This window comes from Streptomyces sp. NPDC127106 (assembly GCF_042677605.1).
GTDB lineage: Bacteria > Actinomycetota > Actinomycetes > Streptomycetales > Streptomycetaceae > Streptomyces.
Map to the genome: position 1 here is coordinate 60,245 of NZ_JBHXTC010000009.1, position 101,505 is coordinate 161,749.

Consider the following 101,505-nt stretch of genomic DNA (forward strand, 5'->3'; position numbering starts at 1 on the left):
CCCCCCCGCGCCCGCGCCCCCCCCCCCGCGCCCCCCCCCCCCCCGCGGCCGTTTATCCCCGGGCACCCGGGAAATGCCGAGGACGTATGCCTGTCCCGCCGTCACCGTGAACGGGGAGCCCTCATGAGCCACCGTCCCTCCGCCACCACCTGCCTCGCGGCCGCCGTAGCGGCCGTGGCAGCCGCTGCCCTGGCCGCTTCGCCCGCCGCCGCCGCGGACGGGCCCGCCTTCCTCGACGCCGGCGAGCTGCCGCGGCAGGCCGGCACGGCCTGGCACGCCGGTCCGGTGACCTCCGGGGTGCCCGACCCGCTGCCGTTCTGCGTCGGCGAGGCACTGCCCGGTGCCACGTCACGGCACCGCGCGTTCTGGACCGACGTCGACACCAACGCGGTCCAGGTCACCGTGATGGAGCGCGACGAGGCGGCGGCGCGCTCGCTGGCCGCGCTGCTCAACGCAGCGGTGAAGGGCTGCGCCGAACGGGTGGAGCAGCAGGATCCGGACGTCACGGCCGAGTGGCGCGACTTCGGCCGTGTCGAGGCCGAGGAGGGCGCGCGCGTCCAGGGCGTGCGGACCACGCACGCGTGGGCCGGCAACGACGTGCACCTCTTCGCCGTCGGCAGGGACGGGCGGACCGTCACGGTCGTGCACTGGGGCCGCATGGGCAGCTTCCCCGACGCCCCCGTGAACGCCTTCAAGAAGACCACCCGCACCGCGGTGGACAAGCTCTACCGCGGCTGACCGTCCCGTCCAGTCCCGTCCCGCCGCGCCGTCGCCTCCGGCGCCGTCCCGGCCCCGAACCGTGCCGGCGGGGCTGGGATATCGTCCCGGACATGAAGATCATCGACCTCGGTGCGGGCGACCCGCGCCTGGACACCGACCTGTTCCCCGTCCTGCGCGAACTGCGTCCGCACCTCACCGGGGAGCTCTTCCGGCAGGTGTGCGAGCGCGGCCACGGCCAGGGGCTCCGCTTCACCGCCGGCTACGCGGACGACGGCGCCTGCGTCGCCGCCGCCGGCTGGCGCATCGTCGACACCACCAGCACGGTGCGCAAGCTCTACGTCGATGACCTGGTGACCTCCGGATCCGCCCGCTCGACCGGCGTCGGCCGCGCGATGCTCGACCACCTGGAAGCCCACGCCCGCGCCGCGGGCTGCTACGAGTTCAGCCTGGACTCGGGCACCCACCGCACCGGCGCCCACCGGTTCTACCTCCGGGAGCGCTTCGACATCACCGCCTTCCACTTCACCAAGGAGCTGAAGCCCCTGGAGGGTTAGCGGTCCGGTGCGCCGGCCCGGGCGTGCGGTGCCGCACGCGGCAGGGAGGTGGCGGGCACGCGGCCGGTGGCTGACGGGCCCCGCCCGGGGGTGCGTTCCGGGCGGGGCCGGGGGCCTCTCCGCGGGGGAGGGGGAGGGCCGCCGTGCGCACAGCATGGCACTGTTTCCAGCCATGCAACAGGGGGTTTGGCCGGAAAGAGTTGACCGGCACCGGGCGGCCGGCACCCGGCCGCCCCACGACGGCGTTCCGCGGACGGACGGGCAACCAGTGCCGTCCCGCCGTGTTCTGACCGCGCGCTAGGGCGTGCAGCGGTAGGCGAATTCCACCGCCGCCGTCCGCCGGGTCGGCTCCAGCAGTTCCAGCTGGGCCCTGGCCGGATAGTTCCCCATGCCCTCGAAGGTCCACAGCAGGTGGAGACGGGCCTCCTCCTGGCCCCGGGCCACCCGCTCCGTCATCCGTTCCGATCGCGTGCCGTCGCTGCGGATCCACCGGTATTCCAGCGTCCCGGGGCGGCCGTTCGTCCGTACGACGGCCACCACGTCGGCGGTCGACCCGCAGGCCGGTCCGGCCTGGTCGGTGGTCACGGCCACGTCCCGTACCGCGACCCCGGGGCCGTACTGCTGCCAGCACAGGTACCCGAGGACGGCTGCCAGCACCGCCCCCGCGAGCGCGTACCGGCGCAGGCCGCCGCCGGGCCGGGGGGCCGGGGCCGGAGAGGGGTGCGGCACCACCGGGAACGGCGCCATGGCGGCCGCGGTCACTCCGGGGCCGAAGCGCAGCACGGAGCCCTCGACCCGGTCGGGGGCGACCTCCGGCCGCGCGGCGGGAGGCCCGCTGACCCAGTGGCTGCCGAGGACGGTGGCGCTGTACTCGTCGTCGCCGCTCATCGGATCTCGCACCTCCTGATCAGGAACTGCTGGACGGCTGCCCCGTTGCCCGCCGCGGGCGTCGTCGTGGCCCGTACGCCCCAGTAGCAGCCCGCTCCCCGGAACGTGAGCGTCCTGGCGGTCGCCGCCGTGGCGGAGGGGAAGGACATCGAGCCCTCGGACGCGCCGAGCGTGCCCCGCGCGTCGCTGCTGAACCACTCCAGCCGGACGGTCGCCGGGCCGGAGGAGTCCACGGACAGCGTCACCTGTGCCGCCGTGAAGCCGGTCTGCGAGAACGAGGTCACGTTCACCGCCCGCACCTTCACCGCCGGGGAGGGGGTGGGGGACGCGGGCGGCGTCGTGGGAGGCGCCGGCGTCGGCTGCGGCCCGGTCGGTGCCGGGCCGGCCGAGGATCCGGGGCCCGGGGACGCGCCCGCGGAGGCGGACACCGAGGAGGACGGGGACACGGACGGCGAGGCCGACGCACTGGGCGACGCCGAAGCCGAGGCGGACGCCGAACCCGACGGCGACCCCGACGGGACCGGTCCGCCCGTCGGCGGAGCCGCACTGGTCGTCGCGAACGAGCTCACCGCCGCCGCCCCGACCGTCCGGTCCGTGGCCGCCGCCTGCCCGAGGACCACCAGCAGGCCCAGCACCAGCGCCACGCCCGCGCCCAGCCAGCCGCGCCGCCCGGGTGCCCACAGCGAGGTCGTGGCGAACGCCGTGCTGGTCGCCGGCGTGCCGCCCGCCGACGGGAACAGCAGCGGCAGCAGCGCGGCCAGCGCCGCCAGCTTGCGCTGGCCGCGCTCCTCCCAGTCCGGGCCGTACGCGCCGCAGGCCACGGCCTCCAGCTCGGCCACGAACGCCTTTGCGTCCTCCGGCCGTTCCTCCGGCCGCTTCGCCAGGCCCCGTCGGATCAGCGGCCGCACCGGCTCGGGCGCCTCGGACTCGGGGACCGGCGACTCGATGTGCTGGAGCGCCAGCTCGGCGAAGTTCTGGCCGGGGTACGGCTTGCGCCCGGTCAGACACTCGAAGAACGTCGCCGTCGCCGCGTACACGTCGGCCGCCGGGGAGGCGGGCCGGCCCTGCCACTGCTCCGGCGCCATGTACGCCGGCGTACCGGCCACGCCCGGGGTGGCGCCGTGGTCCGTGGCGATGCCGAAGTCCACCAGCTTGGACGAGCCGTCGGCCGCGACCAGCACGTTCTCCGGCTTGTAGTCCCGGTGGACGACTCCGGCCCGGTGCGCGGCCGCCAGGCCCAGCAGGGAGCCCTTGAGCACGACCAGGGCCGCCTCGGGGCCGGTGCCGGCCTGCCCGGACTGCTTGATCAGCTCGCGCAGCGCGATGCCGTCGACGAGCTCCATCACGATGGCCGCCCCGTCGGGCGCCTCCACGTACTCGTACAGCCCCACGACGTACGGCGAGTGGAGGTCGCCGAGCAGCCGGGCCTCCGCCCGGAAGCCCTGGACGAACGCCGGATCACTGCGCAGCCGGTCGCTGAGGTACTTCACCGCGACCGGCGTCCCGGTCCCGTCGTGCACCGCCAGCACCACCCGGCCGCTGGCGCCCGAGCCCAGCTCTCTGGTCTCCGTATAACCGGGGACCACCCACGCCTTCATCTTCCCGCCCCCTTGCTTGGGTTCCCACCCCCCCCGGAACCCGGGCGTGCGAGCACGGGATCTTCGATGTGGGTGGTGTCGTCATCACCGCCGTGCGGCGCTGTCGCGCATGGCGTCGCCGGCGCCGGGATCAGCGCCCGGCCTGCGGCGGGGTCATGATAGGGGCAGCCGGTGACAGCCGCTGGGGAGGGTCCCGTCGCGCGGCGTCGGCTCACCGCCCGCTGGACGAGCGCCGTCACCGGCGGGGGTGTGCGAAGGAACCGATTGTCCGGCCCCGCCCCGCCGCGCAATATTGATCTTGTTGCGGTGTCATCGACGACCCGTGGCGGCAGCGGACAGACGGAGGGGAAACGGAATGACGTTCCACAGCGGCGGGGCGCCGCGCATCGCCGTGCTGGCGGACGACCTCACCAGCGCGGGCGACGGCGCCGCACCGTTCCGTCGGACCGGCCACGACGCCCGGATCCTCTTCCGCCTCCCGGAGGCGGCGGCCGGCCCGCCCCGGGGCGTGACCGCAGTCGATCTCGGCACGCGCGTCACCGACGAGGAGACCGCCGCCGCACGCGCGCGGCAGGCGGCGCGCCTGTTCGCCGAAGCCGATGTGCTGCTGAAGACGGTGGACTCCACCCTCCGGGGGCATGTCCGGGCGGAGATCCTGGCCGCCCGCTCGGGGTCCGGGCGCCGGGCCGTGATCGTCGCCCCCGCCTTTCCCGCCGAGGGCAGGGTGACCGTGGGCGGGGTCCAGCACGTGCGGGGCGTCCCCGTCCACGAGAGCGAGTTCGCCCGCGACCCCGTGCACCCCGTGCGGTGCTCTGACCTCGCGGAGCTGCTCCCGGACGCCGTTCCGCTCGGCCCGGACCGGGCCGGCGACCTGCCCCGGCTGATCGGTGCGGGCGCGATGGTGGCGTACTCGGCGCAGCAGGACGTCGATCTCGACCGGCTCGTCGCGAGCGTTCCCCGCCCCGACGAGGTCCTGTGGGTCGGCTCGCCCGGACTCGCCGCCGCCCTCGCACGGCACTGCGCACGGGACGCGGCCGCGCCCCCGCCCGTTACCGCTCCGGCTCGGCGGCCGCTGGTCGTCGTCGGCAGCGCCAATCCGGCCACCCGCCGACAGCTGGCCGCGCTGTGCGACCGGGCGGACGTACGGGCGGTGGCCGCCACCGACGACCCGGCGGCGACGGTCGCCGACCTGAGCCGCATGACGGCCCCCGTCCTCGCCCTGCACACGCCGGACCAGCGCCTGCCGCGGGACACCGCCCGCGCCCTCGGGCGCGCCATGGCCGACGCCGTGCGCAAGCTGATCGAGGAGGACCGGGTCGACGCGCTCGTGCTCACGGGGGGAGAGACCGCCGCGGAGGTCCTCGACGCCCTCGGTGTCACCGGCCTCAGCCTGGCCGACGAGCCCGAACCCGGCGTCGCGCGGGGAACCCTGCTCGACCCGCCCGCGCTCCCCGTACTGATCAAGGCGGGCGGCTTCGGCGACGACACCACCCTCGTCCGCCTGTGCCAGCTCCTCGGACGGCTGGGCGGCGCCTGACGGCGCAACAGGCAGTACCGGGAGCGGGGGCAGGCCCACCGCTGGACGTCGATGCACCATCAGGTGGTGGGTGCCCGCCGACTGGCCCCGTCCCGATGGCCGGGCTTCTGCGGATCTCTTGTGATGGGGCGGGGCGCTTCTGACGTCCCGTGGACTCGATCTTGCGGAGGTTTCAGTGGCATTCCCCCGTTGGTGCGCGAGCCTGGCCACGACGGCAGGGCTCACCGGTTCCGTCCTGCTCGGCGCCCTCCCCTCCACCGCCGCGGAGGCGCAGGCGTCCACGGTCGGCCGAACACCGGTCTGGACAGCCTCGGTCCCGCCACCGGCACCCGACCGGGCGAGCGGAGACGAGGACGAGAAACGGGAAGAAGGCAGGAAGGAGCAGAAGGAGAGGGAGAAGGGCAAGGGCAAGGGCAACGGCAAGGGCGAGGAGTCCCGACCCGCTTCGGAAGCGAAGACCGGCACGGACGCCGAGACCGGTGACCCGGACGCGAAGGGCGGCTCGGAAACGGGCAAGACCGGCTCCGACACCAAGACCGAGTCCGACACCAAGACCACCTCCGACACCCAGAAGGCGCGCTGCCTGGGGCTGGTGCCTTCGCCGTACCCGTACGCGCACACCGAGTTCAAGTGCAACGACTGGCGGTTCGGCCCGGCCAAACTGCCGACGACGGGGGTGCTCGGCGCCATCCTCAGCGGCTACCAGCGGTTCGGTGAGCTCACCCCGGTGGAGTTCCTCCACAAGTGGTGGAACCCGACCGCGGACTCCGGGCTGGGCGCCTACCGGTACCCGAACAGCGACGGCTTCGCGAGGGACGCGAACGGGCAGATCATCGCCACGGAGGTCACCCTCCAGCCCGGGCAGCTGCTGGACCGCTTCGGGGCCGAGTTCGGGAGCTTCCTCGCGCCGGCCGGCACCAAGTACGGCGCACGCTCCATCCCGCCGTCCAACCTCAACACCCAAGACCCGCGCTGGCCCTTCGACTACCACCTGTACCGGGTGAAGCAGCCGATCCTGGTCTGCGCCGGCCCCACCCTCCCGTGGTTCGAGCAGCCCGGCGAGGGCGTGCAGTACGTCACGACCGTGACGCCCGCGCAGGGCGACTCGTACTGCCCGAACGTCCAGACGGGCACACGGGTCAGCACCCTCGTGGCGAACGGCTACCTGGAAAGGGCGAACTGACGCCGAGAACGGAAGGGAGGCCCGGGGCATGGACCGCCACCGGCTGTGTGAGGCATTGCGCGAGGCCGGGATCGCCCCCGGCCTGTACGAGGTGCCCGACTGCCCCGGCCCCCCCGGCCCCCCCGGCCTCCCCAGGCCGGAGGACCGCCTCTACCTACGGGAACAGGCAGGCGAATGGGTGGTGGGCGTCGTGGAGCGGGGCGTGCGCACCGTGCTGGAGCGGTTCCCCGACGAGGACCGGGCCTGCCGCAGCCTGCACGCCAGGCTGACCGCGGCGGGCCCGCCGCCCGTGCCGCCCAGCCCGGAGGAAACCGAGCTGCTGCTGCACGACAGCGAGGGCGTCCAGCGCCGCGCCCGCGAGCAACTGGCACGGGCCCTCCGCGCCACCCGCCGACCGCCGGAACCGGAACCAGAACCGGAACCGGAACCGAAGCCGGGACCGGGACCGGATCAGGGCCCGCCCCCCGGCGGCACACGGAGCAGTGGCACACATGGGGGAGGCTTCCCGGGGTAGGCGCGCGCCATGGACACAGACCGCACATACCGCGGGGCAGTGGCCGCCGGCCCCGGGCCGCTGCTCACGGCCGTGGAACACCTGGAGCAGACACCGTACGCCGATCCCCTGATCCGCTGGCTCCGCCGGGCCGTACGGTCGGTGCCGCTCGGACCGGTGCGCGATCTGCTCCACGGCCGCCCGCTCGGCCATCCCGCGCACCCCCTGCTCGTTCAGATCCCGATCGGGACCTGGGTTTCGGCGGCCCTGCTGGACCTGATCCCGGGCCGGCGCGGCGCCGCACACGTCCTGGTCGGCGCCGGTCTGACCGCCGCGGCGCCCGCTGCGGTGGCCGGCTGGGTGGACTGGGCCGAACTGCCGCCCGAACAGGCCCGCACCGGCCTCGTCCACGCCCTCGGCAACACCGCCGGCGTCGTGCTCTACGCGAGTTCCTTCGTGGCCCGTACGCGGGGCCGCGTCGGGCGCGGCAAGGCGCTCGGGATGATGGGTCTCGCCACCGTCGGCGCGGCGGGCGCGCTGGGTGGCCACCTGGCGTACCGGCAGGCAGCCGGCGCCAACCACGCCGAGCAGGTCGCGCACCTGGTGCGCGACGGATGGCACCACCTCGGAGCGGTGGACGCCTTCCCCGCGGGCCGGGCCGTGCGCGCCCGCGTCGACGGAGTGGACGTCCTGGTCGTGCGCGAGAGCGGCGGCACCGTCCACGCCCTGGCCGACCGCTGCGCCCACATGGCGGGGCCGCTGGCCGAGGGGGAGATCGCGGACGGCTGCGTGCGCTGCCCCTGGCACGGCAGCGTGTTCCGCCTGTCGGACGGATGGAACGTCGAAGGGCCCGCCACCGCACCCCAGCCGGCCTTCGACACGCGTGTCGTCGACGGTCACGTGGAAGCGAAGCTCCGGCACTTCCACCACCGACGTCCGCCGAACGGATGAAACGAGGAGGCCTACCGTGCGTGCACTGACGTGGCAGGGCCGTGAGGACGTCCGCGTCCAAACGGTCCCCGACCCCCGCATCGAGGAACCCACCGACATCATCGTCAAAGTGACCACGACCGGCATCTGCGGCTCTGACCTGCACCTCTACACCGTGCTCGGCGCCTACCTGGATCCCGGCGACGTGCTGGGCCACGAAGCGATGGGCATCGTGGAGGAGACCGGCCCCGACGTCAGGACCCTCAGCCGCGGGGACCGCGTGGTCGTGCCGTTCAACGTCTCGTGCGGCACCTGCTACATGTGCGAACGAGGGTTGCACTCCCAGTGCGAGACCACGCAGGTCCGGGCGCACGGCAAGGGCGCCGCCCTCTTCGGGTACACCAAGCTCTACGGGCAGGTCCCCGGCGGCCAGGCCGAGTACCTGCGCGTCCCCTTCGGCGACACCCTGCCGGTGAAGATCCCCACGGGGCCGCCCGACGAACGCTACGTCTACCTGTCCGACGTCCTTCCCACGGCCTGGCAGGCCGTGGAGTACGCGGACCTGCCGCCGGACGGCTCCGTCACCGTCCTCGGCCTCGGTCCGATCGGCGACATGGCCACGAGGATCGCCCAGTACCGCGGCGCCCGGACCGTCATCGGGGTCGACCTCGTCCCCGCGCGCCTCGCACGGGCCCGCAGCCACGGAGTGCACAGCCTCGACCTGCGCGCCCACGGCACGGACGGTGTGACGGAAGCGGTCCGTGACCTCACCGACGGGCGCGGTACCGATGCGGTCATCGACGCGGTCGGCATGGAGGCCCATGGCGGTTTCACCGCCTCCCTCGCCCAGAAGGTGACCGCGCGGCTGCCGGACGCCGTCGCCCGCCCCCTCATGGAGCACGCCGGCATCGACCGACTGAACGCCCTGCACACCGGCATCGAACTCGTCCGCCGCGGCGGCACCCTGTCCGTCTCCGGCGTCTACGGCGGCGCCGTCGACCCGATGCCCCTGCTCACCATGTTCGACAAGCAGATCCAGCTGCGCATGGGCCAGGCCAACGTACGCGCCTGGACCGACGCCATCCTGCCCCTGCTGACCGACGCGGACCCCCTCGGTGTGGAGGGCTTCGCCACCCACACCCTGCCACTGGAGGAAGCACCCGACGCCTACGCCCGCTTCCAGGCGAAGGAGGACGGGATGATCAAGGCGCTCCTCGTGCCGTGAACGCCCACCGGCAGCCCACCGGCAGCCCACCGGTCCCCGTCCCCGCCGCTGCCGCTCAGCCCGTGAGCGGTGCGGAGGCCTGACGGCGAGCGGGTCGCACGGCCGGCGGCGCCGCGCCGACGGGCCGTTCCGTGGCCGTTTGGCCGTGCCGCGGAAGGGCAGACGCAGCCGTGCACCGAGCGGACTGCCCCTGCACGACCTCGACGCGTTCTGCACCGCCGTCGTCAAGGACGTGTCCACGGCTGATCCAGGCCCGTGGGGGACGTTCACTCCCCGCGCTGAGGGGGCGGCAGAAGGGAAGGAGCGTCCGATGGACGACATGGATCAGGGAGGCGCCGGGGGCGCTCCGCTCCACGACGACACCCCGCAGAACGAGCGCAGGCGCCCGACGCGCCAGGGCCACGGTGGCGGCAAGCAGTCAGCAGGCCGTGACGCGTCCGCCGGCGACCCCGCAGCCGCAGCGGGCAAGGACGGGGGCGAGGAAGCGAAGGCCGGCGACGCCCTCGGCCCGAGCCCGCGCGCGCAACGGGACTCCGCGCGCGGGGAGTGAACCGGCCGGGTGCCGGCGGCGCGCCGGTAGCCTGCCGTCACGGCGGTGACTCCGCCCAGCTTCCGGGGCCGGCGCCGCGCCATTCGGCCACGTCCGGATCGCCGAGGTCGAGGGCCTCGGGAGCGGTGACGCCGGCCTGGCGGAGGAGCTCGACGACGTCGCTGGGCCTGTCTGCGGTGCCGAGGACGACGCCGTCGTAGCGGACCAGGCGCCCGCCGCTCTCGTCGGGCGGGTCGAGGATCAGCTTGGCGGAGGTCATGGCCCCACCCTCGCCGCTCGGCCGCCGGCTCGCACTTCCTCACCTCCCGTAGGAGGTTGCCCGTGTCGAAGGTTTGCGCGCCGGGGACCGGGGTCAGGCGCCTCGGCGAGGGCCCTCCCGCACCCTTCGTGCGGAAGACCCACCCGGCACCGTCGTGCCGGGAGGAACGGAGGTGGGCCGTGGCCGCCCGCGGTGAGAGCCCGTACCGCGCCCGCGCGGGCCGGACCGGCCTCCCGGCGCTGGACGCGGCGCTGACCGACGCGGTCCTGAGCACGGGAGCGTCGGCCGGGGGCCTGTTCCTGTGGCTCGGGAGCGGGGAGCTGCGCAACCTCGGGCTGGCCGTGGTGTACGGGGTGCCGAAGGAGGTGACCCGGCCCTGGTACCGGATCTCCGCGACGGCCCCGACGCCCGTCGCCGTCGCGGTGCGCGAAGACCGGCTGGTGTGGGTCGGCTCCCACGAGGACCTGGCCCGCGACTACCCCAGGGCCGCGGTCAGCCTGCCCTACCGGTCCGCTCTGGCCGCGGCGCCCCTGCCGGGCCCGACGGGCCCGACGGGCGCGCTGCTGCTGCTCTGGCCCGCCAGCCACCCCCGTACCGCCGGCCGCCGCGAACAGCACCACATCACCGCGGCCGCCCGCCGCATCGCCCGGATCCTGGACGGCGCCGCGACCCCGCCGCCGGTGCCCGAGCGGCCACGCGTCGTCCCGGCCGTACCGCCCGCCCCGCGGGGCGGCGGCCGCGCTGCGCAGGCCGCCGCCGACTGGGCCGAACGCCTGCCGGAAGGTGCCCTGGCCCTGGACCTGGAGGGCCGGATCACCTTCCTGGACGGCACCGCCGCAGCCCTGCTCGGCCGCAGTGCCGGGCAGCTGCTCGGCACCCGCCCCTGGCAGTCCCTGCCGTGGCTCGACACCCCGCTGGTCGAGGACCGCTACCGCACCGCCGTCATGAGCCGCGACCCGGTGGAGTTCACCGCCCTGCACCCGCCGGACCACCTGCTGTACTTCCAGCTCTATCCGGACGCCGGCGGCATCAGCGTCCGCATCACCCCCACCGACAGCCCGGAGACGGGCCGCCCGCCCGGGCCGACGGCCGGCCCGTCCCGCCCGGATGCTGCCGCGGCCGGCCCGCAGACCGGCCGGATCTACCAGCTCCTGCACCTGGCGGCCGCCCTGACGGAGACCGTCGCCGTCCGCGACGTCGTCGACCTGGTCGCCGACCAGGTCCTGCCCGCGTTCGGCGCCGACGCCCTGGTCCTGTCCGCCGCCGAAGCCGGCCGCCTGAAGATCACCGGGCATTACGGCTACGACGCGGCGGTCATCGAGCGCCTCGACGGGCTGCCCCTGGACACGGCGCTCACCCCGGCGGGGCAGGTGATGGCCAGCGGGGTCCCCGCCTTCTACGGCGACGCGCGGGAAATAGCCCGCGAGTACCCCGGCGCGCCCCGCATCAGCGGCAAGCAGGCCTGGGCCTTCCTCCCGCTGACGATCTCGGGACGTCCGGTCGGCTGCTGCATCCTCTCCTACCACCGGCCCCACGACTTCACCGCCGACGAACGCGCCGTCCTCACCTCCCTCGCCGGCCTGATCGCCCAGGCCCTGGACCGGGCCCGCCTCCACGACGCCGCCCGCGACCTCGCCCGCGGCCTCCAGCAGACGCTCCTCCCGCGCTCCCTGCCCGTGGTGCCCGGACTCGAAATCGCCGCCCGCTACCTGCCCGCCGGCCACGGCATGGACATAGGCGGCGACTTCTACGACGTCATCCCCCTGGACACCACCACCGTCGCGGCCGTCATCGGCGACGTCCAGGGCCACAACGTCGCCGCCGCCGCCCTGATGGGGCAGGTCCGCACCGCCATCCGGGCCGCCGCCGGGGCCCCGCCCGGTGAGGTCCTGACCCGGGCCGGCCGCCTCCTGGCGGACCTGGACACCGACCTGCTCGTCTCCTGCCTCTACGTCCACATCGACCTCGCACACCGGCTGGCGATCCTGGCCGGAGCAGGCCACCCGCCCCCGCTGGTGCACCGCCCCGGCACCCGCCCCCACCCCGTGGACCTCGACCCCGCCCCGCTCCTCGGCGTCGACGGCGACCTCGCGTGCCCCACCACCCACCTGGACCTCACCCCCGGAACCCTGCTCGCGCTCTACACCGACGGCCTCGTCGAGAAGCCCACCGCGGGCGGCATCGACACGGACCGGGCCACGGCCGAACTCGCCTCCGTCCTCGCCGCACACGAGGGAGCCGACCTCGACGACCTCATCGAGGCCCTCGTCCACGCTGCCGGCCCGGCCTCCCCCCAGACGGACGACGTGGCACTGCTCCTGCTGCGCATCTAGGGGAGCCGCCCCGGCAGTGACAGACCGCGAGGCCGGCCGCACGGCATCACCCGACCTGATCGAACACTCGTGGGACCGCATCGACACATCCCCGCGTGCTGACACCGGAGGGAGGGCACCGGGCGGCGCCGGCGATGCGGTGTCCTACAGTCGGGCCGCATGACGACCCCGATCACCCTGATCACCCACGCCGGCCCGGCCGCACCCGATGCGGCGATCACCCGCATCGGCGGCGTACCCCTGGGCGTCAGGGGCACCGCATGGCCGTCCTGCGCCGAATGCACCGGCCCGCTGAAGTTCCTCGCGCAGCTCCTCCTGGACGGATCCGGTTCCGCCGTCGCCGGCGGTGACCGGTCGCACGCGCACGTACTGGCGCTGTTCGCCTGCCAGAACCGCCCGGGCACGTGCCGGGACTGGAGCCCTTCCTCCGGCGCCAACAGCGCCCTGCTCCTCCCGGCCCGCGGCCTGCGCCGCATACCGCGGCCCGGGGGCCGGGCCGTCGACACGGAAAAGCTGCTCCTCGGCGCCACCCACGCCGCCGAGCCGCTGGTCCTGCCGGACGCGCCGGACTACGACGGCGCCGTCGCGGCGTGGGCGGCCCGGACCGGCCGGCCCCGCAAGGACGTCCTCGGGCAGTTGGGAGGCACACCGGCCTGGCTCCAGGGCGACGAGACTCCGGCCTGCCGGACCTGTGCGGAGCCGATGCGGCCCGCCGCCCAGCTGCAGGAGGGGCCCGATCCGGTCACCGCCATGAACTTCGGCAGCGGCCGCGGCTACGCCTTCACCTGCCCGCCCTGCGGCGAGGCCGCGTTCCTGTGGCAGTGCTGACCGCCCGACCCTAGGCGGGAGCCCCGGCCGAAGCGAAGGCGCGCGGGCGGACCCGTATCCGCTCCCCGTCGAACACCACGGTCTCGCCCGGGAGGATCAGCAGACCCGCGTCGTCCTCCCGGCACGTGCTGTCGATGCGGCGGACCTGGACCGCCGGGCCCAGGACCCCGGCCATGAACACGGTCGGGTCGATCTCCCATCCGTGCCCGGCCAGCCAGCACTCCAGTTCCTCGCCGTCCGCCGTCTCCGCCCCGCGCGGCCACGTGTACGTGCTCGCCATGCCTACCCCCTGTAGCTGGTCCGATCACCGCGTCAGATGGTGTCACCCGCCTCTGACAACCGCCCCGGATTTTGGCGGCCGTATCGTCCGCGGCCGGGCCCCCGGCTGCGCCCCGCCGGTGAAGTCGGCCCGCCAGCCTGGAGATCGAAGACCAAAGCCCCCTGAATAGGCTTCGATTCCTCACTTTCCGTGTGTGGGCGACACCACTCCGACACGGCCTCCCTCCTTCGGCGGTCATCCTGCCGGGCGCGCACCGGATGCCTGCGCCCCCGCGGCGCGTCACGCTGCGGTGCAAGGGCAGCATCACCGCACAGACGAGGACCGTGCCATGTCCCACCTCCGGCGTATCGGCGTGACCACCGGGGCGGCAGTTCTGCTGCTCACGGCAACGGCCTGCTCGGCCGGCAAGACCACCGTGGGCACCATCACCTTCCGCGGCCACGACTCCCCGGTCGTGCTCACGTACTCGAACACGCCCGTCCAGGGCTGCCACAAGATCCGTCTCCCGGACGGCGCGGCTCATGTGGAGAACAACAGCGAGCTCGACGTCATCCTGTACCGGACACCGCAGTGCGAGAAGACCGACAAGGTGCCCGGAACCTACATCCCGATGTCCAGTGAGAACGAGACGGCCCCCGGCACGCTGCCGTGGCGGAGCTTCTCCGTCGTCCACTGACCGGCCTCAGCCCGATCCGCCGAAGCTCCAGGCCTCGATGTCGCGGTAGTGGATCGGCCCGGGACCGCGGCCGAAGTTGCTGCCAACCAGGTGGAGGCGCTCGGCAGGCCAGCGCCGGCCGGAGAAGCCGGCGAGCTGGGCGGCGGCCTCGACGGCACTTGAGGAATCGGTTCGGCGGGACCGTGCCAGCGTCAGGTGGGGGTTCAGCGGCCGGCCCCGGAAGGGGACGCCGGTGTCCTCGACGAGGGCCCGTACCTCGGTGGCGAGCAGGTGCAGTCCCGCCAGGTCGCCGTCGATCCCGCTCCACAACACCCGCTCGTCGAAGTGCCCGCCGCCGCGCAGTCCCAGCTGGAGCGGTCGGCGCGCCGCCGCGAGCTCGGCGAGCGGCGGCTTCAGCAGGGGCACGGTGACGGCCGGGACCTCGCCCAGGAACGCGAGGGTGATGTGCCAGTCCTCGATGCGGTTCCACCGCATGCGGGGGTACGCGTCGTAGGCGGGCTGCAGCTCCCGCTCCAGCTCCTCCTTCGCCTCGTCGGGCGGGGCCAGCGCTATGAAGAGGCGGATGGTCTCGGCCTGGATGTCTTCCTTCACGGAACACTTCGTACCGTGTCCGGGCGGGTTCCGTCACGTCCCGCCCCGTCCAGGGGCTGCGGGAGCCCGGCACCGCGGCCCTGTCCGCTGCCGGCGACCGCGGCTATCGTCCTCTGCGGGGCGAGGCCGCAGCCGGCCGGACGAGCGGGAGGTCGCCGTGTCCGTGGGAAGCAGGACGAAGACGCCGCGGCTTCCGCCGCGCTGGTTCATCCGCCTGGTCTGGTCCCTGCACCGGGGCGCGTACGGGGCCCTGGGCGGCCGGATCGGCTTGTGGCGGCCGCGGGCCCGTCGCTGGGGCGCACTGCGGCTGACGACGACCGGGCGCCGCACCGGCCGCCCGCGGAGCGTGATCATCGCGTACGTCGAGGACGGCCCGCGTCTCGTCGCACTGGCGATGAACGGCTGGGGCGCGGGCGAGCCAGCCTGGTGGCTCAACCTCCAGACGCACCCGGACGCCACCGTCGATCTCGTCGGCGGCCGCCGGCCGGTACGCGGCCGCGCCGCGACGGGCGAGGAGCGGTCGCGGCTCTGGGCCCGCTGGCGCGAGATCGACACGAACCTCGACGCCTACGCGGCCCTGAGGCCGACCGGGACCGCGGTGGTGGTCCTGGAGCCGCGACCGGCTGACTGAGCGTCGTGGTCCTGCCCGAGCCGGGGAACCTTCGGGACCACCGCACCTGTCCGGCGTGCTCAGGGGCGGCCGGGCCGGCCGCGGGCCGGTTCGTCGAGGATCTGGCTGACGGGGCGGCGCAGGGCGACGGCGACCGGGTGCTTGTGCGCCCGGGCGTCGGCTGCGGCCGCTTCGGCCGTGGCGGCCACCTCGGCCCGCACGTCCTCTCCCGCGAGGGTCCGCTCGACTCGATGACCCGGGCGGTGGCGGCGGCCAGGGGGCGGCAGGGTCCGGCCCACCTCCGGTAGCTCGGCGGCGAGGTCCTCCCGCGGTGCGAAGCCGGCAGCCTCCTTCGCCAGTACGCGCACGGGGTGGGCGAGCTCGGCGGTGAGGCCGATGCGCCGGACCAGGTCCGTGACGGCGGGGCGCACGCCCGCCGCAGCGGGTTGAAGGCCAGGGCGCGTTCGGCCGTGCGGGCCCGGCCGAGATCGGCCTGGACGGCATCGGCGTCCTGAAGGACCGCGTCCAGGACCGCGGCTGCTTCCTTCCGCCCGGCGCCGACCGCCGCGGCGGAGGAGACGAGCGACCGCTCACCCGAGGACGAGGGGGAGCCGCTCGCCGAGCCCGCCGGTCCCGTCCAGCTCGTCCTTCTCCGCGTCGGTCGGGGGCCGCCGTCCGGTGCCGACGAGCAGCGCCGCCTCGTCGGAGAACGACGCGGGGAACGCCGCCCCGGCGATCTGCTCCAGCATCCGGCGCGACCGGGCGAGGCCCTGCGCGGGCGGCCCGGCCGCGTGCGGCAGGTGGGCGACGAGGTCGAGATGGTGCAGCGTCCACTCCAGGACGTACGCGCAGAGGTAGTCACCCGCCGTCAGAACCTGTCCGCGCGTACGCACCCGCAGGCCGGGGTCGGCCAGGCCGGCGGCCCGTCCGGCGGCGGAGCCGACGTCGTCGAGGTGGAACTTCAGCAGCCCCGGCTCCCCGTACGCGGCGGCCAGCCGGACGGTGAGCGCGTCCAGTGGATCATCGCCGGTCGGCGGCGTGCCGGAGACCTGCCAGTAGGTCACCGCGTCGCGGGTCGGCTCCGCCGCCGCGGGAGTCACGAGGGTGATGAGCACGTCCTGGGCGTCGATGACGAGGTGGCACACGAGGTCCCGTACGAGCCAGCCGGCGCATCCGGACGGCTGCGCGAAGGCCGCGTCCGGGAGGCCTGCGACCGCCGCACGCAACGCGTCCCACGAACGCGAGAAGAGGTCCACGGCCGCACACGCTAGCGCGCCCGCCCGCCGCGGCGGACCGCGTTGACCTTCGAACGGGTTGAAACCCGATGATGCAGGCATGCCACATTCCGACCTGCTGCCCATCGGGGTCTTCGCCCGGCGCAGTGGACTGACCCCCCGCGCGTTGCGGTCCTACGGACTCCGGGCTGCTTCCCCCCGGCCGAGGCCGACCCGGCCTCGGGCTACCGCTACTACAGCGCCGGCCAGGTGGCGCGGGCGACCGCGCTGCGCCGGCTCCGCGAGATCGCCATGCCCCTCACCGCCGTCGAGGCGGTCCCAGACGCCGGTCCCGGTGAGGCGACCCCGCTGATCGACGAGCACGTCGCACAGGTCCTCGGCGACGCGGTGGCGGCGCGGCGCGGGTACTCCCCAAGTCCTCCCTGGCCGACGGGCCGAGGGTACCGATCGCCGCGTTGAAGGGCCCCGTACCGGCCGACGCGGCCGATCCCGCCCGTCCCGGACGGCCGATAGGTTCGCCCGCATGACGCTGAACGCCGGTCTCGTGGAACGCTGCTCTCGCCCACCGCCTCGCCCGACGTCTCGCCTGACAGGCGCTCGAACGCCCGGCGCCGGCGTCCGGCTCCGCGGGGATCGCGGACCTTGCCGGCGCGATGATGGGCGCGCACGCACAGGTGCCCTCCGCGGCACAGCTCTCGCTCGCGCTGCGCCTGGACGGCGTGACCCGCAGCGACGTCCGTACCTCCTGTGGGTCGACCGCACGCTGGTGAAGCCCTTCGGGCCCCGCGGCACCGTCCACCTGCTCCCCGCTGCCGACCTGCCCTGGTGGACCGGCGCGCTGGCCGCCGTACCCGGCTCCAGCGGCCTGCCCGAGCCGGCGCGGATGACGCCCGAGCAGACCGACGACGTGGTCGCCGCGATCGCGGAGGCGCTCACCGGCGCCGAACTCACCGTGGACGAGCTGACCGAGGCGGTCGTGGCCCGGACCGGGCCGTGGGCGGGCGATCCCGTGAGGCCCGCGTTCCAGACCATGTGGCCGCGCTGGCGGCAGGCCCTGCAGACCGCGGCCCACCGGGGCGTACTGGCCTTCGGTCGGGACCGGGGGCGCACGGTGACCTACACCCGCCCGCAGTGCACCCCGCAGCCGGCCCGGACGGCCCTCGACACCCTCGTGGACGGCTACCTGCGCGCGTACGGACCGGCCACCACCCAGGACTTCGCCCGCTGGCTCGCCGCCCCCGAGGCGTGGGCGGCCCGGCTCTTGCGGCAGCTGGCCGCCCGGGACCGGATCGAGGAGGTGTCCTTCGAGTCCGTGCCCGCCTGGCTGGCCGCGGGCGACACGGACTTCCCCGCCGAGCCGCTGGCTCCGCTGGCTCCGCTGGGCGCCCGCGACCGGCGACTGCTGGAGGCGGAGGCCGACCGCACGGCGGACATCCTCGAAGGCCGGGCCGAGCTCACGGTCGGCATGGTGACCGTGGGACCGCACGCCTGAAGGACGGCCCCGCGGCACCCCGCGGACGACCGCCGGCGCCTAGGACTCCGGGGCGGCGGATTCGAGAAGGGCCATTTCCCTCCTCACGGCAGCGGCCTCCTCCTTCCGGTCCATGAGATCCAGCTGGTTCCGCAAGGCGGCGAGCGATGTGACGAGAAGTCGCTGACGGCCCGGTTCCAGTGCGCACAAGCGGCGTGCGGCATCGACGGATTCGGCCCGCAGGGCCCGCGCTATCTCGGGTTGGTCGGCAAATTCCCTGCTGTACTTGATGAGGTCCACGGCCAGGCGGGACAGGTACGCCAACGGGCTGACCTGCACGAGGATCCGATAGGCCGCCACTCGCTGACGGACCGGGGGTTTCTCCGACCCCAGGAGGGAAACCCTGGCCCGCAGCACCGCATCGTGATTGATATTCGCCGAGTGATTCATGAACGGAATTCTGAAAGACCGACAGTCCCCGAACAAGGCTGACGGCCTGTGCTCTTCGCCCTACGAAAAACCCGTCAGACCTGTCATGATGGATACGTCTTAACCCCTGCGCCCCTTCCCGGAAGCCATCCGGTGCCGCGCCCGGCACGAGGGGTTTGCGGGGAACCGCAGGCCGGCCGGGGTGCGACCGTGCGAGAGTGTCCGTGAGGCGGGGCAGGTCATCAGGGGGCGGGGTGGGCGTGCGCAGGCTGCTGTCGTTATCGGACGCGTTGGTGCTGCTCGGAGGAGATCCGCCCGCAGTGGCCGCGCTGGACCGGGCCCTGGGCGGAGCGCTCAACGCGGCGACAGGGGGAGTCGGGGACGGCCTCCTGCGCGTCGCCGACGCACGCGGACGCGTCGTGGGCCTGGGCCGCGACGCCGTACGCGGTCTGGGTCGGCGCCTGGGCCGCGCGGAGGGACGGGCCGAGCGCACGGAACTGCTGCACGCCGCCCACACCGTGATCGTCGTCGTCGCATGGTTCCAGGCACTGGGGGAGTCGCACCTGCCGTTCCGCGTCGACGACCTCGACCTCACCCGCGGCGAGCAACTCGCCCTCGCCGGTGCCCCGGAACCGGGTGCCCCCGGCACGGCGTTCGCGCACTCGCTCGCCGCGGTCGACGCACCCCAGCCCGCACCCCACCGGCCCTTCGAGGACGTGACCGCGGAGCTGGGCAGGTGGTACGCAGAGCTGTCGGAGCGGTTCGTCCGCTTCGTCGAAGGGCTTCGCGTCTGGACGACTCTCAGCGAATCCGAACGGGGCGTGGCCCAGCGGGTGCTGGACACCGAACTGCCCCGCTCCGCCGTGCGGCACTACGAGGACCTCTACGCACAACTGGCGCAGCAGGCACCCGAGTTCGGCTTCTGGGTCACACAGGTCGAACACCAGGCCACCCGCGACCGGGTGCGCATCGCGCTGGCCGGGGTCGAGGAGCTGCTGTCCGAGGTGACGCGGGCGATGCCCCCGCCGGCCGATGCCGCGGCCGCGCTCGCCCGCTCCCACGAGGCCGCCCTCACCCGGCCCGTCCTCGACGCCTCCACCGCGCCCGACGGCATCAGCGTGCCCGCCCTCCAGGACATGTACCTCGACCCGGACTTCCGGGTCCGGGCGGTGGCCGGCACCGTCGGACCGGCGAGCGAGTCCTGGTGGGAGGAGGTCCCCGTACGCCGATACCGTAGGTAGGTCGGCGCGCTCTGGGGGCCGTTCCACACCTGGATGATGACCTCGTAGTCGCGCATGTAGGTGGTGTATCCGTGGGGCACGACGAAGTGCTCGATGGTCTCGTCCAGCGTCTGCTGAAGTTCTTCGGTGTCCATGCCGCCCTTCTACCTCACTCGGCAACCCCAGCGTCGCCCCCGGTCAGGAGCCGCGGGCGAGACGCTCGGTGGCCGCGCTTCATCTCGGCTCAGCGGCGTCGCCGGCGGGGCGGCAGACGTCACGCCCGTCCCGGCGAATTCACCTACTGGTTGGTAAGTGGTTCTCGTGCGGCAGCCCGGCCGCGGGAACGTGTCGCCCGCCATTCCAACTCCCTGACGAGAGAAGGACCATGACGTCACGTCCTGTGGGGCGCGCCATCGCGCTCGTCCTGGGCGGGGTGCTCGCCGCCTCGTTCGCGCTGCCTGCCGAGGCCCACGGAATCAAGACCGTTCACCCGAAGGCCGAGACCCGGGCCCTGTTCGACGACGAGGCGGGCGGCGACGCCAACGCGGATGACCCGGCGATCTGGCGCAACCCCGGCGCCCCGGGCCGCAGCCTGGTGATCGCCACCGCCAAGCAGGGCGGCCTGCGCGTCTACGACCTGGACGCCAAGGAGGTCCAGTCGGTTCCGGCCCCGGCCGGACCCGGCGCCGACGACGCGCCGGGCCGGTTCAACAACGTCGACCTCGTGCACGGGCTGCGCGTCGGCGGCGCCCGTGCGGACGTCGCGGTGGTCAGCGACCGCGGCAACGACCGGCTGCGGATCTACCGGATCGACCGCGACCGGCCGGGCGGCCCGCTCACCGACGTTACCGACCCCGGCGTGCGGCCCGTGTTCTCCGCCGACCAGGGCGAGATCAACGAGCAGGCGACCGCCTACGGTCTGGCGACGTGGACGGACCGGAACAGCGGGCGGTCCTACGCGCTGGTCAGCCAGCGCAGCCGCACCCGGATCGCGCTGCTGGAGCTGGTCACGACCCGCTCCGGGACGGTGGACTACCGCACCGTGCGCACCCTGGACCTCCCGTCCTCCTTCCGGCTGCCGAACGGATCCACCTGGGCTCCCTGCGCCGAGCCCGGCGAACTGCCGCAGGTCGAGGGCATGGTGGTCGACCCGGCGAACGGCACGCTCTACGCGGGCCAGGAGGACGTCGGCATCTGGCGGATCAAGGCTGACCTCACCGGGACACCGCAGTTGATGGACAAGGTCCGCGAGTACGGCGTCCCCGGCACGTACGACGACGCCACCGAGGAATGCACGCCGGGCGCCGACCCCGGCTACGGCGGCAGGCACCTGTCGGCCGACGTCGAGGGCCTGACCCTGGTCACCCAGCGCGACGGCGACGGGTACCTGCTGGCCTCCAGCCAGGGCGACAACCGGTTCGTCGCCTACGACCGCGAGCGCGACGAGGACAACGAGTACGAGGGCGCCTTCCGCATCGCCGCGGCCTCGGCCGTCCTCGACGGCTCGGAGGTCTGCGACGGCGCCGCCGCGCTCAACGCGCCGCTCGGTGACAAGTACCCGGAGGGCCTGCTCGTCGTCCAGGACGGCCAGGAGACCCCCGGCGACGGCGACCGCGAGGCCACCGGCTTCAAGTTCGTCGACCTGGGCGACGTCCTCGACACCCTGGACTGACCCGCGGGAGAGGAGCAGTCGCCGCGGCCGGCGACGGAGGCCCTGGCGATGTGCCCGCCGAGAGGTACGCCCTCCAGCGCCTCCAGCCCGCCGGCCGCCCCGCGTCCTCCTGGTTGGGGGTGCCGTTAACGAACGGCGGACCAACCGACATGTAGCTGAGCGTGATGCTCAGCCGTGGTCTCGTCCTCGGCGAGGATGCGGCCGCCGTGGCGACCGCTTGCGGGCGATCTCGGGGACGGGGACGTTCTGGGTGCGCAGGGCGCGGGTGTAGGCGTCCATGTCGTGGTCGACGGCCTTGGGTCGGCCGCCGTGGCGACCGCGCTCGCGGGCGGATGCCCAGAGCCGGTGGGCGACGCGCATCAGACCATGGTGCGGCGCGGGGCGGAACTGCAGACGCGGGCCTTGGAGGACCTCGCGCATGGCCGTGAGCCGCACACCCCTGGAACGGGACGTCGGGTCTGCTCGCGAGGAGCAGCGGGTGCGGGCGGCCATGGCGGCGGAAGGTGACGGATCAGGACCCGCCCATCGGGGTGGGTGACGGCGCCGGCGGCGAGCGCCGCGGCTCCTGGAGCGGGAAGTAGTCTCCCGGCCGCGTGGAGCGCCGCCACACGTACACCGCTGTCACCATCACGAGGATCAGCCCCGCCAAGACCAGCAATTCGATCCCCTCGACCTTCCACCGGAAGGATTTCTCCGCCTCGGCCGTCACGATGAGCACCTTGCGGACGCCGGCAATCAGGCCGACGACGAGGAACGGCTCCGCGTCGAGGGTCTGGTTCCTGATGGTGAGGCGGACGGTGTGAAGCAGCTCGGCCACGATGAACAGCACAAGGCCGTTGTCCAGGGCGGAGAGAACGACCGTCTCCTCGTTGTATGGCCCCTGGATCGACCTGACGACGTCGTTGACGACCCCGACGGTCAGGAGGCCGGCGAGCAGGACGAGGAGCGCCGCGACGATGAGGTGGATGCCGTCCTCGATGAGCTGCAGGAGGCCCTGCATCCGGCCGCCCTCGACCTTCGGGATATTGGGTCGCACCGTCACCATGCTAGGGGCGCCCCGGCCTGCAGGCGCGGCGTGCTGGGCGAACGGGTGGACGAGCGGATCTCTCCCTGTGGTGGCAGCCCGGGCGCGGCGAGCGCGCAGGACGACGAGCCGCTGGATTCCGCAGTCGCCGGCAGAGATCTCAGGTCAGATGGGCTACTCCGCCGAACTTGCGGTGTCCGGCTCCGGCTGGTCCGCGCCGCCCGAGGCGGCCGCCGGACCGAGGGTCAGTGCCAGTTCGCCGTCCTTGACATCGGCGATGACGGTGTCGTCCGGACTGACCGAGCCGCTGAGCAGCATGTTCGAAAGGCGGTTGTCGAGCTCCGTCTGGATGGTGCGGCGCAGCGGCCGGGCTCCGAACTCGGGCTGGTAGCCACGGTTGGCCAGCCACTCCTTGGCGGTCTCGGTGACCTCGAGATCGATCTGCTGGGCGTGGAGCCTGCGCCGGCTGCGTTCCAGCAACAGGTCGACGATGCGCACCAGGTCCGCCCGGGTCAGGGCGTGGAAGACGATGATCTCGTCGATGCGGTTGAGGAACTCGGGCCGGAAGTGCGCCTGCAGTTCGGCCATCAGGTCATCCCTGATGTCGTCGACCGCCCCCTGGTGGTCCAGGATGCGCTTGGAGGCGATGTTGCTGGTCATGATGACCACGGTGTGCCGGAAGTCGATCGTGCGTCCCTGGGCGTCGGTGAGCCGTCCGTCGTCCAGGACCTGCAGCAGCAGGTTGAAGACGTCCGGGTGGGCCTTCTCGACCTCATCGAACAGCACGACGCTGTACGGCTTGCGGCGCACCGCCTCGGTGAGTTGCCCGGCCTCCTCGTAGCCGACGTATCCGGGAGGGGAGCCGACGAGCCGGGAGACGGTGTGCTTCTCCTGGAACTCGCTCATGTCGAGGCGGACCATCCGGTCGGAGTCTCCGAAGAGCAGTTCCGCAAGTGCCTTGGCCAGTTCTGTCTTGCCGACTCCCGTGGGTCCGAGGAAGAGGAAGCTGCCGGTGGGCCGGTCGGGGTCGCCCATGCCCGCGCGGCCCCGGCGCACGGCCTGGGACACGGCAGTGACTGCCTCGTCCTGGCCGACCACCCGCTCGTGCAGGGCCGCTTCGAGCTTCGTGAGCCGCTCGCGCTCGGTCTCGGTGAGCTGGGAGACGGGAATGCCGGTGCGCGCGGAGAGCACATCGGCGATGTCCTCGGCAGTCACACTCCCGGCCTCTTCCCGCTCTCCGCCGGCGCCGGCGAGCTCCTGCTCCACCTGCCGGATCTGCTCCTTGAGCTGTGCGGCGCGTTCGTAGTCCTCGGTGCTGACGGCCTCGTCCTTCTCCCTGCGCAGCTTGGTGAGGCGGTCCTCGAGGCTCGCGGTCCCGGTCGGGGCGCCGAGGCCGCGCAGTGCCACGCGTGCTCCTGCCTGGTCCATGAGGTCGATCGCCTTGTCGGGCAGGAACCGGTCGGTGATGTAGCGGTCGGACAGGGCGGCCGCGGCGTCCAGGGCTTCGTCCGTGTAACGGACCTGGTGGTGGGCCTCGTAGGAGTCGCGAAGCCCGCTCAGGATCTCGACGGTCTCCTCGACGGTGGGTTCGCGCACCATGACCGGCTGGAAGCGGCGTTCGAGGGCGGCGTCCTTCTCGATGTACCGGCGGTACTCGTCGATGGTGGTGGCGCCGACCACGCTGAGGTCGCCCCGGGCGAGCGCGGGCTTGAGAATGTTGCCGGCGTCCATGGCACCCTCGCCGCCTCCGCCGGCGCCGACGACCGTGTGGAGTTCGTCGATGAACACGATGATGCCGCTCTCGGCCTCCGTGACCTCGTCGATCACCTTCTTCAGCCGCTCCTCGAACTCTCCCCGGTACTTTGACCCGGCGACCAGACCCGCCATGTCGAGGCTCACGACACGGCGATTGCGCAGGGCCTTCGGGACCTCTTCGGCCACGATCCGCTGTGCCAGCCCTTCGACGATGGCGGTCTTGCCGACACCGGGATCCCCGATGAGCACCGGATTGTTCTTGGTGCGCCGGGAAAGGACCTCCACGGTCTGCTCGATCTCCTCGGCCCGGCCGACCACCGGGTCGAGACGTCCGCTGCGGGCCTCGTCGGTGAGGTCGCGCCCGTACTCGTCCAAGGTCGGAGTGTCGCTGTGCCCGCCCGACGCCGCCTTCCGGCCGGCTCCGGCGCCGCTCAGCGCACCGGGGGAGACTCCCTCGGATCCCAGCGTGCGGGCCAGGCCGGAATCGTCCAGCAATGCGGCGAGGATGTGCTCCGGACCGATGTATGAGGCACCGGTTGCCTGGGAGCGGGCGTGGGCGGCAAGCAGAGCGCGCTTCACCGCTGGCGTGAGCCCGGGGTCGCCGGTTCCGGTGCCGGTGGGAAGGCTCTCCTGCAGGTCCGCAGCCAGCTGGTCCGCGTCAGCGCCTGCCTGCTCCAGCACCTGCCGGGCGGCCGGCACCTGCGTGGCGGCCCACAGCAGGTGCGCGGTGTCGAGATCGGACCCGTCCTCGGTCGCCCGGCTGCCCGCCGCCGCCAGCAGCTCGTGCGAGGAATCACTGAGCAGTCGCCCGATGGGCACGCGCTGCACGGCTGGCGGCGAGGCTGCCGGACTCATGCCGAAGAAGCGGTTGAAGAGATCGGAGAACGGGTCGCCGGACCCGAAAGGCGAAGTTGTCACAACGATCACCCCGTCCGGCGGGCGGCACAGCGGCTGTGCGCAGCCTGCCGTAGTCGAATTGCCGGTACACGGCCATTCTTCGCCGGGTCGTCCCGGCGTGCGAACGCAGTAGGTGAGTGACGGGCGTCCTGGGCAGAGCCGCAGATGCGACAGGCGATCGGGCACGAGGAGGCGTGGCAGGCGGTGACTCTCAGCGCCGAGGCGATCAAGACGATCGACAGCATCGGTGTCGAGGCGGCCGTGGCCGGGGTGCCGATACTGACCTTGAAGTCGGATTGTCGTAGGGGCTGACGGCTGGGGATCGTCGCGGTATGCCGGGTGGTGAGATATCCGCAGGGTGCGGGTCTGACCGCGGAGAGGCAAGCCTTCCGCGAGCGGATCCGGATGGAAGCAGCGGTGATGATCGCCGCCGGGCGGGGCAGTACGGACATCGCGAAGGAGTTACGGGTCAGCGTCCGGTCGGTCCAGCGGTGGCGGCAGTCCTGGAAGGCGGCCGGCCCAAGCTCGACCCGGTGGCAGCCGGCGACGCGATCGTCTTCGCCGATGCCGTCCCACCGCCCTGGGCCCGCACCAGGCAACGCTGCCCGCCCTCCCCGCCGGAAATCCAGCTGCGGCGGGCCGGGCTCCCGCGTAGCCTGCACGGCTGTGGACGGGGAACGCAGCGTTCGGCAGCTCCGGCTGATCGGCGAGACGGTGGAGATCGCGAACACGCTCGGCGTCGAGGTATGGCTTCGCGGGGGCTGGGCCATGGATTTCTTCATCGGCGAGGTCACGCGTGACCACGAAGACATCGACTGGTTCGTATGGGCGGAGGACGCCCCTGCTCTGGCCGGCGGGCTCGTGCGTGCCGGCTATGAACCTCTGACTCTGTCCGGGGCGCCTTCCGACCAGCAGCTCGATTTCTGCAAGCAGGGCGTGGAGAGCAGCTTCGCTCTCCTGGACAAGGACCAGCACGGGCGCGTTGTGGTCGCCGGTGGCCCCTGGGCCGGGGAGATGTGGCCGGAGGGCATGCTCGATGCTCCTGTCGGTCGCATCGGTCGCATCGGTCGCATCGGTCGCATCGGTCGCATCGGTCGCATCGGTGCACTGCGGTGTCGGATCATCAGTCCCCGTGCACAGATAGAGATCAAGCAGATGATGCCGGTTTGGGTGCCGGGCCGGCCCCGCCGTGGGAAGGACGTCGAGGACATCGCCCGGCTGGAGGCGGTCCTGGGCGAGCAGGGGGTCCGCCCGAACTGAGGGTCAGCGGCCCGCAGACCGGCAGCGGTTCCCCGTCAGTGGCGGGAGGTGGTCCGGCGGGGCGGCGCGATGCGGATCCGCTGTCCCTCGGGGGCGTTCTCGATGTCGTCGAGCTGCGCCACGATCGTGCTGCGCAGATCGTCGTAGTCCTCGAAGTGGTGGTCGTTGAACAGCATGTAGCCCGTCCACATCAGGTTGGCGCACACCCGGGCCGGCACCCTGCCCGTCCGGGCGCCCATGCCGACCAGCGCCACCGACGTGATGCTGCCCGGCTGCGCCAGGTTCTGCCGGTGGACCGCCTGGAAGGCGGCGGCACACGCCAGGGCCACGTTCAGCGTCTCGCTCACGTTCTGCGAGGACGACTCCATCGTCGGCGTCGAGATCAGGAACCTCGGGTTGACCGCCCCGGAGGGAACGCACACCGCGCTGCCCACCGGAAGGCTGCCGGCGAACCCGTCCCGGATCGCCTGCTGCACGCGGAGCTGGATGCCCGCTCCGAGATGCCGCTTGATGACGGCGTCCACACCACCGTCCATCCGGCCCCGGGAATTGGTCGGGCTGACCCAGGCGTCGACTTCCTCATGGAGGATCGAACCCTTGCGGATCTCGATCTGCGGGGTGTCGGCGAACGCCGCCCGCCACGACTCCACCACCTTCGTGTCGACGTCCGTCAGTACCACCCTGAGCTGCGGCTGCACACGGTTCACGGTCATGATTCGACTCCCGTCGACAAGAGGTCTTCCCACCGGTCACGACGTTAGCGGGCCCCACTGACAACGCCCTCCGGTGCGCGTCACGGTGATGGGCCGTCACGATTGCAAGGCTCCCGGTCCGGTGTTAGCCTGCCGCCGGATCACCGATGATCGAGCTGTGGCGACGTGAGCCCACCCGCCCCGCCGCATGCTCCCGGGTCCGTTCCGCTCCACCTGTCCGCCGCTTCCGCGCGGACATCCACCACCCCGCCCACCGTGCCCGTGCCGGCCCGGTGTGATCCTCCGGAGTACCTCCACCATGAGCGACGCCAACACCCAGGCCCAGCCCGACCCGAACGACCCGCTGGCCCTCGCCGAACTGTTCAAGGGCGGCGGCGAACCGTGGCTCCCCCTGCTCAAGCCGGCCATCGAGGCCCAGCCGGACGCAGCCGCGTTCATCGGCCCCGGCCGCGGACCGGAGGTCGTACCCGTCCGCGAACTGACCTTCCAGGCGCTCAAGCCCCACCCGCCGCACAAGTGGCGGGTCGTCATCTTCGGCCAGAACCCCTACCCGCGGCCGGAAAGCGCCACGGGCATCGCCATGTTCGACAACACCTTCCACGACTGGACGGACAGCCAGTTCGGCCGGGTCGTCAGCATCCGCTGCATCATCAAGGCGGCGGCGATGTGGAAGTACGGCATACCCAAGAAGACCCCGATCGCCGACGTCCGCGCGCTGCTGAAGAAGCAGGACAGCGTCCAGCCGCCGGAATGGTTCCAGGCGATGCTCACGCAGGGCGTCCTGCTGCTGAACGCGGCGCTCACCGCCAGCAGCGACGGGTCGACCGGGGCCGACCGGCACACCGCGTTCTGGCGCCCGGTCGCCGAACGGATCGTCGAGGAGATCCTCAAGGCCAAGCAGGACGCCGACGAGGAGGACCGCGGCGTCGTCTTCGCCTGGTGGGGAGCCCACGCGCGGAACCTGAAGAAGATCGTCGTGCGGCTGCAGCAGAAGTACCCGGACGTCGAGGTCCGGCACATCGACCACCCGAACCCCGCCGCGCAGGGTGACGTCTTCTGCGAGGGCGACCACTTCGCCGTGGTCAACGAGGCCCTCGCATCACTGGGCGCCGACGGGATCGACTGGCTGCCGAGCAAGGGCTGGAACCAGGCCGCGGCGGACGCCGGAGGGGCGGACGGGGCTGTCGCCGAGCGCATGGGCGCGTTCATCGCGTCCACCATGGAGCTGCACCAGCTGTATCTGGAGCGTCTCTCCAGCGTCAAGGACGAAGGACTCGTCCTTCCCGCGATCACGGGTGTGTTCGACACCCCGCTCATGGAGTTCCAGGAAGCCGTCGCCCCGGTCGCCACGCTGCTGTCCGGGCTCGACCGGCACGTCCAGCGGTCCCACGAGTTCGGCAAGAGGCGCGCGGACGAAGCCGCCGGCGGCCTGTCCGCCGACGCGATCGCCGCCCTCTACCTCTACACCTGCGAGTCCGCGTTCTACCGGGAGATCAACGCGGTCCTGCGCTCCCCGGACCGGGCGAAGCTCGTCCCGTACCTCCCGTACCTGCGCCTGCTGTTCTCGGCGGTCTCCGGGCTGCCCGCCCGCACCGAGCCCCTGTTCCGCGGGGTGTCGCTGGACCTGCGGGCCCAGTACCCGCTGGGCCGCACCGTGACCTGGTGGGGCGTGTCCTCGTGCACGCCCAAGCTCAGCGTGGCCCGTGCGTTCCTCGGCAGCCGCGGCAAGCGGACGCTGTTCGAGGTGGTCCCCGCCCGGGCCGTCGGCATCCGCAACTTCTCCGCCTTCACCGAGGAAGAGGAATACATCCTCACGCCCGGCACCCAGCTCAAGGTCACGGAGGTCAAGACCGAGCGCGGCGGCCTGTGCACGGTGAAGCTGACCGAACTGGAGGAGGGGCCGCTGGTCTCCTGAGCCGGGGTCACCGGCCGCAGGGCGGCCGCCGGAGACGTCAGAGGGTCTCGCTCAGCGAGTCCGCCAGGCGCCGCCGCGCCGCCCGCGTCGCCGGCAGCACCGCTGCCGCGACCGCGCCCAGCACCGCCCCGGCGACCACCGTGAGCAGCACGGGCAGGGGCGGCAGCTGGGCGATCCCGGCCCCGATCCCGCTCGACGCCCCCTGGGCGTCGACGAGCCACCGGCCGGCCAGCGCCCCGACCGCCGTGCCCAGGACGGCGGAGACGAGCGCGGTCAGTCCGGCGGCCGTGACGATCATGGCCCCGATCTGTCGGGGGGTGAGGCCGATCGCCTTCAGCGCGAGCAGGTCGCGGCCGCGGTCCCGGACGCCCGTGCTGATCAGCGTCAGCAGCTCGGTCAGCCCGATCAGGGCCAGTACGGCGACCAGGGCGCCGATCACCGCCCGCGCCGGCTCCAGCCGGTCGGCCGGGTTGGGGGTCTCGCGGATCTCCAGCGTTCCGGCCGTCGTCCCGGCGAGCGTGCTGCTCACCGCCCGGGGATCCGCGCCCGCGCGCAGCACCAGGGCGTGGTGGTCGGGCCGCAGCTGCGGGTCGCGCTCCCGCAGGGCGTCGATGGTCGTGGTGATCACCCGGCCACCGGATTCGGGCTCGATCGTGCGGCCGACGAGGTGGAGGATCTGGGGCCGTCCCGCAACGGTCATCCGCACCCAGTCGCCGACGCGGACCCCGAGGAGGTCGAGCAGTCCCTGCCCCGCCACCGCCTCGTCCGGCCCGCCGGGCGGGCGTCCTTCCACCACCGCCGAGGGGTACGGATCCTTCGCCGTGCCCAGCCCGCGGAGCGTGATCGTGCCGGTCTGTCCCGGTACGAGTGCGACCATCTCCGCGCCCGGATGGACCGCGGCGACGCCCGGGACCGCCGCGAGGGTCCTCTGCAGCTCGGTGTCCGACGGCCCGCCGGGCTGCTGGGCGCGTACGGTCAGCGCCGCGGGCATGCCGACCGTCGCGGGCCGGCTGCGGAACTGGTCCAGCGTCGACCAGGCGACGAGCGCGACCGTGATGAGGGTCAGCGGCAGGGCGAGCCGGAGCACCGGGACGAGCGTCCGCCAGCGTCGCGGGAACGCGGCCCGCCACCCCAGGACCAGGGCGGGAGGAACCCGCATCCCGAGGGCCCGCCGGCCGAGGGCGGTCATCGGCGCGGCGGACGGGAGCGCCGCCCGGGCCACCGGCACCGGCGGCACGCGCCCGGCCCGCCAGGCCGAGAGCCCGGTGGCGGCCGCGATCAGCAGCACGGCGCCGCAGGGTATGCCGATCATCAGGGCGGTGTGGCCGGGCAGACCCTGCCACACCTCGGCCGCGTCCCCGATCCGCCCCGGAATCCGGGCGCCGAGCAGGGCGATGGCCGCCGTGCCGAGGGCCACGCCGACCAGGGCGAAGGCCACGTGCTGGACGAGGAAGCCCCGGGCCACCTGGCCGGGGGTGAAACCGACGGCCTTGAGGACGGCGATGTCCCTCAGCTGCCCGCGGACCCGCGCGGCGATCGCCCCGGACGCGGCCAGCGCCGCCGCGAGTAGCGCGCCGAGTCCGAAGACGGCGAAGACCTGCCCGAGGAGCCGGTCGTCGCCGCCGGCCTCGGCCCGCGCCTGCGTCCACTTGGTGACCTGTGCCACGCGGTCCGCGCCGAGGACGGTCACGGCCCGCTGGACGATGAAGTCGGTGTCGCCGGGATCCTCCAGGCGCAGTCCCACGCTCTGCCCGAACGATTCCCGGCCCATCGCGTCGAGGGTGGGGGAGAGGACCCAGCCGATGCCGGGTGCGCCGCCCGGCCGGTAGCGCGGCTCGGCCGCCTCGGCCACGCCGCTCACCCGCAGGGTGCGCGGGGCGCCGTCCGGCCCGGTGACCCGTACGGTGTCGCCCGGCTCGGCCCACAGTGCGCGCGCGACCGCAGCCTCCAGCACGACCGCGCCGTCCCGGTCGGCGTCGCCCTCCGGCGGGGGCAGCCAGCCGCCCGCGGTGACGAGCGGCCGTCCCGTCTGCGGGGGTGTCACCTCGGCAGCGCGCAGGGTGACCGAGGCCCGGGCCCCGCGTGACTCGACGGTCGTCGCCGCGGTACGGAAGGGCCCGGAGACCGAGGCGACCCCGTCCAGTCCGGACAGGGCGTCCAGGTCCGCCCCGGGGCGGGTGTGCAGCCAGACGTGTCCGCCCCGGGACTGGTTGAAGCTCCGCTGCCAGGGGTTCGCGGCGTAGCCGAACAGTGCGCCGGCCAGCAGCAGCGAGGCGATGATGCCAGCACTGGCCAGGACGACGAAGAGGGCTTCGCCGCGGTGTGCGCGGAAGTCGGCGTGCGCCCAGCGCAGTGTGGCCCGCACGGTCAGTCCTTGAGGTCGAGGACGCGGGACACGCCGCCGGGGCGCCCCTGGCGGCCGGCCCCGGCCCCGAGTCGGGCGTCGTCGGCGATCCGCCCGTCGAAGAAGCTGATGACGCGGTCGGCGGCGCTGGCCATCCGGGCGTCGTGCGTGACCATCAGGATCGTCTGGCCGCGCTGGTGGAACCGCGAGAGCAGCCGCAGCACCTCACGGGTGCCCTTGCTGTCGAGGCTGCCGGCGGGCTCGTCGGCGAGGAGCAGGGCCGGGTGGTTGACCAGGGCCCGGGCGAGGGCGACCCGCTGCTGTTCGCCGCCCGACAGCTCGCCGGGCATCGCACGCTCGCGGCCCTCCAGGCCGAGTTCGGCGAGGAGCTCGGCGCGGGATGCGCGGGCGGCCCTCGGGGAGGTGCCGGCGAGCAGCGCGGGCAGTTCGACGTTGTCGGCGACGGTGAGGTTGGAGACCAGGTTGAAGAACTGGAAGACGATGCCGATGCTGCGGCGCCTGAGCACCGCCCAGCGGGCCTCGCGGTACGCGTCGACCCGCTCCCCGCCGATCCACAGCTTCCCCGCGTCCGGCCGCTGGAGGCCACCGATCAGGTGCAGCAGCGTGGACTTCCCGGCTCCGGACGGGCCGGTGACCGCGACGAACTCGCCGGGCTGGACGGTCAGGTCCACCCCGCGCACCGCGGCGACCGGGGCGCCCTCGCCGTGGTGCGTCTTGGCCAGGCCCTCGGCCCGGACTATGGGCACGTCTGGAGCGGTGGTGGCGGTGTCGCTCATTCCAGCTCCTCCTGGCAGCGTTCCAGCCAGTCGAGGTCGGCCTGCAGGTGCAGCATGGCGCCCTCGATCAGCAGTTGGGAGATCTTGTTGTCGCGGTCCTCGGTCGCGGCCAGCTTCGACAGGTCCCGCATGGTGTTCAGGTACTGCCGCCGCTGCTTGTTGATCAGCGCGATCGGGTCGGCCATCCGGGATTCCGGTGCGAGGGCGAGCTTCATGAAGAACTCGTCCCGTACCCGGGGTTCCTCGGCGGTGTCCTCGAACCAGGCCCGTACGGCCTCGCGCCCGGCGTCCGTCAGCCGGTAGGTGCGCTTGTTGGGCCGGCCCGACTGCTCGACGTCCTCGCCTTCGATCAGACCGCTCTTCTCGAGTCTTCCGAGGGTGACGTAGATCTGGCCGACGTTCGGCTGAGGGTACGCGGCACCCAGGAGCTTCTCAAGGTCCTGTTTCAGCTCGTAACCATGGGCAGGGCCACGCGTGAGGAGTGCCAGGAGCGGCAGACGCACTCGCTCCCCCCTCCTTATCGCTCCGTAGTCAACCGTTCACCGGGCAGCGGACGGTTGGCGCCGTCGCCCGCCCCGCCTGCCTGGGCATCTAGTATCGCGCATGCCTAACAGGTATATATAGGCCGCATGGGTCGGCAGCGCAGCCGGATCGTGCACTGGGAGGAACCTATGCGGTGGATGCGCGCCGCGGGTAGGGCTCTCCTCGTCGCGGCGGTGGTGGCGGCGGGGTACGCCGGCTTCGGCGTCCGTGCCGACGCTGGCGCGGACGGGGCCCGCGGCCCCCTGACGCTCGCGACGGCGGGCGACCTGACCGGCTACCTGTCCCCGCTGCTCGCCGACTGGAACGAGGGCCACCCCGACGAGCGCGTGACGCTCGTCGAACTGCCCGACTCGGCCGACGAGACCCGGGCCCAGATGATCAGCGAACTGCGCTCGGGCGGCAACCGCTTCGACGTGCTGAACATCGACGTCGCCTGGACGTCCGAGTTCGCCGCGGCCGGATGGATCTCCCCGCTGGAGCGCAGCCGCTTCCCGCTGGACTCGTTCCTGAAGCCGGTCGTCGACACGGCGACCTTCGACGGCCGGTTGTACGCGGTCCCGTACGTGACGAACGCGGGACTGCTCTACTACCGCAAGGACGTCCTCGACCAGGAGGGCGAGCAGCCGCCGCGCACCTGGGCCGAACTGGCCCGCCAGGCCCGCACGATCGCCCCGAGGCACGGCCTGGACGGCCACGCCGGCCAGTTCCTGCCCTACGAGGGGCTCACCGTCAACGTCACCGAGGCCGTGCATTCGGCGGGCGGATCGATCCTGCGGGACGAGGGTGCCCGCGTGGCCGTGGACTCGGACGCGGCGCGCGCCGGACTGCGGTTCCTCGCGGACGGTGTGCGCGACGGCTGGATCCCCCGCGAGGCGCTCGGCTGGAAGGAAGAGGAGTCCCGGCAGGCGTTCCAGGACGGCCGGCTGCTGTTCCTGCGCAACTGGCCGTACATGTATGCGAACGCGAGCGACGGAGGCTCGAAGGTCGCGGGCCGGTTCGCGGCCGTGCCGCTGCCCGGGGCCGAGGGGCCCGGCGCCAGCGTGCTCGGCGGCTCCAACCTCGCCGTCAGCAGCCGTGCCCGGCATCCGGCGACGGCGGCCGACCTGATCTCCTACCTCACCAGTGAACCGGTCCAGCGGAAGGTCCTCACCCAGGGCTCGCTGCCGCCGGTGCGTGCCGCGCTGTACGAGGATCCCGAGCTGATCCGCGCCTACCCGTACCTGCCGACGCTCCGGCAGAGCGTGCTCTCGGCGGTGCCGCGGCCCAAGAGCCCGCGCTACGACCAGGTCAGCATCGCCGTGCAGGCGGTGGCGCAGGACCTGATGGCGCTGCGCCAGTCCCCCGAGCAGTCCGTGGCGCGGCTCGCGCGCGAGCTCGAGGCCCTCTCCCGCAAGGGCTGATCGCACTCTTCTCCACCTCCTCGAAGGGCACCTACTTACATGTTAAGTAGGTGCCCTTTCTCATGCACGTGGGTATTCCGGTACAAACCACCCCAGCTTCCCGCTACTTCTGGACACATCGTTGACACCTTTCGGTCGCTACTACTTAACATGCATGCATAACAGCGCACCTGATCAGGGCGCTCTCGCATTCAGCAGACAGGTCGACGCGAGATGCTCAGCACCCTTCCGGCCGACACCGGCCTCCCCTCCCGCAGCGCCACGGCAGCCGACGCCTGGTGGCGCGACGCGGTGATCTACCAGGTCTACGTCCGCAGCTTCCTCGACAGCACCGGGGACGGCATCGGCGACCTGGCCGGCGTACGGGCCGGGCTGCCCTACCTCCGCAAGCTCGGTGTCGACGGCATCTGGCTCAGCCCCTTCTACCCGTCGCCGCAGCACGACCACGGCTACGACGTCGCCGACTACCGGGGCGTCGACCCCGTCTACGGCGACCTCGTCGAGTTCGACCGGCTCGTCGCCGACGCCCACCGGCTCGGCCTCAAGCTGCTGCTCGACATCGTCCCCAACCACTGCTCCAGCGAGCACCCGTGGTTCCGCGACGCCCTCGCCGCGGGGCCCGGCAGCGCCGTCCGCTCCCGCTTCCACTTCGCGCCCGGCCGCGGCCCGGACGGCGCGGAGCCGCCGAACAACTGGCGCGCCATGTTCGGCGGCCCCGCCTGGAGCCGGGTCACCGAGCCCGACGGCACCCCGGGGGAGTGGTACCTGCACCTGTTCACGCCCCAGCAGCCCGACCTGAACTGGCGCGACCCGGCCGTGGGCGACGACTTCGAGCAGGTGCTGCGCTTCTGGCTGGACCGCGGTGTCGACGGCTTCCGCATCGACGTCGCCGCCGGCCTGTACAAGCACCCCGAGCTGCCCGACTCGGACGACCCGGAAGCCGACGAGCGGGCCCGCGACGCCGTCAACCAGCTGGCCTGGAACCAGCCCGAGGTCCACGGAGTGTGGCGCCGCTGGCGCTCGGTGTGCGAGGAGTACACCGCCCGCGACGGACACGAGCGGCTGCTGGTCGGCGAGGTGTCCGTGCCGACCGCCCGCGAGCACGCCGAGTACGTCCGCCCCGACGAGCTGCACCAGGCGTTCTTCTTCGACCTGCTGAGCGCGCCCTGGGACGCCGCCGCCTTCCGCCGGACCATCACCGAGGCGGTGCGCGACATCGCCGGCACCGGCTCCACCGTCACCTGGGTCCTCAACAACCACGACCAGGTCCGCACCGTCACCCGCTACGCGGGCGAGCCCGGCGTGGAGGGCAGCGGACTCGGCGCCGCCCGCGCCCGCGCCGCAGCCCTGCTGATGCTCGCCCTCCCCGGCGCCGCCTACGTCTACCAGGGCGAGGAGCTCGGCCTCCCCGAGGTCCTCGACCTGCCCGACGAGGTCCTCACCGACCCGATCTTCCACCGCACCGGCAGCCGCAAGCACATCCGGGACGGCTGCCGCGTCCCCCTGCCCTGGTCCGGACACGCCTCCCCGTTCGGCTTCAGCGGGGCTTCGGCCGACATCAAGCCGTGGCTGCCGCAGCCCGCATGGTTCGCCGAGCACACCACCGACCGCGCCCTCGCCGACACCCGTTCCTTCTGGCACCTCTACCGCGACGGCCTCCAGCTGCGGCGCAGCCTCCCGCAGCTCGGCGACGGCACCCTGCGCTGGCTGGACACGCCCCCGCACGTCCTGGCGATGGTCCGCGGCGACGGCCTGGTGTGCGCCGTCAACTTCGGCACGGAGCCGGTACCCGCCCCGGTCCCCGGGCCCCCGCTCCTCGCCAGCGGCCCGTGCCCCGACGGTGTGCTCCCCGCTGCCACCGCCGCCTGGTGGACGGGGGAGTTCCCGGCCCCGTAAGCCCCCCAGGCACCACCGCGCCAGCCCCCGACCGCCCTCCTCACCCGCCCCTCACCCGCCCCTTCGAAAGGGAGCTCCTCATGCGACGACCCAGCACGACGCCCCGACGCATCGCACTCGCCACCTCGGCGGCCCTCGTCCTCGCCCTCGGTGCCACCGCCTGCGGCGGCGGCACCACCGGACCCGCCTCCGGCGGTGAGCTGAACGGCCAGACCGTGACCGTGGCCGGCGTCTGGACGGGCAGCGAGCAGAAGAACTTCAAGAAGGTCCTCGACGCCTTCACCGCGAAGACCGGCGCCAAGACGGTCTTCGTCCCCTCCGGCGACAACGTCTCCACCTTCGTCGGGAGCAAGATCGAGGGCGGCAACGCCCCCGACGTGGTGATGGTCCCCCAGGTGGGCGTCCTGAAGCAGTTCGCCAAGGAGGGCTGGCTCCAGCCCCTTTCCGACGAGGCGGCCAAGACCGCCGACGCCTCCCTCGCCCCGGTGTGGAAGAACTACGGCACCGTCGACGGCACGTACTACGGCCTGTACTTCAAGGCCGCCCACAAGTCCACCGTCTGGTACGCCCCCGATGCCTTCACCCAGGCCGGCGCCAGTGAGCCCAAGACCTACGCCGACCTGCTGAAGACCGGCCGCTCGCTCGCCGACTCCGGACGACCGGCCTTCGCCATAGCCGGCGAGGACGGCTGGACACTCACCGACTGGTTCGAGAACGTCTACCTCTCCCAGGCCGGCCCGGAGAAGTACGACCAGCTCGCCCAGCACAAGATCAAGTGGACCGACGACAGCGTCGTCAGGGCCCTCACCACCCTCGGTGACCTGTTCAAGGACAAGCAGCTCGTCGCCGGCGGCGCCCAGACGGCCCTCCAGACCGACTTCCCCTCCTCCGTCGAGCAGGTCTTCGGCCCCCAGCCCAAGGCGGGCATGGTCTACGAGGGCGACTTCGTCGGCGGCGTCGCCAAGGACCAGTTCGGCAAGAAGCTCGGCACGGACGCCAAGTTCTTCCCGTTCCCCGCCGTCGACGGCGGCAAGGCGCCCGTCGTCAGCGGTGGCGACGCGGCCGTCGTCCTCAAGCAGGGCAAGAACGGCAAGGCCGGCATGAAGCTGGTCGAGTTCCTCGCCTCGCCGGAGGCGGCCGAGGTCTGGGCCGGCGCCGGCGGCTTCCTGTCCCCGAACACCAAGGTCGCCCCCTCCGCGTACGGCGACGACACCACCCGCAGCACCGCCGAGTCCCTCGTCGCGGCCGGCGACTCCGTCCGCTTCGACATGTCGGACCAGGCCCCGGCCGCGTTCGGCGGCACCAAGGGCGCGGGCGAGTGGAAGCTCCTCCAGGACTTCCTGCGCGACCCCTCCGACCCGCAGGGCACCGCCGCGAAGCTCGAAGCCGAGGCCGCCAAGGCCTACGGGAACTGAGGCGGCCCCCCATGGCTGACACCCCCCCCACCGCCCGCGCCGCGGCCGATCCGCGGCGCCGGGCCCGCAGGAGGCAGCGCCGCCTCGCCGTCCTCTTCGTCCTGCCGGCCCTGCTCCTGCTCGGCGCCCTGGTCGTCTACCCGGTCGTCTTCTCCTTCGTCCGCAGCCTCTTCGACGCCAGCGGCGACCGGTTCGTCGGCGCCGGGAACTACGCGGCGATCGTCCAGGACCCGGCCACCCTCAAGGCGATCCGCAACAGCACCATCTGGGTCGTGGTCGCCCCGACCCTGCTGACCGGACTCGGCCTGGTGCTCGCCGTGCTCACCGAGAAGGTGCGCTGGGCGACCGCCTTCAAGCTGGTGCTCTTCCTGCCGATGGCCGTGTCGTTCCTCGCCGCGGGCATCATCTTCCGCCTCGCCTACGAACAGAACCCGGACCGGGGCGTGCTCAACGCGGTCGCCGTCGGCATCCACGACACCTTCGAGGACGCCGCCGCCTACCCGACCGCCCGCCCCCGCGAGGGCCACGGCCTCGCGGGCGGCGCGGGCGGCCCCTACAGCACCGAGAAGCCCGTGCGCCCCGGTGAGCCGGTCAGCCTCGGCCTCGTCGGAGTGGCACCCGATGCGGTACCGGCCGCCGCAGCCGGGGCCGCGGCCCCGCCGACAGCCGGCGCGGACACCATCGCGGGCGTCGTCTACCTCGACTTCGCCCCCGGCGGCGCCGGAACCCCCGGCACGGTCGACCCGGGCGAGAAGGGCCTGCCCGGCATGACCGTCGAGGCCGTACGGGACGGCAAGGTGGCCGCGACCGCCACCGCCGGTGCGGACGGATCGTTCCGCTTCACCGGACTGGCCGCCGGCGAGTACACCGTCCGGCTGCCCGCGGCCAACTTCGCCGCCCCCTACCAGGGCGTGAACTGGCTGGGCCCGGCCCTGGTGACGCCCGCCATCATCGGCGCCTACCTGTGGGTGTGGACCGGCTTCGCGATGGTGCTGATCGGCGCCGGGCTCGCGACCATCCCGCGCGACGCGCTGGAGGCCGCCCGGATGGACGGCGCCACCGAGGGCCAGATCTTCCGCAAGATCACCGTGCCGCTCCTGGCGCCGGTCCTCACCGTCGTCTTCGTCACCCTGGTGATCAACGTGATGAAGGTCTTCGACCTCGTCTACATCATCGCGCCCGGTCCGGTCCAGGAAGAGGCCAACGTACTGGCCACCCGCATGTGGCTGGTCTCCTTCGGCGGCGGCAACGACCAGGGCCTCGGCAGCGCGCTCAGCATCGTGCTCCTCCTGCTGGTCGTCCCCGCGATGGTCTTCAACATCCGGCGGTTCCGAAGGAGTGGAACATGAGCAGCCAGGGAACCATCGAACGGCGACCGCCCCGGCGGGCGACGGCGCTCCGGCCCGCCCCCGCCCCGTCCCCACCGGGGCCGCGCCGCAGGAGCCGGCTGTCCCGCCTGCTGGGCAGCTCGGCCGTCCAGGCCCTGCTGATCCTGGTCGCCCTCGTGTGGATCACACCGCTCGCCGGCCTGCTGCTGTCCTCGATGCGCTCCGAGCAGGACAACGCCTCCGGCGGTTGGTGGACCGCCCTCACCGACCCGTCCCAGCTGTCCCTGGACAACTACGGCGCCCTGCTGGAGGACTCCGGCATCGCGGCGGCCTTCGGCAACACCGTCCTGATCTCGGTGCCCACCACCGTCCTGGTGGTCGGCATCGCGGCCCTGGCCGGCTACGCCTTCGCCTGGCTGGACTTCCCCGGTCGGGACGGCATCTTCCTGGTGGTCGTCGGGCTGCTCGTCGTGCCGGTGCAGATCGGGCTGCTCCCGGTGGCGAAGCTCTTCGGTGCGGTCGGACTGTTCGGCACGATCCCGGGCGTCGTCCTCTTCCACGTCGCCTACGGGCTGCCGTTCGCGGTCTTCCTGCTCCGCAACTACTTCGCCGAGATCCCGCGCGAGATGCTGGAGGCCGCGCGGATGGACGGCGGCACCGAGTGGCGGATCTTCTTCCGGCTGGTGCTGCCGCTCGGCCGCCCCGCCATCGCCAGCCTGGCCATCTTCCAGTTCCTCTGGGTCTGGAACGACATGCTCGTGGCGCTGCTCTTCGCGGACAGCGGGTCCCAGCCGCTCACGGTCGCGCTGCAGTCCCAGATCAGGCAGTTCGGCAGCAACATCGGCGTCCTCGCGCCGGGCGCGTTCCTGTCCCTGGTGGTCCCGCTGGTCGTCTTCTTCGCCTTCCAGCGGCACTTCGTCCAGGGGGTGATGGCAGGATCGGTGAAATAGCCCCGCCGGTCCCGCGTCCCACCCCGGCCCCCTCCTCCGCAGCCCGGCGGCGGAGGGGGCCGTTCCGTCAGGCCGAGGGGGCCTCGCCGATCGGGCGGATCACCACCGGGTACTCCGGGGATCCCGCGGGCACCGGGCACTGGGTGATCCGGGCCGCGATCTCGGTGACGCGGTCGAGGCCGGAGCACTCCAGCAGCCAGTAGCCGGCGGTGAGGACGTCGGCGTCGGCGTACGGGTGGTCGGTGACCACCGGATCGCGGCCGGGGGAGCCGGTGACGAACCGGGCGTCGGCGGGTGCGGTGAACCCCTGCCCGTCCAGCAGTTCCCCGGAGGCGGTGAGCTCCGCGTTGAGCTCGTTCATGAAGGCGACCATGGCCGTGATCTCGTCACCGCTCCACCGGGGAGAGGACGAGTCCTTCCCCTCCATCGCGTCGTAGTCCGCCTGGCTCGCCTGAACCGTCACGAAGTACTTCATCCCCCCAGCCAACCAGCTCCGGATGCGGTGGGCCGGTTCCCGGACCGGGGCGGCTCCGCGTTTCCCCCGGGCGGGGGGACGCGGCGGCCGGGGCGGGTGCCTGCTCAGGAGGACCGGGGTCCCGGTTCCTCGGCGAGCCGCTCCTTCTCCGCCTTCAGCTTGCGCCACACCGTGCCGAGGGCCGCTATGTCCTGCCCGTCGAGGAGGTCCGTGAAGACCGGGGCCAGGGCCTCCCGGCGGGTGGCGTCGGCCTCGGCGAAGACCCGGTGGCCCTCTTCGGTGAGGGAGACCTCGACCGACCGCGCGTCGCGGGCCGACGGGGTACGGGCCACCAGCCCCCGGGACTGGAGCGCGTCCACGACCCGGGAGACCTGGCTGCGGCTGAGCATCGTGCTGTTGCCGAGGACGGAGGCGGGCACCGGCTCGGGGCTGGACGCCAGCCACAGCATGACCTCGAACCACGAGACGGGGAGGCCGTGCGCCTTGGTGAGCGCCCGGTCGACGCGCTCGGTCATCACCGTGCCGGCCCAGACGAGTCCGTAGAAGGCGTAATCGGCGGCGGACATCTCGGCCTGGGTCAGTTTCTTCGGCATGGACCGAGTATAGGGAGTGGGTGGTTGCGTGCGCACACACACAAGTCTATGGTTGTGTGTGCACGCACATAAGGCGTTCGTCCGAAAGGTTCCCCATGTCCACTGAGCCCGTCACCCTCCGTACCGTCCTCATCACCGGAACCTCCTCCGGGATCGGTCTCGCCGCCGCCGTCGCCGCCGCCCGGGCCGGCTGGCGTACGGTCGCCACCCTCCGCGACGCCACCCGCGCCGACGCCCTGCGCAAGGCCGCCGCCGAAGCGGGCGTCGAGCTCGACATCCGGCAGCTCGACGTCACGGACGAGGCGTCCGTCGCCGCCGCCGTGGACGGCGTGATCGCCGACTACGGCCGGCTCGACGCCGTCGTCAACAACGCCGGCGCCGGCCACGTGGCCACCCTGGAGAACGACTCCCTCGCCGACATCCGCAAGGTGATGGAGGTCAACTTCTTCGGCGTGCTGAACGTCTCCAAGGCCGCGCTCCCGCACCTGCGCGCCACCGGCGGCCGCCTGGTCACCGTCACCAGCGTCGGCGGCGTCGTCGGCCAGCCGTTCAACGAGGCCTACTGCGCCGCCAAGTTCGCCGTCGAGGGGTACATGGAGAGCCTGGCCCCCGTCGCCCGCACCCTCGGCGTCACCGTATCCGTCGTCGAGCCCGGCGCCGTGGCCACGGAGTTCGTGAACAACATCGGCATCGACATCGAAGCCGACCTCGACGCCGGCCCCTACACCGGCGCGCTGCGCACCTACATCGACCGCACCGTCGCACAGTTCCTGGACGGCAGCGCGCAGACCCCGGCCGGGGCGGCGGAATCGGTCATGGCGGCCCTCACCGCCGACCGGCCCGCGTTCCGGATCCAGACCACCGACTGGGCCCGCGGCTTCGTCGGCACCAAGCTGGCCGACGTCGACGGCTCCGCGGTCCAGGCCCTCACCTCCGCCTGGGTCGCCTGACCACCCGGCCACCCGGCTACCCGGGCCGCCGGCCGTCAGTTCCCGAAGGCGGCCACGGCCAGGCGCTGGGCCACCGCCGGGGCACCGTCGCGGGGGAAGGCCGCGGTGCCCAGTGCGTAGACCGCGCGCCGGTTCAGGTCGCGGGAGGCGAAGACGCCGCTCCGGTAGCCCGGGTCGGAGCCCGTCTTGCCCCACAGGACCGAGCCGTCGGGCAGCGGCACGGACATCAGGCCGACGCTGAAGCAGGCCGTGCCCCTGGCGGGGCCGGTGTTGCAGAGGGAGCCGTCGGCGTACGGCAGCGGCGCGCCGTCGGCGCCCTTCGGCACGGCGAACAGCTCCGCGGCCTGCCCCGGCCGCAGCAGCCGCCCGTCGAACAGGCCGGTGATGAACCGGTCCAGATCACCCGTGGTGGACGTCATGCTCGCCGGCAGCCCGCCCTGCACGTTGACGTCGACCACGCCGCCGGTGCTCCCCGGCAGGTAGCCGGGCAGGTACGGCCGAGGCACGGGCGTGCTGCGGCCCGGAGCGGCGGCCTTGGTCTCCCGCATCTTCAGCGGCTTCAGGATGCGGGTGGTCACCTCGTACTGGTACGGGTGCCCGGTGATCTCCTCGATGAGCTTGCCGGCAACGCGGTAGCCGAAGGAGTTGTACTCCTGCCGGGTGCCGGGACGGAAGCGCGGTCCCGGGCCGGACCTGCCCTCGGGGTGGAGCGTCTGCCGGATCACCTCGTCGAAGGTGAGGTAGTCGAAGCGCCGCTCGATCTCCTCGTCCCGGGACGGGGCCGGCGCGCCCTCGAAGTCCTGGGGCAGACCGCTGGTGTGGTTGAGCAACTGCCGTACGCTGACCGGCTCGGTGAACCGGTCCTCCGGAAGCAGCCCGGGCAGATAGTGCTGGACGCTCCGGTCCAGGTCGACCCGGCCCTCGGCGGATAACTGGAGCAGGATCACCGCCTCCATGGGCTTGCTGATGCTGCCGATCCGGAAGTGGGCATCGGGGCTGATGCGCTTGCCCGTGACGAGGTCACCGGAGGTTCCGCGCCATGAGTGCCGGTCCTTGTGGACCTCGGCCACGACGCCGGCGGCGCCGTCGTCCGGACGCAGGGCGATCGCCTCGCGCAGTCCGGCAGGGTCGAGACCCGTGCGGGGCCCGGGGCCGGCAGCCTACGCGGGGGCGACGGTACAGAACGCCACGGCTGCGGCGAGGGACAGGGACAGGGGCGGGGCGGAGGAACGACGTACGGCACATCTCCACTGGGCAGGCGGAACAGGACCGTTCGATCCTGTCCGGCCGGCCCGCCCGATGCGACGGGGATCCCCCGGGCCCCACCCCAAACCGACCCTGACCCCACATCAGGGGAGCCAATCGAGGCAGCCCTTGGGGGATTCACCCGTGTGCCGGAGCGTCCCCCGTGGCCTCAGCCCTCGGGGTGCGGGGGTTCCACGTCCTTGGAGAGGGGGACCTGGCCGGTGTTGTCGACGTGTCGGGCCGAGACCCACACGGGCTTGTCCCGCAGCAGGTACCAGATGCTGTTGCCGTCGATGTCCTGGGCGTGGACCTTGCTCATGAGGCCGATCTGCGTGCCGTGGGTGAGGGTTCCGGAGATGGTGGAATCGGTGCTGGGGTACCTGCGCAGGTTGACGCCGTTGGCGCTGACGACCGTGCCGAAGGGCTGCTGGGGGCTGGGCATCTCTTCCTCCAGGGGATGGCTGGTGGCTGTGACCGCCGCGCCCGGCCTCCGGACGCGCTGACCGCAGAGTAGCGTCACCCGTCCACCACGGTCGGTGATGCTCGCGGTGCGTGGTGTCACGTTGCGTGTCACCGTGGGGGAGGAGAAACCATTCGTCACGAGGAGTCGCCGTCATGGGCGGTACGCAGGACAAGCGCCAGAAGCCGGGCAAGGGCCGCGAGGAGCAGCAGCACGTGCACCGCAGCGGCCAGGACCCCACCCAGTCGGGCGGCGGTCAGGAAGGCGGTCGGGGCAAGAGCCCCGAGGAGCTCAGGCGCCGTCAGGAGGAGATGACGCGCCGTCGCGAAGAGGACGAGATGCGCGACGACGAGCGCTGACCGCGGCCGCGCGGCCGCGTCGTCACACCGCCGCGTCGTCACACCGCGGCGCCGTCACACCGCGGCGCCGTCGCGCCGTCGCGCCGTTGCGCCCGCGCACGCAGGGCCCGGCCGGGGTTCGCCGTCAACACCTCGGCCGGGCCCTGTCATGGGCTCAGGCGAAGTGGGGCAGGTCCAGGGGCCCGCGGGCGTCGGCGATCCACCGCTGGACCGCCGCGTTGGCCGTGTCGTCGAGGGCGGAGAGGGCTTCGATGGCGTGTAGGTCGCCGGCCAACGGCGGGATGCCGGCCGCGGTCAGCGCCGCGTGCAGTGCGAGTCGCCGGCGGTGCACCGCACTGACCCGGCCCGCCGGTCGCTCCTCGCGCTCCCGGACCGGGTCCGGATCTGGGACCGGGCCCGGATCCGGGATCGGGTCCGGGAGCGGCGTCCGGGCGGCGGTGGTCCCGTAGCCGTCGAAGTCCCGTGCCCCGGGGAACCGGTAGGGGTCGAGCGCGTCCTGCGGTGTCGGCGCAGGGGAAGAGCCTCGCCACGTGTTCATGCAAGAACCTCCTGAATTCTGTCGCTGGTGGCAGGGATCAACGCTGCTGCTGATCCTGTAGCGCACGGGCGCCGGCGGTGATCACCTCGGCGAGCTGGTTGGCGAGCGCCACGCCGCATCCGCCGAGCCGGACGAACCCGCGGCAGCCCACGGGTCCGTCGTTGGCGAGGGAAGGGAGCACCAGACCCGCGAGTGCGAGAGCGGCCTGGAGGTTGGCCACGGCTTCCTGACCGGCCTGGTAAGCGGTGTCCTGGAGCTGCCTGTACCGGATCCGCTCGGCATAGGAGGGCTCATGCATCATTTCTGCTGTCTTCTCTTCGGGAAGCGAGGGGGAGGGGAGGGAAGGAGCGCGTCGCACACTCGTTCGCCCGCGGGGACGGTGTCGGAAGGCTGCCGTACCAAGATTGCGAACAGCCCGTGACCTGTTGGTTTCGACCGTCGTTCCTGAGGTGCAAACGATCATTCCGCTGAGCTCCGGGAAGGACCGCGTTCTCCATGCAGTTAGCGGCTGTCGCCTCTTCGCCCGCCCCTTCGTTCCCGGCGCCCTTCACGGCAGCGCGACGGAGGCCGGGCGCACAGGACGGGGGAGCGGCCGTCATGCCCCGTAGTGGAACGTGGGGCCGGGGGAGGGCATCCGGTTCCGGTGGCGCGGCATGGGGTTGCGGGGCGGCCGCGTGAGCGTGATCTGGCGTACGAGCTGCTGGAAGCAGGCGAGCGCGGCGATGGCCGGGAGCGTGGCCGCGGCCTGGGCCGCCAGCGTTCTGGGCGCCTGGGCCACGCAGAGGAATGTGGCAAGGGTGGAGAACAACAAGACGATGGACCAAGAATGGACGGCGCGGCGCTGGTGCAGGGCGGCCCTCAGGATGGACAGGGAGGCGACCATCCAGGGTCCGTAGATCAGCAGCGGCCACCAGCTGACGACGTCGTGCGCGGTACGGGGCGCGGCACTGTGCCGAAGGGCGTCACAGATGGCGAGGCCGCTGAACACGCTCACCACGGCGGCGATCACGGCGACCAGCAGGGCGGTGAAGAGGCTGCCCGTTCGCAGCAGCGACCCGAACGGCGACTTCGACGCGGCGTGGCGGTGTCCGCCGGACGCCTGCGCCGGCGGCAGCCCGACGACGCTCGGCGGTCCGACCACGCCTGCCGATCCGACCGCGTTCGTCGATCCGACCACGCCCGCCGGTCCGGCGACCATGTTCGCGGAGCCGAGCGCGTCGGTCGTCTCGTCGAAGCCGGCACGGTCGAAGGGCTCCGCCTGCCTGGGGGGCATCGAATCCTGCAGCAGGTAGGCGAGCTCCTCCGCCGGATCCCACGGGCTGCCCACCTGGCCGAGCACGAGCGGTGACTGCCCTGCCACGGGGGGCGGTTCGACGTCCGGACCCGTCCAGAACATGCGTGTGTCCGGCTGGGGACGGGCGCCGCTCAAGTCGTGGTGACCGTACGTCTCAAACACGGGAGGCCATCCCTGCACGTTCGTCGGGGCACATGCCGGACGGGGTGGCCGACGGTGCCGAGCGCCGGTCGAACTCGCTGTGGATCGTGCTCATCGCGTGCAGGAAGTCCTCGAAGATCGAGGAGGTGTAGCTCAGCTCGATCTTCCGTCCCTCGTGCTGCAGCGTCGCGTTCAGGCCCGCTCCCAGGCCCGACGACCCCGGGGTGAAGGTCCAATTCCCCATCCGGGTCGCCGTGCGACGGGGCGGGCGCCCCTCCTGTTCCGCATGGCGACGGAAGCTTGCCGAGTGGTTTGCTGTTGTCATAGTCCAACCAACGCGCCCGGCGCCGGACTGGGTATGCGCCAAGCAGGTGATGATGACGCGGCGACCGGGCGTTGACCCCTTCCCGAGCGACCGTCCAGCCGGCGCGAACCGGTCCGCTCCGTCGCGGCCGTAGCCGGCCGCACTGCATTCCCGCAGTTCAACAAGGTGCCGATGCGGCCGCGGGGTTCGCCGTAGTCCGGGCTCCGCCATGCGCGCGGAGTCCACCACGCGCACGGCGCACGGTGGACTCCCGTCCCTCGGAGCGCTTCACGTGGCTGCAATGAGGTGACAAGGCGCAACTCTGCATATGCCGCTGCGTTATGTCGAGGTGTTGCCGAGGGCTCCTGCTGCGGGGCCCCTGCCGATCGAATCACCGCCGGAAAGGATCCGCCGTGGCAGACGTCTTCCTGAGGATCATGCTGATCTGTGCTGTGCTGGGTGTCTTCGGAGCCGCGTGGAGGTCATCCGGGGTCGGCGGACTGTGCCACAGGGACGCCCTCGAACTCAGGCGCCAGCAACGCTTCCGGGACGTCCTGTCCTTGAACACGCATGCCGTCTGGCTCGCCCACCAGGAAGCGGCAGCGGCGGCCGAGTCCGTGCCGGAGCTCACCCGGCGCGCGCCCTGCGCCGCCTGTGGAGCCTCGTCGCGCGTGGTCGGGTGGGGAGAACCGTAGCAGTGCGATGTCCGGCGCTCACGGCACGCGCCGGGGCCGGCCCGTGCCCGTGTGGGAGCGGAGGGTTTCGCTGATGAACCGGCGGCTCTGTTCCGGGCCGAGAGCCTGCGCCTGCAGGTGGTCGTACATGAGGTGGTACGGGTGGCGGTCGGCGGGCTTCTCCAGGTACAGGTCGCTGGTGAAGCGTTCCAGGTACACGACCCCCGCGTCGGTGTCCGGGAAGGTGAGGATGGAGAACTGGCCGGAGACACCGGGATGGGCCCCCGTGGTGTGCGGGAGCACCTGGACGGTGATGTGGGGCTGGGTGCTCAAGTGGTTCAGGTGCTCGAGTTGTTCACGCATGACGTCGGGGGTGCCGACACGGCGGTGCAGGGCTGATTCGTCCAGGATCGTCCATAACCGGAAGGGGCGGGCGGGGTGGTGGGCGCGGTGCTGGCGCCGCAGCCGCAACTCGAGGTGGGCCGCGGCCTGTTCGGCCGCGATGAGGGGGTTGGATTCCGTGATGACGGCCGCCGCGTAGGCGCGTGTCTGGAGCAGGCCGGGGATCAGGAGCGGTTCGTAGGAGTGGATGGAGGCGGCCTCCGTCTCCATGCCGATGAACACGCTGTACGGGACGTCGCCGTAGGCGACCCACCAGCCCTGGCGGCCCGACTCCTTCGCCATCCGCATCAGCGAACCGACGATCGCCTGGTCGGTGACCTCGTACAGTTCGCACAGGTCGCGCACGTCGCGGGGGTTGATCGCGCGGCGGCCGGTTTCGATCAGGCTGATCTTGGACTGGGACACCAGGAGCCGGCCGGCCACCTGTTGGTGCGTCATGCCCGCGGCGTGGCGCAGTCGGCGGAGTTCCGCGCCGAGGCGGCGCCGTCTGATGGTGGGGCTTCCGTTCGCCGCCATGGGCGGTCTCCCTCCAACTCCAAGACCTCACACAGGAATGCACACCCCAGGGCCGAAGCAGCAAAAGCATTCTGCATACCCAAACCGGTACAGAGTGAATCTTGATCGTGAAGATCACCTATCCGGCTCAAAAGAGCATGAGCGCGGGCGCTGTCCGTTGCCCCGCGTCAGCCGGCGAGCGTGGTCCCCCCACCGCCCGGGTCATCCGAATCCCCGCGTGTCCGCCCTCCGTGACACGCCCAACAAACCGTTACCGCACAGGACATGGCTGGGGGCGCCGCTGGACAGGCTGATCGTATGAGCGCCGTCGTGGGGGGCATCAGCCCTCGTCGACCGTGCAACCATGCGCTGGTGCACCGCTGTTCGCGCCGGGCGCGGGCGGCTGATCGAGGGTGCGCCGGAGCCAGCGGGTGCGGGCGTCGCGGGCGTCCCGGCTGAGGGCGGCCCGGGGGGCGAGCGAGTCGAAGCCGTGGAAGGCGCCGGGCCACACGTGGAGTTCGGCCCGGCCTCCGGCCCGCCAGATCGCGTTGGCGTAGGCCACGTCCTCGTCCCGGAACGTCTCGGCCGATCCGACGTCGATGTAGGCCGGGGGCAGCCGGGACAGGTCCGTGGCCCGGGCGGGAGCTGCGTAGGGCGGCAGGTCGGCGGCGCCGTACCGCTCGCCCAGCAGCGCCTGCCAGGCGGTCGTGTTGGACGTCCGGTCCCAGGTGTCGACGCCGGCCATCTGGTGGCTGGAGAACGTGTCGTTGCGGTCGTCGAGCATCGGGCACAGGAGCAGCTGCCCGATCGGAGCCGGCCCGCCGCGGTCACGGGTGAGCAGGGCCAGTGCCGCCGCGAGGCCGCCGCCGGCGCTCTTGCCCCCGATGACGATGCGGTCCGCGTCGATGCCCAGGTCCGCCGCGTGCTCGGCCACCCAGACGAGTCCGGCGTAGCAGTCCTCAACCGGCCCGGGGTACTGGGTCTGCGGTGCCAACCGGTACTCGACGGAGACGACGGCCAGCTCCAGGGCGAGGACCCATTCGCGCAGCCACTGCCGCAGCACGGACCACGCATTGCCCGTGATCATGCCGCCGCCGTGCATGTAGTACAGCAGCGGCAGCGCCCGGGCGGTCCCGGCCGGCCGTGCGCTCACGAGTGTGACGTCCGGCCCGCCCGGGGCTCCCGGCCCCCGCAGTTCCTCCACCACGAAGCGGCCGTCGGCCCGGAGTTCCCGGGCCGACGGCCTGGGCCTGACGGCGGCGTCCCGCTGCTGCCGTGCCGCGAGGTTCTCCGGGGTGAACGGCTCCCTCGCCCCGGCGCCCAAGGCCGCGAGCGCGGCGCCGAGTTCGGGATCGAGGGGAGGGGCGTCCCGGGAAGCGCGGTCCATGGACCGTAGTCAAGCATCCGCCCCCGCAGTCGGGGGCGGTGGGTCAGTCGGCGGATTCCTGGAGGTAGGCGGCGATCAGGGCCAGGTCGTTCGCGATGGCCTCCACACCGGCGATGTCCGTGGTCGGCGTGGACGCGCCGTTGACGCCCGCGTAGAAGGTGTCGAAGCGGCCGTCGCCCTTGTCGAGGTAGCCGGCGATGGTGATGGCGCCGACGGAGAGGCGGTCGTTGAGGGAGTCCCCTCCGACGGTCGCTCCGGTTTTCGCGAACACCTTCCCGCGCGCCGGGCAGGTCCGGCAGTTGTCGGCCAGCAGCCCGTCGACCCCGAGGACGGGCAGTGCCTCCCGGAAGCGCTGGGCGTCCGGGGTGCGCTGCCAGTACGCGAGCATCTGCACCAGCGCCCGCGGGGTGGCCCGGTCGGCGGGGTTGCCTCCACGGCCGTCCATGAGCTGGACCTGCTCGCGGTCGACGCCCGCCCGGTCCAGGAAGTCGGCGAGCACCGGGAAGCCGTCGGCGCACTGTCGGCTGCCGGTGGTGACGGCCATCAGGCAGATGCCCAGGTTGGCGCCCAGGTTGTGGCTGACCTTGAGGATCAGCTTGGCGTACTGCTCGTACGGCGGCGAGGTGTACGCGGCCACCCGCTGACGGCCCTCGTACGTGCGCGGCAGCCGGGCGACCGGGTTGGGACCCGTCGCGTCGGCGGTGACCTGCACCCCGGCCCGGCGCAGGGCTTCGATCAGCGCGCTCCGGCCGAACGCGGCCGGGTCCGCGATCGGGGAGACGCGCAGCAGCGGCGCGGCGTCCGCCGCGATCGTGCCGGACAGCCGGATCCGGGTGCCGCCGTCGGTGGCCGTCACCGCGATGTCCGTCGGCCCTCCCGCCTCGACCGTCTTCACCGTGGACGTGACCTGGTACGGGGCGACCTTGGGCCGCCAGTCCAGCCGGGCGTCGGCTCCCGGCCCGCTCCCGGGCGTGGTCAGCAGGTCGATGAGGTTGTCGTTGATGATCAGCGGTGTGGGGACGGGGTCCAGGACCGGGTCGGGGGCGAAGAGGCGGCTGTCGACGATCACGTCGCCGTCGACCCGGGTGATGCCGGCATCGCGGACCTGCCGGGCGAGCCGGTCGATCCCGGCGAGCGGGTTCTCCGGCGTGAGGGTCGCGCCCGGGAAGTCGTTGGCGTAGGTGTGGTCGAGGTCGGTGTACGCGACCGTGCCGTCGGGCCGCGTCCGGCCGCCCATGGTGAGGTCGCCCTGGGCGACGAGATCGAGGTCGCCGGTCAGCGTGGCCCCGTTCCGCTCGCCGACCGCGTAGACGGGGGTCACGAAGCGGTGGTCCGGGCCGAGGGTCTGCCAGGGGCCGGAGACGGAGAACAGCTTCGCGGTGGAACCCGGGATGAAGAACTGCCCGGGGAACATGCTGTGCAGGACCCGCCCGTCATCCGGTGCGGTCTGCAGGAGGCCCCACTGGGCGTGGCGGTACTCCGGCTTGCGCATGATCTCCGTGATGCGTGGATCCAGCCGGCCCGGATCGCCTGCGCCAGGCGGCCACGGCGACGGTGAGGAGGACGGCGACGGCGACGGCGACGGGGTCGCGCCGGCAGTCGTGGCCGGGGCGAGCGCCACCAGCAGCAGGGCCGCACACCCCGCGGCCAGTCGGCGCCGCAGTCCCGCGACGCGGATCGGTATCTCCACGGCGCGCTCCGTTCGTCGCGGCTGCCTTCTGCCGGGGTCCGGGCCCACGACCCGCGGCAGCGGTCCCGGGCCTGTGAACAGCGTGGCACGGCCCGCAGTGGCCCGCACGTCACCCGGTCAGCGGTACCACGAGGTCCCGCCCGAGCTGTGCTCCCGGCGGAACCGAGCCATCATGGCGGAAAGGAAGGACCCGGCGGTCCGCTCGCGGGCGCCCCGCAGGCAAGGGCGAGGGCGCTTCCGGTCGGGAGGCGAGGCATGCACCTGGACGAGTCCCAACGGGCCTGGGCCACGATCATCACCGTTGTCGCGGTCATCTTCGCGAACGTCGCGGCGATCATCCTGATGAACACCCTCGGCCGCTGACCCGGCGCAAGACGCCCCGGCGCGGGCAACCGCGGCACGATCGGGGCGATGCCGAACGCGGCCGGGGCCAGCCCCGAACTGAAAGAGCCCGGCGCTTCGCGCGTCCGCTCAGAGCTGGGACTCGGCCAGGTTCCGCAGGGCGTCGATCAGTTCCCGGTCCCGGCGCCGGTCCCGGTCCCGGAGTCGAACCGGGGCGCCGTGGGCGCCGCCGAGCCCCACTCGTCGTCGTACCTGTCGCTGCGCCCCGTGGACGAGAAGCTGCCCACGATGAGGCCGAGGACGAGGAAGACCACGACCAGGACCTTGGCTCCGGTGCCCAGCACCAGCGGGCGGGTGCCGGAGACGGCGGCTCGGGGCTCCGGGTCGCCGAACAGCCGCTTGGGATAGGCCGACGTCAGCATCATCGCGTACGCCAGGAACCGCATCCGGAACCGGAGTACGGCCGCCGAGGCCTCGAAGATCGGCTGCGGCATCCGGCCCAGCACGAGCGTGATCAGCCAGAACACCCAGCAGATGGCTGCCCAGCCGTACTGGAGCAGCCAGGACACGATGGCGGCGGGGATCATAAGGATCAAGCGGAACAACACGGCCAGCCGGTTCAGCTCGCCGGGCCGCAGCTCGATCTGCACCGGGTAGCCGGGGGCGGCGAGCGCGAACGGCGGGTACTGGTCCACCAGCAGCATGGCGCTGGCCGTGACCCGGGTCGCGTACGCGAGGTAGTCGCCGAGGAAGTCGGCGATGCCGTGCGGCAGCCGCCCCTGGACCAGCGCGGCGAACCAGCCGACGATCGTGACGAAGAAGGCCGCGATGCCGAGCAGGGCCACCACGATCATCTGCGGGATCAGCAGCAGCCATCGCAGCAGCACGGTCCAGCGCCGCTGACGGCCCGGTGCCGGCACGTCGAGCTCCGGCAGGTGTTCGCCTGCCGGACCGTACGCGGCGGCGGGCGGGCGGGGGGTCCAGCCTGTGGTCATGGCGGCCTGCTTACGGTGGCGGCGGGCGGGGGCGGAAGAAGCACCCCCCGCGGTACGGGTACCGCGTACGCCCGCCCGTCAAAGCACCTGAACGGCAAGTTGGCCCGGCCGGAGGCATCTGCCGCTCCGGGCGGGCCGTGTGCTCAGCTGCGCTCGAAGACGACTTCCGGGTCGGCGGCCGTCGGACCGTCCAGCCGTGGCGCCGGCAGCCCCTTCAGGTGCCGGTCGAAGAAGTCGCCCACGTAGGCGCGGGTGATCTGCTGCGCCCGGGTTCCCGACAACGGGGTCTCGGGGTGCGGGTATCCGGCCTGGTCACCGAGGACGGGCCAGTCCGTGAAGCCGGGATGGCCCATGCCGCTGACGGTCAGCCACCGCTTCCAGCCGTCCATGCGGGGCCAGGCCTCCTCCCAGCTGTTGTCCTGGAGGTCCGGCGGCAGCAGCGCCGGGTCGCCGCCGAGCAGCAGGAACGGGCGGCCGCCCAGCCCGGTGGCGGGGAGCGGGTGGAAGAACGTGCCGTCCATGTTCACCCCGGCGTCCACGCGGGGATCGGCGGCCATGGCTGCCGCTGCCGATGCCCCGCCGATGGAGTGGCCGGCCATGCCGACCCGCCGGGCGTCGATGAGCCGGGAGTACCGCCAGGCAGGACGGTCCCCCGTGAGCCGGTCCAGCAGGAAGGACACGTCGCGGGCCCGGGCGTCGGACACCTTGCCCACCGACCGGTCGGGGAAGACCGCCTCGCAGGCCTTGCAGCCGAGCAGCCGGTTGCCCGGGAAGGTGGTGCCGTCCGACTCGTAGGCGTGGTCCACGGAGGCGACCACGTAGCCGCGGGACGCGAGGTCCTCCGCGAGCGTGCTCAGTGAGGACCGGGGCAGGGTGAATCCGGGGGAGAGGACGACCAGCGGGTACGTGCCGTGCCCCCAGCGCGGTACGGCGCCGGTGCGTGCACGGGTCCTGACCGCCGCGATCTGCTCGGCGGTTGCGTACTGGCCGAGCTCGCCCCGGTCGGTGAGGAACGCCTGCGCCTCGGCGACGGTCATGTAGCCGGCGGGACTGCCCGTCCCGGCGACCGCGGGGTAGTAGAGGGACAGCATCAGCTCACGGTCGGCGGTGGGGACCCACGGGTCCTTCCGGTCCCGGTCGACCAGGTGCAGGGTGTCCCGTCCTACTGGTAACGGGCCGGTGGGTCGGGGAAGTTCCAGCAGGCCGGTGTTCGTCGCCGACGGCGACGGCGACGGCGACGGCGACGGCGACGGCGACGTTGACGTTGACGTTGACGACGGCGGGGCCTGGGTCGCCGCGGGTGCCGCGACCGCAGCCGGCGCGCCCGCGAGCACCAGGCCCGCCGCGGTTGCGGCAACCATGCGGATGATCTTCTTCATGACCGCACCGTACAGTATGTCAGGTTAGCCTTACCTAACTAATTCTGTGCGAGGAGGGGCCGACGTGCCGCCCCCGCCCGCTCGCGCCGACAGCCACGCGGACCTGCGGTGACCCGGCTGGCGCTGGTAGCGTGCCGCGCGCCCGCCGAAAAGGATCACGAGAGGACGGCACAGGTGCAGGAAGTGACGCGCCACCGGGTCGACACGCAGCGCCTGTCCGAGGCGCTGGAGGACATCGGCCCACGGACCCGCAGCCGCTGGCAGTGGATGCGCTGGGACGACCCGGCCCCGCAGAAGCTGGAGGAGATGCGCGACGAACTCCTCGACCACGTCGCCGCCCGCACCGTGGAGACCCCCGTGCTCGACGAGGCGGCACGCACGGCCCTGCGGACCGCGGCCGAGTGCGGCCTCGGGGTGCTCAGCCTCGGCTGCTTCCCGGGCGGCGACCAGGAGATCGACTTCCCCCTCATCGGCGAGAAGCTCACCAGCGACGACATCGCCTTCGGGGACGTCATCGCCTACACCCCCCGAGTGGTGGCTCCCACGGCCCGGACCTGGTTCGACACCTTCGCGATATGCCTGGTCAGCGGCCTGACGTGGGACTGGCAGCGGGTGATCGGCCTGCTGCTGCGCCACGACTACGCGCCCGCGATCCACGACGGCCTGCCGTACTCGCCCCTGACCTCGACCTCCACCCCGGCGGACCTCGCCGCGATGGACGTGCTCTGCGGCTACCTGACCCCGTCGAGCGGGCACCTGCCCCGGGACTGGCCGACCGTGCCCCTGTGCAAGCCCGGTGCCGCCGAGCGCGCCGAGTACGCCCTCCGGCTGGACGCGGCCGGCCCCCTGACGCCCGACCAGCGCCTCCTGCGGGTCCTCCTCGACGACGACCGGGACGCCTTCGGGGAGGCGTTGGCGGCCCGGCTCGTCGAGCACCGGGAGGGCGTGGGACCCGACCCCGCTCCCCGGACCCTGCTGCCGCTCGGCCCCCTCGCCCTGGCCGCCCTCGCGGTCCGGGTCCACGGGTGGGAGCCGGGCATCGGGTCCGGCTACCTGCCACCGGACCTCCTGGGCTCCCCGGCGGCACCGTAGTCGGGCTCGCGGACCGGCTGAGCAACCGTCTGGCGCGGCGTCAGATCTGGCCGTGCGGGGCGATCGCGAGCAGGGCGACGTCGTCGTGGAGGTTGCGGGTGTGCCGGGGGAGGTCGGTGTTGAGGAAGTTGGCGACGTCCGCGGGGCCGGGAGCCGGACGGCCGGCGAAGCGGTGGTGGAGCCGGTCCAGCAGGGGATAGAAGTCGCCGTTGTGGTCACGGGCCTCGACGAGCCCGTCCGTGACCAGCACCAGTACGTCGCCCCGGGTGAACCGGTGGCTCCACACCCCCGGCCCGTCGGCCGCTGCCAGGCCGCCCAGGCCGAGCGGCAGCGCCGGCGAGCCCTCCAGCAGACGCACCTCGCCGCACGAGATCAGCACCGGCTCGACGTGCCCGTGGTTGGTGACCGTGACCCGGCGCCCCACGTCGTCGTACTCGACCAGCACCGCCGTGGCGAAGAGTTCCTCATCGGGGATCTCCTCGGCTTCCCGGGCCAGCCGGCGCTCCAGCCGGGCCGCGACCGCCGCCAGGTCCGCGTCCTCGTACGCGGCCTCCCGGAAACTACCGAGGATCGCCGCGACCGTGCGGACCGCCTGGAGGCCCTTGCCGCGCACGTCGCCGATGATGGCGCGTTCCCCGGCGGGGGTGGCCCGGATGTCGAACAGATCGCCGCCCACCATGGTCCCCGCCTCGCTCGGCCGGTACAGGCTGGCCGCCAGCACGTGCCCGACCTGGTGCGGCACGGGCCGCAGCAGGGCCCGCATCAGGGCCTCGGCGACCGAGTTGGCGTGGACGAGGCTGCGTTCCTGGCGGGTGCGGTGGGCGGCGAGCGCCGTCGCGAGGATGCCGACGACGGCGGTGGCGATGTCGGCCGTGACGTGATGGGTCTCCCACAGGTGGTGGGCGCTGCCCGCGAGGAAGCCCTCCAGGAGGATCGCGAACACGGTGAGTGACGCCACCACGACGGGCCCGAAGGCGTACGCGGCGATCGCGGGCAGGGCGACGAGGAACAGGCTCACCGCCCACTCCTTCTCGATCGTGATCTCCAGGAGGAGCACGATCACCACGTAGACGAACGGCAACCACCGCATCCACGTGGGCGGAGCGGGTGACTCGAACCCCTCCTGGTCCGCGGCGACCGTGGCGGGCCCGTCCGGGCGGCGCCTCACCGCCCGCCCCCGGGCGCCGTCCGCGTCGCCGCCGCCCACCGACGGGACCTGTGCACACGAGCCTCCTGACACGAGCCTGACCGACGGTCACAGCGTGAGGAGGGAGGCGGGCCGAACCGTCCATTACGCCGAACGCGGCATGTTGCCCCGCCCGCCGGGCGGCAGCGCCGTCAGGAGGGCTTGGTGGCCGAATAGGCGGTGACGGTCGCCTTGTCGTCGCACAGGGCGAAGACGCCGTCGTCGAGGGCGATCTGGTGCGCGCCCGCGCCCGGTACCCCGACGACGAGCGTGGGGAACGAGGCGGGGGTCGCCCCGGACACGCAGGAGCCGTCCGCCTCGCCCTGCACGTTGACGAAGGTGAGCTTGGTCCAGGCCCGGGCACCTGGGGCCAGGGACACCTTGGTGGCCGACCCGCTGTGCGTGGTCGCGAGCGGCACGTTCTTGTCGGGCGACCCGTTCCCCGCGCCGGCGACCGTGGGGAAGCCCTGGAGCGTGCAGCTGTTCTTCGAGGCGTTGGTGACGGCGATGACGGCGGCGCCGGTCCCGGTGCCCGGAGGCCGGACGGCTGCCTGGCGGGCCTCCGTGACCTTGACCTCCTTGACGGTGCAGGGCTTCGCCCCGCCGCCGGAAACGGTGGGGGAGCCCGAGGCGGCGGGTGTGGCCGCTTCCTTGCCGCCGGTCCCGCCCGTGGCCGCCCCCGGAGCCGGTGACTGGGCGGACTGCGAAGGCGCGGCGGGCTGCGCACCGTCCTCCCCGGGCGGGGTGCAGCCCGCCACCAGGGCGGTGGTCGCCACGGCCGTCACCAGCGCGGCCACGGTCTGCCGGACACCTGCTGCGTACTGCATGGGGAACCTCCCGAGGCCCACGACCGGGCCCACGCGGCCCGTACACCCAGGGACACAACACCGCCCCGCCCCGGAGTTCCCGCCGCCACACTGCTGTGCTCCACCCGTAACACCTTCATGACCTACCGGCCCCGGCCGGGCGGCGCACCGTCGGTCGGTGCGTCAGGCCCGTCCGGCCGGCACCGGGGCGGTGCGGACGTCACCGCTCGTCGAGCCGGGCGCCCCGGTCGGGGCCGGGAGTCCGCGCTCCAGGGCGTCGAGTGCGGCGCGGGCCTCGCCGATGCGCCTGCGGATCTCGTCGGCGTCGGCGGGCCGATCCTCCGCGGTGGCCGCCGCGGAGGCGCTGCCGGCCTCGACCTGGCGGGCCTCCTCCAGGGAGTTGATGACCACGCCGATGAGGAGGTTGACCAGGACGAACGAACCGAGCAGGACGTACGAGGCGAAGTAGAGGACGGTCCAGCGGGAGACCTCCAGCCCGGCCCGGACCGCATCACCGAGGCCGTCGAGGGTGATGAGCAGGGAGAGCGTGAGAGCGGCGCGGCCGAGCGAGCCGAAGTGCTCGGGGTCGTCGTCGGCCAGGAAGACCCAGCCGACCATGGAGTACACGTACAGCAGCAGAGTGCCCACGAGCAGGAAGCTCAGCGTGCCCGGCAGGCTCTTGCCGATGGCGACGACGACGATGCGGACCTGCGGCAGGAACCGGGCCGCGCGCAGCACCCGCGCCAGTCGCAGCAGTCGGAGCACCGTGGCGTTCTCACGGGCGAAGGGCGCGAGGGCGAGCGCGACCACGACCAGGTCGAAGACGTTCCACGGATCGCGGAAGAAGTCCCGGGGCCGGTCGGCGTGCGCGGCGGCGCGCACGAGGATCTCGAGCGTGAACGCGGCCAGGAACAGGTGCTCGGCGAGTTCGAGACCGTCGTGCCAGTCCTGAACGACGCCGTCGTAGGTCTCGATGCCCATGAGCGCGGCATTGCCGACGATGAGGCAGAACACGGTGGTGGTGAAGGCGGCCGAGTCGACGACCCGCCGGCTGCGGGCGGCCAGGGCGCGGCGTGACGGGCCGGACCGGTGTGGCATCGAGGAGGTCCTCATCCTTGTGGAGCCTGATGGTTCATCAATCCGAGTGGATCTTAAAGGGGAACTCCCACCGAATTGACCGGCCCCTGCTCCAGGGGGCGGCCCGGCGGCCGGGAGCGGCTGCGGGAGCCGGCTGCTGGCGGATGGGCGCGCCGGCGCGGGCCCGCACCCCCCCGCGGCCTGACGGCGGGTCCGGCCTGCCGGACCCCGCTGCATGATCGGTCCATGAACGACGAACGGATCGACGGCATGCAGGCGGCCGGGCTGCGCGAGCTCGCCCGGCGGTACCTGGCGGACGAGGACGCCGTACGGTGGGCTTCCCTGCTGCGGCCCGGCGTTCGGCTCGTGGTCGAGGACGGGACGGGGGACCTGGCGGTGGGCTCGGCGGGGGCCGCGGTGGACCTGCTGTGGGGGTACGCCGACACCACCGGGGAACCGGTCGTGCCCGCCCGCTTCGGGGAAGCCGGACCGTTCCGGCACGGGCTGGCCGTCGTACGGACGGAGACCGGCGTCGGGTACGCCGACCCGACGGGCGCCGTCGTGATCGGCGGAGGCTACCGGCAGGCCGGGCTGTTCGGGCCGAACGGCCTCGGCGCCGTCCGGCTGGCCGACGGCCGCTGCGGCTACGTCGACCGGGAGGGCCGCCTCGTCATCGCCGCCCGCTTCGACGGGGCCCGCCCGTGCACCGCGGAGGGGACCGCGCCCGCACTGCTGGGCGAGAAGTGGGGACTCATCGACACCACGGGGGAGTGGATCGTCGAGCCGTGCTTCAGCCTGTTCAACGCCTTCGACCTACGAGCCGGTGAGGGCGGCGGCCAGCCGACGGGCTTCCCTGGCCGGGCGGTAGGAGTCGCGGCGGGCCGCGATCACAGCCACCTCGGGCGGGACCGGGCCCGCCGCCCCGCTGCGTTCCGCGCAGTCCGCGGCGACGGCCAGCAGCTCGCCCGCGCCCCGCACCGAGGGCAGGAGGCCCGGCAGCGCCTCGGCGAGGACGGCCCACACCGTGGCGTACGCGCCCGCCCCCGCGGCCGAACGGGCCGCGTCCGCGAGCCGGTTGGGCTTGACCGTGCCGAGGGCCGCCATCGCGGCGAGTTCGCTGCCGAGCAGCCGGGCGTCGAGCTCGCCCCGGGCGGCGAGCACCAGCAGGGCCTCCGCCGCAGGGCGCCGCCGCTCCGGGTACTGGGCGCCCAGACCCGCCGCTACGGCAGCGTGCAGCGCGGGCCCCGCGGGGCCGCCCAGCCGGGCGAGGTGCGGCAGCATCCAGGCGTCGCCGTGGGCGCCGACCGTCGCGGCCAGCGTCACGGACGGCAGCAGCCACGCGGCCTGTGTCTCCCGGTCCTCGGGCAGCACCGACGCCCGTACGGGGTGCCCTTGGTGCCAGTGGTAGCACTGGGTGAATCCCTCGTGCGGGCGGCCCAGCCAGTGGAAGGCGTCCGGGAAGTGCCGCAGGAGGGCCGGGAGCCCACCGCTCGTGAAGACGACCTGCGGCACGGTGGCCTCCGCCCGCGCCCAGGACCGGTGCGCCCGCGGATCGGGTTCGACGATTCGACGGACCGGCGTGCCCGGCTCACCGTCGGGGCCGAGCCAGGCCGCGAGCCGGTCGCCTTCGGCGGTGCCGAGCCGGGCCGCCGCCCCGGCGGCCGCCGGGGCGTCCGGATCGTCCCGGCGTACGCGCAGGAGCGCCTGCCCGAAGTCGGCCGGTCCGGGCCGGACGCCCAACCGCTCGTACTCCGCGAGCCGTTCGACCAGATCGGCCGGCGCCAGCGCGCCCGTCTCCCAGGTAGGCGTGGCCAGCAGGAAGGGCAGGGGCCGCTGGGACAGCAGCGCGTACCCGATCTCGCGCACGCGCGCGGCCATCACCAGTTCCAGCCCGCCCTGTGCGCACTCTTCGTGCCCTCGCCGCCGCACCACGGTCCCGGGCTTGAGGCTGTACCCCGGTATCCGTCCCAGCAGCGTGGCCGGCACCACGTGTTCCGCGGCGATCGCCCGAGCCTCGCTCTGCGTGCGGTAGCGGTGCCCCAGTGCGCTGTCGAGGGCGGTCGTGAGGGCGATCCGGTCGCGGTGTGCCTGCCGTACGAGTCCGTCGAGGGCCAGCTCGAACGCCTCCACACTGTGCTCGCGCGCGCCGAACTGGGTGATGGTCAGCTCGATGGTCTCGGCGATCCCGGCGGGCGGGGCAGCGAGCCGGCGCACGGGCGGCGCAGGCGGGAGGGTGTCCTGAGCGGCGGTCCAGATCATGCCGCAAGGCTAGGGGCCACTACTGACATCGCCGTGGCCGATCCGTGAGAGGAGGACGCCGAGCTTGATGCCCCACATCCGGACCAGCCGGGTGTAAATGGGATAAATACGGACGACCGCTGGCATGCATGGAGACTCGGGCATATACCCTCCTTCTCGATGGTGACGGGCGACGTACTCCGGGAGGCAACATGAGCGAGCGGCCGATTCTCCTGCCCTACGCCGACCCGGCCTTCCGCGCCGACCCGTTCCCCCTCTACCGGCAGCTGCGCGAAGAAGGCCCGGTGCGGCGCGCCGTCATCGCGGGCGGCCTGGACGCCTGGCTCGTCACCCGCTACGAGGACGGGCTCGCCGCCCTGTCCGACTCCCGCCTCAGCAGCGACGTACGCGACGCCGCGGACCAGCGGCTCCTGCAGCAGCTGCCCGAGACGGAGCGCGACTCGATGCTGAGCAACATGCTCCGTAGCGACCCGCCCGACCACACCCGCCTGCGCCGCCTCGTCTCCAAGGCGTTCACCGCCCGCAGGGTGGCCGGGATGGAGCCGCGGATCCGGTCCATCACCGACCGGTTGCTGGACGCGGTCCTGCCGGCCGGCCGTGCCGACCTCGTCGCGGACCTCGCGCTGCCGCTCCCGGTCACGGTGATCAGCGAACTGCTCGGCGTACCCGTCGACGACCGCCACGAGTTTCAGCACTGGACCGACCGCATGCTCATGCGGGGTGCGGAACCGCCGGACCCCGCCGTGGTCAACGAGGCATGGCAGCACATGCGCGCCTACGTCACCGGCCTCATCCGGGACAAACGCGCCCACCCGGGGGACGACCTGCTCAGCGGCCTCATCGCCGCCCGCGACGAGGAGCAGCAGCTCACCGAGGACGAGCTCATCGCCATGGTGTTCCTGCTCCTGGCCGCCGGCTACATCACCACCGTCAACCTGATCGGCGGCGGCATCGCCGTGCTGCTCGCCCACCGCGACCAGTTCGACCTGCTACGTTCCGACCCGGAGCTGCTGCCGGGCGCGATCGAGGAGTTGCTCCGCTACGACGGCCCGGTGAGCCCCGGCATCGCCCGGTTCGCCCGCGAGGACGTCGAGATCGCGGGCGTGGTCGTCCCGCGCGGTGCGACCGTGCTGATCGCCTCGGCCATCGCCGACCGGGACCCGGCGCGGTTCCCCGACCCCGACCGCCTGGACATCACCCGGCACGACAACGCCCACCTCGCGTTCGGGCACGGCGTGCACTACTGCCTGGGCGCGCCGCTGGCCCGGCTGGAAGGGCAGATCGCGATCGGCGCCGTCCTGCGCCGGCTCCCCGGGCTCGCCCTCGCCGTGGCGCCGGACGAGATCCGCTGGCGCCCCGGCGGCCTGCGCGGCCCCGCGAGCCTGCCGGTGACGTTCACCCCCGGCGGCTAGGGAACCCGTCGCAAGCGGAGCAGGTGGCGCGTACCCGGGTGCGTCAGTGCGGGCGCTCAGGGTGGTGGAAGGACCGGCGCCACCTGTGCTGACACACGCGCGGCGAGTACAGCTCGCGCTGGCACGACGCACTCGAGGGCGAGCCGGAAGCTGCGGGCGCGTCCGACGAGGCAGGCGATGACTGGTGCGGAAGCTCGGTCGGCCCAGCCAGGGCCAGCGACCTACTACGCCGGGCAGTGACCACCGCGACGACTCCGCTCATCAGCCCGCCCACTGCAGAAACGGCCGCCACGGACACACCCGCCCACTCGGCCCCCGCACCAGCGGCCTGAGAATCCCCGGTCGAGGTCGTGAACGGATCCGGCCCCGTACTGGACGCCGGCTCCAAGAACACCTCTCCACGAGGTGCGAATCCGGGTTCCGCGTGGAACGTGTGAACAGCGAGGATCACCGCCGCCAGCCCCAGGCCGACAACCGCTCCCGCCCACAGCCATCGCACACGCCTCGTCCCGGTGCCCCACGGTCGGTCAACCCTGTCGGCACCCACGACCAGGACGCATCGGTACAGGGCGCCTGCTACGGCAGCCGACAGGATGGTGAGGCGTCGGGTCCTGGTGATCATGCGGGTCTCCTCGGTCGAGGGGTGCGGCGGGCATCGTGGGGGCCTTACCCGACCCGCCTGTGGGCCTCCATTGCGCCCCGGGCAGGCCCAGTGCGTCATGGCACGGAATCTCGCGGCTTGACGGCCCAACGGCGTTGCCTGGCCTCGGACGCACTCGCATGGCGTGGGCCGTGCCGGGGCCCCCTCCTCCAGCGCCGCCTGCTGCGCGTGCTCACAACTCCGGCCGGACGGCGGTCGCCTGTCAAGTCCCGAGAAGTCGGAACATGACGCGCCCCGCAGCCAGGGGCTTACTCGGGACATGGGTTCACGGAGGAGACGTGGGTCCTACCCCGTCCACCCGCGGAGGCCGTAACGGCGACAAGGAGCGAGCACATGCTGATCACCACCTTCCTTCCGAAGTCCTACGCCGGGGGGAGAGCACAGTGACCTCCGTACCTCCCCCGTCGCGGCGACGCCCCACCGGCCCGCCGTCCGGTCCGCTGTCCAGTCGGCCGTCGAACGAGCGGCCCCCGCCGCCCGGGCCTCCTCCGCCGCCACCGCCGGGTCCGCCGTCCGGCGGTGGTGATCCAGGGGCGCCGGAGGGGCGCCGGGGCGCGCCCCGGCGCGGGTGGCGGTCCCGCAGGACCTTGCTGAGCGTCGGGACCGCGGTGGCCATGACGGCAACGGCGGTCCTCGCCTTCAGCGTCATGGGCGGCAACGAGGCGGTCGGCGGCGAGGTCTTCCTCCAGTCAGCCGCGGGAGCCGGCCCCGATCCGTTCACCCCGTCGACGGTCACGGCTGCCGAGCCCCTCGGAGTGCCGACCGTCACCCCCGGCACGTCCACGGCCGCCACGCGCCGTACGCGCACCGTCCAGGTCAGCGGTGCCCACCCCGGCCTGTACGGGGGTACGCGGAACGTCGCGAGCTGCGACGTCGAGAAGCAGATCGGGTTCCTCACGCACCACCCGGCCAAGGGGAAGGCGTTCGCCGCTCCCTTGAACGTCCGGCAGTCCGACGTCCCGTCGTACCTGCGGTCCCTGACCCCTGTCCGGTTGGGCTGGGACACCCGGGTCACCAACCACGGTTACCGCAACGGCGCGCCCACCAGCTATCAGGCGGTCCTGCAGGCCGGCACTTCGGTCCTGGTCGACGACCGCGGTGTACCCCGTGTCCGCTGCGCCTGTGGCAACCCGCTGGCCCCGCCGGTCGCCGTCAAGGGCGGGCAGACGTACAGCGGCGCGGAGTGGTCCTCGTTCCGGTCTGCCGACCTCGTGGCGGTCGAGCCCGCCCGGAACCCGGTGAAGACCGTCACCGTGTTCGATCAGAGCCGCAAGGAATGGTACGAGCGGCCGAGCGGCGTCAAGCGGGAAAAGGATGACCACGAGGTCCCACCCCCACAGGGCCAGACGCCCGACTCGCCGTACCCGGTCCTGCCCCCGCTCGATCCGGGGCCCGTGGAGAACCCCCCTGACGCGGCCACGGACGAGCGGCACGACCAGGAAGCACCCGAGGGCGTACCCCCGGGTGCCGGCCGAAGCCAGCAGTCCGGCGTTCCCGGAAAGGATCCGGTCCGCAATCCGCGCGCGGAATCCGGTGAACCCCCGGGTAAGGCTCCCGGGAATGTGTCTCAACGGAACGCAGAAGGCAAGCCCGAGAAGGCGCCGGACTCGAATGCGGAGAAGAAGAAGGGAGAAGGAAAGGAGAAGGAGAAGGGGAAGGGGAAGGGGAAGGGGAAGGGCTCGGACGAGAACCAGAGTGACGAGGCCGGCAGGAATTCCGGGCGCTCTGGAAAGGGTTCGGACCCGGAGCCGGAAAGGGCTCCGGCGGGGAAGCCCGGGGCGACGGACCCCGGAAAGGACCCCAGGAAGGACCCCGGGAAGGACGCCGGGAAGGACCCCGGTCGGGCCCCTGAGGCGGAGCCTGCGACGGACCAGCCCGGGAAGGGCGGCGAGAAGCCGGGCCGGAATCCCGGCAACCCCGACAAGGAGCCGGATCAGGACTCCGGCAATGCTCCGGTGCCGCCTCCGGGAGAGGTGACCGAGAAGGTCCCCAAGGCGAACGACCCGGGGCAGGGCTCGGGGCAGGACCCGGGCAAGGGCTCGGGGAAGGTTCCAGACCGGAATCCTGAGGGAAGCGAGGGTCGGAATCCCGCAGACCCCGGGGAGGCGCCGGACCAGGTCCCTGGAACCACTCCGGGTCAGAACCCGGGGGAGGGCCCTGGGGCGCCCCCCGGGAAGAGCACGGAGAAGGGACCGGGAACCGTACCTGGAACGGCTCCGAGTCAGAAGCCGAACCAGGGCGAAAGCTCCGGCCGGAACCCTGGAACGTCGGGCAAGGGGTCGCACCAGGACCCGGATCAGGTGCCGGGAAGCTCCGAGGGGCGTAACCCGGGAGACCAGCCTGAGAAAGTCCCTGGACAGGCCCCTGGAAACGGTACCGGGGCGGACTCGGGGACGGGTTCGGGGACGGGTTCGGGGGCGGGGAAGGCCCCGGAGGGGAGTTCGAGCGGGTCGTCGGGGCGGAATTCGGAGAGCTCCGAAAGGGAACCAGGCCGGGGATCAGGGGACGACCCGGGTCAGAACCCGGTCAGCGAGCCGGGAAATGTGGAGCAGGCCGGATGATCCTGGGTGCATCGCTGTTTGTCAAGACACGAAAAGCGGGGACATGACCTCGATCGAAGACCAGGGCCTACTGGAGATACCGGTTCACGGAAACGAGGAAAGCCCCCGAGCCGGCACCACACAGGCCCCCCGAAGAGGAGGGGCGGCCCCATCCATCACAACCCTTCACGAAGGAGACCGTCATGACCCGCACGTCCCGCAAGCAGCGAATCGCGATGCTCGGCCTGTCGACCGCGCTGGCCGCCGGAGGAGCCCTGTTCTCCTCGAGTGCCCACGCCGCCGCCCTGGCCACGTCGCACGCCAGTACCACTACGACCGCTGTGGCGGGCAAATCGGTGCACGGCGACTCGAAGGGCAAGAACAAGGACTACAAGGGCAATAAGAAGAAGGGCAAGAAGGGCGACAGGGCTCGCGACATCAAGAACATGCCCGGCTGCAAGTTCGTGAGCGGCAAGGTGTACTGCGAGTTCAAGCCGACGGACCCGAAGCCGACGGACCCGAAGCCCACGGACCCGAAGCCGACGGACCCGAAGCCCACGGACCCCAAGCCCACGGACCCGAAGCCGACGGACCCCAAGCCCACGGACCCGAAGCCCACGGACCCGAAGCCCACGGACCCGAAGCCCACGGACCCGAAGCCCACGGACCCGAAGCCCACGGACACCAAGCCGACGGACACGAACCCCGCGCCCGCCCCCGCGCCCGGGCAGGCCCCCGCACCGAAGTCCGGTGGCCCCACCGGGAAGTAGCCGCAGCGGCGCGGCCCCCGGGCCCGTAAAGGAATCCCGTCCGATCGCTCAGATCGGGCGGGATTCACGGTTTCAGCGGTCGGGTCGCGCCGACAGCCCCCGGTGCAGGCATGCGACGAGGCGGGCCGCGATGCTGCCGTCGGGGTCGAGGCGGGGGTTGAAGATGGTGACGTCGAGCCCGACCGCCCGCTCGTCCGCCAGGGCCACCCGCAGCACGGCCTCCAGCTCCGCCCAGGCCAGTCCCCCCGGCAGCCGGTAGTCGACGGCGGGCATGACCGCGTCGTCCAGGACATCGGCGTCGAGGTGGATCCAGTACCCGGCGGCGCTGCCGCGCGTGAGCCGGTAGAGCGCCCGGCGGGCTGCCGCGGCGGCTCCGACGGCACGCACACCGTCCAGGTCGATCGCGTACAGCGCGTCCGGCAGCGGCTGCATTCCGGCCCCGGCCGATTCGGCGGCGTCACGGAAGCCGAACGCCACGACGTCCTCGTCGCGCAGGAGCGGACCGCGCCCTTCGAGGTCGGTGAGCAGCCGGGGGCCGCGGCCGGTGGCCAGGGCCAGCTCCATGGAGGCGGCCTCGCCGGTCGGCTCTGCCGACGGCTGGTAGAAGTCGGTGTGGCCGTCGAGGAACAGCAGCCCGTGCTGGCCGCGGCGGCGCAGGGCCAGGAGGTTGCCGAGGAGGATGCTGCAGTCGCCGCCGAGGACCACCGGGAACCGCCCGGCGTCGAGGGCCCGGCCGACCGCGTCGGCGAGCGCGACGGAGTACCGGGCGATGCCCGCAGGGTTGAGGACCCCGGTCTCCGGATCCCGCCTCGGGTCGTAGGCCGGGGCCTCGACCCGCCCGGCGCGCAGCGCCCCGGGGTGGTCCAGCAGCCCGGCGCCGATCAGAGCCGCCGGTAGGTCCTCGACACCGGACGGCCGCAGGCCGAGCACGGACGGCGCCTCGATGACCGCCAACTCCCGCACGCCCCGGTCCCTCCGTCGACGCCATCACCCGAGCCGGCCGCGCCGTCCGCCCGGACACCGCCGCCACGCGCCCATGGTGGGGCACGACCCGCGCCCGGACGCGTCAGACATGCGGCATCGACGGCACTGCACCCCCCCGTGGCAGGTCGCGGCGGGTCGGCCGCGCACGCCGTGCGGCGCCGTCGGCTACCCGACCCGGGCGGCGGCTGCGGCCAGGGCCTCTGCGAAGGCGGCGGCGTGCGGCGCGGGCCGGCGGCGGAGTGGTGTGGCCACACCGATGTGCCGGGCCGGACGCGGGGGTTCGACGTCGACCACGGTGAGCCCCGGCGCCGGGCTCAGTGAGACCTTCGGGACCAGTGACACCCCCACCCCGGCCGCGACCAGGGTCTGGGCGAAGAAGTAGTCCGTGGTGGAGGCGGCCACCTGGAGGTCGAAGCCGGCCCGCTGCGCATGGCGGCGCAGGTACGCCTCGGTCTTCAGGCAGCCCAGCACCCACCGGTCCGCGGCCAGTTCCCCGAGGTCGACGGCGGCGCGGCCGGACAGGCGGTGGCCGCGCGGCAGGACGACCGAGAGCGGATCGTCCATCAGCGGGGTCCAGTCGATGCCCGGCCGTTCGGACGGCGGGACGGGGAGCGGCCCGTCGAAGTGGTAGGTGAGCGCCAGGTCGGCCTCGCCGCTCCGGAGCATCGGCAAGGCCCCCTCGGGCTCGCTCTCACGCACGGTCAGCTCCACGTCCGGGTGAGCGGCCACGAACCGGGCCAGCGCCTCGGGCAGCAGGTAGCGGCCGCCGCTGGTGAAGGTGGCGACGGTCAGCCGCGGCCGGGCGCTGCTCAGCCGGTCGATCTGCCGGCGTACGTGGTCGAGTTCTGCCGAGATGGTCTCGGCGGCCTCCGCCAGCAGTCGCCCGGCCTCGGTCAAGGTCACCCCGCGGGTGCTGCGGATCGCGACGGGCCGACCGAGCGAGCGCTCCAACACGGCGATGTGCTGGGAGACGGCCGAGGGCGTGAGGAGGAGCGCGGCCGCGGCCCGGTTGAAGCTGCCGTGTTCGGCGACCGCCCGCAGGACCCGCAGCCGCTGCACATCGATCATCAGTTTTCCTTTATGCGTGTTCAGTAGATGACCAGTTCTGCTGGGGACCGTACAGCGGCAGAGTCGAGGCATGCGAAACGTATGTGTGATCGGCGGGAGCCGGTACTTCGGCAGGGACCTGGTGGAACTGCTGCGCGGGGCGGGCTCGCACGTGACGGTGGTCAACCGGGGTTCGGTGCCCGCACCGCACGGGGTGACCCAGCTGGTCGCCGACCGCGGCGACGAGCGGCAGCTGCGCGCGGTGCTGGGGTCGCGGACCTTCGATGTCGTCCTCGACCAGGTGTGCTACACGCCCGAGCAGGCAGCGGTCGCCCGCCGGGTGTTCGCCGGCCGGACCGGCCGCTACGTCATGACTTCGACGGTCGAGGTGTACGACCCGGGGACCCGGACCCGGGCACCCGCCGACCCCAACTCCAGCCCGAGCCTCAACCCCAGCCCCAACCCCAGCCCCACCCCCGGCCTCCGCCCCGGCCCCGGCCCCAGCCCCACCCCCGGCCTCCGCCCCGGCCCCGGCGTCCTGCTCCCCGTCACCGAGGACCGGTACGACGCGGTCGGCCGGCCCGCCCCCGGCGTCCCGGAGGGCGCCGACGCGGCGACGGCGTACGCGGAGGGCAAGCGGCAGGCCGAGAGCGTGCTCCTGACCGAGCCGGTCTGCCCGACCGCCGTCGTGCGCACCGCCCACGTCCTGGGCGGCGGCCGGGCCGACTTCACCCGACGGTTGGCGCACTACACCGACCGGATCTCTGCCGGAGAGCCGGTCGTGGCCCACCGGCGGGCGTACCCCACCACCTTCATCCACCACCGGGAAATCGCGGAGTTCCTGCACTGGACGGCCGGGGCGCCGTTCACCGGACCGGTCAACGCCTGCTCGCACGGCACGCTGACCGTGACCGAGCTCGCCGACCTGGTGGGCGAACGGGCCGGCAGGCCGCCGCGCTACACGCTCGTCGGGGGCGGGGCAGCCGCCTCACCGTTCTCGTACGACCGCCACTATCCGATGGACAACGGGCGGGCGACGGGGCTGGGCTTCGTCTTCGGCCGCGTGACGGACTGGATGCCGCAGGCGGTCGACGAAGCCCTCGCAGCGAGCACGTCCGCGGTCCGCGACGGGGGTGCGCGGTGACGGCCGAACGCTTCATCGGCGGGGCCCGGGTGTCGGCGGTCGGACTCGGCGCCATGCCGCTGTCCGTGGAGGGCCGCCCCGACCGGCGACAGGCCCTCGCCACCCTGCACGCCGCGCTGGACGCCGGCGTCACCCTCCTCGACACGGCCGACTCGTACCACTGGCACGCCGACGAGACCGGACACAACGAGCAACTCATCGCGCAGGCGCTGGCCGAGCGCGGCCCTGACCGCGATGCCGTCCTGGTGGCCACCAAGGGGGGCCGCGGCCGGCCCGGCGACGGCTCGTGGACCGTGGACGCCCGGCCCGCACACCTCCGGCGCGCCTGCGAGGCCTCGCTGCAACGGCTCGGCGTGGAGACGATCGGGCTGTACCAGCTGCACAAGCCCGATCCGAACGTGCCCTGGGCGGAATCCGTCGGCGTCCTCCTCGAACTCGCCGAACAGGGAAAGATCCGCGCGGCGGGGATCTCCAACGTCACCGTCGAGCAGCTCGACGAGGCCCGGCTCGTCCTGGGCGACCTGCTGGTCTCTGTACAGAACCAGTACTCACCCGCCGTCCGCGACAGCGAGCCCCAGCTGCGCCGCTGCGCCGAACTCGGCATCGCCTTCCTGCCGTGGAGCCCCCTGGGCGGGATCTCGCGGAGCGCACTGGACGGCCCGTCGGGGCCGACCTCCTCCGGGACGCCGTTCCACGAGGTCGCGGCCGAACACGGGGTCAGCCCCCAGCGGGTGTGCCTGGCCTGGCTGCTGTCCCGGGCACCCGTGGTGATCCCGATCCCCGGTGCCTCCCGCCCGCGCACGGCCCGGGACTCGGCGTCCGCGGCCGGTCTGGTGCTGACCCCCGCCCAGCTCGCGCGCCTGGATGCCGCCGCGGAAGCCCGGAAGACCGGGGCGTAGGGAGGGGGAGGGGGAGGAAAAGGAGAGGCTGCGGTCCGGGGCCGTCGGATACGGTGGGCGCATGGGCAGTTTCTACTTCTTCCTCTGATTCCCGGGACCGGGAACACGCCGGTGCCCGGCAGCGCGCCGCTCCAGTCCTCCGCGCGCCACGGGTCCGCACGTTCCCACGACATGTCCCGTGCCCCTGCGGCCGACGCCCCACCGCCGGGGCGGGCCGCCACCATGTCAGGGAAGAAGCCGAACCATGCGCGAACGCGCCCCCCATCCCTCGGCCCCCGCGCCGAACCCCGCCGACCGGTCCCAGCTGGCCGTCCGTGACCTCTCCAAGGACTTCGGGCCCCGCCGTGTCCTCTACCGCGTCTCGTTCACCGTCCGCCCCGGCGAGCGGGTCGCCGTCGTCGGCGAGAACGGATCCGGCAAATCCACCCTGATCCGCCTCCTCGTCGGCCTCGACACCCCCGACGAGGGGGAGATCACGCTCCACGCCCCCGGCGGAGTCGCCCACCTCGCGCAGACCCGCGCACTGCCGCCCACCGCCACCGTCCACGACGCCATCGACGCCGACCTCGCCGACCTGCGCGCCCTGGAGCGCGAGCTGCGGCGCACCGAGCAGACCCTCGCCGGCGCCGCCACCGACGAGCTCACCCGCTACGGCGAGCTGCTGGAAGCCTTCGCCGAACGGGGCGGGTACGAGGCGGACGCCCGGGTCGCCGCCGCCCTCGACGGGCTCGGCATCGGCGGGATCGACCGGCAGCGGCCCCTCGGCACCCTCTCCGGCGGCGAACGCTCCCGGCTGGCCCTCGCCGGCACGCTCTGCGCGGGCGCCGAACTCCTCCTCCTGGACGAGCCGACGAACCACCTCGACGCGGACGCCGTCACCTGGCTGCGCCGACGGCTCGCCGCGCACCGGGGCACCGTCGTGGTCGTCACGCACGACCGCGCGTTCCTCCGGGAGTACGCCACCACGATCCTGGAGGTCGACGCGGACACCCGCACCGTCCGCCGCTACGGCGACGGCTGGGACGGCTACCGGGCAGCCCGCGAGACCGAACGGCGCCGGCTCGCCCAAGAACACCGCGAGTGGCTGGCGGAGACGGCCCGCGCCGAGGCCCTCGTCGACGCGGCCGGCACCCGGTTCGCGAGCACCGGCAAGGACCCCCGACAGGGCTTCGGCAAACACCGGCGCTCCTCGGAGGCCAAACTGTCCGGCCGGGTCCGGGCCGCGCGGGCCCGGCTGGAACAGTTGCGGGCCCACCCGGTGCCCCCACCCCCGGACCCCCTCCGCTTCACCGCCGACCTGCGCCCGCTCGCCGGCGGGGCACCGCAGCCGCCGCTCCCCCCGGTGATCGAGGTCGACGGGGCGGCGGTAGGGAACCGGCTCCGGGTGCCGGCCCTCCAGGTCCCGCCCGGCGGCCGTCTGCGCGTCACCGGCCCCAACGGAGCCGGCAAGACCACACTCCTGAGGCTGCTCGCCGGCGCGTGCCGGGCCGACGCCGGACACGTCCGGGTCCGGGCCCGCGTCGGCTACCTCCCGCAGGAACCGGACCCCCTGCCCACCGCCCCCGGGACGACCCTCCTCTGCGCGTACGCGGCCGGCCGCCCCGGCCCACCGGAGGAGCACGCGGACGAACTCCTGGCCACGGGCCTCTTCCGCCCGGAGGACCTGCTGATCCCGGCCCCCGCCCTGTCGGCCGGCCAACGCCGCCGCATCGAACTGGCCCGACTGGTGTCCCGACCGACCGACCTGCTCGTCCTGGACGAGCCGACGAACCACATCGCACCCGCGCTCACCGACGAGTTCCAGGAGGCACTGACCCGCTACCCCGGCGCCGTCGTCCTCGTCACCCACGACCCGGTACTGGCGGATGCCTTCCCGGGCACCCGCCTGCACCTCGTGGCCGGCCACCCGGCCGCTCCCTGACGGAGCGGCCGGCCCTCACCGCCACGCCGCTGCTCAGAGCGCGGGCCGGCCGTGCCGCGGGCCCGCGCTCAGAACGTCCACCGCGTGTGGCTGTACACCCCGCCGTCGCGGCCGAAGCCGTACGCGGTCGTCGGGGGCACCGCGAACACCATCGCCTTGCCCTGCCGGAACGCATCCCCGATCCCGTGGAAGGCGCCCTCGGGGGAGGTGATGTGCGGCCCGTACTTCGCCTCGTACGCCGCGATCACCTCCTCCAGCACGGCCGGATCGGCAATCGGATGCGCCGTGCCCTCGACCACCAGGTCGAGCCCTTCGGTGAGCGAGTTCCCCCCGGTCGTCAGCGCGCAGTGCCCGTCATGGGCGAGGTTCTTCGCCTTCTGCTCGCCCGGGCCGGTGGAGAAGTACAGCACGCCGTCGTGCCAGGCGGCGATCACGGGCGTGACGTGCAGTCTGCCGTCGGGCCGCACCGTGGAGACCCAGAAGATCTCGGCGGCCTCCAGCTGCCGCAGGGCCTCGGCCCACTCGGTGGGGGTGACGTCCTCGGCTCCGGGGCGGGGATTGAGCGCGGAACTGTAGCGGGCGTCGAGCTCGGTCGTGGGCTGCTGTGCGGATCCGGGGGTCGGCATGGCGGAGCTTCCTTCCTGTTCGGCTGTTCCCTTCCGTAACGACCGGCGGCCCGGACCGTGATCACCGGCGCGGCCGTTCGTGTCCGCCCGGCTCCGTGCCTCTGTCTTTTGGCAGAGGCACGGATCAGCCGTGAGGTGCACGCCGTCGCCCGCTTCCGGAATCGATACTGGTCAGCGTGTTGCGTAGGTGTCCTTTCCGTCGTCCCGTCCGTGGTCGTCCGCCCGCCGCGTTCCCCGGCCGGGCCGTGCGCGCGGTGGCGCAGACGGCCGCAGTGGTGGCCGCCGGGCTCGGCGTGTGGGTGGCGGTCGCGAGCCTGGAGGTGCTGCCCCACCCGTACATGCCCGTGCCGGCGCTGGCGGCCGGTGCCGTGCTCTTCCCGCTGCGCCGCCGCTTCCCCGCGGCCGTGCTCCTCGCCCTCGCCGCGCTGACGGGCCTGGCGTTCTGCGTCGGGCCGGTCGCGGCGGCGACCGCGTACTCGGTGGCTCGGCGTACGGTCGCGGCGCGGCGCCGCGCCCGGCTGCTGGCCGCGGCTGCCGCCCTGGCCGTGGCGGCCGCGACCGTGGCCGCGCCCTGGCTCGGTCCGGGGCGGGTTCCGTACGGCCTGGCGCTCGGCCTGATCCTCACACCGACGGCCGTGATCGTCCCCGGCCTGGTCGGCACCGCGTACGGGCAGCAGCGCCGTCTCGTACGGGCGCTGCGTGAGCGCGGGGACGCGGCCGAACGGGCCCGCCGGCTCGCCGACAGCGAGGCCCGCATCCACGAACGCTCCCGCATCGCCGCCGAGATGCACGATCTGGTGGGGCATCGGCTCAGCCTCATCTCGCTGCACGCCGGCGGGCTGGAGCTGGCCCTGGAACGCGCCGATCCCGAGCTGCGCGAGGAAGCCGTCCTGGTGCGGCGGACCACCCGGGACGCGATGCGGGAGCTGCGCCAGGCCCTCGGGGTGCTCGGGCCGCTGGGCCGCGACACCGGGTCCGGGGTGCTCACCGATGCCACCGGGACGCGCGCCGACATCGAGGCCCTGGTGGCGGAGTCCCGCAACGGGGGGATCGCCGTACGGCTCGACTGGCTCGGGCCGGACCTCGACGCACGGCCGGCGCGGGTGCGCCGGGCGGTGCACCGGCTGGTCCGGGAGTCCCTGACCAACGTCCACCGCTACGCGAGCGCCGCCCACGTCACCGTGACGGTCGTGCACGGCGACGAGACCGTGCACGTCACCGTCCGCAACGGAGCCCCGCCCGGGTCGCCCGTGCCCGCTGCGGACCAGGGCACCGGCCGCGGACTCACTGGCCTCAGGGAACGGGTCGAGCTGCTGGGCGGGACGCTCGACGCCGGCCCGCTGCCGACCGGCGGCTTCCGGGTGGATGCGGTCGTGCCCGCCGAGCCCGGCGACGCCCCCGCCCCCGGCCGGTGGGGCACCGGACCACGAGGAGCGGACGAAGCGCCCGTCACGGAGGGCGCGGGCGCAACGGACGCCGCAGACGCCGGGGGCACCGCAGACGCCGGGGGCGCCGGCGGCGGCAAGGACGGCGGGGCCGCGCGGGCCCTGACGCTGGCCCTCGGACTGGTGGCGCTGAGCGTGCTGATGGCCCTCGGGACCGCCTTCGTGTACGCCACCGCGCCGCGGAAGGACTTCGCCGGTCCGCCCCCGCTGCCGCGCGTCGGCATGACGTACGGCGACGTGGCCGCGCTGGGCGTCCTGGACAACGCGGCAGTACGGGCCGCCGCCACCGGCCACGAGCCGCCGCGCCCCGCAGGCACGGCCGGCTGCATCTACCCGTTCAACGGCGGCACCGAGTCCCGGCCCGGCACCCTCCGGGTCGCCCGCTACTGCTTCGACGCCGCACAGCGCCTCACGGCCATCGACCGCTTCACCGTCCCGTCGGTCCGGGACGCCGCACCCTGGGAGACCCCGTGACCGAGTCCGCCCGGACCCTGCCGCCCGACCGGCCCGTCCGCGTCCTGCTCGCCGACGACGAGACGATGATCCGGCACGGCGTGCGCCTGATCCTGCGGCACGCCGACGGGATCGAGGTCGTCGCCGAGGCCCGCGACGGGCAGCAGGCCGTCGAGCTGGCCGCGGCACACCACCCCGACGTGGTGCTGCTGGACATCCGCATGCCCGTGTGCGACGGGCTGACCGCGATCGCTCCGCTGCTCGCCCTCGACCCCGCGCCGCGCGTCGTCATGCTGACCACCTTCGGCGACGACGACAACGTCGTCCGGGCGCTGCGGGAGGGAGCCGCCGGCTTCCTGCTGAAGGACGAAGGGCCCCAGGAGCTGATCAGCGCGGTGCGTGCGGCCGCCGCCGGCGACGCCGTGCTCTCCCCGGGCGTCACCGGGGCGGTGATCTCCCGCATGCTGCGCGCCGGCGCCCCGCAGCACGCGGCTGGTGCACCGGCGGACGAGCGGATCGCGCGGCTCACCGGCCGGGAGCGGGAGGTCCTGGCGATGCTCGGCGAGGGACTGTCGAACCAGGACATCGCCGAGCGGATGGGCATCGGGATCGGCACGGTGAAGACCCATGTGGGGGCCATCCTGGACAAGACCGGTTCGACCAGCCGGGTGCAGGCGGCGCTGCTGGCCCATCGGACCGGCCTGGCCGGCTGACGGGACCGTCGGCCGGGCTCCCGACCGGACCCCCCGAGGGGGACCCCGCGCGGCTTCCCTCTGCCCTTCGACAGAGGAGAGACGCGTAGCGCCGTCCTTTCGGCAGAGGTCAACTACCGCCTCCAGAGCGATGTTTGCGCAGCTCAGGGCCGTGACGATGGATACATCCCCGGCCCGCGGAACTCCTCGCGGGCTGCTGCACCCCAAGCGGAGTACCCATGACACAGTCGTTCCCTTCCCCCGGTTCCTCCTCCACACCGCGCGCGGAGCCGGCCGCGTGCGCGTCCGGCCTGACCAAGACGTACGGGAAGGGCGAGACCCGGGTCACGGCCCTGGACGCGGTGACGGTGGAGTTCGCGCGGGGCAGGTTCACCGCGGTCATGGGGCCTTCCGGCTCCGGCAAGTCCACGCTGATGCACTGCATGGCCGGCCTGGACCGGGTCACCGCGGGATCGGCCCGGATCGGCGGTGCCGAGCTGTCCGCCCTGAACGACCGGCAGCTCACCCGGCTGAGGCGGGAGAGGGTCGGCTTCGTCTTCCAGGGTTTCAACCTCCTCCCCACGCTCACCGCGCTGGAGAACATCACCCTGCCCCTGCGGCTGGCCGGCCGGCGGCCCGACACCGCATGGCTGGACACCGTCGTCGCCACCCTCGGCCTCGCGGGCCGCCTCGCCCATCGGCCCACCCAGCTCTCGGGCGGTCAGCAGCAGCGCGTCGCCGTGGCCCGCGCCCTGGTCTCCCGCCCGGAGATCGTGTTCGCCGACGAACCGACCGGCAACCTCGACTCCCGCTCCGGCGCCGAGGTCCTCGGCTTCCTGCGCGACTCGGTACGGGAACTGGGGCAGACCGTGGTGATGGTCACCCACGACCCGGTGGCCGCCTCCCATGCCGACCGCGTGGTGTTCCTCGCCGACGGCCGCCTCGTCGACGAACTGCACGAGCCGACCTCGGGCGCCGTGCTGGACCGGATGCTCGCGTTCGAAGCCCAGGGCCGCACGGCGCGCTGATCGCGTACCGCTCCCGCCGTCCGCTCCTTCCCCGTACCCCACCCTTCGAAAGCCCACCATGCTGCGAACAGCCCTGCGCAACGTCCTCGCGCACAAGGCCCGCCTGACCATGACCGTCCTCGCGGTCTGCCTCGGGGTCGCGTTCATCTCCGGCTCGCTCGTCTTCGCCGACTCCACCACCGCCGCCTACCGCGCCTCCTTCTCGAAGAACTACGCCGGCGTCGCGGTCACCGTGGACCCGACGTACCCACCGGGCACCCCCGCAGGCGAACGCACCACCGTCCTGGACGACGCGCTCGTGGCCCGGCTGGCCGCCGTACCCGGTGTCACCGCGGCCCGCCCCACCCTCGACGGCTCGGTCACGCTGGCCGCCAAGGACGGCTCCCCGATGCGCGCCGACAACGCGATGGGCAAACTGGCCGCCGCGTACGTCCCAGGCTCCGACGGCAAGGACAGCCGCTACCCGCTGACCGCCGGCCGCGCCCCGCGCACCGACGGCGAGGTGGCCCTGGACCGCGGCACGGCGGCGGCCGGCGCGTACGCCCTCGGCGACACCGTCACCCTGGCCACCGACGGTCCCGTCCTGCGGATGCGGCTGGTCGGCACCGTCTCCACCGACGACACCCGGGTCACCGCCGGCGGTACCCTCGCGGTGTTCGACAAGGCCACCGCACAGCGGCTGTTCGCCACTCCGGGCCGCTACACCGGGATCGACCTCTCCGCAGCGCCCGGCACCGACCCGTTCGAACTCGCCCAGCGCGTCGGCACACTGCTGCCGGCCGACCGTGCCGAGGCGACCACCGCGGCCGCGAAGGCCAACCAGCAGCAGGTCTTCATCGACACCAAGACCCGCAGCCACTCCCGGCTGCCCATGGTCTTCGCCGCGGTCTCGCTCTTCATCGGCTCGTTCCTCATCATCAACACCTTCACCATGCTCATCACACGGCGCTCCCGGGAGATCGCGCTGCTCCGGGCCATCGGCGCCAGCCGCCGCCAGGTCGTCGGCTCCGTGCTCGCCGAGGCAGCCCTGGTCGGCCTCGTCGCCTCCCTGCTCGGCTTCGTCCTCGGCCTCGGCGTCGCCACCGCCCTGCCCGGCCTGCTCGGCACGGCGGACGACCTGCTGCCGCGAGGGCCGCTGGTGATCGGCCCCGCCCCGGTGCTCGCCTCCCTCGCCGTCGGCGTCGGCGTCACCGTCCTCGCCGCGTGGCTGCCGTCCCGCCGCGCGGCCAGGATCGCGCCCGTCGAGGCGATGCGCACCACCGAACAGCCCCCGTCCGCGGCGCAGTCCCGGATCCGGGCCGCGGCCGGCGCGACCGTCCTCCTCACCGGCGCCGGCCTGCTGCTCTCGCTGAGCGACGCGAAGGACGCCTCGGACGCGAACCTGCGCACCGCGATGCTCGGCTGCGGCATCCTCGTGACCGGCCTGATCCTGCTGGCCCCGCTGCTCGCGGGACCGGTCATCCGGCTCCTCGGCCGGCTCACCTCCCGCCTCGGCGTCGCCGGCGACCTCGCGAAGGACAACGCCCTGCGGGATCCGCGCCGCACCGCCGCCACCGCCGTCGCCCTCATGATCAGCACCGCGTTGGTCTCCGGACTGGCCGTCATCGACCACTCCTCCAGCCGCGCCCTGGACGCCCAGGCCGCCGCCGGCCTGGGCGCCGACTACGTCATCAGCACCCGCAACTCCACCACTGCCGTCGACCCCGCCGCCCTGCAGCGCCTCGCCGCCGTTCCCGGCGTCGCCACCGTCTCCGCCGTCGCGGACTCCACCCTCTCCACGGGCGCGCTCGCCCGGGAGGTCTCCGGGGTCGACCCCAGAACCGTGGGGGAGGTCATGAAGCTGCGCTTCACCAGTGGCTCCGCCACCGACATCGGCCCGGGCCGGATCGCGGTGTCCAGCAGCTTCGCCCGCGAGAACCGCATCACCACCGGCGACCGCATCAACGCGAGCATCGGCCCCGGCCAGCAAGGCGGCGACCGCGACCGCCCCTACACCGTCACCGGCATCTACCGGGACAACCCCACCGCCCAGGACGTCCTCGCCTGGCGCGGCGACGTCCAGCACAACAGCCACCTGCGCGACTCCGTACAGCGCGTCCTCGTCCGCACCAAGGACGGCGCCGCCTCCGCGGACCTGGAGCAGCGGCTGCGTGCCGCCGTCGACCACAGCCCCCTGCTGAAGGTCCACAGCCGCGCCCAGCTCGTGCGCGAGCAGGCCGGCGTGGCCGGTGAACTGATCACCATGGTCTTCGGACTCCTCGCCATCGGCGTGGTCATCTCCGCACTCGGCATGGTCAACACGCTCGCCATGTCCGTCGCCGAACGCACCCGGGAGATCGGCGTCCTGCGCGCCATCGGCATGGACCGCGCCGGCATCCGCCGCATGATCCGCCTCGAATCCCTCGCCGTCGCCGCGTACGGCACCCTGCTGGGCCTGGCCGGCGGCCTGTTCGGGGCCTGGAAGGTCAGCGGCCTGGCCAACGGAGCCATCCCCCAGTACGCCTTCGTCGTTCCCTGGGGCACCCTCGCCCTCGTCGTCGCCCTCTCCCTCGCCGTGGGCGCCGCCGCGGCAGCCCTCCCGGCCCGCCGTGCCGCCGCCCTCGGCCCCCTGCAAGCCGTCGCCGACGCCTGACACAGCACGGCGCCGCCCCACCCGACGACCACGGCCCCGGGGGACCACTTCCCCCGGGGCCGTCCCCCTGCTCAGCAGTCGACCCGACTCCGGAACGCCTCCAGCGGCATTGTCCGCTCGGTCACCGGCACGCTGCTGGTCCGCCGGGCGCCGAAGGAGGCGTAGACGGTGCGCAGTTCGGTCGGAACCGTGAGCCGCTGCCGGCGCTGACCACCGCCCCCGCCCCGGCGCGCGTGGGGGCGGTGGTGGTGTCCGGGTCAGCCCGGTCAGGCCGGTCAGGCCGGACCCGGTCAGGCCAGGTGGTCGGCGACCAGTTCGGCGAAGGCCTCCGGGGTGAGGACCTCCACGCCGAGCTCGGCGGCCTTGACCGCCTTCGAGCTCGGCTTCCCGCTCGCCGACGGCGCGGCGACGAGGATGGCCGTCTTGGAGTTGACGCTGCTGCCCGCGCGCCCGCCGGCCCTCTCGATCAGCGCGTTCATCTCGGACCGGCCGTACGCCTCCAGCGGCCCGGCCATCTTGCCGGTGACCACGACGACCTTGCCGTCCAGTGGACGCTCGCCCTGCGCCGCCGCCGACGGCTCCTCGGGCTCGGCCATGTTGACGCCCGCCGCGATCAGCTTGTCGATGACCGGGGCCAGGGCGGCGACCTGCTCGACGATGACCGGGGCCTTCTCCGGGCCGATCCCCTCCACGTCCTGCATCGCGGCCGCGTCGGCCTGGCGGACCGCGTCCATCGTGCCGAAGTGCCGGGCGATGCGGCGGGACATGCTGCGCCCGGTGCCGAGCACGCCCAGGGCGCAGAAGACGCGGCTGAGGGGACGGGACGTGGCGGCGGCGATCTGTTCGGCGAGCTTGGCGCCCCGCTTGGCGCTGCCGGAAGCGGCCGTCAGCTGGTCGACGGTGAGGGTGAAGAGGTCGGCGACGTCGGTGACGGCGCCGGACTCGACCAGGGAGGCCACGTACGTCTTGCCGAGACCGTCGATGTCGAGCATCTCGCGCCCGGCGGCGTACTCGATCAGTGCCGGCAGTGCGCACGAGGTGCCCTTCGCGCAGCGCCACCGCTCCTGGGCCTTGTTGATCTCGCCGCCGCAGCGGGGGCAGGAATCGGGCAGCGGCACCTCCACCGCCCCGGCCGGGCGCAGCCGGACCACGGCGGCCTGGACGCGCGGGATGATGTCGCCGGCCTTGTACACGGTCACGGTGTCGCCGAGGTGGAGGTCGCGGCGGCGGATGTCGGCGGGGTTGTGCAGGGTGGCGCGGGTGACGGTGGTGCCGTCGATCTCGACCGGGGCGAGGACCGCGGTCGGGGCGAGGACCCCGGTCCGGCCGACCTCCCACACCACGTCCTCCAGCACGGTCTGCCGCTCGACCGCGGGCAGCTTGAACGCGACGGCCCAGTAGGGGAACCGCGTCCCGACCCCGATCGCCTCCTGCTCGGCGGTGTCGTTCAGCTTGACGACGACGCCGTCGATGCCGACCGGCAGGTCCGCGCGCAGGGCGGCGATCGCGTCGACCTGCTCCTGCGCCTCGGCGAGGTCGGCGACCACGCGCAGCCCGGCGGCGGAGTCGGCGGTCGTCTGCACCCCGGCGGCGGCCACGGCGGCCAGGGCCTCGGCGTGCGTGCCCCCGCCGGGCAGGAACGTTTCGCCGTCCAGTTCCACCGCACCGTACGCCCAGAACGTCATCCGCAGCCGGTACGGCCGGTCCTTCGCCCGCAGCGTGCCCGCCGTCCCGTTGCGCGGGTTGGCGAAGACCTGCGCGCCGTGGGCGGTGCGGACCTCGTTCGCCGTCTCGAACTGCTCCTGGGTGAAGGCCACCTCGCCGCGGACCTCGACCGTGGCCGCCTCGGCCAGTTGCTCGGGGAGCCCGTCGATCTGGCCGATGACGTGGCTGACGTCCTCGCCGTGGCTGCCGTCGCCACGGGTGATGATCTGGACGAGCCGCCCGCCGCGGTACCGGGCGGCCACGGCCGCGCCGTCGATCTTCGGCTCGACGGTGAACCCGCCCTCCGGGGCACGGCCCAGCCGGCGCTGGACGGAAGCGCCCCAGGCCACCAGGCCCTCGGCGTCGAAGACGTTGTCCAGGCTCAGCAGGCGGGTGGTGTGCGCGACGTCCCCGGCCGGGGCTGCGCCGTCGGCGACGAGGCCGGTGGGGGAGTCCGCGGCGACCTCGGCCGGGTGGTCCTGCTCCCAGGCGAGGACGGCCAGCCGGAGCCGGTCGTACGTGGCGTCGTCCAAGGCGCTGTCGCCGTCGCCGTAGTACGCCTGCGAAGCCTCCCGCAGCCGCCGCAGCGCGGCCTCGTACTCGGTGCGGTCGGACATGCGGAACAGCGCCTCATCGGCGGTGAGAATCGTCATGAGGGTGATCCTCTCGCGAGGGTCTGACAATCGGCCCCGACCGCAGCGGTCGGCCGGCGGAACCCCGCACCACGACGCCGGTCGGCGGGGCCGCCGTGTCGGTCGGCCGGAGCCGTCCTGCCCGTTGGCGCGGCCGGCCACAGGGTCGCAACAGGCGGGCCGCATGCCCGCGCCGGCCGTCTCAGCAGTGGTTGACGGCCACGGGGCGGTTCTCGTAGGGGCCGTATCCCGCGAAGGTGGCGGTCGCGCCGGCGGCGACCTGCCGGCAGGTCGAGCTGCTGCCGTCCCGGTAGAGCACCTGGAGGCCGTAGGTGTGGCCGCAGCCGTTGAAGACGGGGGTGTAGCGCCAGGTTTCGGACCACGTGATGCAGGTCGGGGCGATCCCGGAGGCCGGTGTGTCGGGGGTGACCCGGAAGGTGTCCCGGGTGGTGACGGGCGCGCCGGACCGGGGCTGCATGAGGCGGTTCGCGCCCTCCTCCCAGGTGAGCGTCCCGTCGGTCTTCTTCACCAGGTACTTGTACTCGACCGGTGAGTCGGAAGGTATGGAGGCCTCCGCGGCCCATACGGGGTAGCCGTGCGCGTCGAGCGGCACCGCATGGGACGGATCCCACGAGCCCAGCGCCGGAACGCTGCCGACGGCGAAGACCTGGTCGCCCCACTGGGTGGTGGCCGTGACCTGGAACCGGACCGGTGGACTCGACGGAGTGTCCGCGGCGGCGGACGGTGCAACCGCCCAGGTGAGGAGCAGGGCCGCCAGTGCCGCCGTGGTGCCGCCGGCGCGCCTGATCTTCTTTCCGTGCACGGGTGTTGGTCCCTTCGTGGGAGGCGGGAAGCGCTCGCAGACTATCCGTCTCTGCAAGAACTTGCAGCAATTTGCAGAAAGGCTTGATGCGGTCCCTCTGAACGGGGCGGGCTCCGCTCGGGCTCGGGCCTGAGGCCTGCTGCCTGTTACGTTGACGGCTTCTTTGTTTCTTCTGGGGTTTCGGGTGGGGGAGTGCGGGCGATGCGGCGCGGGCTGGTGCGGGCGGTCACGGGGGTTGTCGGGGCGGGGATCCTGGTGGTGGGAGGAACGGCCTGCGGGTCGTCCACGTCGGAGAAGGCCGCCGGTGGCGGGGACGAGCAGCCTGCGCAGGCCGCCGCCACCGGAACGCCGAGCCCGGCCGCCGGTGCCGGCGCAGCCGCCGGCGCCGGAGTCAAGGCGGCCGGATCCGTCGGCGGCGACGGAACCCCCTGCCGACTGCCCGTCTCCTTCGATCTCGTGCAGGACTGGAAGCCGAAGGCCGTCACACACGCCGAAGACGACGAGTTCGCCGCGCTGTTCAAGCAGGGCGGGATGACCCTGGCCTGCGAGATCGACGCCAAGCCAGCGGGGAACTTCGGCTTCCTGCGCGTCTGGGTGGCCGACAAGCCGGCCGGACCGGGGGACGCCCGCAAGGTGCTGGAGTCGTTCATGGCCGGCGAGAAGACCAAGGGCACTCCCGCCTATGCCGAGGTCCGAGCCGGTACGGGCGGTGCTGCGCTACCGGCGGTCGAGGCCGCGTACGAGACGGCACCGCTCGACGAGGCCAAGAAGGAGAGCGCCTTCGCCGTCGTCACCCCGGACGGTGCGGCCGTCGTCGTCCACCTGGGCGGCCTGGACAGCGCCGAACACGAGGCGATGCGGCCCGCCTACCGGTTGGCCCAGCAGTCCCTGAAGCCGGGCAGTTAGCCGTACGCCGCCTCTGGCGCCGACACAGCACGCGGCACACCGACGGGAGTTGCCGGGACCGCCGCAGTGAGTGCGGTATACGTCCTCCTCGGGCGCACCCGATGCCCGCGAAGGGAGTGGTTGCGGTGGAGCGGACGACCTGCTGCGTGGTGGGGGGCGGCCCCGCCGGCGTGGTGCTGGCACTGCTGCTAGCCCGGGCCGGGATCGAGGTCACGGTGCTGGAGAAACACGGCGACTTCCTGCGGGACTTCCGCGGTGACACCGTCCACCCCTCGTCCTTGTCGCTGCTGGACGACATCGGCCTCGCCGAACGGTTCGCCCGGCTCCCGCAGCGCCGCGTCAACTCGGTGCAACTGCCCATCGGGCCGGACGGGGCCCTCGTCACCGTCGGGAACCTCGGGGCGCTGCACGGGAAGTACAACTACATCGCGATGGTGCCCCAGTGGGACCTGCTCGACCTCCTCGCGGACGAGGCGCGCCGGGAGCCGTCCTTCCGGCTGCGGATGGACACCGAGGCGACGTCCTTCCTCATCGAACGCGGACGGGTGAACGGGGTGCGCTACCGCACCGCGGACGGCCGCACCGGCGAGCTCCGGGCCACCCTGACCGTCGCCTGCGACGGTCGCGGATCGCTCGCCCGTACGCTGCCCGAACTCGGTCTCGAAGGCTTCCCGTGCCCCATGGACGCCTGGTGGTTCCGGCTGCCGCGGCGCGACGACGACCCCAGCGGGCTCGTCGGAGGCGCGGGGGACCGGTTCTTCACCGCCCTGATCGACCGCGGCGACTACTGGCAATGCGCCGGCCTCATCCCGAAGGGGGCCGACGCAGCGCTCCGCGCCGAGGGCCTCGAAGCGTTCACGGCCCGGTTCGCGGCCGCCGTCCCCTGGCTCGCGGACCGGGCCGACAGCCTCACGTCCTGGGACGAGGTGAAGCTGCTCGACGTACGGCTCGACCGGCTGCGCCGCTGGCACCGCCCCGGGCTGCTGTGCATCGGCGACGCCGCCCACGCGATGTCACCGGTCTTCGGCATCGGCATCAACCTCGCCGTGCAGGACGCGGTGGCCGCGGCCCGCTACCTGGTGGGCCCGCTGCGCGAGGGCACCGTGGGGCTGCGGGACGTACGCCGGGTGCAGCGCCGCCGCTGGCCCACCACCGTGGCGACCCAGGGCCTGCAGCGGCTCGCCCACGCCCAGGTCATCGAGCCGCTGCTGGCAGGCCGCCCCGCGTTCGGTGATCCGGAGCGCGTGAAGCGGCTGACGGAGCTCGTCACCGATTCGCGCTGGCTGAACCGGGTCCCGGCCTATTTCGTCGCCTACGGTGCCCTGCGCGAGCGACCCCCGCGGGAATCGCTGCGCTGAACGGGCCCGCCGCCGCGGCCGAAGGTCAGGAGGTGCGCTTCAGGGTCCAGGTGTTGGCGTTGAAGCTGGGGACCGCGGAGTAGCGGCAGCCGCTCGAGTAGTAGCTGCTGACGATGGTCCAGCCGGCCGGAGGCCACGTGGAGGCGCAGGCGTTGACCTGGGTGCCCACCGGGTACCCGGTCAGGTCCTTGATCTGCTTGGTGTTCGGGGTGAAGCCGGAGCCGCAGCCGGCGCTGTTCCACCACTGGACGTCCACCCAGCCGCTCGGCGTGAGGGCGTTGGCGCACATGTTCTGGGTGGTGCCGGGTGCGGCGCTGGCCGGCGTCGCGGCGACCGCGAGGGCGGTGAACGCCATGGTGGCGAGAGCGGCGAAACGGGTGCGGATCACGGGGGTTTCCTTTCGGGCGTGCTGGAAGCTCCGCCGACCGTCGGCGGGCCGTGCCCAGGCGCCGCCCCATTGCTATCCGACCGCGCTCGATCGCAGACAGTCATTTTTTGGGCACAACAGTGCGACTGTTTACGGCCGTTGGTGTCCCTTCCGGCCCAGGTCAGGCGCCCGATCACGGCGCGGGGCCGGGCGCTCGCCGACCGGGCCCCGAGCCTGCACGCCGAGCCCGCGGCGGCACTCCAGGACGCACGGCAGGCCGGCGCAGGCCCGCCGCCGGTGTCTTCGGCCGTGCCGGACGGGATCGTCGGGTCCGGACCGGCATAGTGGTGCGGTGACCAGTGAACGCGACGACGCAAGCGGCGGCCCCACCACCGACGGCACCTCCCCGCGACCGGACGGGGCCGGTGACGAAGAAGCACAGGTCATCGTCGTCGGGGCCGGACCGGCCGGATCCGCCGCCGCGGCGCACCTGGCACGGGCGGGCGTGGACGTCCTGCTGCTGGAGAAGAGCGGCTTCCCCCGCGAGAAGGTGTGCGGCGACGGACTGACCCCGCGCGGCGTGCGCCAGTTGGTACGGATGGGCATCGACATCAACGCACCGGGCTGGATGCGCAACAAGGGGATGCGCTGGGTGTGCGAGGGCCGCGCGGTGGAGCTGGACTGGCCGCGGCTCGGCAGCCACCCGGACTTCGGGCTCACCCGCAGCCGCTACGACTTCGACGAACTCCTCGCCACCCACGCCCGCGCCGCCGGAGCCCGGCTGCGGACGCAGGTGAAGGTGACGGCCCCGCTGTGCGACCGGGCGGGGAACCTCACGGGCGTGTCCGCCGCACGCGGCCCGGGCAGGGAACCCGTGCGGTACCGGGCGCCGCTCGTCGTCGCGGCCGACGGCGCCTCCGCGCGCACCGCGCTCGCCCTGGGCCTGGAGCGGGACACCGCCCTGCCCGTGGCGACGGCAGCCCGCCGCTACTACCGCAGCGAGGCCCGCACCCACGACCCGTACCTGGAGCTGTGGGCCGACCTGCGCTGCCCGGGCACCGGACTCGACCTGCCCGGATACGGCTGGGTGTTCCCGCTCGGCGACGGCCGCATCAACATCGGCCTCGGCGCCCTGCCGCGCCGGGGCCGCCGGACCGTGGACCTCAGGGCGGCCCTGGAACACTGGCTGCCGCGCCTGCCCGCGCACTGGGGGGTGGGCGAGGAGACCGCCGAGTCGCCGCTGCGCAGTGCACCCCTGCCGATGGGCCTGAACCGGCGCCCCCAGTACCGGAGGGGCCTGCTGCTGGTCGGCGACAGTGCCGGAATGGTCAGCCCCTGGAGCGGCGAGGGCGTCGCCCAGGCGATGGAAGCGGGCGAGGTGGCCGCGGAGACCATCGCCCTGGCTCTGGCCCGGCCGGCCGGCGCACGGCGGGAACACGCGCTGCACCAGTACCCGGCGGAGATCCGCCGCCGCTGGGGGCGCTACTACCGGCTGGGCACCCTCGCCGGTGACCTCGTCCTCGCCCGCTACGGGTACCGGCCGCTGCTCCACCCGCGGGTCATGGCCTCGCCGCCGCTCCTGCGCGCCCTGGCCCGGCTGCTCACCCACGCCGCCGACGAACCCGCCCGGGACGGCATCGACGCCGTCGTCCACGCGCTCCTGCGCGCCGTCCCCGCACCGCGGCGCTGATCCGCGCCGGCCGGGTCCAGCGGCGTCACCCACCCCAAGGGGTGGCAACTGCTCGCAGCGAGGTGCCCATAGGGTCGGATTAGCTCGATCGTGTGATGGTCGGCTTCCGGGGCTTGCGGTGCGCTGGGCTGTCCGATGTAGCGTGATCGTGCGATCTGGGACGCCGGGTACGGCGCCAGTTGCGAGCCCCTGCTCCACCGGAGTGATGGTTCAGGGCCTCCCCGTCGCCTCTGGCCGTGCCCATATGGTCAGGTCGCGCAGGGAACCGGCCTCCCGGGCCCGGACCACGCACACGAATGCGTGTCGCCGCCCCGGGGTCGAGTACGCCGGGGACCAGTGCGCTCAAGACCGTTCGGGGCGTGCGGCTGATCAGGCTCACTCCTGCTCAGTCATCAGGAACGGTGATCCCCCAGCGCATTGTGTGGTGGCCACCCGGTTCCAGGGCCACCACCGAGGTCCCGCTCGCGAACGCGTTGGGCGGGCACGACATCGGCTCGACGGCGACCGCGCGGCGCCGCTGCGCCTCCGGCAGCGTGTCGCCGGTGTAGACCTGGAGGTACTCCGTTCCTTCGCCGAGCCAGAGGTCCGTGCCGTACTCCCCGGAGGGGTGGGCGAGGCGGACCACCGCACGCCCCTGAGCATCCCGGTGGAGCGACCCGAACGGCGTGTCCAGCATCGTGCCGCCGATGGCCCGCGCCGTGCGGAAGTCGCAGGGCGTGCCTGACACCGACTCCTCCGCCACTGGAAGCCCCGACCCGTCGGTGCACAGCCAGGTCTGCGCCGGGACGGTCAGCAGTGCCTCGTCCACCGTCGCGGTGCCCACCGTCAGGTACGGATGCTGGCCGATCCCGTACGGGGCCACGCCCACGCCCCGGTTCCAGGCGGTCACGGCCACCTCCAGGCCGGCGTCGCCCAGGTCGTACTCCGCCCGGACCAGGAGGTGGAACGGGTAGCCCGGCCGGGGCCAGACGGTGGCTCGGAACACGGCCCGGCGCCCGTCCGCCTCGGTCACCTGCCACGAGGTCCAGCGCAGCAGCCCGTGGATGGCGTTGCCCTGCTCCGGCTCGGTCAGGGGCAGTTGCAGGTCCTCGCCGCGCCGGCACCGTCGTGACGTTCGGTTGCACCGGTTCCAGTGGTTCCACCGTTCCACCGGTTCCACGGCGCTGGCGCGCCGTGCAGGGGCAGCCGGGCGGAAGACGGCAGCACCCGCCGGGCCCGGCGTCCGGCCCGGCGGGCCGGTGCCGCGCCCCCGGCTTAGGCTGGTCGGGGGAGCTGATCCGGGTGACGGCGCATGCCGGAAGGGACACCCCGATGGACGAGTACCCGCTGATCGAGAACCACGGCCTGATAGGCGACCTGCAAACCGCGGCCCTGGTGACCGCCGACGGATCGGTCGACTGGTTCTGCTGCCCGCGCTTCGACTCGCCCAGCCTCTTCGGAGCCCTGCTGGACAAGGGCAGGGGCGGGCACTGCACGGTCCGGCCGGCCCACGCGACGTACGCGACCAAGCAGCTGTACCTTCCCGACACCGCGGTCCTGGTGACCCGGTTCATGACCGAGGCCGGCGCCGGCGAGGTGGTCGACTTCATGCCGCTCACCGGCACCGCGGCCACGGACCGCCACCGCCTGGTCCGCATGGTCCGCTGCGTACGCGGCAGCATGACCTTCGAGGTCGACATCGCGCCGCGCTTCGACTACGGGCGCAAACCGCACGAACTGCACGTCACGGAGAACGGAGCCGTGTTCGCCTCGGACGGTCGGGCCCTGACCGTGCACACGGTCCGCGAGCCGGACGACGAGCGGCTGGTGCACTCCCTCACCGGCGACTACGACCTGCACCTCACGCTGAGCCTGCAGGCGGGCCAGCAGCGCGGACTGGTCCTGGAATCCGCCGCCGACGGTCCGCCCCGGCAGATGCGCCTGGCCGAGTACGAGCAGCTCTTCCGCGACACCATCCGCTACTGGCGGTCCTGGCTGGCCAGGTCCCGCTATACGGGCCGCTGGCGGGAGGCCGTCGAGCGGTCTGCCGTGACCCTGAAGCTCATGACCTACGCCCCCACCGGCGCGGTCGTCGCCGCCCCCACCACCGCACTGCCCGAGCAACTGGGGGGCGAACGCAACTGGGACTACCGGTTCACGTGGATCCGTGACGCCTCCTTCTCCGTGTACGCCCTGCTGGGCATGGGGTTCACGGAAGAGGCCAAGGCGTTCATCGGATGGCTCGACGACCGCATCAAGGAACGGGCCGGCGGCGAAGGGGACTCCGGGCCGCTGAACATCATGTACGCGGTCGACGGCTCCTCCGACCTGAAGGAGGAGAGCCTGGAGCACTGGGAGGGCTACGAGCGGTCCGCCCCCGTGCGCATCGGGAACGGCGCCGCCACCCAGATCCAGATGGACATCTACGGCGAGGCGATGGACAGCATCTCCTTCGCCCACGGTCACGGCATCCACCTCGGGTACCGGGGTTGGACCGGGCTGCTGCGCGTCCTGGACTGGCTGGCCGACCACTGGGACCAGGCGGGCGAGGGCCTGTGGGAGACCCGCGGCGGGCGCCAGCACTTCACGTACGGCCGGGTGATGTCCTGGGTGGCGTTCGACCGCGCGCTGCGACTCGCGCAGGACACCGGCCGCCCGTCCGCGGCACAGCGCTGGAGCAGCACCCGGGACGCGATCTACGAGCAGGTCATGGCGCGCGGGTGGAACGAGGCGCGCGGGGCGTTCGTCCAGCACTACGGCAGCGACGTCCTCGACTCGTCGCTGCTGCGCATGCCGACGGTCGGCTTCGTCACCCCGGAGGACCCGATGTGGGCCTCCACGCTGGACGCGGTCGAGCACGAGCTGGTCACCGACAGCCTGGTGTACCGGTACAACCCGGAGGCGTCGCCCGACGGACTGCGCGGCTCCGAGGGCACCTTCTCGCTGTGCACCTTCATGTACGTCGACGCCCTCGCGCGCGCCGGGCGGATCGACCAGGCCCGCCTGGTCCTGGAGAAGATGCTGGGCTACGCCAACCACCTCGGCCTGTACTCGGAGGAGATCGACCTGACCGGACGCCAACTGGGCAACTTCCCGCAGGCGTTCACCCACCTGGCCCTCATCGATGCGGCGATCACCCTCGACGCGGCACTCAACCGGGCCTCGGGGCACGGGTAGTCAGCGGAGCCCGAGCCCCCCGGCGGGGTCCGCCGTTCCGGCCGGCACCGGGCCGAGGAGCACGAGCGTGTCGCCTTCCGCGGGGGTGGCGCCGCGGGCCCCGGTGACCGGCTCCAGCAGCCCGTTGCGCCGCACCGTGAACCGACCAGCAGGGGCCGGGTTCCCGCGGGCCGGACGACGCCCAGCCCGGCGGCCACGGGCCGGGCGGTGAGGGCGTAGACCAGGACGGTTCCGACGATCACCAGGAAGGTGATCGGCAGGATCTCGTCCGCTCCGGCCAGCCCGTCGTCGACGAGGGTGGCGGAGAACGTCGTGGCGGTGGAGGCGGCGACGATGCCGCGGGGCGCCATCCAGCCGATGAACGCCCGTTCCCCGGAGCCGAGCTGCGTGCGGGCCGTCGCCAGGAGTGCCACCAGCGGGCGCACGACGAGCACGAGCGCGGTGACGAGGACCAGCGAGGGCAGGAGCACGGGTGCCACGGCCTTCGGGGCGCCTGGGAGCGGACGATGACGTGGAAGACGACGGCCCCCAGGATGCCGCCGATCGGGTCGATCAGGGAGCCCTCCCACACCAGGATCCTGCGCACCCGGTCGGTCGGCCGGACGTGGTCGAGCAGCGGGCCGACCACGGTGGGCCCGGACACGACCAGGATCACGCCGATCACCACCGCCACCGTGAGCGGAACGTCGAACAGGGCCGCGACCAGCCCCAGGCAGGCAGCCCAGGTGATCGGGACCCCCGGCACGATCAGCCGTACCACGACCGTCCGCGGCTCGCCGCCCAACTGGTGGCGGTGCAGGCCCAGCCCCGCGTCGTAGAGGATGACGGCGACGGCCAAGGACACCAGCGGCGTGAAGTCGGGTGCCAGCTGGCGGGATGGATGACGTCGGTCAGCGCCCCGGCGGGTCAGCCCCGGCTCTCCGGACCGCCGCCCCGCCGCAGGTCGGCATCGGTGAGGGGCTCCAGCGTCCCGCGCGTGTCGAGCCGGTACAGCAGCACCACCGCGGGGAAGACCAGCGCCACGGCCACGAGGGTCACGATGACCAGCCAGTGCAGGGTGGCCGGAGCCCCCGCCGCCTCGGCCACCGTCAGCGAGCCCGGGATCAGGTAGGGGAGCTGCGCCATGCCCCAGGCGATGACCGCCGAGGCGACGACGCCGACGGCCGAGACCCGCGACCACGCCCCGGAGGTGCGCAGCAGCAGCCACGCCGTCACCAGTGCTGCCACCGCCGACACGAGGACGAAGAACAGTCCGGCGCCGTGGGTGAGGCCGTGCCACACGTGCGGGGCGTCGCCGCGGGTGACGAACAGGGTGGCCGTCGCCAGCCCGGCCAGGCCGACGAGCGCGGCCACGGCCCGCCACCGGAAGTAGGCGTGCAGGTCCGGGGCTTCGAAGCGCAGCGCGTCCGCAGCCAGGAACACGGCCCCCAGCAGTGCCGTGGCGAGGACGGCGAGGAGGCCGAAGAGCACGGACGTGGGGTTGGACCAGGCGTGCGCCGACGGCTCGGTGCCCGGCGCCACCCGGCCGGAGGCGATCCCGCCCGCGGCAGCCCCCAGGAAGAACGGCGTGAGCAGCGAGGAGATCGCGAACACGGCCCCGTAGACGCGCCGTCCGGCGAGCCTGCGGGTGGGCTTGCGCAGAGCGAAGCCGGCGCCGCGCAGCACGATGCCGACGGCCGCGAGGGCCAGCGGCAGCCACATCGACGAGAACACCGTCTGGAAGAACACGGGGAACCCGGTCCACATGATGACGAAGACGAAGATGAGCCAGACGTTGTTGACCTCCCAGACGGGCGCCATGGCGTGGTCGATCAGCCACCGCGGGCGCTTCCCGCGCTCCGCCCCGCCCGCGGTCAGGTCCCAGAAGCCCGCACCGTAGTCCGTACCGCCCGCGCAGGCGTACGCGGCGACCGCGAGCAGCAGGACGACCGCCACCACATCGGCGGTCACCGACTGCCTTCCTCGGTCGGTCCCGGGCCGTCGTCGCCGCCGCCGTCGCCGCGGCGGGGGGCGGGGGCGGCGCCGGCCGGCACCGCGGAGCGGGGGCCGTACGGGGTGTCCGTCTCCGGTGTCTCCATCGTTCCTTCCTCACTGCGCCGTTCGTCGTCCAGCCGCCATCGGGTGCGCATCTTCAGGAGCACGACCAGGAAGGAGCCGAAGATGAACACGTACACCACGACCACCAGCCCGAACATGGTCCACAAGGCGCCGGAACGGGTCGCGGTCACCGCTTCGGCGACCTTCATGTTCTGGTAGACGATCCACGGCTGCCGGCCCACCTCGGTGGCGATCCAGCCGCACTCGACGGCGATGACGCTGGCCACGCCGGCGCAGGCGGCGCTTCGGTAGAACCACGGCGAGTCCGGCAGCCGGCGGCGGCGCAGCCAGACGATCCCGTACCAGAGGGCGAGCAGCACGAGCACGCTGCCGATGCCCACCATGGTGTCGAAAGCCCAGTGGGTGATGGTGGCCTGAGTCGCGTTCGGCCGATGGTCGGCCGGTACGGACGTCAGGCCCGTCACCTTGGTGTCGGGGCTGAAGCCGGCGAGGATGGAGTCCAGCTGCGGGATCTTGATGCCGCCGGAGATGCTCCCGTCGGGGTGGAGGCGGCCGAAGAGGTATTCCGGCACATGGGTGTCGGTGTTCCAGACGATCTCCATCGCGGCGAACTTCACCGGCTGCTTGCGGAACACGGCGCGGGCGATGGCGTCGCCCAGCATGAACTGGATCGGTGTGAAGACGGCCGCGACCGTGAACGGAACGGTGAAGCCGAGGCGGTGGTAGTGGTCGCGGCGCCCGCGCAGCCAGCCGACGGCGTACACCCCGGCCACCACGTACCCGGCGGTGAGCAGCATCGCCACGACGAAGTGCCAGTACTCCGGCCCGAACATCGGAGTGAAGATCGCCTTGCGGACGTCCACGTCGACGGGATTGCCCTCGGAGTCCAAGGTGAAGCCCTGCGGGGTGTTCATCCAGGAGTTGGCCGCCAGGATGCCGAAGGCGCCGAGCAGGGCGGTGGCCGGCAGGGGCAGCCCGAGCAGGAAGTGCGTACGGGCGGGCAGCCTGCGCCAGCCGTACAGGTAGACGGCGATGAGGACGGCCTCCAGGAAGAAGGCCCAGGCCTCGATGCCGAAGCCGAGCCCGAAGACGTCGCCCCACCTGCCCATCAGCCCCGGCCACAGCAGGCCGAATTCGAAGGACAGGACGGTGCCGGTGACGACGCCGATCGCGAACTGCACGGCCATCACCGCCGACCAGCGCCGCGCCAGCAGCAGGGCGGTCGCATCGCCGCGGCGCAGCCCGTAGCCGTGCATGATCAGGGTGATGAGCGGCAGTGCCACGCCCATCGGCACCAGGATGATGTGCGAGGCGAGGGTGAAGGCCATGAGCGATCTGGCCGGAAGCATCTGGGGCGGGGCTTCCGCCAGCAGGTGGAGCGTGGTGTGCACGGATGTCTCCCCCGGGGGCCGAGGCGGGTGGGGTCAGCCGCCGGTGGCGAAGCCCGGGAAGAGGGTCATCCCCCCGTCGACGTACAGGGTGGCTCCCACGACGTAGTCCATGAGGTCGGAGGCGAGGCCGACGGCCGCGTTCGCGATGTCCTCCGGGTCGCCGACGCGGCCGTACGGGATCAGTGTCAGCAGGTCCTGCTCGGCCTGGGGGGTGTCCCAGGCGTCGCGGTTGATGGGCGTGCGGATGGCGCCGGGGGCGATCGCGTTCACACGGATCTTCTGCGGGGCGAGCTCCTGCGCCAGGGTCTCCATCATCATCTGCACGCCGCCCTTGGAGGAGGCGTAGTTCACGTGCCCGGCCCAGGGGATGACCTGGTGCACCGAGCTCATGCAGATGATCTTGCCGGCGGCGCGGGAGACCTCCGGAACGACCCCGCGCCGCAGGAACTCCTTCGTCGCCTCCCGGGCGCACAGGAACTGCCCGGTCAGGTTGACGTCGATGACCTTCTGCCACTGGGCGAGGGTCATCTCGGTGAAGGCGGCGTCCCGCTGGAGTCCCGCGTTCGCGACGAGGATGTCGATCGTCCCGAACTCCTCGACCATGCGCTCGGTCATGGCGACGACCTGGCCCTCGTCGGACACGTCCGCCTCGTACGCCGCCGCGCGCACCCCGAACGAGGCGATCTCCTCGACGACCTTCTCGGCCTCCTCGCGGCCGGCCACGTAGTTCACGACCACGTCGGCCCCGGCCCGGCCCAGGCCGATGGCCGTGGCCTTGCCGATCCCGGAGTTGGCGCCGGTCACCAGCGCCTTTTGGCCCCGGAGCAGGTGCGCGGGGATCCCGCCCCCGGGTACGCCCTCGGTGGAACTCACGACAGACTGCCTCCTCCACAGCGCGGCCCGCACGGTCCGGGCGGTCCGGGCGGGGTCACCCGGGCGGGTCCGGGCAGTCACACAACCACCGCGGCCGGGGCGCGGCGGCGCGCGGCGAACCGTGTCGCACCACCCGACTGAGGTTCTTCGCCCGGTCGGCGGTGTCCCGCCGGGTGTCAGCCCATCCGCTCGAGGAGGTGGTCACCCACCCGCAGGGCGTTCGCGATGGCGGTCAGGGAGGGGTTGACCGCGCCGATGCTCGGGAAGAAGCTCGTGTCCACCACGTACAGGTTGTCCAGGTCGTGGGCCTTGCAGTAGACGTCCAGGGCCGAGGAGGCGGGGTCGGTGCCGAAGCGGACCGTCCCGGCCTGGTGGGCGGTGGCGCCGATCGGCATGCCCTTGTGCAGGTAGATGCTGTGGTCCAGCAGGTGGTGCTCGTGCATGCCCAGGTGCCCGAGCATGTGTTGCAGCTTGTGCCGCAGCCGGTCCAGCCCGGCCGTGTTGTTGGTCTCGTCGAGCGCGAGGTGGATGCGGCCCTCGCCGTCCAGGGTGACGCGGCTGTCGGGCAGCGGCAGGTCCTCCCCGCACAGCCAGAAGTCGACGGCGTGGTGGGCCATGACCTCGAGCGGCATGTTCGGTGTCACCGCCCCGGCCCAGCGCGGGGCCTCGCCGTGGATCTGCTCGGCGTCCGACTTGCCGAGCATCTGGATCCCGCCGAGCGGGTAGTCCCAGTCGTCCGCGCCGAGGTACCAGTCGTGCAGGGCGAGGGTCTTCTGGAACTGCGTGTCGTTCGGCTCCTTCGAGACGGCCATCAGGGCCGCGTTGTTGTGGCGCATGTAGAAGCGGCCGACCACGTCCGAGCTGTTGGCCAGGCCGTGCGGATGCCGGTCGTTCGCGGAGGCGAGCAGCAGCACGGCCGAGTTGACCGCCCCGCAGGAGACGACCACGATGTCCGCTGCGTACCGGGCCTCCCCGCCCCCGGCGAGCCGGGCGACGACCGCGTTCACGGTCCGCCCCGTCGCATCGGTTTCGAGCCGGACCACGTGCGCGCCCGTGACCATCTCGACGTTCGGGTGCTGCAGGGCCGGCTCCACGCAGATCACCTGCGCGTCGGACTTGGCGCGGACCAGGCAGGGGAAGCCGTCGACCCGGTTGCACCGGATGCAGACGCTGGACGGGGTCGCCCGCCCCTGCCCGTCCTGGGACAGGTCGACCCCGATGGGCAGGTGGAAGGGGTGCAGGCCCTGCTTCTCCAGGTCGTCGCTCAACTGTTGGATGCGCGGCTCGTGTTCCACGGGCGGATAGGCGTACTGCGCGCCGGCCGGCCCCTCCCAGGGGTCCTCGCCGTGCCGGCCGTGGACCAGATAGAGGTGTTCCGCTTCGGTGTAGTACGGCTCCAGGTCCTCGTAACGGATCGGCCAGGCGGGCGAGACCCCGTCGTGGTGGCGCAGTTCGCCGAAGTCCTGCGGGCGCAACCGGAACAGCGCCGCGCCGTAGAACTTGGTGTTGCCGCCCACGTAGTAGTTGACCTCGGGCGGGAACTCGCGGCCGTGCTTGTCGAGCCAGAACTCCGGTGCGCGGTACTTCCCCTTGACGAACACGGCGGTGGAGTCCCAGTTGTCGCGTTCGCGCGGGAGGTAGTCTCCGCGTTCGAGGAGCAGCACGCGTTTGCCGGAAGGGGCGAGCCGCTGGGCGAGCGTGCCGCCGCCCGCGCCGGTTCCGATGATGATGGCGTCGTAGTGGGGGGTGTCGCTCACGGCGACCACCGTCCGTCCTCGGTCTGTGGTTCGCGCCCTCACCGGGGCCTGTCCGTCGCGGCGGGATCCCTCTTCGAACGTATACGCCCCCCGCCGGTGCGGCACCTGGAACGGCCGGTGCCGGGTGCCGGGTGTCGGGGTGTCGGGGTGTCGGGGTGTCGGGGTGTCGGGGTGTCGGGGTGGCCGTGCGGTCACAGGACGGCGATCGGGTTCACGGGGGAGCCGGTGGCGGCCGGCAGCCGCAGCGGCGCCACCGTGCACAGGAAGTGCCAGCGTCCGAGCTCTGCGCACAGGTGCGCCAGCTCCTCCACGTCCAGGTAGTCCAGCAGGTGCACGCCCAGGGCGTGCATCGCCAGGACATGCACGGGGAAGGCGACGCCGGCCACCGGGCTCGGGGCGGTGTCGTTGTTGCCGTCCGAACCGAGGACGGCGACGTGCCGGTCGGCCAGGAACCGCACCGCCTCCGGGTGCAGGCCCGCCCTGGCGTGGGCCACGTCCCACGGGCCGCACTCGCGGCGCCGCCGCCAGTGCCCGACGCGTACGAACAGCAGGTCGCCGGGGCCGGTACGGACGCCTTGGGCCTCCTCGGCGGCGGTGAGGTCCTCGACGCCGACGCAGTCACCGGGTTCGAGCCAGGGCAGCCCGCGCAGCCGGGGGACGTCCAGGAGGACGCCGCGGCCGACGATGCCGCCCCGGACCAGGTCGAGCGTGATCCCGCGGGCGCCGCCCGCGCGCAGGGCCGTCTCCGGGGTGCCGCCGTAGAGCTCGCCGTCGAAGACGACGTGGCACAGGGCGTCGAGATGGGTGTGGGCGTCCCCGTGCACGTTCATGGCGAAGCGGTCCAGGGCGAAGTGCAGCCCCGGGGACCCGGTCTCCTGGTCGGACGGCGCCGTCAGTACGTAGTCGGCGGGCTGCGGATCGTCCGGACCGGGCCGCGTCTCGACGGGCGCTGCCAGCGACACGGTGCGCCCGTGGCGGACCTCGGCCGCGGCCGCCGCCACCCGCTCGGGAGTCAGGTGGGCGAGGGCCCCGCGGCGGCGCTCCTCGCCGGTCCGCGCGTGGTGGCGCAGGTGCACGTAGAGGGCACGGAAGGCCTCTTCCGTCATGGGGTGGTGCGGGGCGGCGGGCTTCCCGGAGGTCCTGTCATCCGTCACGCCGGGTCCTCCTGCTGTGAGTCCGTGTTGCTCTGCGTTGCTCTGCGCCCGCCGAAGGCCCTGCCTCCACTGTCCGGCGCCGCCGTGGCCCGTGCATCCCGGACGGGACGCGTCGTTCCTGCGCCGTCATTCCTGCGCGGTCGGCCGCCAGCCGGGTTCGAGGCGGTCGAGGAGGAGGCGGAAGGCCTCGGCCGGCCGGGCCCGCCGCCTCGTGACCGGCCGCCTGCGCGTCTGGGGTCTGGACGATCTCGCCGACACCGCAGAGCTCCTGGTCAGCGAACTCGTCACCAACGCCCTGCGGCACGCGCGGGGTCCCGTCCGGCTCAACCTCAGGGCGACCGACGACCGGCTGCTGTGCGAGGTGGAGGACGCCTGCGACGCCGACCCCGTACGTCGCACCGCACCCCTGGGAGCGGAGGGCGGCCGCGGCATCGAACTCCTCGACCTGCTCGGCGAGGCCTGGGGCAGCTACCGCACGGCCACGGGCAAGACCACCTGGTTCGAACTGTCCGCGGTCCCGCCCCGCACGCCCTCGTAGGGGTCTTCCGCTCGGGCCCCTGTACCTGGGTACACCCCCGCTCGGCACCCAGGCGCAGGGGCCGCGGCCCTGCCGCGCGGCATCGTCGGTGTCATGCGAATGACACCTGTGGACATCAGGCTGACGGCCTCGTTCCTGGCCGTCGCCTTCCTGGCGGCCGGCCTGCTGGGCGCCGCCCAGCCCGCAACACGGATACCCCCCGAGGTCATCCAGCTGACGCAGTTCGGACCCGCCCTGGGGGTGGGCGTCGCCGCCCTGCTGTGGCCGGGGCGGGTACGGGCGCTGCTCGCCGGCGGCGCCGCCCGCAGCGGCAGCCGCGGAGCCCTCCTGATCCTGACCGCACCGCTCGTCGTCGCGTGCGCCGCCGCCGCGTACGCGGTACTCGGCGGGGACGGACGGCCGATCTCCCCGAACGCCCCGTTCGCGCTGATCGCCGCGGCGCAGCTGCTCGGCGCCTGCGCCGAGGAGATCGGCTGGCGCTGCCTCCTGCAACCGTTGCTGCGCCCCCGCTTCGGTCCGCTGGGGGCCTCGGCGGCGGTCGGTGCGGTCTGGGGCGTCTGGCATGTCCAGGTCTTCGCACAACACCCGCTCTACGCCGCGGCGTTCCTGACGATGGCGGTGTCCCTGTCGGTCGTGATGGGCTGGGCGCTCGACGGGACGGGGGCGTCCCGGCTGCTGCTCGCGGGAGGATTCCACGCCCTGATCAACATCGGCATGCTGCTCTTCATGGACGAGGAGTCCGGCACCGTGACCCCCATGCTGCTGTTCGGCCTGTCCTGCCTGACGGCAGCGGCCCTGTGGACATGGGTGAGCACGCCCCGGGGGCGGGCTGCGCCCTCGGCTCCGGCGCCGGATAGGCTCACCGCGATCATGGAAGATGTCCGGTAACCCCCGCCCGGTTCGCGCCCCGGCCCGCGCCCGCCTCACCCGCACCCCCCTCGCCCTCGGCCGTTGCCAGCTGGCGAGCCTGCACGCGCTCGCCGTGTCGGCGGCCGGCTCCCTGGTGGTGCTCGCCGTGCTCCTCCTCCCGGTCGGCATCGGCTTCCGGCTGCTCCCGCCCGCGGCGCGGGCCCTGCGCGCGCTGTCCGACCGCTCCCGCTCCAGGGCCGCGGCCTGGACGGGCGTCCGGATCAGCCCGCCCGAACCGCTGCCCGCCGGCGAGCGTGACGCGACCCCCCGCGAACGGTCGCGCCGGATCCTCGCCGACGACGGCTTCTGGCGCGACCTGGCGTGGGCATGGCTGGAGCCGGTGACCGGAGGCCTCCTGGTCGCCGTCCCGCTCGCCCTGGCCTGGTACGGGGCGTTCGGCGCGCTGGTGCAGCCGTTCATCTGGCGGAGCATCAACGACGGCAACTGGTACGCCTTCGTTCCCGTGCACACCACCGCCACCATGCTCGCCGCGTTGGTACTGGGGCTCTCCTTCGTCGCCGGCGGCCTGTACGCGGCCCCCGCCGTGCTCCGGTTGCACGCCCGCCTGAGCCGACGGCTGCTCTCCGCCCCGCGCAGCACCGAGCTGACCCGGCGGATCGTGCGGCTCACCGACACCCGGAGCCGGGCCCTCGACACCCTGGCCGCCGAACTGCAGCGCATCGAACGGGACCTGCACGACGGCGCACAGGCCCGCTTGGTCGCCACGGGCATGATCCTGGACCGGGCCACCCGCCTGCTGGAGACCGACCCGGCGGCGGCGCGCGACCTCCTGCGGGACGCCCGCCGCACCTCGGCACGGGCCCTACAGGACCTCCGCGACCTGGTCCACGGCATCCACCCGCCGGTCCTCGCCGACCGCGGCCTCGGCGACGCCGTCCGCTCGCTGGCCCTCGACAGCTTCCTCGACGTCCACGTCGAGGCGCGGCTGCCGGGCCGGCTCCAGGCCCCCGTCGAATCCGCGGCCTACTTCGCCGTGAGCGAGGTGCTGACGAACGCGACGAAGCACTCCGGAGCCCGTGAAGTCCGCCTGGCCCTCACGTACGACGACGGCCTGCTGCGCATCGCCGTGACCGACGACGGACACGGCGGCGCCGACCCGTCCCGCGGCACCGGACTGGCGGGCGTACGGCAGCGGTTGGATACCTTCGACGGGACCCTCGCCCTGCACAGCCCGCAGGGCGGACCGACCACCGTGACGATGGAGATACCGTGCGCGTTGTCCTCGCCGAAGACCTCTTCCTCCTGAGGGACGGGCTGACCCGCACCCTTCGGGAGCACGGCTGCGAGGTCGTGGCAGTGGACAACGGCCCGTCCCTCCGTCGTGCGCTGCTCGCCGACGGGGACGGGGCACCCGATGTCGCGGTGGTCGACGTGCGGTTGCCGCCGACCTTCACCGACGAGGGCCTCCAGGCGGCCCTGGACGCCCGCCGCCGCAAGCCCGGCCTGCCGGTCCTCGTCCTCTCCCAGTACGTGGAGCAGCTGTACGCCCACGAGCTGCTGGCCGGGGGAGAGGGCGCCGTCGGATACCTGCTCAAGGACCGGGTGACCAACACCGAGCAGTTCATCGACGCCGTCCGCCGCGTCGCCGGCGGCGGCACGGTGATGGACCCCCAGGTCATCTCCCGCCTGCTGGCGCGCGGCGACGCCCGCGGAACGATCGACAGCCTGACGCCGCGCGAGCGCGACGTCCTGGAACTGATGGCGGAGGGCAGGTCGAACGCGGCGATCGCGAGCGGCCTGCACATCAGCGAGAGCGCCGTCGCCAAGCACACCGCCGGCATCTTCGCCAAGCTGGGGATCAGCGCGTCGGCGGACGACAACCGCCGGGTCCTGGCCGTCCTGGCCTACCTCAAGCGCTGACCACGGCCGCGCCCGGCCGGAACGTCAGTCGCCGCCGTACGGTGTGGGGCGCACCTCGAACCCTCCGGACGTCTCCGGCCCGGCCGCAGGCTCCTCGTACACCTCGACACCCAGGACCGCGGCCGCCGGCGGCCCCGCGTGCACCCAGCGGACCATCCGGGCGACCGCCTCCTCGTCCCCCTCGAACTCCGCCTCGACCTCGCCGCCGGGCAGGTTGCGCACCCACCCGGTCACCCCCTGTTCCAGGGCGGCGCTCCGGCAGCTGTCGCGGAAGAACACCCCCTGGACCCGCCCCGACACGATCACACGCTTCCGCACCATGCCCCGACCCTGCCCCCTCCCCGCCACCGCCCGGCCGCGCAACGCACGGGGACACGCAGACCGCCCCCGTTCGGGGGAGCGGGCGCCGAGCCGGGGGAGCGGGGGCGGCAGCGTCAGCAGCGCACGCCGACGACGCCCCGGCCCGGCGGTGCCCCGCCGCTCCGCCTCCGTGACCACCTCTCGGCGATGCGTGGGCCCAGGGAGCTACCGGGGCTAATCGCAGTGCACCGGGCTTCAGCCCGGTGGTGAAGCGATTCTGAGAAGTGCTCTGACCCGCGCTGTGCGCACGGGTCTGCATTGTGACCTCAGCTCAGACGGGCCGGTTCTGCTGCTCGATGTACTGCTTCACGATCGACAGCGGGGCCCCGCCTACTGAGCCTGCGAACTACGAGCCGGACCACAGCCGCTGTGCGCGCCAGTAGTGCTGGACGAGGTCGGGGAACTCCTGGCCGAGGCGGCGGGAGCTGACCCCCTTGAGGCTGTTGACCAGCTTGGACAGGGCGACCTTGGGCGGGAAGTTCACCAGCAGGTGGACGTGGTTGTTCTCGCCGTTGAACTCGGCCAGGTCGCATTCGAAGTCCTCGCAAACGGCGCGCATGATCTCCTCCATGCGTGTCAGGTGGGCGTCCTTGAAGACCTTGTGTCGGTACTTCGTCACGAAAACCAAGTGCGCCTGAAGGGCGAAAGTGCAGTGACGACCAGTACGAATGTTCTGATACTCAGCCATAAACCACCTTTAGTACGGTGATCGGCATGCAGCTCCGGTACAGCTTCCGTCTGTACCCGAACGGTCCTCAGCGCTCCGCGCTGGCGAGGGCGTTCGGGTGCGCCCGCGTCATGTTCAACGACGCGTTGCGCGCTCGTGAGACCGCCCGCGCCGCCGGCGTGGCGTTCCCGAAGGCCGGAGACCTGTCCAAGCTGCTGATCACCGAGGCGAAGAAGACCGGAGAGCGCGTCTGGCTCGGCGACGTGTCCGCCGTGGTGCTGCAACAGTCGCTGCGGGACCTGGATGCCGCGTACCGGAACTTCTTCGACGGCCTCAAGGGCAAGCGCCCGCGCATGGGCGCGCCCCGGTTCAAGTCCCGCAAGGACAACCGGCAGGCCGTACGGTTCACCGCCAACGCACGCTGGAAGATCACGACCGGCGGGGACCTGTCCCTCCCGAAGATCGGAGACGTGCGGGTCAAGTGGTCCCGCTCGCTGCCCTCGGTTCCGTCCACGGTGACCGTGGTCAAGGACGCCGCCGGCAGGTACTTCGCCTCGTTCGTGGTGGAGACCGAGCCGGATGAGACGCTGCCCGGGACGGACGCCGTGGTCGGTATCGATCTCGGCCTGACCCACTTCGCGGTCCTCTCGGACGGCGCGAAGATCGAATCCCCGCGCTTCCTGCGCCGGGCGGAGAAGAAGCTCAAGCGGGAACAGCGCCGCCTGTCCCGCAAGGCCAATGGCTCCAACAACCGCGCCAAGGCGCGCATCAAGGTCGCCCGTGCTCATGCGCAGGTGGCCGACGCACGGCGCGAGTTCCACCACCAGCTCTCAACGAAGATCATCCGCGAGAACCAAGCGGTTGCTGTTGAGGACCTGGCGGTCAAGGGACTCGCCCGCACGCGCCTGGCCAAGTCCGTGCACGACGCCGGCTGGTCCGCGTTCGTCGCGATGCTGGAGTACAAGGCAGCCCGGTACGGCCGCACCTTCCACCGCATCGGACGGTTCGAGCCGACCTCTCAGGTCTGCTCGGCCTGCGGCGTCAAGGACGGCCCCAAGCCCCTGCACGTCCGAGAGTGGACCTGCGGGGCCTGCGGGACGGTCCTCGACCGGGACATCAACGCGGCGGTCAACGTCGCCAAGGCCGCCGGACTGGCGGTGCCAGCCTGTCGAGCGCAGGTAAGACCGGTACTCGTACCGGCACAGCGCGTTGAAGCAGGAACCCACCGAGACGGTCAGACGACCGTGGCAGGAATCCCCGCCCTTTAGGGCAAGGCCGTGAAGTTAAGCGTGTTTGTGCTGGTGGGACGGTGGCGTTGGTGATGGCCTGACGCAGGAAGCGGAGCCCCGGTAGAACTGACAGTCG

The 101,505-nt window shown here is 73.0% G+C and carries 91 protein-coding genes and 5 pseudogenes; 48 read left to right on the forward strand and 48 right to left on the reverse strand.

All coding sequences use genetic code 11. The annotated features are described in order from the left end of the window. The first annotated feature begins 123 nt into the window (after positions 1 to 123). Together ACFVGY_RS11745 and ACFVGY_RS11750 are read left to right on the forward strand one after the other, a co-directional pair. Complete coding sequence (locus tag ACFVGY_RS11745) at positions 124 to 738, forward strand: hypothetical protein (RefSeq protein WP_385674680.1); 615 nt, start codon at positions 124 to 126, stop codon at positions 736 to 738. Positions 739 to 830: 92 nt separating this feature from the next. Continuing rightward, on the forward strand, positions 831 to 1,274 hold the full coding sequence (locus ACFVGY_RS11750; protein ID WP_385674683.1) for a GNAT family N-acetyltransferase: 444 nt from the start codon (positions 831 to 833) through the stop codon (positions 1,272 to 1,274). A gap of 297 nt (positions 1,275 to 1,571) precedes the next feature. Here the strand turns inward: ACFVGY_RS11750 and ACFVGY_RS11755 are convergent, their stop codons facing one another. Both ACFVGY_RS11755 and ACFVGY_RS11760 read right to left on the reverse strand, forming a co-directional pair. After that, the gene (locus tag ACFVGY_RS11755) at positions 1,572 to 2,162 is read right to left on the reverse strand and encodes a hypothetical protein (protein WP_385674686.1); all 591 of its coding nucleotides are present in this window, start codon (positions 2,160 to 2,162) and stop codon (positions 1,572 to 1,574) included. Next, positions 2,159 to 3,760, reverse strand: coding sequence for a serine/threonine-protein kinase (locus tag ACFVGY_RS11760; protein WP_385674689.1), 1,602 nt, complete (start codon positions 3,758 to 3,760; stop codon positions 2,159 to 2,161). Before ACFVGY_RS11760 ends, ACFVGY_RS11755 begins: the two co-directional genes overlap by 4 nt. A 355-nt stretch (positions 3,761 to 4,115) precedes the next feature. On the opposite strand from ACFVGY_RS11760, the gene ACFVGY_RS11765 reads away from it, so the two are divergent. The 6 genes from ACFVGY_RS11765 (at position 4,116) to ACFVGY_RS11790 (ending at position 9,678) form a co-directional block, all read left to right on the forward strand. Beyond that, positions 4,116 to 5,297, forward strand: coding sequence for a four-carbon acid sugar kinase family protein (locus ACFVGY_RS11765; RefSeq protein WP_385674692.1), 1,182 nt, complete (start codon positions 4,116 to 4,118; stop codon positions 5,295 to 5,297). Between the two features lie 175 nt (positions 5,298 to 5,472). Next, on the forward strand, positions 5,473 to 6,480 hold the full coding sequence (locus ACFVGY_RS11770) for a TNT domain-containing protein (RefSeq protein WP_385674695.1): 1,008 nt from the start codon (positions 5,473 to 5,475) through the stop codon (positions 6,478 to 6,480). 28 nt (positions 6,481 to 6,508) lie between these two features. Continuing rightward, complete coding sequence (locus ACFVGY_RS11775; protein ID WP_385674698.1) at positions 6,509 to 6,994, forward strand: hypothetical protein; 486 nt, start codon at positions 6,509 to 6,511, stop codon at positions 6,992 to 6,994. Positions 6,995 to 7,003: 9 nt separating this feature from the next. Then, a complete protein-coding gene (locus ACFVGY_RS11780) occupies positions 7,004 to 7,924 on the forward strand; it encodes a Rieske 2Fe-2S domain-containing protein (RefSeq protein WP_385674701.1) in 921 nt (306 codons plus the stop codon). A 16-nt stretch (positions 7,925 to 7,940) separates the two neighbouring features. Then, entirely contained in the window at positions 7,941 to 9,128 is a 1,188-nt protein-coding gene (locus ACFVGY_RS11785; protein WP_385674704.1) for an alcohol dehydrogenase catalytic domain-containing protein, read from the forward strand. Positions 9,129 to 9,438: 310 nt separating this feature from the next. Then, positions 9,439 to 9,678, forward strand: a complete 240-nt coding sequence (locus ACFVGY_RS11790) for a hypothetical protein (RefSeq protein WP_385674707.1) — start codon at positions 9,439 to 9,441, stop codon at positions 9,676 to 9,678. A gap of 37 nt (positions 9,679 to 9,715) precedes the next feature. On the opposite strand, the gene ACFVGY_RS11795 is transcribed toward ACFVGY_RS11790, so the two are convergent. After that, positions 9,716 to 9,937, reverse strand: a complete 222-nt coding sequence (locus tag ACFVGY_RS11795) for a hypothetical protein (protein ID WP_385674710.1) — start codon at positions 9,935 to 9,937, stop codon at positions 9,716 to 9,718. 179 nt (positions 9,938 to 10,116) lie between these two features. Here ACFVGY_RS11795 and ACFVGY_RS11800 point away from each other — a divergent pair, with 179 nt between their 5' ends. Then, a complete protein-coding gene (locus ACFVGY_RS11800) occupies positions 10,117 to 12,270 on the forward strand; it encodes a SpoIIE family protein phosphatase (protein WP_385674713.1) in 2,154 nt (717 codons plus the stop codon). A gap of 159 nt (positions 12,271 to 12,429) precedes the next feature. Then, complete coding sequence (locus ACFVGY_RS11805; RefSeq protein WP_385674716.1) at positions 12,430 to 13,098, forward strand: hypothetical protein; 669 nt, start codon at positions 12,430 to 12,432, stop codon at positions 13,096 to 13,098. 10 nt (positions 13,099 to 13,108) lie between these two features. On the opposite strand, the gene ACFVGY_RS11810 is transcribed toward ACFVGY_RS11805, so the two are convergent. Further along, entirely contained in the window at positions 13,109 to 13,378 is a 270-nt protein-coding gene (locus ACFVGY_RS11810) for a hypothetical protein (RefSeq protein WP_385674719.1), read from the reverse strand. 328 nt (positions 13,379 to 13,706) lie between these two features. On the opposite strand from ACFVGY_RS11810, the gene ACFVGY_RS11815 reads away from it, so the two are divergent. Further along, entirely contained in the window at positions 13,707 to 14,054 is a 348-nt protein-coding gene (locus ACFVGY_RS11815; RefSeq protein WP_385674721.1) for a hypothetical protein, read from the forward strand. A 6-nt stretch (positions 14,055 to 14,060) separates the two neighbouring features. Here ACFVGY_RS11815 and thpR read toward each other — a convergent pair whose 3' ends face one another. After that, on the reverse strand, positions 14,061 to 14,645 hold the full coding sequence (thpR, locus tag ACFVGY_RS11820) for an RNA 2',3'-cyclic phosphodiesterase (protein WP_385674724.1): 585 nt from the start codon (positions 14,643 to 14,645) through the stop codon (positions 14,061 to 14,063). 163 nt (positions 14,646 to 14,808) lie between these two features. Here thpR and ACFVGY_RS11825 point away from each other — a divergent pair, with 163 nt between their 5' ends. Further along, on the forward strand, positions 14,809 to 15,276 hold the full coding sequence (locus ACFVGY_RS11825) for a nitroreductase/quinone reductase family protein (RefSeq protein ID WP_385674727.1): 468 nt from the start codon (positions 14,809 to 14,811) through the stop codon (positions 15,274 to 15,276). Between the two features lie 59 nt (positions 15,277 to 15,335). Here the strand turns inward: ACFVGY_RS11825 and ACFVGY_RS11830 are convergent, their stop codons facing one another. Continuing rightward, the gene (locus tag ACFVGY_RS11830; protein ID WP_385674730.1) at positions 15,336 to 15,686 is read right to left on the reverse strand and encodes a hypothetical protein; all 351 of its coding nucleotides are present in this window, start codon (positions 15,684 to 15,686) and stop codon (positions 15,336 to 15,338) included. Between the two features lie 159 nt (positions 15,687 to 15,845). After that, positions 15,846 to 16,511 (reverse strand): maleylpyruvate isomerase N-terminal domain-containing protein, encoded by a 666-nt coding sequence (locus tag ACFVGY_RS11835; protein ID WP_385674733.1) that lies wholly within the window; start codon positions 16,509 to 16,511, stop codon positions 15,846 to 15,848. 569 nt (positions 16,512 to 17,080) lie between these two features. Here ACFVGY_RS11835 and ACFVGY_RS11840 point away from each other — a divergent pair. Continuing rightward, positions 17,081 to 17,982, forward strand: a pseudogene (locus ACFVGY_RS11840) (DNA glycosylase AlkZ-like family protein); the annotation flags it as partial. Between the two features lie 39 nt (positions 17,983 to 18,021). Here the strand turns inward: ACFVGY_RS11840 and ACFVGY_RS11845 are convergent. Beyond that, entirely contained in the window at positions 18,022 to 18,411 is a 390-nt protein-coding gene (locus ACFVGY_RS11845) for a hypothetical protein (RefSeq protein ID WP_385674735.1), read from the reverse strand. A gap of 233 nt (positions 18,412 to 18,644) precedes the next feature. On the opposite strand from ACFVGY_RS11845, the gene ACFVGY_RS11850 reads away from it, so the two are divergent. Both ACFVGY_RS11850 and ACFVGY_RS11855 read left to right on the forward strand, forming a co-directional pair. Then, entirely contained in the window at positions 18,645 to 19,631 is a 987-nt protein-coding gene (locus ACFVGY_RS11850) for a hypothetical protein (RefSeq protein WP_385674738.1), read from the forward strand. Between the two features lie 364 nt (positions 19,632 to 19,995). Continuing rightward, positions 19,996 to 21,282 (forward strand): phytase, encoded by a 1,287-nt coding sequence (locus ACFVGY_RS11855; RefSeq protein WP_385674741.1) that lies wholly within the window; start codon positions 19,996 to 19,998, stop codon positions 21,280 to 21,282. A 168-nt stretch (positions 21,283 to 21,450) separates the two neighbouring features. Here the strand turns inward: ACFVGY_RS11855 and ACFVGY_RS11860 are convergent, their stop codons facing one another. The 3 genes from ACFVGY_RS11860 to ACFVGY_RS11870 all read right to left on the reverse strand — a co-directional run bounded on the left by ACFVGY_RS11860 (position 21,451) and on the right by ACFVGY_RS11870 (position 24,979). After that, positions 21,451 to 21,642, reverse strand: coding sequence for a hypothetical protein (locus ACFVGY_RS11860; RefSeq protein ID WP_385674744.1), 192 nt, complete (start codon positions 21,640 to 21,642; stop codon positions 21,451 to 21,453). A gap of 151 nt (positions 21,643 to 21,793) precedes the next feature. Further along, positions 21,794 to 22,327 carry a phosphate-starvation-inducible PsiE family protein gene (locus tag ACFVGY_RS11865; RefSeq protein ID WP_385674747.1) on the reverse strand — a complete coding sequence of 178 codons (534 nt, stop codon included), beginning with the start codon at positions 22,325 to 22,327 and terminating at the stop codon, positions 21,794 to 21,796. 153 nt (positions 22,328 to 22,480) lie between these two features. Then, complete coding sequence (locus tag ACFVGY_RS11870; protein WP_385674750.1) at positions 22,481 to 24,979, reverse strand: ATP-dependent Clp protease ATP-binding subunit; 2,499 nt, start codon at positions 24,977 to 24,979, stop codon at positions 22,481 to 22,483. Positions 24,980 to 25,123: 144 nt separating this feature from the next. Between ACFVGY_RS11870 and ACFVGY_RS11875 the strand changes: the two genes are divergently transcribed. The 3 genes and pseudogenes from ACFVGY_RS11875 to ACFVGY_RS11885 all read left to right on the forward strand — a co-directional run bounded on the left by ACFVGY_RS11875 (position 25,124) and on the right by ACFVGY_RS11885 (position 26,218). Continuing rightward, entirely contained in the window at positions 25,124 to 25,270 is a 147-nt protein-coding gene (locus tag ACFVGY_RS11875) for a hypothetical protein (RefSeq protein ID WP_385674753.1), read from the forward strand. Between the two features lie 30 nt (positions 25,271 to 25,300). Beyond that, a pseudogene (locus tag ACFVGY_RS11880) lies at positions 25,301 to 25,480 on the forward strand (helix-turn-helix domain-containing protein); the annotation flags it as partial. A gap of 144 nt (positions 25,481 to 25,624) precedes the next feature. Further along, positions 25,625 to 26,218: a nucleotidyltransferase domain-containing protein gene (locus ACFVGY_RS11885; RefSeq protein WP_385674918.1), complete on the forward strand. Its 594-nt coding sequence runs from the start codon at positions 25,625 to 25,627 to the stop codon at positions 26,216 to 26,218. Positions 26,219 to 26,253: 35 nt separating this feature from the next. Here ACFVGY_RS11885 and ACFVGY_RS11890 read toward each other — a convergent pair whose 3' ends face one another. Further along, positions 26,254 to 26,931: a macro domain-containing protein gene (locus ACFVGY_RS11890; RefSeq protein WP_385674756.1), complete on the reverse strand. Its 678-nt coding sequence runs from the start codon at positions 26,929 to 26,931 to the stop codon at positions 26,254 to 26,256. A gap of 298 nt (positions 26,932 to 27,229) precedes the next feature. Here ACFVGY_RS11890 and ACFVGY_RS11895 point away from each other — a divergent pair, with 298 nt between their 5' ends. Then, entirely contained in the window at positions 27,230 to 28,846 is a 1,617-nt protein-coding gene (locus tag ACFVGY_RS11895; protein WP_385674759.1) for an ADP-ribosyltransferase domain-containing protein, read from the forward strand. A 37-nt stretch (positions 28,847 to 28,883) separates the two neighbouring features. On the opposite strand, the gene ACFVGY_RS11900 is transcribed toward ACFVGY_RS11895, so the two are convergent. Genes ACFVGY_RS11900 through ACFVGY_RS11910 form a run of 3 tightly spaced genes read right to left on the reverse strand, consistent with a single transcriptional unit; the run spans position 28,884 to position 32,490 of the window. Next, positions 28,884 to 31,211 (reverse strand): FtsX-like permease family protein, encoded by a 2,328-nt coding sequence (locus ACFVGY_RS11900; protein ID WP_385674762.1) that lies wholly within the window; start codon positions 31,209 to 31,211, stop codon positions 28,884 to 28,886. Positions 31,212 to 31,213: 2 nt separating this feature from the next. Beyond that, positions 31,214 to 31,987, reverse strand: coding sequence for an ABC transporter ATP-binding protein (locus ACFVGY_RS11905; RefSeq protein WP_385674765.1), 774 nt, complete (start codon positions 31,985 to 31,987; stop codon positions 31,214 to 31,216). Then, the gene (locus ACFVGY_RS11910; RefSeq protein ID WP_385674767.1) at positions 31,984 to 32,490 is read right to left on the reverse strand and encodes a PadR family transcriptional regulator; all 507 of its coding nucleotides are present in this window, start codon (positions 32,488 to 32,490) and stop codon (positions 31,984 to 31,986) included. The genes ACFVGY_RS11905 and ACFVGY_RS11910 overlap by 4 nt, the downstream gene beginning before the upstream one ends. 168 nt (positions 32,491 to 32,658) lie before the next feature. On the opposite strand from ACFVGY_RS11910, the gene ACFVGY_RS11915 reads away from it, so the two are divergent. The 5 genes from ACFVGY_RS11915 to ACFVGY_RS11935 all read left to right on the forward strand — a co-directional run bounded on the left by ACFVGY_RS11915 (position 32,659) and on the right by ACFVGY_RS11935 (position 39,519). After that, the gene (locus ACFVGY_RS11915; protein ID WP_385674921.1) at positions 32,659 to 33,930 is read left to right on the forward strand and encodes an ABC transporter substrate-binding protein; all 1,272 of its coding nucleotides are present in this window, start codon (positions 32,659 to 32,661) and stop codon (positions 33,928 to 33,930) included. Between the two features lie 213 nt (positions 33,931 to 34,143). Continuing rightward, on the forward strand, positions 34,144 to 35,826 hold the full coding sequence (locus ACFVGY_RS11920) for a glycoside hydrolase family 13 protein (RefSeq protein WP_385674770.1): 1,683 nt from the start codon (positions 34,144 to 34,146) through the stop codon (positions 35,824 to 35,826). 80 nt (positions 35,827 to 35,906) lie between these two features. After that, positions 35,907 to 37,241 (forward strand): ABC transporter substrate-binding protein, encoded by a 1,335-nt coding sequence (locus tag ACFVGY_RS11925; RefSeq protein WP_385674773.1) that lies wholly within the window; start codon positions 35,907 to 35,909, stop codon positions 37,239 to 37,241. An 11-nt stretch (positions 37,242 to 37,252) separates the two neighbouring features. Continuing rightward, complete coding sequence (locus tag ACFVGY_RS11930; protein WP_385674776.1) at positions 37,253 to 38,590, forward strand: ABC transporter permease subunit; 1,338 nt, start codon at positions 37,253 to 37,255, stop codon at positions 38,588 to 38,590. Next, a complete protein-coding gene (locus ACFVGY_RS11935) occupies positions 38,587 to 39,519 on the forward strand; it encodes a carbohydrate ABC transporter permease (RefSeq protein WP_385674779.1) in 933 nt (310 codons plus the stop codon). Before ACFVGY_RS11930 ends, ACFVGY_RS11935 begins: the two co-directional genes overlap by 4 nt. A 67-nt stretch (positions 39,520 to 39,586) precedes the next feature. Here the strand turns inward: ACFVGY_RS11935 and ACFVGY_RS11940 are convergent, their stop codons facing one another. Then, on the reverse strand, positions 39,587 to 39,994 hold the full coding sequence (locus tag ACFVGY_RS11940) for a YciI family protein (RefSeq protein ID WP_385674782.1): 408 nt from the start codon (positions 39,992 to 39,994) through the stop codon (positions 39,587 to 39,589). Positions 39,995 to 40,098: 104 nt separating this feature from the next. Further along, a complete protein-coding gene (locus tag ACFVGY_RS11945; RefSeq protein ID WP_385674785.1) occupies positions 40,099 to 40,587 on the reverse strand; it encodes a MarR family winged helix-turn-helix transcriptional regulator in 489 nt (162 codons plus the stop codon). Between the two features lie 95 nt (positions 40,588 to 40,682). On the opposite strand from ACFVGY_RS11945, the gene ACFVGY_RS11950 reads away from it, so the two are divergent. Continuing rightward, positions 40,683 to 41,537, forward strand: coding sequence for an SDR family NAD(P)-dependent oxidoreductase (locus tag ACFVGY_RS11950; RefSeq protein WP_385674788.1), 855 nt, complete (start codon positions 40,683 to 40,685; stop codon positions 41,535 to 41,537). A 35-nt stretch (positions 41,538 to 41,572) separates the two neighbouring features. Here ACFVGY_RS11950 and ACFVGY_RS11955 read toward each other — a convergent pair whose 3' ends face one another. Beyond that, positions 41,573 to 42,655, reverse strand: coding sequence for a serine hydrolase domain-containing protein (locus ACFVGY_RS11955; RefSeq protein ID WP_385674924.1), 1,083 nt, complete (start codon positions 42,653 to 42,655; stop codon positions 41,573 to 41,575). Between the two features lie 296 nt (positions 42,656 to 42,951). After that, positions 42,952 to 43,224 (reverse strand): SH3 domain-containing protein, encoded by a 273-nt coding sequence (locus ACFVGY_RS11960; protein ID WP_385674791.1) that lies wholly within the window; start codon positions 43,222 to 43,224, stop codon positions 42,952 to 42,954. A gap of 173 nt (positions 43,225 to 43,397) precedes the next feature. Here ACFVGY_RS11960 and ACFVGY_RS11965 point away from each other — a divergent pair, with 173 nt between their 5' ends. Next, on the forward strand, positions 43,398 to 43,601 hold the full coding sequence (locus ACFVGY_RS11965) for a hypothetical protein (protein WP_385674794.1): 204 nt from the start codon (positions 43,398 to 43,400) through the stop codon (positions 43,599 to 43,601). 154 nt (positions 43,602 to 43,755) lie between these two features. Here the strand turns inward: ACFVGY_RS11965 and ACFVGY_RS11970 are convergent, their stop codons facing one another. From ACFVGY_RS11970 to ACFVGY_RS11985, 4 genes are all read right to left on the reverse strand, one after another. Further along, positions 43,756 to 44,139, reverse strand: coding sequence for a hypothetical protein (locus tag ACFVGY_RS11970; protein WP_385674797.1), 384 nt, complete (start codon positions 44,137 to 44,139; stop codon positions 43,756 to 43,758). Positions 44,140 to 44,176: 37 nt separating this feature from the next. Then, positions 44,177 to 44,440 (reverse strand): hypothetical protein, encoded by a 264-nt coding sequence (locus ACFVGY_RS11975; protein WP_385674800.1) that lies wholly within the window; start codon positions 44,438 to 44,440, stop codon positions 44,177 to 44,179. Positions 44,441 to 44,734: 294 nt separating this feature from the next. Beyond that, complete coding sequence (locus tag ACFVGY_RS11980) at positions 44,735 to 45,535, reverse strand: hypothetical protein (RefSeq protein WP_385674803.1); 801 nt, start codon at positions 45,533 to 45,535, stop codon at positions 44,735 to 44,737. A 52-nt stretch (positions 45,536 to 45,587) separates the two neighbouring features. Then, the gene (locus tag ACFVGY_RS11985; RefSeq protein ID WP_385674805.1) at positions 45,588 to 45,818 is read right to left on the reverse strand and encodes a hypothetical protein; all 231 of its coding nucleotides are present in this window, start codon (positions 45,816 to 45,818) and stop codon (positions 45,588 to 45,590) included. A gap of 473 nt (positions 45,819 to 46,291) precedes the next feature. Here ACFVGY_RS11985 and ACFVGY_RS11990 point away from each other — a divergent pair, with 473 nt between their 5' ends. After that, entirely contained in the window at positions 46,292 to 46,573 is a 282-nt protein-coding gene (locus tag ACFVGY_RS11990; protein WP_385674808.1) for a hypothetical protein, read from the forward strand. 18 nt (positions 46,574 to 46,591) lie between these two features. On the opposite strand, the gene ACFVGY_RS11995 is transcribed toward ACFVGY_RS11990, so the two are convergent. From ACFVGY_RS11995 to ACFVGY_RS12015, 5 genes are all read right to left on the reverse strand, one after another. After that, positions 46,592 to 47,470, reverse strand: a complete 879-nt coding sequence (locus tag ACFVGY_RS11995; protein WP_385674811.1) for a helix-turn-helix domain-containing protein — start codon at positions 47,468 to 47,470, stop codon at positions 46,592 to 46,594. 319 nt (positions 47,471 to 47,789) lie between these two features. After that, the gene (locus tag ACFVGY_RS12000; RefSeq protein ID WP_385674813.1) at positions 47,790 to 48,836 is read right to left on the reverse strand and encodes an alpha/beta hydrolase; all 1,047 of its coding nucleotides are present in this window, start codon (positions 48,834 to 48,836) and stop codon (positions 47,790 to 47,792) included. Between the two features lie 43 nt (positions 48,837 to 48,879). Then, entirely contained in the window at positions 48,880 to 50,526 is a 1,647-nt protein-coding gene (gene dacB, locus ACFVGY_RS12005; protein ID WP_385674816.1) for a D-alanyl-D-alanine carboxypeptidase/D-alanyl-D-alanine-endopeptidase, read from the reverse strand. A gap of 509 nt (positions 50,527 to 51,035) precedes the next feature. Continuing rightward, the gene (locus ACFVGY_RS12010) at positions 51,036 to 51,863 is read right to left on the reverse strand and encodes a DUF4389 domain-containing protein (RefSeq protein ID WP_385674819.1); all 828 of its coding nucleotides are present in this window, start codon (positions 51,861 to 51,863) and stop codon (positions 51,036 to 51,038) included. 143 nt (positions 51,864 to 52,006) lie between these two features. Next, the gene (locus tag ACFVGY_RS12015; protein WP_385674927.1) at positions 52,007 to 53,197 is read right to left on the reverse strand and encodes an alpha/beta hydrolase family protein; all 1,191 of its coding nucleotides are present in this window, start codon (positions 53,195 to 53,197) and stop codon (positions 52,007 to 52,009) included. A 219-nt stretch (positions 53,198 to 53,416) separates the two neighbouring features. Between ACFVGY_RS12015 and ACFVGY_RS12020 the strand changes: the two genes are divergently transcribed. Beyond that, on the forward strand, positions 53,417 to 54,334 hold the full coding sequence (locus ACFVGY_RS12020) for an Imm49 family immunity protein (RefSeq protein WP_385674822.1): 918 nt from the start codon (positions 53,417 to 53,419) through the stop codon (positions 54,332 to 54,334). 40 nt (positions 54,335 to 54,374) lie between these two features. Here ACFVGY_RS12020 and ACFVGY_RS12025 read toward each other — a convergent pair whose 3' ends face one another. The 3 genes from ACFVGY_RS12025 to ACFVGY_RS12035 form a co-directional block, all read right to left on the reverse strand. Continuing rightward, positions 54,375 to 55,502: a PP2C family protein-serine/threonine phosphatase gene (locus ACFVGY_RS12025; protein ID WP_385674825.1), complete on the reverse strand. Its 1,128-nt coding sequence runs from the start codon at positions 55,500 to 55,502 to the stop codon at positions 54,375 to 54,377. A 170-nt stretch (positions 55,503 to 55,672) separates the two neighbouring features. After that, complete coding sequence (locus ACFVGY_RS12030; RefSeq protein ID WP_385674828.1) at positions 55,673 to 56,347, reverse strand: DUF4232 domain-containing protein; 675 nt, start codon at positions 56,345 to 56,347, stop codon at positions 55,673 to 55,675. 162 nt (positions 56,348 to 56,509) lie between these two features. Then, on the reverse strand, positions 56,510 to 57,424 hold the full coding sequence (locus tag ACFVGY_RS12035; RefSeq protein ID WP_385674831.1) for an ion transporter: 915 nt from the start codon (positions 57,422 to 57,424) through the stop codon (positions 56,510 to 56,512). Between the two features lie 249 nt (positions 57,425 to 57,673). Here ACFVGY_RS12035 and ACFVGY_RS12040 point away from each other — a divergent pair. Beyond that, positions 57,674 to 58,189, forward strand: a pseudogene (locus ACFVGY_RS12040) (WG repeat-containing protein); the annotation flags it as partial. A 27-nt stretch (positions 58,190 to 58,216) separates the two neighbouring features. Here ACFVGY_RS12040 and ACFVGY_RS12045 read toward each other — a convergent pair. Next, a complete protein-coding gene (locus tag ACFVGY_RS12045) occupies positions 58,217 to 59,662 on the reverse strand; it encodes a DUF6493 family protein (RefSeq protein WP_385674833.1) in 1,446 nt (481 codons plus the stop codon). Between the two features lie 191 nt (positions 59,663 to 59,853). Here ACFVGY_RS12045 and ACFVGY_RS12050 point away from each other — a divergent pair, with 191 nt between their 5' ends. The 3 genes from ACFVGY_RS12050 to ACFVGY_RS12060 all read left to right on the forward strand — a co-directional run bounded on the left by ACFVGY_RS12050 (position 59,854) and on the right by ACFVGY_RS12060 (position 65,045). After that, on the forward strand, positions 59,854 to 61,074 hold the full coding sequence (locus tag ACFVGY_RS12050; RefSeq protein ID WP_385674836.1) for a cytochrome P450: 1,221 nt from the start codon (positions 59,854 to 59,856) through the stop codon (positions 61,072 to 61,074). 1,308 nt (positions 61,075 to 62,382) lie between these two features. Continuing rightward, on the forward strand, positions 62,383 to 64,296 hold the full coding sequence (locus ACFVGY_RS12055) for a DUF6777 domain-containing protein (protein WP_385674930.1): 1,914 nt from the start codon (positions 62,383 to 62,385) through the stop codon (positions 64,294 to 64,296). 182 nt (positions 64,297 to 64,478) lie between these two features. Then, positions 64,479 to 65,045 carry a hypothetical protein gene (locus ACFVGY_RS12060; protein ID WP_385674839.1) on the forward strand — a complete coding sequence of 189 codons (567 nt, stop codon included), beginning with the start codon at positions 64,479 to 64,481 and terminating at the stop codon, positions 65,043 to 65,045. 72 nt (positions 65,046 to 65,117) lie between these two features. Here ACFVGY_RS12060 and ACFVGY_RS12065 read toward each other — a convergent pair whose 3' ends face one another. Next, positions 65,118 to 66,008, reverse strand: a complete 891-nt coding sequence (locus ACFVGY_RS12065; protein WP_385674842.1) for an arginase family protein — start codon at positions 66,006 to 66,008, stop codon at positions 65,118 to 65,120. Between the two features lie 186 nt (positions 66,009 to 66,194). Further along, positions 66,195 to 67,097 (reverse strand): LysR family transcriptional regulator, encoded by a 903-nt coding sequence (locus ACFVGY_RS12070; RefSeq protein ID WP_385674845.1) that lies wholly within the window; start codon positions 67,095 to 67,097, stop codon positions 66,195 to 66,197. Positions 67,098 to 67,167: 70 nt separating this feature from the next. On the opposite strand from ACFVGY_RS12070, the gene ACFVGY_RS12075 reads away from it, so the two are divergent. The 3 genes from ACFVGY_RS12075 (at position 67,168) to ACFVGY_RS12085 (ending at position 71,040) form a co-directional block, all read left to right on the forward strand. Then, positions 67,168 to 68,220, forward strand: coding sequence for a reductase (locus ACFVGY_RS12075; protein WP_385674848.1), 1,053 nt, complete (start codon positions 67,168 to 67,170; stop codon positions 68,218 to 68,220). Continuing rightward, positions 68,217 to 69,119, forward strand: a complete 903-nt coding sequence (locus ACFVGY_RS12080) for an aldo/keto reductase (RefSeq protein WP_385674851.1) — start codon at positions 68,217 to 68,219, stop codon at positions 69,117 to 69,119. Before ACFVGY_RS12075 ends, ACFVGY_RS12080 begins: the two co-directional genes overlap by 4 nt. A gap of 244 nt (positions 69,120 to 69,363) precedes the next feature. After that, entirely contained in the window at positions 69,364 to 71,040 is a 1,677-nt protein-coding gene (locus tag ACFVGY_RS12085; protein ID WP_385674854.1) for an ABC-F family ATP-binding cassette domain-containing protein, read from the forward strand. Positions 71,041 to 71,108: 68 nt separating this feature from the next. Here ACFVGY_RS12085 and ACFVGY_RS12090 read toward each other — a convergent pair whose 3' ends face one another. Further along, on the reverse strand, positions 71,109 to 71,666 hold the full coding sequence (locus ACFVGY_RS12090; RefSeq protein WP_385674857.1) for a pyridoxamine 5'-phosphate oxidase family protein: 558 nt from the start codon (positions 71,664 to 71,666) through the stop codon (positions 71,109 to 71,111). Positions 71,667 to 72,004: 338 nt separating this feature from the next. On the opposite strand from ACFVGY_RS12090, the gene ACFVGY_RS12095 reads away from it, so the two are divergent. From ACFVGY_RS12095 to ACFVGY_RS12110, 4 genes are all read left to right on the forward strand, one after another. Continuing rightward, complete coding sequence (locus tag ACFVGY_RS12095; protein WP_385674933.1) at positions 72,005 to 73,585, forward strand: sensor histidine kinase; 1,581 nt, start codon at positions 72,005 to 72,007, stop codon at positions 73,583 to 73,585. Between the two features lie 65 nt (positions 73,586 to 73,650). Next, positions 73,651 to 74,277 carry a response regulator gene (locus ACFVGY_RS12100; RefSeq protein WP_385674935.1) on the forward strand — a complete coding sequence of 209 codons (627 nt, stop codon included), beginning with the start codon at positions 73,651 to 73,653 and terminating at the stop codon, positions 74,275 to 74,277. A 218-nt stretch (positions 74,278 to 74,495) separates the two neighbouring features. After that, entirely contained in the window at positions 74,496 to 75,284 is a 789-nt protein-coding gene (locus tag ACFVGY_RS12105) for an ABC transporter ATP-binding protein (protein WP_385674860.1), read from the forward strand. A 58-nt stretch (positions 75,285 to 75,342) separates the two neighbouring features. Continuing rightward, on the forward strand, positions 75,343 to 77,916 hold the full coding sequence (locus tag ACFVGY_RS12110; RefSeq protein ID WP_385674863.1) for an ABC transporter permease: 2,574 nt from the start codon (positions 75,343 to 75,345) through the stop codon (positions 77,914 to 77,916). Positions 77,917 to 78,206: 290 nt separating this feature from the next. On the opposite strand, the gene ligA is transcribed toward ACFVGY_RS12110, so the two are convergent. Together ligA and ACFVGY_RS12120 are read right to left on the reverse strand one after the other, a co-directional pair. After that, positions 78,207 to 80,273, reverse strand: coding sequence for an NAD-dependent DNA ligase LigA (gene ligA, locus ACFVGY_RS12115; RefSeq protein WP_385674866.1), 2,067 nt, complete (start codon positions 80,271 to 80,273; stop codon positions 78,207 to 78,209). A gap of 181 nt (positions 80,274 to 80,454) precedes the next feature. Continuing rightward, the gene (locus tag ACFVGY_RS12120; RefSeq protein ID WP_385674869.1) at positions 80,455 to 81,075 is read right to left on the reverse strand and encodes a carbohydrate-binding module family 20 domain-containing protein; all 621 of its coding nucleotides are present in this window, start codon (positions 81,073 to 81,075) and stop codon (positions 80,455 to 80,457) included. A gap of 201 nt (positions 81,076 to 81,276) precedes the next feature. On the opposite strand from ACFVGY_RS12120, the gene ACFVGY_RS12125 reads away from it, so the two are divergent. Beyond that, on the forward strand, positions 81,277 to 81,981 hold the full coding sequence (locus ACFVGY_RS12125; RefSeq protein ID WP_385674872.1) for a lipoprotein: 705 nt from the start codon (positions 81,277 to 81,279) through the stop codon (positions 81,979 to 81,981). Between the two features lie 125 nt (positions 81,982 to 82,106). After that, positions 82,107 to 83,339 carry an FAD-dependent oxidoreductase gene (locus tag ACFVGY_RS12130; RefSeq protein WP_385674874.1) on the forward strand — a complete coding sequence of 411 codons (1,233 nt, stop codon included), beginning with the start codon at positions 82,107 to 82,109 and terminating at the stop codon, positions 83,337 to 83,339. 25 nt (positions 83,340 to 83,364) lie between these two features. Here ACFVGY_RS12130 and ACFVGY_RS12135 read toward each other — a convergent pair whose 3' ends face one another. Beyond that, the gene (locus ACFVGY_RS12135) at positions 83,365 to 83,727 is read right to left on the reverse strand and encodes a hypothetical protein (protein ID WP_385674878.1); all 363 of its coding nucleotides are present in this window, start codon (positions 83,725 to 83,727) and stop codon (positions 83,365 to 83,367) included. 331 nt (positions 83,728 to 84,058) lie between these two features. Between ACFVGY_RS12135 and ACFVGY_RS12140 the strand changes: the two genes are divergently transcribed. Continuing rightward, positions 84,059 to 85,396 (forward strand): geranylgeranyl reductase family protein, encoded by a 1,338-nt coding sequence (locus tag ACFVGY_RS12140; RefSeq protein WP_385674881.1) that lies wholly within the window; start codon positions 84,059 to 84,061, stop codon positions 85,394 to 85,396. Between the two features lie 385 nt (positions 85,397 to 85,781). On the opposite strand, the gene ACFVGY_RS12145 is transcribed toward ACFVGY_RS12140, so the two are convergent. Further along, the gene (locus ACFVGY_RS12145) at positions 85,782 to 86,546 is read right to left on the reverse strand and encodes an aldose epimerase (RefSeq protein WP_385674884.1); all 765 of its coding nucleotides are present in this window, start codon (positions 86,544 to 86,546) and stop codon (positions 85,782 to 85,784) included. Between the two features lie 161 nt (positions 86,547 to 86,707). Between ACFVGY_RS12145 and ACFVGY_RS12150 the strand changes: the two genes are divergently transcribed. Further along, complete coding sequence (locus ACFVGY_RS12150) at positions 86,708 to 88,552, forward strand: glycoside hydrolase family 15 protein (RefSeq protein WP_385674886.1); 1,845 nt, start codon at positions 86,708 to 86,710, stop codon at positions 88,550 to 88,552. On the opposite strand, the gene ACFVGY_RS12155 is transcribed toward ACFVGY_RS12150, so the two are convergent. The 7 genes and pseudogenes from ACFVGY_RS12155 to ACFVGY_RS12185 all read right to left on the reverse strand — a co-directional run bounded on the left by ACFVGY_RS12155 (position 88,553) and on the right by ACFVGY_RS12185 (position 95,737). Then, the gene (locus ACFVGY_RS12155) at positions 88,553 to 88,687 is read right to left on the reverse strand and encodes a hypothetical protein (protein ID WP_385674947.1); all 135 of its coding nucleotides are present in this window, start codon (positions 88,685 to 88,687) and stop codon (positions 88,553 to 88,555) included. Positions 88,688 to 88,692: 5 nt separating this feature from the next. Next, a pseudogene (locus ACFVGY_RS12160) lies at positions 88,693 to 89,432 on the reverse strand (cation:proton antiporter); the annotation flags it as partial. Positions 89,433 to 89,458: 26 nt separating this feature from the next. After that, entirely contained in the window at positions 89,459 to 90,502 is a 1,044-nt protein-coding gene (locus tag ACFVGY_RS12165; protein ID WP_385674889.1) for a cytochrome d ubiquinol oxidase subunit II, read from the reverse strand. After that, positions 90,499 to 91,959 carry a cytochrome ubiquinol oxidase subunit I gene (locus tag ACFVGY_RS12170; protein WP_385674938.1) on the reverse strand — a complete coding sequence of 487 codons (1,461 nt, stop codon included), beginning with the start codon at positions 91,957 to 91,959 and terminating at the stop codon, positions 90,499 to 90,501. Before ACFVGY_RS12170 ends, ACFVGY_RS12165 begins: the two co-directional genes overlap by 4 nt. A gap of 75 nt (positions 91,960 to 92,034) precedes the next feature. Next, on the reverse strand, positions 92,035 to 92,829 hold the full coding sequence (locus ACFVGY_RS12175; protein WP_385674941.1) for an SDR family oxidoreductase: 795 nt from the start codon (positions 92,827 to 92,829) through the stop codon (positions 92,035 to 92,037). A gap of 221 nt (positions 92,830 to 93,050) precedes the next feature. Beyond that, on the reverse strand, positions 93,051 to 94,631 hold the full coding sequence (locus ACFVGY_RS12180) for a GMC oxidoreductase (RefSeq protein ID WP_385674891.1): 1,581 nt from the start codon (positions 94,629 to 94,631) through the stop codon (positions 93,051 to 93,053). Between the two features lie 191 nt (positions 94,632 to 94,822). Then, positions 94,823 to 95,737: a cyclase family protein gene (locus ACFVGY_RS12185; protein WP_385674944.1), complete on the reverse strand. Its 915-nt coding sequence runs from the start codon at positions 95,735 to 95,737 to the stop codon at positions 94,823 to 94,825. Between the two features lie 85 nt (positions 95,738 to 95,822). Between ACFVGY_RS12185 and ACFVGY_RS12190 the strand changes: the two genes are divergently transcribed. The 4 genes from ACFVGY_RS12190 (at position 95,823) to ACFVGY_RS12205 (ending at position 99,113) form a co-directional block, all read left to right on the forward strand. Further along, a complete protein-coding gene (locus ACFVGY_RS12190) occupies positions 95,823 to 96,323 on the forward strand; it encodes an ATP-binding protein (protein WP_385674894.1) in 501 nt (166 codons plus the stop codon). A 93-nt stretch (positions 96,324 to 96,416) separates the two neighbouring features. Then, positions 96,417 to 97,211, forward strand: a complete 795-nt coding sequence (locus ACFVGY_RS12195) for a CPBP family intramembrane glutamic endopeptidase (RefSeq protein ID WP_385674897.1) — start codon at positions 96,417 to 96,419, stop codon at positions 97,209 to 97,211. Further along, the gene (locus ACFVGY_RS12200) at positions 97,201 to 98,499 is read left to right on the forward strand and encodes a sensor histidine kinase (protein ID WP_385674900.1); all 1,299 of its coding nucleotides are present in this window, start codon (positions 97,201 to 97,203) and stop codon (positions 98,497 to 98,499) included. Before ACFVGY_RS12195 ends, ACFVGY_RS12200 begins: the two co-directional genes overlap by 11 nt. Further along, positions 98,463 to 99,113: a LuxR C-terminal-related transcriptional regulator gene (locus ACFVGY_RS12205; RefSeq protein WP_385674903.1), complete on the forward strand. Its 651-nt coding sequence runs from the start codon at positions 98,463 to 98,465 to the stop codon at positions 99,111 to 99,113. Before ACFVGY_RS12200 ends, ACFVGY_RS12205 begins: the two co-directional genes overlap by 37 nt. A gap of 24 nt (positions 99,114 to 99,137) precedes the next feature. Here ACFVGY_RS12205 and ACFVGY_RS12210 read toward each other — a convergent pair whose 3' ends face one another. Continuing rightward, positions 99,138 to 99,434 carry an acylphosphatase gene (locus ACFVGY_RS12210; protein ID WP_385674906.1) on the reverse strand — a complete coding sequence of 99 codons (297 nt, stop codon included), beginning with the start codon at positions 99,432 to 99,434 and terminating at the stop codon, positions 99,138 to 99,140. 310 nt (positions 99,435 to 99,744) lie between these two features. Next, a pseudogene (tnpA, locus tag ACFVGY_RS12215) lies at positions 99,745 to 100,161 on the reverse strand (IS200/IS605 family transposase). A 26-nt stretch (positions 100,162 to 100,187) separates the two neighbouring features. Between tnpA and ACFVGY_RS12220 the strand changes: the two are divergent. Next, on the forward strand, positions 100,188 to 101,408 hold the full coding sequence (locus ACFVGY_RS12220; RefSeq protein WP_385674909.1) for an RNA-guided endonuclease InsQ/TnpB family protein: 1,221 nt from the start codon (positions 100,188 to 100,190) through the stop codon (positions 101,406 to 101,408). Positions 101,409 to 101,505 lie beyond the last annotated feature (97 nt).

Bases quoted from the DNA above. Each gene is read 5' to 3' on its own strand.
- ACFVGY_RS11930 (WP_385674776.1), top strand. From the start codon at position 37,253: ATGGCTGACACCCCCCCCACCGCCCGCGCCGCGGCCGATCCGCGGCGC.
- ACFVGY_RS12125 (WP_385674872.1), top strand. From the start codon at position 81,277: ATGCGGCGCGGGCTGGTGCGGGCGGTCACGGGGGTTGTCGGGGCGGGG.
- ACFVGY_RS12055 (WP_385674930.1), top strand. From the start codon at position 62,383: ATGGGCGGCAACGAGGCGGTCGGCGGCGAGGTCTTCCTCCAGTCAGCC.
- ACFVGY_RS11805 (WP_385674716.1), top strand. From the start codon at position 12,430: ATGACGACCCCGATCACCCTGATCACCCACGCCGGCCCGGCCGCACCC.
- ACFVGY_RS11750 (WP_385674683.1), top strand. From the start codon at position 831: ATGAAGATCATCGACCTCGGTGCGGGCGACCCGCGCCTGGACACCGAC.
- ACFVGY_RS11890 (WP_385674756.1), bottom strand. From the start codon at position 26,931: ATGACCGTGAACCGTGTGCAGCCGCAGCTCAGGGTGGTACTGACGGAC.
- ACFVGY_RS11795 (WP_385674710.1), bottom strand. From the start codon at position 9,937: ATGACCTCCGCCAAGCTGATCCTCGACCCGCCCGACGAGAGCGGCGGG.
- ACFVGY_RS12030 (WP_385674828.1), bottom strand. From the start codon at position 56,347: ATGCAGTACGCAGCAGGTGTCCGGCAGACCGTGGCCGCGCTGGTGACG.
- ACFVGY_RS11935 (WP_385674779.1), top strand. From the start codon at position 38,587: ATGAGCAGCCAGGGAACCATCGAACGGCGACCGCCCCGGCGGGCGACG.
- ACFVGY_RS11895 (WP_385674759.1), top strand. From the start codon at position 27,230: ATGAGCGACGCCAACACCCAGGCCCAGCCCGACCCGAACGACCCGCTG.
- ACFVGY_RS11865 (WP_385674747.1), bottom strand. From the start codon at position 22,327: ATGGTGACGGTGCGACCCAATATCCCGAAGGTCGAGGGCGGCCGGATG.
- ACFVGY_RS12110 (WP_385674863.1), top strand. From the start codon at position 75,343: ATGCTGCGAACAGCCCTGCGCAACGTCCTCGCGCACAAGGCCCGCCTG.
- ACFVGY_RS11925 (WP_385674773.1), top strand. From the start codon at position 35,907: ATGCGACGACCCAGCACGACGCCCCGACGCATCGCACTCGCCACCTCG.
- ACFVGY_RS12075 (WP_385674848.1), top strand. From the start codon at position 67,168: ATGCGAAACGTATGTGTGATCGGCGGGAGCCGGTACTTCGGCAGGGAC.
- ACFVGY_RS11980 (WP_385674803.1), bottom strand. From the start codon at position 45,535: ATGTTCTGGACGGGTCCGGACGTCGAACCGCCCCCCGTGGCAGGGCAG.
- ACFVGY_RS11745 (WP_385674680.1), top strand. From the start codon at position 124: ATGAGCCACCGTCCCTCCGCCACCACCTGCCTCGCGGCCGCCGTAGCG.
- ACFVGY_RS12195 (WP_385674897.1), top strand. From the start codon at position 96,417: ATGCGAATGACACCTGTGGACATCAGGCTGACGGCCTCGTTCCTGGCC.
- ACFVGY_RS11970 (WP_385674797.1), bottom strand. From the start codon at position 44,139: ATGAACACGTGGCGAGGCTCTTCCCCTGCGCCGACACCGCAGGACGCG.
- ACFVGY_RS11765 (WP_385674692.1), top strand. From the start codon at position 4,116: ATGACGTTCCACAGCGGCGGGGCGCCGCGCATCGCCGTGCTGGCGGAC.
- ACFVGY_RS11975 (WP_385674800.1), bottom strand. From the start codon at position 44,440: ATGATGCATGAGCCCTCCTATGCCGAGCGGATCCGGTACAGGCAGCTC.
- ACFVGY_RS11965 (WP_385674794.1), top strand. From the start codon at position 43,398: ATGGGCGGTACGCAGGACAAGCGCCAGAAGCCGGGCAAGGGCCGCGAG.
- ACFVGY_RS12085 (WP_385674854.1), top strand. From the start codon at position 69,364: ATGCGCGAACGCGCCCCCCATCCCTCGGCCCCCGCGCCGAACCCCGCC.
- ACFVGY_RS11940 (WP_385674782.1), bottom strand. From the start codon at position 39,994: ATGAAGTACTTCGTGACGGTTCAGGCGAGCCAGGCGGACTACGACGCG.
- ACFVGY_RS12095 (WP_385674933.1), top strand. From the start codon at position 72,005: ATGCCCGTGCCGGCGCTGGCGGCCGGTGCCGTGCTCTTCCCGCTGCGC.
- ACFVGY_RS11810 (WP_385674719.1), bottom strand. From the start codon at position 13,378: ATGGCGAGCACGTACACGTGGCCGCGCGGGGCGGAGACGGCGGACGGC.
- ACFVGY_RS11790 (WP_385674707.1), top strand. From the start codon at position 9,439: ATGGACGACATGGATCAGGGAGGCGCCGGGGGCGCTCCGCTCCACGAC.
- ACFVGY_RS11845 (WP_385674735.1), bottom strand. From the start codon at position 18,411: ATGAATCACTCGGCGAATATCAATCACGATGCGGTGCTGCGGGCCAGG.
- ACFVGY_RS11855 (WP_385674741.1), top strand. From the start codon at position 19,996: ATGACGTCACGTCCTGTGGGGCGCGCCATCGCGCTCGTCCTGGGCGGG.
- ACFVGY_RS12050 (WP_385674836.1), top strand. From the start codon at position 59,854: ATGAGCGAGCGGCCGATTCTCCTGCCCTACGCCGACCCGGCCTTCCGC.
- ACFVGY_RS11860 (WP_385674744.1), bottom strand. From the start codon at position 21,642: ATGCGCGTCGCCCACCGGCTCTGGGCATCCGCCCGCGAGCGCGGTCGC.
- ACFVGY_RS11960 (WP_385674791.1), bottom strand. From the start codon at position 43,224: ATGCCCAGCCCCCAGCAGCCCTTCGGCACGGTCGTCAGCGCCAACGGC.
- ACFVGY_RS11985 (WP_385674805.1), bottom strand. From the start codon at position 45,818: ATGGGGAATTGGACCTTCACCCCGGGGTCGTCGGGCCTGGGAGCGGGC.
- ACFVGY_RS11755 (WP_385674686.1), bottom strand. From the start codon at position 2,162: ATGAGCGGCGACGACGAGTACAGCGCCACCGTCCTCGGCAGCCACTGG.
- ACFVGY_RS11760 (WP_385674689.1), bottom strand. From the start codon at position 3,760: ATGAAGGCGTGGGTGGTCCCCGGTTATACGGAGACCAGAGAGCTGGGC.
- ACFVGY_RS12035 (WP_385674831.1), bottom strand. From the start codon at position 57,424: ATGCCACACCGGTCCGGCCCGTCACGCCGCGCCCTGGCCGCCCGCAGC.
- ACFVGY_RS11875 (WP_385674753.1), top strand. From the start codon at position 25,124: ATGCGACAGGCGATCGGGCACGAGGAGGCGTGGCAGGCGGTGACTCTC.
- ACFVGY_RS12105 (WP_385674860.1), top strand. From the start codon at position 74,496: ATGACACAGTCGTTCCCTTCCCCCGGTTCCTCCTCCACACCGCGCGCG.
- ACFVGY_RS12070 (WP_385674845.1), bottom strand. From the start codon at position 67,097: ATGATCGATGTGCAGCGGCTGCGGGTCCTGCGGGCGGTCGCCGAACAC.
- ACFVGY_RS12150 (WP_385674886.1), top strand. From the start codon at position 86,708: ATGGACGAGTACCCGCTGATCGAGAACCACGGCCTGATAGGCGACCTG.
- ACFVGY_RS11945 (WP_385674785.1), bottom strand. From the start codon at position 40,587: ATGCCGAAGAAACTGACCCAGGCCGAGATGTCCGCCGCCGATTACGCC.
- ACFVGY_RS12210 (WP_385674906.1), bottom strand. From the start codon at position 99,434: ATGGTGCGGAAGCGTGTGATCGTGTCGGGGCGGGTCCAGGGGGTGTTC.
- ACFVGY_RS12010 (WP_385674819.1), bottom strand. From the start codon at position 51,863: ATGACCACAGGCTGGACCCCCCGCCCGCCCGCCGCCGCGTACGGTCCG.
- ACFVGY_RS12000 (WP_385674813.1), bottom strand. From the start codon at position 48,836: ATGGACCGCGCTTCCCGGGACGCCCCTCCCCTCGATCCCGAACTCGGC.
- ACFVGY_RS11995 (WP_385674811.1), bottom strand. From the start codon at position 47,470: ATGGCGGCGAACGGAAGCCCCACCATCAGACGGCGCCGCCTCGGCGCG.
- ACFVGY_RS12090 (WP_385674857.1), bottom strand. From the start codon at position 71,666: ATGCCGACCCCCGGATCCGCACAGCAGCCCACGACCGAGCTCGACGCC.
- ligA (WP_385674866.1), bottom strand. From the start codon at position 80,273: ATGACGATTCTCACCGCCGATGAGGCGCTGTTCCGCATGTCCGACCGC.
- ACFVGY_RS11915 (WP_385674921.1), top strand. From the start codon at position 32,659: ATGCGGTGGATGCGCGCCGCGGGTAGGGCTCTCCTCGTCGCGGCGGTG.
- ACFVGY_RS12045 (WP_385674833.1), bottom strand. From the start codon at position 59,662: ATGATCTGGACCGCCGCTCAGGACACCCTCCCGCCTGCGCCGCCCGTG.
- ACFVGY_RS12185 (WP_385674944.1), bottom strand. From the start codon at position 95,737: ATGACGGAAGAGGCCTTCCGTGCCCTCTACGTGCACCTGCGCCACCAC.
- ACFVGY_RS11780 (WP_385674701.1), top strand. From the start codon at position 7,004: ATGGACACAGACCGCACATACCGCGGGGCAGTGGCCGCCGGCCCCGGG.
- ACFVGY_RS12170 (WP_385674938.1), bottom strand. From the start codon at position 91,959: ATGCTTCCGGCCAGATCGCTCATGGCCTTCACCCTCGCCTCGCACATC.
- ACFVGY_RS11920 (WP_385674770.1), top strand. From the start codon at position 34,144: ATGCTCAGCACCCTTCCGGCCGACACCGGCCTCCCCTCCCGCAGCGCC.
- ACFVGY_RS12200 (WP_385674900.1), top strand. From the start codon at position 97,201: ATGTCCGGTAACCCCCGCCCGGTTCGCGCCCCGGCCCGCGCCCGCCTC.
- ACFVGY_RS12220 (WP_385674909.1), top strand. From the start codon at position 100,188: ATGCAGCTCCGGTACAGCTTCCGTCTGTACCCGAACGGTCCTCAGCGC.
- ACFVGY_RS12100 (WP_385674935.1), top strand. From the start codon at position 73,651: ATGATCCGGCACGGCGTGCGCCTGATCCTGCGGCACGCCGACGGGATC.
- ACFVGY_RS11905 (WP_385674765.1), bottom strand. From the start codon at position 31,987: ATGAGCGACACCGCCACCACCGCTCCAGACGTGCCCATAGTCCGGGCC.
- ACFVGY_RS11950 (WP_385674788.1), top strand. From the start codon at position 40,683: ATGTCCACTGAGCCCGTCACCCTCCGTACCGTCCTCATCACCGGAACC.
- ACFVGY_RS11815 (WP_385674721.1), top strand. From the start codon at position 13,707: ATGTCCCACCTCCGGCGTATCGGCGTGACCACCGGGGCGGCAGTTCTG.
- ACFVGY_RS11775 (WP_385674698.1), top strand. From the start codon at position 6,509: ATGGACCGCCACCGGCTGTGTGAGGCATTGCGCGAGGCCGGGATCGCC.
- ACFVGY_RS12060 (WP_385674839.1), top strand. From the start codon at position 64,479: ATGACCCGCACGTCCCGCAAGCAGCGAATCGCGATGCTCGGCCTGTCG.